Annotated in this window: 108 protein-coding genes and 1 tRNA gene (2 of these 109 cut by a window edge); 40 read left to right on the top strand and 69 right to left on the bottom strand. The window is 64.8% G+C overall.

What is annotated here, in order from left to right; translation table 11 throughout:
• The 5 genes from tgt to coaD all read right to left on the bottom strand — a co-directional run.
• A protein-coding gene (gene tgt / locus C7450_RS15720; RefSeq protein ID WP_110375394.1) for a tRNA guanosine(34) transglycosylase Tgt crosses the window boundary here: on the bottom strand, nt 1-823 show its 5' portion. The gene continues 329 nt to the left of window position 1, outside the view; the window shows 823 of its 1152 coding nt (coding positions 1-823); it begins with the start codon at nt 821-823; the stop codon falls past the left edge of the window.
• The gene (gene queA, locus C7450_RS15725) at nt 820-1908 is read right to left on the bottom strand and encodes a tRNA preQ1(34) S-adenosylmethionine ribosyltransferase-isomerase QueA (RefSeq protein WP_110375395.1); all 1089 of its coding nucleotides are present in this window, start codon (nt 1906-1908) and stop codon (nt 820-822) included. The genes tgt and queA overlap by 4 nt, the downstream gene beginning before the upstream one ends.
• Nucleotides 1909-1929: 21 nt before the next feature.
• Nucleotides 1930-2391: a peptidylprolyl isomerase gene (locus C7450_RS15730; RefSeq protein ID WP_110375396.1), complete on the bottom strand. Its 462-nt coding sequence runs from the start codon at nt 2389-2391 to the stop codon at nt 1930-1932.
• Between the two features lie 193 nt (nt 2392-2584).
• Nucleotides 2585-3193 carry a peptidylprolyl isomerase gene (locus tag C7450_RS15735; protein ID WP_110375397.1) on the bottom strand — a complete coding sequence of 203 codons (609 nt, stop codon included), beginning with the start codon at nt 3191-3193 and terminating at the stop codon, nt 2585-2587.
• A gap of 38 nt (nt 3194-3231) precedes the next feature.
• Nucleotides 3232-3735: a pantetheine-phosphate adenylyltransferase gene (coaD, locus tag C7450_RS15740; protein ID WP_110375579.1), complete on the bottom strand. Its 504-nt coding sequence runs from the start codon at nt 3733-3735 to the stop codon at nt 3232-3234.
• 207 nt (nt 3736-3942) lie between these two features.
• Between coaD and C7450_RS15745 the strand changes: the two genes are divergently transcribed.
• Entirely contained in the window at nt 3943-5118 is a 1176-nt protein-coding gene (locus tag C7450_RS15745; protein WP_110375398.1) for a polyphosphate kinase 2 family protein, read from the top strand.
• A gap of 202 nt (nt 5119-5320) precedes the next feature.
• Here the strand turns inward: C7450_RS15745 and C7450_RS15750 are convergent, their stop codons facing one another.
• The 3 genes from C7450_RS15750 to C7450_RS15760 all read right to left on the bottom strand — a co-directional run bounded on the left by C7450_RS15750 (nt 5321) and on the right by C7450_RS15760 (nt 7748).
• Nucleotides 5321-5740 carry an EVE domain-containing protein gene (locus C7450_RS15750; RefSeq protein WP_110375399.1) on the bottom strand — a complete coding sequence of 140 codons (420 nt, stop codon included), beginning with the start codon at nt 5738-5740 and terminating at the stop codon, nt 5321-5323.
• A gap of 165 nt (nt 5741-5905) precedes the next feature.
• Nucleotides 5906-6874: a threo-3-hydroxy-L-aspartate ammonia-lyase gene (locus C7450_RS15755; protein ID WP_110375400.1), complete on the bottom strand. Its 969-nt coding sequence runs from the start codon at nt 6872-6874 to the stop codon at nt 5906-5908.
• A gap of 109 nt (nt 6875-6983) precedes the next feature.
• Nucleotides 6984-7748, bottom strand: a complete 765-nt coding sequence (locus C7450_RS15760; RefSeq protein WP_245449789.1) for a FadR/GntR family transcriptional regulator — start codon at nt 7746-7748, stop codon at nt 6984-6986.
• A gap of 268 nt (nt 7749-8016) precedes the next feature.
• On the opposite strand from C7450_RS15760, the gene C7450_RS15765 reads away from it, so the two are divergent.
• The gene (locus tag C7450_RS15765; protein WP_110375401.1) at nt 8017-9153 is read left to right on the top strand and encodes an alpha-hydroxy acid oxidase; all 1137 of its coding nucleotides are present in this window, start codon (nt 8017-8019) and stop codon (nt 9151-9153) included.
• Nucleotides 9154-9302: 149 nt separating this feature from the next.
• On the opposite strand, the gene gyrA is transcribed toward C7450_RS15765, so the two are convergent.
• Complete coding sequence (gyrA, locus tag C7450_RS15770) at nt 9303-12062, bottom strand: DNA gyrase subunit A (protein WP_110375402.1); 2760 nt, start codon at nt 12060-12062, stop codon at nt 9303-9305.
• Nucleotides 12063-12764: 702 nt separating this feature from the next.
• Here gyrA and C7450_RS15775 point away from each other — a divergent pair.
• Nucleotides 12765-13901 carry an esterase-like activity of phytase family protein gene (locus C7450_RS15775; RefSeq protein ID WP_170147265.1) on the top strand — a complete coding sequence of 379 codons (1137 nt, stop codon included), beginning with the start codon at nt 12765-12767 and terminating at the stop codon, nt 13899-13901.
• Nucleotides 13902-14034: 133 nt separating this feature from the next.
• Here C7450_RS15775 and ssb read toward each other — a convergent pair whose 3' ends face one another.
• Entirely contained in the window at nt 14035-14559 is a 525-nt protein-coding gene (gene ssb, locus C7450_RS15780) for a single-stranded DNA-binding protein (RefSeq protein ID WP_110375404.1), read from the bottom strand.
• Nucleotides 14560-15456: 897 nt separating this feature from the next.
• Here ssb and uvrA point away from each other — a divergent pair.
• The 3 genes from uvrA (at nt 15457) to trmFO (ending at nt 20336) form a co-directional block, all read left to right on the top strand.
• Entirely contained in the window at nt 15457-18330 is a 2874-nt protein-coding gene (gene uvrA / locus C7450_RS15785) for an excinuclease ABC subunit UvrA (RefSeq protein WP_110375581.1), read from the top strand.
• Nucleotides 18331-18537: 207 nt separating this feature from the next.
• Nucleotides 18538-18699 carry a DUF1127 domain-containing protein gene (locus C7450_RS15790; protein ID WP_110375405.1) on the top strand — a complete coding sequence of 54 codons (162 nt, stop codon included), beginning with the start codon at nt 18538-18540 and terminating at the stop codon, nt 18697-18699.
• A 212-nt stretch (nt 18700-18911) separates the two neighbouring features.
• Nucleotides 18912-20336: a methylenetetrahydrofolate--tRNA-(uracil(54)-C(5))-methyltransferase (FADH(2)-oxidizing) TrmFO gene (gene trmFO / locus C7450_RS15795; protein ID WP_110375406.1), complete on the top strand. Its 1425-nt coding sequence runs from the start codon at nt 18912-18914 to the stop codon at nt 20334-20336.
• Nucleotides 20337-20348: 12 nt separating this feature from the next.
• On the opposite strand, the gene C7450_RS15800 is transcribed toward trmFO, so the two are convergent.
• The 5 genes from C7450_RS15800 to yajC are packed head-to-tail and all read right to left on the bottom strand — an operon-like array spanning nt 20349 to nt 24520.
• The gene (locus tag C7450_RS15800; protein ID WP_245449791.1) at nt 20349-21233 is read right to left on the bottom strand and encodes a phytoene/squalene synthase family protein; all 885 of its coding nucleotides are present in this window, start codon (nt 21231-21233) and stop codon (nt 20349-20351) included.
• Between the two features lie 2 nt (nt 21234-21235).
• Nucleotides 21236-21622, bottom strand: coding sequence for an Mth938-like domain-containing protein (locus tag C7450_RS15805; RefSeq protein ID WP_110375407.1), 387 nt, complete (start codon nt 21620-21622; stop codon nt 21236-21238).
• An 11-nt stretch (nt 21623-21633) separates the two neighbouring features.
• The gene (gene secF, locus C7450_RS15810; protein ID WP_110375408.1) at nt 21634-22596 is read right to left on the bottom strand and encodes a protein translocase subunit SecF; all 963 of its coding nucleotides are present in this window, start codon (nt 22594-22596) and stop codon (nt 21634-21636) included.
• Between the two features lie 17 nt (nt 22597-22613).
• Nucleotides 22614-24227, bottom strand: a complete 1614-nt coding sequence (gene secD / locus C7450_RS15815) for a protein translocase subunit SecD (protein WP_110375409.1) — start codon at nt 24225-24227, stop codon at nt 22614-22616.
• 17 nt (nt 24228-24244) lie between these two features.
• A complete protein-coding gene (gene yajC, locus C7450_RS15820) occupies nt 24245-24520 on the bottom strand; it encodes a preprotein translocase subunit YajC (RefSeq protein WP_210206468.1) in 276 nt (91 codons plus the stop codon).
• 237 nt (nt 24521-24757) lie between these two features.
• Here yajC and C7450_RS15825 point away from each other — a divergent pair, with 237 nt between their 5' ends.
• Nucleotides 24758-25678, top strand: coding sequence for an ATP-binding protein (locus C7450_RS15825; protein ID WP_110375411.1), 921 nt, complete (start codon nt 24758-24760; stop codon nt 25676-25678).
• A gap of 401 nt (nt 25679-26079) precedes the next feature.
• Here C7450_RS15825 and C7450_RS15830 read toward each other — a convergent pair whose 3' ends face one another.
• From C7450_RS15830 to C7450_RS15890, 13 genes are all read right to left on the bottom strand, one after another.
• Entirely contained in the window at nt 26080-27387 is a 1308-nt protein-coding gene (locus C7450_RS15830) for a peptidoglycan DD-metalloendopeptidase family protein (protein ID WP_245449793.1), read from the bottom strand.
• A 130-nt stretch (nt 27388-27517) separates the two neighbouring features.
• Nucleotides 27518-28249 (bottom strand): protein-L-isoaspartate O-methyltransferase family protein, encoded by a 732-nt coding sequence (locus tag C7450_RS15835; protein WP_110375413.1) that lies wholly within the window; start codon nt 28247-28249, stop codon nt 27518-27520.
• A 4-nt stretch (nt 28250-28253) separates the two neighbouring features.
• Nucleotides 28254-29015, bottom strand: a complete 762-nt coding sequence (gene surE / locus C7450_RS15840; RefSeq protein WP_110375414.1) for a 5'/3'-nucleotidase SurE — start codon at nt 29013-29015, stop codon at nt 28254-28256.
• A 102-nt stretch (nt 29016-29117) separates the two neighbouring features.
• The gene (gene serS, locus C7450_RS15845; protein ID WP_110375415.1) at nt 29118-30446 is read right to left on the bottom strand and encodes a serine--tRNA ligase; all 1329 of its coding nucleotides are present in this window, start codon (nt 30444-30446) and stop codon (nt 29118-29120) included.
• 56 nt (nt 30447-30502) lie between these two features.
• A complete protein-coding gene (gene tatC / locus C7450_RS15850; RefSeq protein ID WP_110375416.1) occupies nt 30503-31327 on the bottom strand; it encodes a twin-arginine translocase subunit TatC in 825 nt (274 codons plus the stop codon).
• Nucleotides 31324-32469, bottom strand: coding sequence for a Sec-independent protein translocase protein TatB (gene tatB, locus C7450_RS15855; RefSeq protein WP_110375417.1), 1146 nt, complete (start codon nt 32467-32469; stop codon nt 31324-31326). Before tatB ends, tatC begins: the two co-directional genes overlap by 4 nt.
• 78 nt (nt 32470-32547) lie before the next feature.
• Nucleotides 32548-32799 carry a twin-arginine translocase TatA/TatE family subunit gene (locus C7450_RS15860; RefSeq protein WP_110375418.1) on the bottom strand — a complete coding sequence of 84 codons (252 nt, stop codon included), beginning with the start codon at nt 32797-32799 and terminating at the stop codon, nt 32548-32550.
• A 173-nt stretch (nt 32800-32972) separates the two neighbouring features.
• Nucleotides 32973-33710, bottom strand: a complete 738-nt coding sequence (gene scpB / locus C7450_RS15865; RefSeq protein ID WP_110375419.1) for an SMC-Scp complex subunit ScpB — start codon at nt 33708-33710, stop codon at nt 32973-32975.
• Nucleotides 33707-34642 (bottom strand): segregation and condensation protein A, encoded by a 936-nt coding sequence (locus C7450_RS15870; RefSeq protein ID WP_110375420.1) that lies wholly within the window; start codon nt 34640-34642, stop codon nt 33707-33709. The genes scpB and C7450_RS15870 overlap by 4 nt, the downstream gene beginning before the upstream one ends.
• A gap of 51 nt (nt 34643-34693) precedes the next feature.
• Nucleotides 34694-35710, bottom strand: a complete 1017-nt coding sequence (gene nagZ / locus C7450_RS15875) for a beta-N-acetylhexosaminidase (protein WP_110375421.1) — start codon at nt 35708-35710, stop codon at nt 34694-34696.
• A 192-nt stretch (nt 35711-35902) separates the two neighbouring features.
• Nucleotides 35903-37480, bottom strand: a complete 1578-nt coding sequence (locus tag C7450_RS15880) for an SPOR domain-containing protein (RefSeq protein WP_245449795.1) — start codon at nt 37478-37480, stop codon at nt 35903-35905.
• Nucleotides 37481-37657: 177 nt separating this feature from the next.
• Complete coding sequence (argS, locus tag C7450_RS15885; RefSeq protein ID WP_110375423.1) at nt 37658-39415, bottom strand: arginine--tRNA ligase; 1758 nt, start codon at nt 39413-39415, stop codon at nt 37658-37660.
• 172 nt (nt 39416-39587) lie between these two features.
• Entirely contained in the window at nt 39588-40796 is a 1209-nt protein-coding gene (locus C7450_RS15890) for a deoxyguanosinetriphosphate triphosphohydrolase (RefSeq protein ID WP_110375424.1), read from the bottom strand.
• Nucleotides 40797-40977: 181 nt separating this feature from the next.
• Between C7450_RS15890 and erpA the strand changes: the two genes are divergently transcribed.
• From erpA to C7450_RS33560, 3 genes are all read left to right on the top strand, one after another.
• A complete protein-coding gene (erpA, locus tag C7450_RS15895; protein ID WP_110375583.1) occupies nt 40978-41304 on the top strand; it encodes an iron-sulfur cluster insertion protein ErpA in 327 nt (108 codons plus the stop codon).
• 162 nt (nt 41305-41466) lie between these two features.
• Nucleotides 41467-43236 carry a hypothetical protein gene (locus C7450_RS15900; protein ID WP_110375425.1) on the top strand — a complete coding sequence of 590 codons (1770 nt, stop codon included), beginning with the start codon at nt 41467-41469 and terminating at the stop codon, nt 43234-43236.
• Nucleotides 43237-43432: 196 nt separating this feature from the next.
• Nucleotides 43433-43696: a hypothetical protein gene (locus tag C7450_RS33560; protein ID WP_146227352.1), complete on the top strand. Its 264-nt coding sequence runs from the start codon at nt 43433-43435 to the stop codon at nt 43694-43696.
• Between the two features lie 85 nt (nt 43697-43781).
• On the opposite strand, the gene C7450_RS15910 is transcribed toward C7450_RS33560, so the two are convergent.
• Nucleotides 43782-46088, bottom strand: coding sequence for an NADP-dependent malic enzyme (locus tag C7450_RS15910; RefSeq protein WP_110375427.1), 2307 nt, complete (start codon nt 46086-46088; stop codon nt 43782-43784).
• 148 nt (nt 46089-46236) lie between these two features.
• Between C7450_RS15910 and C7450_RS15915 the strand changes: the two genes are divergently transcribed.
• Complete coding sequence (locus C7450_RS15915) at nt 46237-46848, top strand: CatB-related O-acetyltransferase (RefSeq protein WP_245449797.1); 612 nt, start codon at nt 46237-46239, stop codon at nt 46846-46848.
• On the opposite strand, the gene C7450_RS15920 is transcribed toward C7450_RS15915, so the two are convergent.
• From C7450_RS15920 to aspS, 3 genes are all read right to left on the bottom strand, one after another.
• A complete protein-coding gene (locus tag C7450_RS15920) occupies nt 46805-47917 on the bottom strand; it encodes an acyltransferase family protein (protein ID WP_110375429.1) in 1113 nt (370 codons plus the stop codon). The two genes, C7450_RS15915 and C7450_RS15920, sit on opposite strands and share 44 nt — an antisense overlap.
• Nucleotides 47918-47993: 76 nt before the next feature.
• Complete coding sequence (locus tag C7450_RS15925; RefSeq protein ID WP_110375430.1) at nt 47994-48896, bottom strand: glycosyltransferase family 2 protein; 903 nt, start codon at nt 48894-48896, stop codon at nt 47994-47996.
• Between the two features lie 155 nt (nt 48897-49051).
• A complete protein-coding gene (aspS, locus tag C7450_RS15930) occupies nt 49052-50827 on the bottom strand; it encodes an aspartate--tRNA ligase (RefSeq protein ID WP_110375584.1) in 1776 nt (591 codons plus the stop codon).
• 131 nt (nt 50828-50958) lie between these two features.
• Between aspS and rnd the strand changes: the two genes are divergently transcribed.
• On the top strand, nt 50959-52104 hold the full coding sequence (gene rnd / locus C7450_RS15935) for a ribonuclease D (RefSeq protein ID WP_110375431.1): 1146 nt from the start codon (nt 50959-50961) through the stop codon (nt 52102-52104).
• A gap of 315 nt (nt 52105-52419) precedes the next feature.
• Here the strand turns inward: rnd and ppx are convergent, their stop codons facing one another.
• Nucleotides 52420-53937: an exopolyphosphatase gene (ppx, locus tag C7450_RS15940; protein WP_245449799.1), complete on the bottom strand. Its 1518-nt coding sequence runs from the start codon at nt 53935-53937 to the stop codon at nt 52420-52422.
• Nucleotides 53927-56176 carry an RNA degradosome polyphosphate kinase gene (locus tag C7450_RS15945; RefSeq protein WP_110375585.1) on the bottom strand — a complete coding sequence of 750 codons (2250 nt, stop codon included), beginning with the start codon at nt 56174-56176 and terminating at the stop codon, nt 53927-53929. The genes ppx and C7450_RS15945 overlap by 11 nt, the downstream gene beginning before the upstream one ends.
• Nucleotides 56177-56333: 157 nt before the next feature.
• Here C7450_RS15945 and C7450_RS15950 point away from each other — a divergent pair, with 157 nt between their 5' ends.
• Nucleotides 56334-56537 (top strand): hypothetical protein, encoded by a 204-nt coding sequence (locus C7450_RS15950; protein WP_110375432.1) that lies wholly within the window; start codon nt 56334-56336, stop codon nt 56535-56537.
• Between the two features lie 217 nt (nt 56538-56754).
• Here the strand turns inward: C7450_RS15950 and C7450_RS15955 are convergent, their stop codons facing one another.
• Genes C7450_RS15955 through C7450_RS15965 form a run of 3 tightly spaced genes read right to left on the bottom strand, consistent with a single transcriptional unit; the run spans nt 56755 to nt 59179 of the window.
• On the bottom strand, nt 56755-57441 hold the full coding sequence (locus tag C7450_RS15955; RefSeq protein WP_110375433.1) for a P-loop NTPase family protein: 687 nt from the start codon (nt 57439-57441) through the stop codon (nt 56755-56757).
• Complete coding sequence (locus tag C7450_RS15960) at nt 57434-58621, bottom strand: AI-2E family transporter (protein ID WP_110375434.1); 1188 nt, start codon at nt 58619-58621, stop codon at nt 57434-57436. Before C7450_RS15960 ends, C7450_RS15955 begins: the two co-directional genes overlap by 8 nt.
• A gap of 27 nt (nt 58622-58648) precedes the next feature.
• Nucleotides 58649-59179, bottom strand: a complete 531-nt coding sequence (locus tag C7450_RS15965) for a CDP-alcohol phosphatidyltransferase family protein (protein WP_110375435.1) — start codon at nt 59177-59179, stop codon at nt 58649-58651.
• A gap of 253 nt (nt 59180-59432) precedes the next feature.
• On the opposite strand from C7450_RS15965, the gene purM reads away from it, so the two are divergent.
• Both purM and purN read left to right on the top strand, forming a co-directional pair.
• Entirely contained in the window at nt 59433-60524 is a 1092-nt protein-coding gene (gene purM / locus C7450_RS15970) for a phosphoribosylformylglycinamidine cyclo-ligase (protein ID WP_110375587.1), read from the top strand.
• 12 nt (nt 60525-60536) lie between these two features.
• The gene (gene purN, locus C7450_RS15975; RefSeq protein WP_110375436.1) at nt 60537-61226 is read left to right on the top strand and encodes a phosphoribosylglycinamide formyltransferase; all 690 of its coding nucleotides are present in this window, start codon (nt 60537-60539) and stop codon (nt 61224-61226) included.
• A gap of 71 nt (nt 61227-61297) precedes the next feature.
• Here the strand turns inward: purN and C7450_RS15980 are convergent, their stop codons facing one another.
• The 3 genes from C7450_RS15980 to C7450_RS15990 all read right to left on the bottom strand — a co-directional run bounded on the left by C7450_RS15980 (nt 61298) and on the right by C7450_RS15990 (nt 63086).
• On the bottom strand, nt 61298-61531 hold the full coding sequence (locus C7450_RS15980) for a hypothetical protein (protein WP_110375437.1): 234 nt from the start codon (nt 61529-61531) through the stop codon (nt 61298-61300).
• 344 nt (nt 61532-61875) lie between these two features.
• The gene (ndk, locus tag C7450_RS15985) at nt 61876-62298 is read right to left on the bottom strand and encodes a nucleoside-diphosphate kinase (RefSeq protein ID WP_110375438.1); all 423 of its coding nucleotides are present in this window, start codon (nt 62296-62298) and stop codon (nt 61876-61878) included.
• A 122-nt stretch (nt 62299-62420) separates the two neighbouring features.
• On the bottom strand, nt 62421-63086 hold the full coding sequence (locus C7450_RS15990) for a glutathione binding-like protein (protein WP_110375439.1): 666 nt from the start codon (nt 63084-63086) through the stop codon (nt 62421-62423).
• A gap of 226 nt (nt 63087-63312) precedes the next feature.
• Here C7450_RS15990 and C7450_RS15995 point away from each other — a divergent pair, with 226 nt between their 5' ends.
• On the top strand, nt 63313-63696 hold the full coding sequence (locus C7450_RS15995) for a hypothetical protein (protein WP_110375440.1): 384 nt from the start codon (nt 63313-63315) through the stop codon (nt 63694-63696).
• 157 nt (nt 63697-63853) lie between these two features.
• Nucleotides 63854-64651: a class I SAM-dependent methyltransferase gene (locus C7450_RS16000; RefSeq protein WP_110375441.1), complete on the top strand. Its 798-nt coding sequence runs from the start codon at nt 63854-63856 to the stop codon at nt 64649-64651.
• 177 nt (nt 64652-64828) lie between these two features.
• Here the strand turns inward: C7450_RS16000 and C7450_RS16005 are convergent, their stop codons facing one another.
• The 7 genes from C7450_RS16005 to C7450_RS16035 all read right to left on the bottom strand — a co-directional run bounded on the left by C7450_RS16005 (nt 64829) and on the right by C7450_RS16035 (nt 71124).
• Nucleotides 64829-65299 carry a GNAT family N-acetyltransferase gene (locus C7450_RS16005; protein WP_146227353.1) on the bottom strand — a complete coding sequence of 157 codons (471 nt, stop codon included), beginning with the start codon at nt 65297-65299 and terminating at the stop codon, nt 64829-64831.
• Nucleotides 65300-65318: 19 nt separating this feature from the next.
• Complete coding sequence (gatB, locus tag C7450_RS16010; RefSeq protein ID WP_110375443.1) at nt 65319-66815, bottom strand: Asp-tRNA(Asn)/Glu-tRNA(Gln) amidotransferase subunit GatB; 1497 nt, start codon at nt 66813-66815, stop codon at nt 65319-65321.
• Nucleotides 66816-66930: 115 nt separating this feature from the next.
• Nucleotides 66931-68412, bottom strand: coding sequence for an Asp-tRNA(Asn)/Glu-tRNA(Gln) amidotransferase subunit GatA (gatA, locus tag C7450_RS16015; protein ID WP_110375444.1), 1482 nt, complete (start codon nt 68410-68412; stop codon nt 66931-66933).
• Nucleotides 68413-68518: 106 nt separating this feature from the next.
• A complete protein-coding gene (gatC, locus tag C7450_RS16020) occupies nt 68519-68806 on the bottom strand; it encodes an Asp-tRNA(Asn)/Glu-tRNA(Gln) amidotransferase subunit GatC (RefSeq protein WP_110375588.1) in 288 nt (95 codons plus the stop codon).
• A gap of 115 nt (nt 68807-68921) precedes the next feature.
• A complete protein-coding gene (locus C7450_RS16025) occupies nt 68922-69431 on the bottom strand; it encodes a hypothetical protein (protein WP_110375445.1) in 510 nt (169 codons plus the stop codon).
• A gap of 231 nt (nt 69432-69662) precedes the next feature.
• Nucleotides 69663-70361, bottom strand: a complete 699-nt coding sequence (locus tag C7450_RS16030; protein ID WP_110375446.1) for a metal-dependent hydrolase — start codon at nt 70359-70361, stop codon at nt 69663-69665.
• 220 nt (nt 70362-70581) lie between these two features.
• Nucleotides 70582-71124: an MOSC domain-containing protein gene (locus C7450_RS16035; RefSeq protein WP_110375447.1), complete on the bottom strand. Its 543-nt coding sequence runs from the start codon at nt 71122-71124 to the stop codon at nt 70582-70584.
• A gap of 164 nt (nt 71125-71288) precedes the next feature.
• Here C7450_RS16035 and ruvX point away from each other — a divergent pair, with 164 nt between their 5' ends.
• The 3 genes from ruvX (at nt 71289) to C7450_RS16045 (ending at nt 74443) form a co-directional block, all read left to right on the top strand.
• The gene (gene ruvX / locus C7450_RS16040; protein ID WP_110375448.1) at nt 71289-71786 is read left to right on the top strand and encodes a Holliday junction resolvase RuvX; all 498 of its coding nucleotides are present in this window, start codon (nt 71289-71291) and stop codon (nt 71784-71786) included.
• A 175-nt stretch (nt 71787-71961) separates the two neighbouring features.
• Nucleotides 71962-72237, top strand: coding sequence for a hypothetical protein (locus tag C7450_RS33565; RefSeq protein WP_146227354.1), 276 nt, complete (start codon nt 71962-71964; stop codon nt 72235-72237).
• 457 nt (nt 72238-72694) lie between these two features.
• Complete coding sequence (locus C7450_RS16045) at nt 72695-74443, top strand: adenylate/guanylate cyclase domain-containing protein (RefSeq protein ID WP_110375449.1); 1749 nt, start codon at nt 72695-72697, stop codon at nt 74441-74443.
• A 7-nt stretch (nt 74444-74450) separates the two neighbouring features.
• Here the strand turns inward: C7450_RS16045 and dprA are convergent, their stop codons facing one another.
• The 4 genes from dprA to C7450_RS16065 form a co-directional block, all read right to left on the bottom strand.
• The gene (gene dprA, locus C7450_RS16050; RefSeq protein ID WP_342588520.1) at nt 74451-75698 is read right to left on the bottom strand and encodes a DNA-processing protein DprA; all 1248 of its coding nucleotides are present in this window, start codon (nt 75696-75698) and stop codon (nt 74451-74453) included.
• A gap of 194 nt (nt 75699-75892) precedes the next feature.
• Complete coding sequence (plsY, locus tag C7450_RS16055; RefSeq protein ID WP_110375451.1) at nt 75893-76492, bottom strand: glycerol-3-phosphate 1-O-acyltransferase PlsY; 600 nt, start codon at nt 76490-76492, stop codon at nt 75893-75895.
• Nucleotides 76493-76516: 24 nt separating this feature from the next.
• On the bottom strand, nt 76517-77818 hold the full coding sequence (locus tag C7450_RS16060; RefSeq protein ID WP_110375452.1) for a dihydroorotase: 1302 nt from the start codon (nt 77816-77818) through the stop codon (nt 76517-76519).
• Nucleotides 77819-77857: 39 nt separating this feature from the next.
• Nucleotides 77858-78817, bottom strand: a complete 960-nt coding sequence (locus C7450_RS16065; protein ID WP_110375589.1) for an aspartate carbamoyltransferase catalytic subunit — start codon at nt 78815-78817, stop codon at nt 77858-77860.
• Between the two features lie 238 nt (nt 78818-79055).
• Here C7450_RS16065 and rpmG point away from each other — a divergent pair, with 238 nt between their 5' ends.
• Nucleotides 79056-79223, top strand: coding sequence for a 50S ribosomal protein L33 (gene rpmG / locus C7450_RS16070; RefSeq protein ID WP_110375453.1), 168 nt, complete (start codon nt 79056-79058; stop codon nt 79221-79223).
• A gap of 492 nt (nt 79224-79715) precedes the next feature.
• On the opposite strand, the gene C7450_RS16075 is transcribed toward rpmG, so the two are convergent.
• Nucleotides 79716-81089 carry a PleD family two-component system response regulator gene (locus tag C7450_RS16075; RefSeq protein WP_110375454.1) on the bottom strand — a complete coding sequence of 458 codons (1374 nt, stop codon included), beginning with the start codon at nt 81087-81089 and terminating at the stop codon, nt 79716-79718.
• Nucleotides 81090-81107: 18 nt separating this feature from the next.
• Nucleotides 81108-81479, bottom strand: coding sequence for a response regulator (locus C7450_RS16080; protein ID WP_110375455.1), 372 nt, complete (start codon nt 81477-81479; stop codon nt 81108-81110).
• Between the two features lie 138 nt (nt 81480-81617).
• Here C7450_RS16080 and C7450_RS16085 point away from each other — a divergent pair, with 138 nt between their 5' ends.
• A complete protein-coding gene (locus tag C7450_RS16085; protein WP_110375456.1) occupies nt 81618-81926 on the top strand; it encodes a DUF3572 domain-containing protein in 309 nt (102 codons plus the stop codon).
• A complete protein-coding gene (locus tag C7450_RS16090; RefSeq protein WP_110375457.1) occupies nt 81923-83212 on the top strand; it encodes a DNA polymerase IV in 1290 nt (429 codons plus the stop codon). The genes C7450_RS16085 and C7450_RS16090 overlap by 4 nt, the downstream gene beginning before the upstream one ends.
• Before the next feature lie 9 nt (nt 83213-83221).
• Here the strand turns inward: C7450_RS16090 and C7450_RS34585 are convergent, their stop codons facing one another.
• Nucleotides 83222-84142: an EipB family protein gene (locus C7450_RS34585; protein ID WP_245449801.1), complete on the bottom strand. Its 921-nt coding sequence runs from the start codon at nt 84140-84142 to the stop codon at nt 83222-83224.
• Between the two features lie 530 nt (nt 84143-84672).
• Here C7450_RS34585 and C7450_RS16100 point away from each other — a divergent pair.
• The 4 genes from C7450_RS16100 to C7450_RS16115 all read left to right on the top strand — a co-directional run bounded on the left by C7450_RS16100 (nt 84673) and on the right by C7450_RS16115 (nt 87864).
• Nucleotides 84673-85143, top strand: coding sequence for a RidA family protein (locus C7450_RS16100; RefSeq protein WP_110375458.1), 471 nt, complete (start codon nt 84673-84675; stop codon nt 85141-85143).
• 2 nt (nt 85144-85145) lie between these two features.
• On the top strand, nt 85146-85886 hold the full coding sequence (locus C7450_RS16105; protein ID WP_110375459.1) for a glycerophosphodiester phosphodiesterase family protein: 741 nt from the start codon (nt 85146-85148) through the stop codon (nt 85884-85886).
• 46 nt (nt 85887-85932) lie between these two features.
• Nucleotides 85933-87297, top strand: coding sequence for a GNAT family N-acetyltransferase (locus C7450_RS16110; protein WP_110375460.1), 1365 nt, complete (start codon nt 85933-85935; stop codon nt 87295-87297).
• Between the two features lie 126 nt (nt 87298-87423).
• Nucleotides 87424-87864: an HIT family protein gene (locus C7450_RS16115; protein ID WP_170147272.1), complete on the top strand. Its 441-nt coding sequence runs from the start codon at nt 87424-87426 to the stop codon at nt 87862-87864.
• 49 nt (nt 87865-87913) lie between these two features.
• Here C7450_RS16115 and C7450_RS16120 read toward each other — a convergent pair whose 3' ends face one another.
• The 4 genes from C7450_RS16120 to C7450_RS16135 form a co-directional block, all read right to left on the bottom strand.
• Nucleotides 87914-88108: a hypothetical protein gene (locus C7450_RS16120; protein WP_146227355.1), complete on the bottom strand. Its 195-nt coding sequence runs from the start codon at nt 88106-88108 to the stop codon at nt 87914-87916.
• A gap of 4 nt (nt 88109-88112) precedes the next feature.
• On the bottom strand, nt 88113-90602 hold the full coding sequence (gene clpA / locus C7450_RS16125) for an ATP-dependent Clp protease ATP-binding subunit ClpA (RefSeq protein ID WP_110375463.1): 2490 nt from the start codon (nt 90600-90602) through the stop codon (nt 88113-88115).
• Nucleotides 90603-90630: 28 nt separating this feature from the next.
• Nucleotides 90631-90978 (bottom strand): ATP-dependent Clp protease adapter ClpS, encoded by a 348-nt coding sequence (gene clpS, locus C7450_RS16130; protein ID WP_245449833.1) that lies wholly within the window; start codon nt 90976-90978, stop codon nt 90631-90633.
• A gap of 367 nt (nt 90979-91345) precedes the next feature.
• Nucleotides 91346-91687 carry a phasin family protein gene (locus C7450_RS16135; protein ID WP_110375464.1) on the bottom strand — a complete coding sequence of 114 codons (342 nt, stop codon included), beginning with the start codon at nt 91685-91687 and terminating at the stop codon, nt 91346-91348.
• 442 nt (nt 91688-92129) lie between these two features.
• On the opposite strand from C7450_RS16135, the gene C7450_RS16140 reads away from it, so the two are divergent.
• On the top strand, nt 92130-93635 hold the full coding sequence (locus C7450_RS16140; RefSeq protein ID WP_110375465.1) for a serine hydrolase: 1506 nt from the start codon (nt 92130-92132) through the stop codon (nt 93633-93635).
• Nucleotides 93636-93967: 332 nt separating this feature from the next.
• Here the strand turns inward: C7450_RS16140 and C7450_RS16145 are convergent, their stop codons facing one another.
• The 8 genes from C7450_RS16145 to lipB form a co-directional block, all read right to left on the bottom strand.
• On the bottom strand, nt 93968-94702 hold the full coding sequence (locus C7450_RS16145) for a DnaJ domain-containing protein (protein ID WP_110375466.1): 735 nt from the start codon (nt 94700-94702) through the stop codon (nt 93968-93970).
• Nucleotides 94699-95451 (bottom strand): VWA domain-containing protein, encoded by a 753-nt coding sequence (locus tag C7450_RS16150; RefSeq protein ID WP_425351218.1) that lies wholly within the window; start codon nt 95449-95451, stop codon nt 94699-94701. Before C7450_RS16150 ends, C7450_RS16145 begins: the two co-directional genes overlap by 4 nt.
• Before the next feature lie 133 nt (nt 95452-95584).
• Nucleotides 95585-95908, bottom strand: a complete 324-nt coding sequence (locus C7450_RS16155) for a hypothetical protein (protein WP_110375467.1) — start codon at nt 95906-95908, stop codon at nt 95585-95587.
• 235 nt (nt 95909-96143) lie between these two features.
• A complete protein-coding gene (locus tag C7450_RS16160) occupies nt 96144-96581 on the bottom strand; it encodes a DUF1489 family protein (RefSeq protein WP_110375468.1) in 438 nt (145 codons plus the stop codon).
• A 79-nt stretch (nt 96582-96660) separates the two neighbouring features.
• Nucleotides 96661-97536 (bottom strand): protein-L-isoaspartate O-methyltransferase family protein, encoded by an 876-nt coding sequence (locus tag C7450_RS16165; RefSeq protein ID WP_110375469.1) that lies wholly within the window; start codon nt 97534-97536, stop codon nt 96661-96663.
• 188 nt (nt 97537-97724) lie between these two features.
• The gene (locus C7450_RS16170) at nt 97725-98072 is read right to left on the bottom strand and encodes a RidA family protein (RefSeq protein WP_110375593.1); all 348 of its coding nucleotides are present in this window, start codon (nt 98070-98072) and stop codon (nt 97725-97727) included.
• A 131-nt stretch (nt 98073-98203) separates the two neighbouring features.
• Entirely contained in the window at nt 98204-98953 is a 750-nt protein-coding gene (locus C7450_RS16175; RefSeq protein WP_110375470.1) for an SDR family oxidoreductase, read from the bottom strand.
• A 75-nt stretch (nt 98954-99028) separates the two neighbouring features.
• Nucleotides 99029-99766: a lipoyl(octanoyl) transferase LipB gene (gene lipB, locus C7450_RS16180; RefSeq protein ID WP_425351219.1), complete on the bottom strand. Its 738-nt coding sequence runs from the start codon at nt 99764-99766 to the stop codon at nt 99029-99031.
• Between the two features lie 386 nt (nt 99767-100152).
• Here lipB and C7450_RS16190 point away from each other — a divergent pair.
• The 9 genes from C7450_RS16190 to C7450_RS16230 all read left to right on the top strand — a co-directional run bounded on the left by C7450_RS16190 (nt 100153) and on the right by C7450_RS16230 (nt 108957).
• A tRNA-Leu gene (locus C7450_RS16190) sits at nt 100153-100238 on the top strand.
• A 326-nt stretch (nt 100239-100564) separates the two neighbouring features.
• Nucleotides 100565-101062 (top strand): CAP domain-containing protein, encoded by a 498-nt coding sequence (locus C7450_RS16195; protein ID WP_170147266.1) that lies wholly within the window; start codon nt 100565-100567, stop codon nt 101060-101062.
• 349 nt (nt 101063-101411) lie between these two features.
• Complete coding sequence (gene mgtE, locus C7450_RS16200) at nt 101412-102812, top strand: magnesium transporter (RefSeq protein ID WP_110375473.1); 1401 nt, start codon at nt 101412-101414, stop codon at nt 102810-102812.
• Nucleotides 102813-102847: 35 nt separating this feature from the next.
• A complete protein-coding gene (locus C7450_RS16205; RefSeq protein WP_110375474.1) occupies nt 102848-103579 on the top strand; it encodes a glycoside hydrolase family 25 protein in 732 nt (243 codons plus the stop codon).
• A 328-nt stretch (nt 103580-103907) separates the two neighbouring features.
• On the top strand, nt 103908-105080 hold the full coding sequence (locus C7450_RS16210; protein WP_110375475.1) for an isovaleryl-CoA dehydrogenase: 1173 nt from the start codon (nt 103908-103910) through the stop codon (nt 105078-105080).
• Between the two features lie 493 nt (nt 105081-105573).
• Nucleotides 105574-106413, top strand: coding sequence for an ornithine lipid ester-linked acyl 2-hydroxylase OlsC (gene olsC / locus C7450_RS16215; RefSeq protein WP_110375476.1), 840 nt, complete (start codon nt 105574-105576; stop codon nt 106411-106413).
• 41 nt (nt 106414-106454) lie between these two features.
• A complete protein-coding gene (locus C7450_RS16220; protein WP_110375477.1) occupies nt 106455-107300 on the top strand; it encodes an aldo/keto reductase in 846 nt (281 codons plus the stop codon).
• Nucleotides 107301-107430: 130 nt separating this feature from the next.
• Nucleotides 107431-107961 carry a lysozyme inhibitor LprI family protein gene (locus C7450_RS16225; RefSeq protein ID WP_170147267.1) on the top strand — a complete coding sequence of 177 codons (531 nt, stop codon included), beginning with the start codon at nt 107431-107433 and terminating at the stop codon, nt 107959-107961.
• Between the two features lie 138 nt (nt 107962-108099).
• Complete coding sequence (locus tag C7450_RS16230; protein ID WP_110375595.1) at nt 108100-108957, top strand: YdcF family protein; 858 nt, start codon at nt 108100-108102, stop codon at nt 108955-108957.
• Here the strand turns inward: C7450_RS16230 and C7450_RS16235 are convergent.
• Together C7450_RS16235 and C7450_RS16240 are read right to left on the bottom strand one after the other, a co-directional pair.
• Nucleotides 108917-109195 carry a DUF3253 domain-containing protein gene (locus C7450_RS16235; protein WP_110375479.1) on the bottom strand — a complete coding sequence of 93 codons (279 nt, stop codon included), beginning with the start codon at nt 109193-109195 and terminating at the stop codon, nt 108917-108919. The two genes, C7450_RS16230 and C7450_RS16235, sit on opposite strands and share 41 nt — an antisense overlap.
• 7 nt (nt 109196-109202) lie before the next feature.
• Nucleotides 109203-109934, bottom strand: coding sequence for a DUF599 domain-containing protein (locus tag C7450_RS16240; RefSeq protein ID WP_245449803.1), 732 nt, complete (start codon nt 109932-109934; stop codon nt 109203-109205).
• Nucleotides 109935-110165: 231 nt separating this feature from the next.
• Between C7450_RS16240 and C7450_RS16245 the strand changes: the two genes are divergently transcribed.
• The gene (locus C7450_RS16245) at nt 110166-110918 is read left to right on the top strand and encodes a class I SAM-dependent methyltransferase (RefSeq protein ID WP_170147268.1); all 753 of its coding nucleotides are present in this window, start codon (nt 110166-110168) and stop codon (nt 110916-110918) included.
• Between the two features lie 6 nt (nt 110919-110924).
• On the opposite strand, the gene C7450_RS16250 is transcribed toward C7450_RS16245, so the two are convergent.
• A complete protein-coding gene (locus C7450_RS16250; RefSeq protein WP_110375481.1) occupies nt 110925-111386 on the bottom strand; it encodes a hypothetical protein in 462 nt (153 codons plus the stop codon).
• Between the two features lie 293 nt (nt 111387-111679).
• Here C7450_RS16250 and C7450_RS16255 point away from each other — a divergent pair, with 293 nt between their 5' ends.
• Entirely contained in the window at nt 111680-112855 is a 1176-nt protein-coding gene (locus tag C7450_RS16255) for a dipeptidase (RefSeq protein ID WP_110375482.1), read from the top strand.
• Nucleotides 112855-112949: the 5' portion of a glycosyltransferase family 8 protein gene (locus C7450_RS16260; RefSeq protein ID WP_110375483.1), read on the top strand. It continues 874 nt past the right edge of the window; only the first 95 of its 969 coding nucleotides appear in the window; its start codon is at nt 112855-112857; the stop codon falls past the right edge of the window. The genes C7450_RS16255 and C7450_RS16260 overlap by 1 nt, the downstream gene beginning before the upstream one ends.

Genomic DNA, 112949 nt, shown 5'->3' on the forward strand with positions numbered 1-112949 from the left:
CGGCGCGGGTCGGCATGACGCAGTCGAACATATCGATGCCGCGGGTGACGGCAGCCACCAGGTCATCCGGCGTGCCGACGCCCATGAGATAGCGGGGCTTGGTCGTGGGCAGATACGGAACGACCGTCTCGATCATGGCGAGCATCGTCGCCTGCGGCTCGCCCACCGCGAGCCCGCCGATCGCATAGCCCTTGAAATCCATGTCGACGAGCGCGCGCGCGCTTTCGATACGCAGCGCCCTGTCCTCCCCGCCCTGGACGATGCCGAACAAAGCCTTGCCGGGCTGCTCGCCGAAGGCGCGCCGGCAACGCTCCGCCCAGCGCAGGCTGAGCCGCATGGCGCGCTCGGTATCCTGCGGTGACGCGGGCAGCTTCACACATTCGTCGAGCTGCATCTGGATATCCGCGCCGAGGAGCCCCTGGATCTCGATCGAACGCTCGGGCGTCAGGACATGGGTCGCCCCATCGACATGGGACTGGAAGGTCACGCCGCTCTCGTCGATCTTGCGCAGCTTCGACAGCGACATGACCTGGAAGCCGCCGGAATCCGTGAGGATCGGATAGGGCCAGTTCATGAACTTGTGCAGGCCGCCAAGCGCCGCCACCCGCTCCGCCCCCGGCCGCAGCATGAGGTGATAGGTATTGCCGAGCACGACGTCGGCGCCGAGCGCCTTCACCTGCTCGGGATACATCGCCTTGACGGTCGCCGCCGTGCCCACGGGCATGAAGGCGGGCGTGCGGATGACACCGCGCGGCATGCGGATTTCACCCGTGCGGGCCGTCCCGTCGGTCCCCGTGACGGAGAAGGTGAAGCTCTCGCTCATCGGGGCATCTCCGCACGAAACAACAGGCTGGCGTCGCCATAGGAATAGAAGCGATAGCCGTTGGCGATCGCATGCGCATAGGCCCGCTGCATCTCGCCAAGGCCCGCGAAGGCCGAGACCAGCATGAACAGGGTGGAGCGCGGCAGGTGGAAATTGGTCATCAGCACGTCGACCGCCCGGAAACGGTAGCCCGGCGTGATGAAGATAGCGGTGTCGCCGGCCCAGGGCCGGACCTCGCCTTCCGGCGTCGTCGCGCTTTCCAGCAAGCGCAGCGAGGTCGTGCCCACGGCCACGATGCGACCGCCGCGCTGGCGGGTTGCATTGAGGGCGGCGGCCGTCTCGGCGCTCACCGATCCCCATTCGGCATGCATGCGATGCTCGGACGTGTCATCGGCCTTCACCGGCAGGAACGTCCCCGCCCCCACATGGAGCGTCACGAACTGCCTGTCGATGCCACGCTCCGAAAGCCGCGTAATGAGCTCATCGGTGAAATGCAGCCCGGCTGTCGGCGCGGCGACCGCGCCCTCCTCGGCCGCATAGACGGTCTGATAATCGACGCGATCCGCGGCATCCTCCGGGCGTTTCGAAGCGATATAGGGCGGCAGCGGCATATGGCCGAGGCTGGCGATGCTCTCGTCGAGGATCGGGCCGCTCAGGGCAAATCTCAGGACGACCTCGCCGCCGTCGCCCTTCTCGGTCACGGTAGCCTCGAGGCCGGACAGGAGGCAGGCGCCTTCCGTCTCTTCGCCGAAGCGGATGATGTCCCCGAGGGCGAGGCGCTTGGCAGGCCGCACGAAAGCCCGCCAGCGGTCGGTGGCCTCGCGCTTGTGCAGCATCGCCTCGATACGGGCGGAAGCCTCGCCCCGCCGCCGCATACCGACGAGCCGTGCGGGAATGACGCGGGTATCGTTGAGAACGAGCGTGTCGCCGGGCCGAAGCAGGCCCGGCAGATCGCGGACGACGCGATCCTGCAGAGCCGCTTCCGGGCCACCGACGACGAGAAGCCGCGCGGCGTCGCGCGGCTTCACCGGCCGGGTCGCGATCCGGTCCTCCGGCAAGTCAAAATCGAACAGATCGACACGCATCGCCGGAAGCCCGGATGTCACTCAGGCGCCGACGCGGGCCGTGACGATGCTGTCGGGATCGCGCACGGGCTCGCCGCGCTTGAGCTTGTCGACATTCTCCATGCCCTCGATGACACGGCCCCACACCGTATACTGCTTGTCGAGGAAACGGGCATCCGAGAAGCAGATGAAGAACTGCGAATTGGCCGAGTTCGGGTTCTGCGTGCGGGCCATGGAGCAGATGCCGCGCACATGCGGCTCGGCATTGAACTCCTGCTTCAGGTCGGGCAGGTCCGACCCGCCCGTGCCGGTGCCGTGCGGGCAGCCGACCTGGGCCATGAATCCGTCGATGACGCGGTGGAAGACGATGCCGTCATAGAAACCGGACGAGGCCAGCTCCTTGATGCGCGCCACGTGGTTGGGGGCGAGCTCGGGAAGAAGCTCGATGACGACCTTGCCTTTGGTCGTGTCGAGGATGAGCGTGTTCTCGGGAGACGGTGCCATGGGGCGTTCCTTTATTCTGTGGATTCCATCCGGAGGGCCGTGCGGCCCGCATCCGGGACGTCCCGGCGGAGCATAAGCCGCGCTGATCAAGTCTGACGATATAGGGATGATTGCCGCAAAGGGACAGGGGCCTTTGCCGACGTCCCCCGCCGCACGCCGTGGGCGCGACACCCATCGGGATGATGCAGGACGCCTATTTCGCGCCCGTCGCCATCTGCATCTTGACGATCTTGTCCGGCGCCGTGACCGTTCCGTTGTCGGCCTTCGAGCCCTTCTTGATCTTGTCGACGACGTCCATGCCGGACACCACCTCACCCACCACGGTGTATTGGCCGTTGAGGAAGTCGGCATCGGCGAAGGTGATGAAGAACTGGGAATTGGCGGAATTCGGATTCTGCGACCGCGCCATGCCGACCGTGCCGCGCTTGAACGGCGTCTTGGTGAATTCGGCCGGAATGTTCGGCAGGTCCGAGCCGCCCATGCCGGTGCCGGTCGGATCGCCGGTCTGGGCCATGAAGCCGTCGATGACGCGGTGGAAGACGATGCCGTCGTAGAAGCCGCGCTTCGTCAAAGCCTCGATCTGCGCCACATGCTTGGGCGCAAGGTCCGGACGGAGCTGGATGACGACGCGTCCATCCTTGGTGTCGAGGAAGACCTGATGCGCCTTGGCCGCCTGCGGCTTGGCCGTCTGGGCGGCCGCCGGCAGCACGGAAAGGGCCAGCAGGCAGGCGGCCGTGCCGGCGATGGCACGCAGGCGCGCGCGGTACGAGAAGGAAGCAACCGCATTCGTCGAACGCTTCATCAGATGATCTCCAGAAGAACGGTGAGAACGGCCGACCTTTAACCGCCGGCGAATTTGGCCTTGAGCCGCTCCGCCACGGAAGCCGGCACGAAGGATGAGACGTCGCCCTTCATCGAAGCGATCTGGCGCACCAAGGTGGCGGTGATGGGGCGGGCGGCCGTCGAGGCCGGCAGAAAGATCGTACCGATGTCGGGCGCCATGGCATCGTTCATGCCCGCCATCTGCATTTCGTAGTTCAGGTCCGTGCCGTCCCTGAGCCCCCGCACCATGATGGAGGCGCCAGCCCGGCGCGCGGCCGTCACCGCGAGATCGTCGAAGGTGACGATGTCGATCGTGCAGCCCGCCGCAGCGCCGACCGGACCACAGACCTCCTGCAGCATGGCGGCGCGCTCCTCGACCGAGAAAAGCGGCGTCTTGCCCGGATGCAGGCCGATGGCGATCACCAGCCGGTCCACGAAGCGGCAGGCCTGGCGGATCACGTCGAGATGGCCGTTGGTCACCGGGTCGAACGATCCGGGGTAGAAGGCGGCAGAGCGCGGCATGGTCCTCGTCGTCATTCCTGCATCATTTGGGTGAAAAGGCTTACAAGGGCCGCCGGGGGACTGCAAGCGCGCAGGACCTCGCCGGAAGGTGCGCAGGGACGGCACAGGAAGGGGCACAGGAAGGGGCGTGGCGTTTTCGATGTGGTATCGCGCTCGGCCCCGCAGGGCTATCATGGCGGCCGCCTGAAATGCCGCATGAGATGACCGATGTCCCGATCGCCCAGGAAAACTGCAAAGAAATCAACGAAGAAATCAGCGAAGAAGGCGGACGACCAATCAGCCGGCCGATCAGCGGGTAAGGCGGCAAAGACCGCCCGCGGGAAGTGGGCGGAGGACGCGAGCAGCCAGGCGGTCGACAGCCCGCAAAATCCCGCGCGCGGCACAGCGCCCGAAACGCAGTCGTCCAAGGCCAAGTCCTCCAAGACGCAGCTCTCCGAGACGCAGCCCCCCAAGACGCAACCCTCCAAAACCTCCCCCCCGGGAACGCGCCTCCCCGTCGAGCCCGCGGCGCTTGCAGGCCTTCTCGGTCCCTATCGCATCACCAACGGCTCCGATTTCAGGATCGGCGATCACAACCCCGGCGATACCGGCGGCCTCGACCTGGAGAAGGACCACGCACGTGACCTCCTCGACAGGGGCGTTGCCGCGCTCAGCGCCATCCAGGAGCGGCTCTTTGCCAACAATCGCTGGTCGGTTCTGCTCGTTTTCCAGGCCATGGACGCCGCCGGCAAGGATGGCACCATCAAACATGTGATGTCCGGCATCAATCCGCAGGGATGCCAGGTGCATGCCTTCAAGGCGCCGTCTTCCGAGGAACTCGACCATGATTTTCTCTGGCGCACCCACCAGCGCCTGCCCGAGCGCGGCCGCATCGGGATTTTCAACCGCTCCTACTACGAGGAAGTGCTGGTCGTCCGCGTGCACCAGGAAATGCTCGACCGGCAGAACCTGCCACCGCGGCTCGTCACGAAATCGATCTGGGACGACCGGCTGCGCGATATCCGCCACCACGAGCGCTACCTCGCCCGCAATGGCATGCTGATCCTCAAGTTTTTCCTCAACGTCTCGAAGGACGAGCAGAAGAAGCGCCTGCTTCAGCGCATCGACGATCCTGCCAAGAACTGGAAGTTCGAGAGCAAGGATGTCGACGAACGAACCTACTGGAAGGCCTATATGCATGCCTATGAGGAGGCGATTCGCGCCACCGCCAGCAATTTTGCACCGTGGTATGTCATCCCGGCCGACAACAAGTGGTTCACCCGGCTCGCCGTCATGGGCGCCGTGGTCACCGAACTCTCGAAGCTCGGCGTCGATTTCCCGAAGATCGACGACGCCGACCTTCACAAGCTGCTCGGATTCCGCGAGCGGCTCGTGGCGGATTGATGGATCGCGCCGATCCGCAAAGAGGCGCGCTGGACGCTGTGCGATCAGTACAGCAAGGCTGTTCCACCGCCGTCCTCCCCGGCCTTCGCGCCGGGGATCCCGATCGGAAATGCACGGGATCTTCCTCGTCGGGATGGCCGGGACAAGCCCGGCCATGACAACGGAGTTTCACTGATCCAACGAGGCCGGAGGCTTTGCAGGCCTAGCCCTTCAGCCCGCCCATGCGCAGAATATGCGTCCATTCCGCCTCCGTCACCGGCTGGACGGACAGGCGGGAGTTATTGACCAGGACCATGTCCTTCAGCGCCGGATCGGTCTTGATCACCTCCAGCGTCACGGGATGCGGCAGCGCCTCGACGGCCTTCACATCGACCATGCCGAACCGCCCGGACGCGTCCGTGTGATCGGGATAGTATTCCTTGATCACCGCGACGATGCCGACGATCTCCTTGCCCTCGTTCGAGTGGTAGAAGAAACCCCGGTCGCCGATCTTCATCGCCATCATGTTCAGCTTGGCGCCATGGTTGCGGACACCGTTCCAATGCGTGCCCTTGTCGCCGGCGTCGCATTGCTGCTGCCACGACCACGTGGACGGTTCCGACTTGAAGAGCCAATGGGCCATCGCGCGCTCAACTCCTGTATGAAAGACCGAGAAGCAGGCCCGCCTTTCACGGCGGCGCAAAGCTCCGTCCGGCAGTTCCCGGCGAATTCCGAAGGGCGCTTCGCTTCGCGCCCTCGCGGAATTGCTGCCGCAGGGATATACACTCCCGCCCGCTAATCAAGACGTTCAGGCCGGCGTCACCAGGCGGGCGAAGATCGGCAGGTCGACATTGCCCCCGCTGAGGATGATTCCGACCCTCTGCCCGTCCACCGGCACGACACCGCTGAAGGCGGCGGCGGCCCCGAGGCAGCCGGTCGGCTCGACGACGATCTTCATGCGTTCCGCGAAGAACCGCATGGCCTCCACCAGCGCCTTGTCCGGCACCGTCACCACGTCATCCACGAGATCACGGATGATCGAGAAGGTGATCTCGCCGAGCGCCGTCGTCTGCGCACCATCGGCGAGCGTCTCGGGAACATCGATGGTCACGATCTTGCCTGCGCGGAAGGAGCGCGCGCCGTCGTCGCCGGCGGCCGGCTCGACGCCGATCACCCGGCAGCGCGGCGACAGGGCCTTCGCGGCGAGCACGGAGCCCGCCAACAGCCCCCCGCCGCCGAGCGGTACGATGAGAAGATCAAGCGCGCCCACCTCTTCGATGAGCTCCTTGGTCGCGGTGCCCTGCCCGGCAATGATGTCGGGATGATCAAAGGGGGGAATCAGAGCAAGATCCCGCTCGCGCGCGATGCGTCGCGCGATGTCCTCGCGATCCTCCGTGTAACGGTCATAGAGCACGACCTCGCCGCCATAGCCGCGTGTCGCGGCGACTTTGATCGCCGGCGCGTCCTGCGGCATGATGATCACGGTGGGCACGCTGAGAAGCTGCCCGGCCAGCGCGACGGCCTGGGCATGATTGCCGGAGGAAAACGCCACCGCCCCCCGGCCCTTCTGATGCTCGCCGAGCGCCGCGAGCGCGTTGTAGGCGCCCCGGAATTTGAAGGCACCGACGCGCTGGAAATTCTCGCATTTGAAGACAAGCGAGGCTCCGGTCTGCTTATCGGCCGTGCGCGACGTCGCAACGGGTGTGCGATGGGCCACGCCGGCGATGCGCTCCGAGGCGCGCACAACATCGTCATAGGTCGGGATCGAGATCGGCATGGATCTGCCTCAACAGCGGGGATTGCAAGGGCAATAAAAGCCGCCGCATCCTGCCCGCAACGGTTCTCACCTTCAATACGATAAGCGCCTGTCCGCGAGAACGGTCGCGTTATTCGGCGACGATGTCCTGTCGTCCGAGGCGCCTGAGCGCGACGCCGGCGCGTTGCGCCTCCGCGCGAATGAGGGCGAGCGTCTCCACCGTTGCGCTGAGATGGGCGACTGCCGCGGCTTCAGCCCCCTCGCCGTCACCGTCAAGAATGGCCCGCGCGATCGCCTCATGCTCAGCGAGAAGCCGCGCCCGCACACCGGGGCGGTCATAGAGCTGGCGGCGGCTGTAGAAAATGTCGCGCTGCGACAGCTCGGAAAAGGCCCGCATCACGTGCAGGATGACGAGGTTGTGGGCCGCCTCGTAGATCGTCCGATGGAACGCGACATCACTCGCGGCCTCGGCGGTCGGATCGTCGAGGCCGTGGGCTTTCCTCATCTCCTCAAGACTGGCGGCGAGGGCCTTTTTGTCGTGCTCCGTGGCGCGCCGGGCCGCGAGCCGCGCGGCCCGCGCCTCCACCGCCTCGCGATATTCAAAGTAATCGTCGGTCATGCGGTCGCTCGCACCGAGCAGCGCGACGAAGGGCCCGGTAATCGGCGCCAGGAAGTCGGCGACGAAGGTCCCGGCCCGCGACGTGACGAGGAGCCCGCGCTTCTCGAGCTGCGCCAGGGCCTCGCGGAGCGAAGGCCTGGAGACCTCGAGCTTCTCCGCAAGCTCGCGTTCGCCGATCAGCCGCTCGCCGGGCCGGAGCGCACCCTCCAGAATCAGCAGTTCGATATGCTGCGCCACGGCATCCGCAAGCCGTGGCGGGCGCACAGGGTCAACCAAGGTCAGTCCTCTCTTCGCAGGGCCACAGGTCCTCGCTGGGTCGCAAGTCTTCGCAGGGTCGCAAGTCTTCGCAGGGCGAAAAGTCTTCGCAGGGCGAAACGTCTGCGCAGGGATGCAAGCGCCGGCCTGGGAGAGCCTTGCCACGCCGATCGTTTCATGTCATCAGCCCTGGTCAATTAATTTTACCAGACTGCCATTCCGACCTTGCGGCCGGGATCGCCAGCCGGGCAAACAACCTGCGCCCCGCGCCTGTCGAGGACGACACTTCATGGCCCCCATCACGACCATCCAGGACCTCCGCCTTCTCGCCAAGCGGCGGATCCCGCGCGCGATCTTCGACTATGCCGATCGCGGCTCCTATGAGGAGCATACGATCACTGCCAACCGCGCCGATCTCGCCAAGATCGCGCTGCGCCAACGCGTCATGATCGATGTCTCGGACCGCACCCTCGCCACCACGATCATCGGTGAGCCGGTCTCGATGCCTCTGGCCATCGCACCGACAGGCCTCACCGGCCTCTTCCATGGCAATGGCGAGATCCACGGCGCGCGCGCCGCACAGGCGGCCGGCATCCCCTTCTGCCTCTCGACCATGTCGATCTGCTCGATCGAAGATGTCTCGCAGGCCGTCTCCAAGCCCATCTGGTTCCAGCTCTATGTGATGCGCGACCGCGGCTTTGCGAAATCGCTGGTCGAACGCGCCATCGCCGCGAAATGCTCGGCCCTGGTGCTCACGCTCGACCTGCAGATCCAGGGCCAGCGTCACCGCGACATCAAGAACGGCCTGAGCATCCCGCCCAAGCTCACCCTGGCCAACGCGCTCGACGTCGCCACGAAGCCCGCCTGGGCCATGAAGGTGCTCTTCGGCAAGCGGCGCACCTTCGGCAATCTCGAGGGCAAGGCACCCGGCTCCGACAGCCTGACCACGCTCTCCCAATGGATCGCGGGACAGTTCGACCCGTCCTTGAGCTGGAAGGACGTGGAATGGATCCGCAACATGTGGCCGGGCAAGCTGATCCTGAAGGGCGTTCTGGACAAGGAGGACGCCAAGATCGCGGCCGGCACGGGTGCGGATGCCATCGTCGTGTCGAACCACGGCGGGCGCCAGCTCGACGGCGCGGTCTCATCGATCTCGGCCCTGCCCGGTATTGCCGAGCTTGTCGGCGACAAGACGGAGATCCTGTTCGACGGCGGCGTGCAGTCCGGCCAGGACGTGCTCAAGGCGCTGGCGCTCGGCGCGCGGGCCTGCCTGATCGGGAAATCCTTCCTCTACGGGCTCGGCGCCATGGGCGAGGAAGGCGTCGCCAAGACGATCGACATCATCCGTCGCGAGCTCGACGTGAGCATGGCCCTGACCGGCCTCACGGATGTGAAGACCGTGGGCCGCAACGCCCTCGCGCAGTGAGTGAGATAGTCCGCGTAATAATCTGAATTGACTCGGAATAACTGAACTTTCACCTTGCCGGGCACGGCAGCGTGATCACGCGCAATAAAAAAACCCCGGACAACGCCGGGGTTTTTCGTGTTGGATCGTGGAGGCGATCTGGAGCAGGCCTATTCCTCGGCGCCGCCCTCATCGGCCTCGTCACCGGCACCGTCGTCCTCACCGCCATCGTCGCTGATGTGCTCGACGGAGACCACCTTCTCATCGTCGGCGGTATTGAAGACGATGACGCCCTGGCTCGAACGCCCGACGATGCGGATGCCATCCACCGGCACGCGGATGAGCTGCCCGCCATTGGTCACGAGCATGATCTGGTCGTTGTCTTCCACCGGGAAGGAAGCGACCAGCGCGCCGTTGCGGTTGTTCACCGCCATAGCGACGATGCCTTTGCCGCCGCGGCCGGTGACGCGGTACTCGTAAGCCGAGGAACGCTTGCCGTAACCGTTTTCCGACAAAGTGAGCACGAACTGCTCCTCGGCGCCCATCTTCGCGTAGCGCTCCTGCCCGAGTTCGAGCGCATCGCTTGCCTCCTCAACATCGGCATCGGCCGGCGCTTCCGCCGCCTCGCCGTTGGCAGGCTCGCCATTCGCCGCGCGGCGCGCCGCACCCGCCAGCTTGAGATAGGCCGCGCGCTCGTCGGCAGAAGCTTCCACGTGGCGCAGGATCGCCATGGAAATGACGGTGTCGCCGGCCGCCAGCGAGATGCCGCGCACGCCGGTCGAGTCCCGTCCCTTGAAGACGCGCACGTCCGTGGTCTCGAAGCGGATGCACTGGCCTCGGGCCGTGGTCAGCAGCACGTCGTCCGCCTCGGTGCAGATGCCCACATCGACGATCGAATCGCCCTCGTCGAGCTTCATGGCGATCTTGCCGGCGCGGTTGACCTGGACGAAGTCCGACAGCTTGTTGCGACGCACGCCACCGGAGGCGGTGGCGAACATCACGTCGAGCGTTGCCCAGCTGGCCTCGTCCTCCGTGAGCGGCATGATCGTCGTGATGCGCTCGCCTTCCACCAGCGGCAGCATGTTGACCAGCGCCTTGCCGCGCGCGTTCGGCGCGGCGAGCGGCAGGCGCCACACCTTCTCCTTGTAGACCTGGCCCCGCGAGGAGAAGAACAGCACCGGCGTGTGGGTGTTGGCCACGAACAGCCGCGTCACGAAATCCTCGTCGCGGGTCTGCATGCCGGAGCGCCCCTTGCCGCCGCGCCGCTGGGCGCGATAGGTCGAGAGCGGGACGCGCTTGATGTAGCCGGCGTGGCTGACGGTAACCACCATGTCCTCGCGCTGGATCAGATCCTCGTCATCGACGTCGGAATCCCAGTCGAGGATCTCGGTGCGGCGCGGCGTGGCGAAGGCACCCTTGATGGCCGCGAGCTCGTCCCGCACGATCCCCAGGATGCGCGCCCGCGACCGCAGGATGTCGAGGTAATCGGCGATCTCGATCGCCAATTTGTTCAGCTCGTCGGCGATCTCGTCGCGCCCCAGTGCCGTCAGGCGGCGCAGCGGCAGGTCGAGGATCGCGCGTGCCTGGGTTTCGGAGAGCCTATAGGTACCGTCTTCCGCCACGCGATGGTTCGGATCGTCGATGAGGGCGATCAGCGCCGCGACGTCATGGGCCGGCCAGTGGCGCGCCATCAGCGCTTCACGGGCCGTATTGGTATCGGCGGATGAGCGGATGAGCTGGATGATCTCATCGATATTGGCGACCGCGATGCCGAGGCCAACCAAGATATGCGCGCGATCACGGGCCTTGTTGAGCAGATATTTCGTGCGCCGGGAGACGACCTCCTCGCGGAAATCCACGAAGGCGCGGATCATGTCATAGAGGTTGAGGAGTTCCGGGCGGCCGCCGTTCAGCGCCACCATATTGGCGCCGAAGCTCGTCTGCAGCACCGTGAAACGGTAGAGCTGGTTCAGCACCACATCGGCAACCGCGTCGCGCTTCAGCTCGATCACGATGCGCATGCCATCCCGATCGGACTCGTCGCGCAGGTCGGCGATGCCCTCGATCCGCTTCTCGCGCACGAGGTCGGCGATCTTCTCGATCAGCGCGGCCTTGTTCACCTGATAGGGGATCTCGGTGACGATGATCGCCTCGCGATCCTTGCGGATCTGCTCGACCGTCGCCCGCGCCCGCATGATGATCGAGCCGCGGCCGGTCGCATAGGCGGAGCGGATACCGCCACGACCGAGGATGGTCGCCGCCGTCGGGAAGTCCGGTCCCGGGATGATCTCAGTCAGCGCCTCGACGCTGATGTCCGGATCCTCGATATAGGCGAAGCACGCATCGATCACCTCGCCCAGGTTATGCGGCGGGATATTGGTCGCCATGCCGACGGCGATGCCGCCCGCGCCATTCACCAGAAGATTGGGGAAGCCCGCCGGCAGGACCGTGGGCTCGTGCTCGCTGTTGTCGTAGTTGTCCTGGAAATTGACGGTGTCCTTGTCGAGATCGTCCAGGAGCGCCATGGCGGGCTTGGCAAGCCGCACCTCGGTGTAACGCATCGCCGCCGGCGGATCGGCATCGACCGAACCGAAGTTGCCCTGCCCGTCGAGCAGCGGCAGGCGCATGGAAAAGTCCTGCGCCATGCGCACCAGCGCGTCGTAAATCGATTGGTCGCCATGCGGGTGATATTTACCGATGACGTCACCGACGACGCGCGCCGACTTGCGATAGGGCTTATCCGGCGTATAGCCGTTCTCGTACATGGAATACAGGATGCGGCGATGGACAGGCTTCAGGCCGTCACGCACATCCGGGAGGGCGCGGCTCACAATCACGCTCATGGCGTAATCGAGGTAGCTGCGCTTCATCTCATCGGAGATCGACACCAAAGCGATGCCGCCACCGATCTTCTCGTCATCATCTGCCAAGAGAAAGTTCCAACAAAAACCTCAAGAAGGGGCCTTGGGGGCGTCCCGGACGAACCTCGTCCACGGGTGGCGCTGGCTTATGCCACGACAGCCATTCCATTCAGGCTCCGGCCCGCCGGGCAGGCTGCGCCCGGATGATGGGGAAACGCTCCTGATTCAACGAGTTCATTCGCGATCTCATCGAAGAGAGGGATGCACTTTACCAGTACCATGATCTACCGCATCCGCAGTCGAAAAGCCAGCACGGACACCCCCCATTCACGATTTAATTATCGATATATATCAATGCTTTATTTTTAATTGGTAATTCGATCCGCGTCCCTGCATGCCGCGGCCGCGACAAGTTCCGGATCCACGTGATTCGCATGGCGGGTCGCGGATCGCTTGAGCGCCGCATCGCAGCCCAAATACCGCGGTCCCGGCCCCGCCGCGCTGTCACCGGATCGTCGCCGGAGTGATCTAGCGTTCACGCGCGTCACCGCGGTGCCGAGTGCCGCGGCATCAGCGACCTGGTTCGCGACCTGGCTCGCATCTGGCTAGCCACCTGACTCAAGCCATCCCGGTCGCTCGGCGCCAGATGCGAGGATTTCCTGCGCCGCAACCCGCATGATTGCGCGGGCAAAGGAGGTTGGCCATGTTGTCCCGTTGCCATGTCCCGTTGCCATCTTCCGCCACAGCCTGCCGCTTGTGAGGAGCGTACCGATGATCCGACCTTTCCTCCGGGTGCTGAGTATCGGCCTCGCCGGCGTCATCCCGACGGCTCTCGCCGCCGAAACCGCGCCCGGGGCGATGGCGTTGCGTTTCATCGGCGAGAAGAGCATCCCGCCCCATACCGACGTGGCGGGAACGCGGGTCGGCGGGCTCTCGGGGCTTGCCTTCAATGCCGCCACCAACAGCTGGATCGCCCTCAGCGACGACCGCTCGGAAAAAGCCCCTGCCCGCTTCTACACCCTGACCCTTGCCTATGACGCCGCCGCCTTTCACGACGCACGCATCGACAAGGCCGTGACCCTTCTCGACACCGGCGGCCAGCCCTTCCCCCTGCGTGGCGTCGACCCGGAGGCATTGCGCCTTCACGCCGGGAGTGGGGCGCTCTATTGGACAAGCGAGGGTGATACGACCGCGGGGATCGATCCCGTGCTGCGCGCGGCCGCGGCCGACGGCCGGTTCCTGCGTGAGATAAAGCTGCCGGCCCGCTACCGCGTCAGCGCCGACGGCAAGATCGACCTCAAGCGGGGGCCGCGCAACAATCTCGCCTTCGAGGGCCTGGCGCTGTCGCCCGACGCCCAAACGCTGATCGTGGCTCTGGAAAATGCACTGATACAGGATGGGCCCAAGGCCTCGTTGACTGAAACCAGTCCGGTGCGTATCGCCACCTTTGACATCGCCTCGGGGCAGCCGGGCCCCGAATGGGTCTACGTGACCGATCCGATCCCTCAAGCCCCCGCCAAGGCCGGCGGCTTCGCGGACAATGGTGTCTCGGATATTCTCGCGCTCGACGACGGGGCGCTGCTGGTCATGGAGCGCGGTTACAGCACCGGCAAGGGCAACAGCATCCGCCTCTACCGGACCGACAGGCAGAATGCGACCGATGTCTCCGGTATCGACGCCCTCGCCGGGGCGGCCTGGACGCCGCTTGGCAAGACCCTCGTTCTCGATCTCGCAACGCTTGGGGTCGCGCTCGACAATTTCGAGGGCATGGACTTTGGCCCCCGGCTGCCGAACGGCAACCGCACGCTCGTGCTGGTCTCCGACGACAATTTCAACGACGCGCAGGTCACCAAATTCCTGGCCTTCGAGATCGTCGACGCGGCAGCAAACCAGGGCCGGCCTCACTAACCCGCGCAGCCCCGATCTGTCTCAACGGGAGGCGTAGCAGGCTGTGTTCTGGAATCCCGCCGTCATTCCGGGGCCTCGCATCAGCGAGGAGTCCGGAATGACGACAGAGGTTCCCTCGTAAAATCAGCAGGCTCTAGAACGGAATATCGTCGTCGAGATCGCTCGCATATTTCGAGCCGCCGCTTGGCGCCGGGCGCCGATCCGAGGCGGTGGTGGTGCGCTCCATGGGCGAGGCGCGGCCAAAATCGCCGCCGCGCGAACCGCCGTAGCTGTCATCCTCGATGGCAGCGCCGCCCTCCCCGCCACCACGGCTGTCGAGAATGGTGAGTTCCCCACGGAAACGCTGCAGCACGACCTCGGTCGTGTAACGCTCCTGGCCGTCCTTATCCTGCCATTTGCGGGTCTGCAGCTGGCCCTCGACATAGACCTTGCTGCCCTTGCGCAGATATTGCTCGGCAATCTTCGCGAGATTCTCGTTGAAAATCACCACGCTGTGCCATTCCGTGCGCTCCCGGCGCTCGCCGGTCGCCTTGTCGCGCCAGGTCTCCGACGTCGCGATGCGCAGATTGACGACCGGATCTCCCGAGCCGAGCCGGCGCGTCTCGGGATCACGCCCGAGATTCCCGACCAGAATGACCTTATTGACGCTGCCTGCCATCTTGGACCTCCACGGCAAAGCCATACCGAACTCAGGCGCACCAGCCAGACATCGCAATGCGGGCCGCCGTCACGACAGCGCCCCCATCACACCAATCCGCAGCCGGGCTGCCCGGAACTCCGCAGGCGAATTCCAAAGCCTATATTCCGTTGCGTCACGAATGTCTCGATCCCGACTTTCGCCAAACCGCGCGATCGATCACGGAGCGAACGTCAGACACAAAGGGACATGGGCAATCATTGTTTCGAGTGTCGTCCTATGTCGAACCTCGCAATCACGACACTAGACGATCACGCCGGCTGCCGTCGCCCGAGGGCGCAGGCTTGTCCACATGGAATGGCAGCCGCGACGAGAGTGCATGGTCGTACTCGAGCCGTCCAGTTAAAATGTTCTCTTTATGTTCTAGACAGAATATTCAAAGTCTGCAACTCTCCTGCCGTCAAAAAATGTTTCATCCATCCGGGCGCTGCCGCCCGGCGGCCCTCCCGGGGGATACGTTCTTTTCGCCTCGCTTCCGCGATGGTCCCCGATCATCACGGGCCGCGATCACGACCGGTCTGCACGCGAGATTTTGTGCTGAAACACGCCAGACACTGGCGAAAAGGGGACAGAAGGCCCATGTACGAGGACCATGTCGTTGCCCGTACCCGTCCGGGAATTCGGGGTATCGATCTCGTCATTCCCGTAGGCCTGCAAGCTATCCTGCAAGCCGTGCGAGAATAACGGGCTCATTCATCACGTCGTCCTCGTTCAGCGCTCCAGGCGCCGTCCGCTCCTGTCGATCCCACTTGTCCGTTGAGAGCCATGGCTCAGAAATCGAAGAAGACCCCTCCGATCGCCAAGTCCGCCGTCGCCCTGCCCGAAAGCCGGCGCCTCGCCCCCGACGGGCCGACGCGCATGCTGACCGTCCGCGGCGCGCGCGAGCACAATCTCAAGAACGTCGACCTTTCGATCCCGCGCGACAGGCTTGTGGTGTTCACGGGCCTGTCCGGGTCGGGCAAATCGTCGCTGGCCTTCGACACGATCTATGCGGAGGGTCAACGCCGCTATGTCGAATCACTGTCTGCCTATGCCCGGCAGTTCCTGGAGATGATGCAGAAGCCGGACGTCGACGAGATCGACGGCCTGTCGCCTGCCATTTCCATCGAACAGAAGACGACCTCGAAGAATCCGCGTTCGACCGTCGGCACTGTCACCGAGATCTACGACTACATGCGCCTCCTGTGGGCGCGCGCCGGCGTGCCCTACTCCCCCGCTACCGGCCTGCCGATCGAAAGCCAGACCGTGAGCCAGATGGTCGACCGCGTGCTGTCGCTGCCGGAAAAGACGCGGCTCTATCTGCTCGCCCCCGTGGTGCGGGGCCGCAAGGGCGAATATCGCAAGGAACTCGCCGACTTCATGAAGCGCGGCTTCCAGCGCGTGAAGATCGACGGCTCCTATTATGAGATCGCCGACGCGCCCAACCTCGACAAGAAGCTGAAGCACGATATCGACGTGGTGGTCGATCGCCTGGTCGTCCGCCCGGACATCGCCGCACGCCTGGCGGAATCGCTGGAGACGGCGCTCGAGCTCGCCGATGGGATCGCGGTGGTGGAATTCGCTGACGAGACGGACGCCAAGGGCAGTCCGCGTCGCGACGTGCTCTCGTCGAAATTCGCCTGTCCGGTGTCAGGCTTCACGATCCCCGAGATCGAGCCGCGCCTCTTCTCCTTCAACAACCCCTATGGCGCCTGTCCGGTCTGCGACGGGCTCGGCCATGAGATGCGGGTCGATCCCGACCTCATCGTGCCGGATCACACCCTGACCCTGCGCGGCGGCGCGATCGCCCCCTGGGCGCGTTCGACATCCCCCTATTACGGCCAGACCCTCGATGCACTGGCGCGCCACTTCGGCTTCTCCGTCACGAAGCCCTGGAGCGAGCTGCCGGAGAAGGCCAGAGACGTCATCCTCTACGGCAGCGGCGCGACGGCGGTCCGCTTCTCCTATGAGGACGGCCTGCGCGCCTATGAGGTCAACAAGCCCTTCGAGGGCGTGATTTCCAACCTCGAACGCCGCTGGAAGGAGACGGAAAGCGACTGGGCGCGGGAGGAGATCGGCCGCTACATGAGCGAGACGCCTTGCGCCGCTTGCGGCGGCTTCCGCCTCAAGCCGGAAGCCCTCGCGGTGAAGATCGGCCATCGTCATATCAGCGAGGTGGCCCAGCTCTCGGTGCGCGATGCGCGCGACTGGTTCGACGCCATCCCCGAGAAGCTGAATGCGAAGCAGAACGAGATCGCCGGCCGCATCCTCAAGGAGATTCGCGACCGGCTCATGTTCCTGCTCGACGTCGGCCTCGACTATCTCACCCTCGCCCGCGCCTCCGGAACGCTGTCCGGCGGCGAGAGCCAGCGCATTCGGCTGGCGAGCCAGATCGGCTCGGGCCTGACGGGCGTTCTTTACGTGCTCGACGAGCCGTCGATCGGCCTGCACCAGCGCGATAACGAGCGGCTGCTGCAGACGCTGAAGCGCCTGCGCGATCTCGGCAACACCGTCATCGTCGTCGAACACGACGAGGATGCCATCCTGACGGCGGATTATGTGGTCGATGTCGGGCCCGGCGCCGGGATCCACGGCGGCGAGATCGTCGCGCAGGGCACCCCGAACGACATCCTCGCCAATCCTGAATCGCTGACCGGCCGCTATCTCACCGGCGAACTCGGCGTGCCGCTGCCGGCGAAGCGCCGCAAGCCCCAGAAGGCGCGCCAGCTCACCATCACCGGAGCCCGCGGCAACAACCTCAAGGATGTCACGGCCGCGTTTCCGCTCGGCACATTCACCTGCGTCACCGGCGTGTCGGGCGGCGGCAAGTCGACGCTCGTCATCGACACGCTCTACAAGGCGGTGGCGCGGCGGCTGAACAATGCGCTGGAGCATCCGGCACCCTTCGACACGATCGAGGGCCTGGAGCATCTCGACAAGGTCATCGACATCGACCAGTCGCCGATCGGCCGCACGCCCCGCTCGAACCCTGCGACCTATACCGGCGCCTTCACCCCCATTCGCGAATGGTTCGCCGGCCTGCCGGAGGCCAAGGCGCGCGGCTACCAGCCCGGACGCTTCTCCTTCAACGTCAAGGGTGGGCGATGCGAGGCCTGCCAGGGCGACGGCGTCATCAAGATCGAGATGCACTTCCTGCCGGATGTCTACGTCACCTGCGATGTCTGCAAGGGCAAGCGCTACGACCGCGAGACGCTGGAGGTGAAATACCGCCAGCGCTCCATCGCCGACGTGCTGGACATGACCGTGGACGAGGCGCGCGACCTCTTCCACGCGGTGCCGGCCATCCGCGACAAGATGGAAACGCTGTCGCGCGTCGGGCTCGGCTACGTCAAGGTCGGCCAGCAGGCGACCACGCTTTCGGGCGGCGAGGCCCAGCGCGTCAAATTGTCGAAGGAATTGTCCAAGCGGGCCACGGGCCGCACGCTCTATATCCTCGACGAGCCGACGACCGGCCTGCATTTCCACGATGTCGCCAAGTTGCTCGAGGTGCTGCACGAGCTGGTCGAGCAGGGCAACACGGTGATCGTCATCGAGCACAACCTCGAGGTGATCAAGACGGCCGACTGGGTCATCGACATGGGCCCGGAGGGCGGTGACGGCGGCGGCACCATCGTGACGCAGGGGACACCTGAGACGATTGCCAAATCTTCAGTCAGTCATACGGGCAGATTTTTGGCAGAAGTCCTCGAAAGGCGGCCTCTTCGCATGCGCAAACAAGCGGCTGCGGAATAGCTCACTGTCGCGATTTTGCCATTTTCTCTGAATTTCAGCCCAAATGTAACTAAATTCTTACTCCACAGGCGCCTGAGGCATGCTCCCAGCGCAGAACTGACATACAGAATCCCCTCTGCCTGAAATCGAGGCAAAAGCCTATATGCTGCATCGCAACAGGGCGAGATCGGCAGCAACCAAAGCCCTCGCCAAATCAGGAGAGTAGACATGATCGTCACCCATATTCTTGCAAAGATCCGCAACTACCTGCGTTACCGCGATACCGTCCGTGAGCTGTCTCGCCTTTCGGACCGTGAACTCAACGATCTCGGCCTGTCCCGTTGGGATATCCCCTTCATTGCGCGCAAGCACACGAAGGTCGGTGCCTGATCGTCGGGATCTCATTGTGATCCTGGCTCGTAACGCCCGCCCTTTTGGCGGGCGTTCGTGTCTTCAGCCCCGCGTGGCTCCGGCCCACTTCGACGTCAGGTCGATCTCACGGGTCGGAGGGCCTGTCGCGGTTTCCGGTCCCCGCGTTTTGATTCGCAAGTTTCCCGCCCTGCGCGCTTGACGGCCGACGCGACCGCTCCCACAACAGCCGCATGGTTCAGTCCCCGACCTCTTCCCGTCCGCTCCATGTCATCGGTGGTGGCCTCGCCGGCTCCGAAGCCGCCTGGCAGATCGCCCAATCCGGCCAGCCCGTCATTCTGCACGAGATGCGGCCGACAACGGCGACACCCGCCCACAAGGGCGAAGGCCTGGCGGAATTGGTCTGTTCCAATTCCTTCCGCTCCGACGATGCTGAGACCAACGCGGTCGGCCTCCTCCATCAGGAGATGCGCGGACTGTCCTCGCTGATCATGGCGATGGCTGATCAGCACCAGGTACCCGCCGGCGGCGCATTGGCGGTCGATCGGGAGGCATTCTCTGCAGCCGTCACCGATGCGCTCGCCTGCCATCCGCATGTCGAAATCGTCAGAGGCGAAGTGCCCGGCGTGCCCCCGGAGGACTGGGGCGAGACCATCATCGCCACCGGCCCCCTCACCGCGCCGTCCCTGGCCGAAGCGATCCGCAGCCTCACCGGCGAGGGGGAACTCGCCTTCTTCGACGCCATCGCGCCGATCATCCACCGCGATTCCATCAATATGGACATCGCCTGGGCGCAGTCGCGCTACGACAAGGCAGGTCCGGGCGGCACGGGGGCCGACTATCTGAACTGCCCGATGACCCGCGACGAATACGAGGCCTTCGTCGATGCCCTGCTCGCCGGCGAAACAACCGACTTCCGCGAATGGGAAAAGGACACGCCCTATTTTAACGGCTGCCTGCCGATCGAGGTCATGGCCGCCCGCGGCCGTGAAACCCTCAGGCACGGCCCGATGAAGCCGGTGGGCCTCACCAATCCGCGCGATCCCGACGTCAAGCCCTATGCCATCGTCCAGCTCCGGCAGGACAACGCGCTGGGCACGCTCTTCAACATGGTCGGCTTCCAGACGAAGCTTCGCCACGGCGCGCAGGTGGATGTGCTGCGCATGATCCCGGGTCTTGAGCGCGCGGAATTCGCGCGGCTCGGCGGCCTGCACCGCAACACCTTCCTCAATTCGCCCAAGCTGCTCGATCCGCGCCTGCGCCTGAAGGTGCTGCCGCGCCTGCGCTTCGCCGGCCAGATCACCGGCTGCGAAGGCTATGTCGAAAGTGCTGCCGTCGGGCTGATGGCAGGACGCCTCGCCGCCGCCGAACGGGAGGGGCGCGAGATTACCCTGCCGCCGGCGACGACGGCGCTCGGTGCCTTGCTCAACCACATCACCGGCGGGCATATCGCGGCGATCGATGCCGGGCCGCAGTCCTTCCAGCCGATGAACGTGAACTTCGGGCTTTTCCCGCCGCTCGAAGGCGCGGTCAAGAGCCCGGACGGCAAGCGCCTGCGCGGTCCCGCCAAGGCGGTCGCCAAGAAGAAGGCGCTGACGGACAGGGCGAGGGCCGATTTTGCGGTCTGGCGGGAAACCCTGCCAGGAACAACAGGCTGATCGGGGGAGCGCTCAGCGCAGCCGCCGCGCGGCGCGCCAGAGCAGCCATTGCTTGCGCCATTGCGGCAGGTCGACGATCGACCGATAGGGGTCGTAGTCCCGCCGGCCGAATTCCCTGAGATAGGCCGGCACAAGCATCGCCGGCAGATAAACCGGACGGACATTGGCCGGAACCTGGGCGAGGCCCTTGAGGCCGGCGCGATAGTGCCGCTCCGCGAGGTCGCGCATCGCGGCGATGACCCGCGCGAGTGCTGGCGTCCGCTCGCCGGCGAGAAGCTCCGCTGCGGTCATCCCAGCCTCGGTCAGGATATCCGCGGGAACATAGACCTGACCGCGCCGGAGATGCCAGGGCAAGGCGCGGATAATCCCGGTGACCGCCTGGGCCACGCCGAGATGGCCGGCCGCGTCGGCCGCCCCCGCATCATCCCCGTCGGCCAGGATAAGGGACGCGAGCCGCAGCAGCGCGGAGCTCGTCTCCCCACTGTAGCCCTCGAGGTCGGCGACCGTGCCCATCGGATCGTCGTAAAGGTCGAACAGCCGGGCGTCGATCAGGTCGAGGAAGGCCTGACGCGGCAACCGAAAGCGCGCGATCGTCGCGAGAAGCGCCGCCGCTACGGGATGCGCCCCGACATCGCCGCGCGCGGCCTCATCATTGAGGGCGTCCCGCCACCATTGAAAGCGTAATTCACCCGGGAGCGGCGCGCTGACAAGCTCGCGAACCCGCGCGATTTCATGGCTGAAAGCATAGAGCGCGAAGCAATAGCGCCGCTTCTCGGCGGGAATGAAAAGACCGGCCAGGAAGCGGTCAATGTCCGCCTCGCGGACGAGCTGTTCGCAATGGGAAAATGCCGATGCCAAAGCGGCTTCGTCGCCTGAACCAGCCCCGTTGGCCATCATGGCTAGCCCACCGCGATCAGCGCGGCCGCGACATGGCGGTCCTCGGCAAGCAACACATTGTAGGTGCGCGCCGCGGCGCCGGTCTGCATGACCTCGGTTTTCATGCCCGCTGTGCTCAGCGCATCGCGGATGGCCGGCGACAGAGGAACCATATCGAGGCCGGTGCCGATCAGCAGGATTTCGATATCCGCCGCCTCGGCGATAACAGGGGCGAAATGGCTGGCGGTGAGTTGGTCCGGATCTGTCACGTCCCAGGCCTTGATGCCGGACGGCAAGGTCAGGATGGAGCCGCGATGCGACATCTCGGCGAATCGGAAGCCGCCGTTGCCATAGGCGTCGAGCTTGTAACGGCCGGGAACGAAACCGTCGTAACGTCGGCCCTCGGCCATCACCCCCTCCGTCAGGACGCCGGGCGCGGCGCCTTCTTGCGGTCAGACGCAGGCGCGGGTGCGGCCGGAGCCGGGGCGCGGGCGCTGCGCATGCCGAGATAGATCAGCACGGGCGTGGACACATACATCGCCGAGTATGTGCAGACGAACACCCCAAACAACATGACCTGTGCGAAGCCCTGGATGGCCTCGCCGCCCACCACAACGAGCGCGACCAGCGACAGGATCGTCGTGGTCGCGGTCATGGAGGTCCGTGACAAGGTCGAATTCACGGAGAGATCGAGCAGTTCCTCGATCGGCATCGTCTTGTACCGCCGCAGCAACTCGCGCGTGCGGTCGAACACCACGACGGTCTCGTTCAAGGAATAGCCGACGATCGTCAGGATCGCAGCGATCGAGGTCATGTTGAACTCGATCTGGGTGATCACGAAGAAGCCCACCGTGAGCAGGATGTCGTGCATCGTGCCGATGATGGCGCCGATGGCGAAGGTGAGCTCGAAGCGGAACCACAGATAGGCGAGCACGGCGATGATCGCCAGCACGACACCGAGCGTGCCGGACTGCACCAGTTCGCCCGAAACGCGCGGGCCGACCGTTTCGACCCGGCGGAACTCGTAGTCTTTCTCGAAGACGTCACGCGTCTTCTGGACCACCGTTCCCTGCGCCTCCTCGCCGCCCTCCTGGATCGGGAAGCGAATGGAGACACCGCCGGAATTGCCGAACTCCTGCACCTCGGGCGTACCGAAACCGAAGCTCTCGGCCTCCTGGCGGATGGCACCGACATCCGCCTTGCCCGAACGGGCCTGGATCTCGACCAGCGTCCCGCCCTTGAAGTCGATGCCGAAGTTCAGCCCGATCGTCAGCGCCAGGATAACGGTGATGACCGATATCGCAGCCGAAAACGGTATCGTGACACGCCGAAAGCGGACGAAGCGGAACTTGGTGTTGTCGGGGACGATGCGGATCAGGCGCACGCGCGATAAGCTCCGGTTCAGAACGGCAGTTGCTTCGGCCGGGCGACGCGATACCAGAGCGCAATCATCATGCGCGTCATGGTTACCGCGGTGATCACCGTGGTCAAAATGCCAAGGATGAAGACGACGGCGAACCCACGCACCGGCCCTGATCCCAGGAAGAACAGGATGAGGGCTGCGATGAGCATTGTCGAGTTCGAGTCGAAGATGGTCGCGAAAGCCCGGGTGAAGCCCGCGTCGATCGCCGAAATAATCGAGCGGCCGCTATGAGCCTCTTCCCTGATGCGCTCGTAGATCAACACGTTGGAATCGACGGCCGTGCCGATCGTCAGAACGATGCCGGCGATGCCCGGCAAGGTCAGCGTCGCGCCGAGCAAGGACATCAGCGCCAGGATGAAGACCACATGCACGACCAGCGCGATATTGGCGAAGATGCCGAACAGGCCGTACGTCGCCAGCATGAACAACGCCACGAAGATCGACGCGACATAGATGGCCAGCGTTCCCGCTTCGATGGAATCCTGTCCGAGGCCGGGTCCGACCGTCCGCTCCTCGACGATCGTGAGCTTGGCCGGCAGGGCGCCGGCGCGCAGCAGGACGGCAAGATCATTGGCCTGCTGCACGCTGAAGCTGCCGGAGATCTGGCCCTGACCGCCCGTGATCGGTGTCTGGATGCGTGGCGCCGAAATCACCTCGTTGTCGAGCACGATGGCAAGCTGCCGTCCCACACCTTCCGACGTTGCCTGGCCGAAGCGCTGGGCGCCGCGCAGGTTGAAGCGGAAATTCACGATCGGCTGTGACGTTTGCGAATCAAAAGCGGGCTGGGCGTCCGTCAGATCCTCGCCCTCGACGATGACACGCCGCTCGACCGGCACCGGCTGCCCGGCATTGTCGCGCGAGGGAATCATGTCGACATCGGCCGGGTTGGCGCCGCCTTCCGCGATGAAGCGGAACTGCAGCTTGGCGGTACGGCCGAGAATCTCCTTGAGCCGCTGCGGATCCTGCAGCCCCGGCACCTGCACCAGCACGCGGCCGGCGCCTTCGCGCTGGATGTTCGGCTCGGTCGTGCCGAGCGCATCGACACGACGCCGCAGCACCTCGATGGTCTGATCGACGGCACGGCGGACCCGATCCGTCACGCCCACGTCGGTCAAGGTGACCTGGATGAGACCGTCCGCCCCTTCTGAAACGTTGATGGTGCTGTTGCCGGGCGTGCCAAGGATGGCATTCCCCGCCGGGCGCGCGAGTTCGTTGAGACGCAGGAGGAGACGTTGCCGGTCCGCCTCGCTCGGCACGCGCATCTGCAGGCCGCGTGGCAAGGCTACGATGCCACCCTGCGGCGCAATGCGCGTCTCGCGTAGGATGCGCCGGACATCTTCGCGCAGGCTGGCGACCTGCGCACGGATCAGGTCGTTCTCGTCGACCTCCAGCACGACATGCGAGCCGCCCTGCAGATCGAGACCGAGCACCATCGCGCGATGCGGCACGATCCAGGCCGGGATCCAGCTTGGCACCGATGCCGCGATGCGCTCGCGTGTCGTCTCCGAAAACAGGTTCGGCGCCGCATAGGCGAAGCCGAGCAGCGTCAACAGGAGAATCGAGATGATCTTGGCTTTTGAGTAGCGCAGCATGGGCGGCGGCCTCCGCCTCAGCTCTTGACCGGCTCGGCCTTGGAACGCACTTCCGAAATCATACCACGCACGATGCGCACTTTGACCCCTTCGGCGATCTCGGCCTCGACTTCGCCGTCATCGACGACCTTCGTCACCTTGGCGATGAACCCGCCAGAGGTCACGATCGTGTCGCCGCGACGCACGTTCTTGATCATCTCCTGATGGGCCTTCTGCCGCTTCTGCTGGGGGCGCAGAATCAGGAACCACATGATCACGAAGATGAGAATGAAGGGGACGAACTGGATGAGCATGTCGCCCCCGCCACCGGCAGGAGCCGTGGACTGGGCGAAGGCTGGCGTGATCACGAGAGTTCCCTCCGAAACAAGGTCCGACCCAAGGTGGGTGAAAGCGTACGGTCTGTATGAGGCGCGGACTATACCCATCGATCGATGGAAAGCAATCCAGCCGTGTGCTTAGAGCATGGACCGTACCCGAGAAAGACAATATCCAACGGTCAAGATTTGCGGAGCGAGACGGAGAAGCGGACCATGGCGCCGAAGGACGAGCAGCAACACCAGGATCCGAGCCTTTCCGACGGCGTGCTCGTCTCCACGCTGGAACGGATCGCCCAGGCGCTCGAGCGCCTTGCGCCGCCGCCGCCGGCACCAACCGATCTCGCCTCCGCCGATGCCTTCGTCTGGCACCCGCCTGCCCGGCTGCAGCCCGTTCCGCGGGTCAATCGCGTCGAGATGTCCTTGCTGCGCGGAATCGACCGGGTGCGCGATACGCTGGCTGAAAACACCGAGCGCTTCGCCCGTGGCCTGCCGGCCAACAACGCCCTGCTCTGGGGCGCGCGCGGCATGGGCAAGTCATCGCTCGTCAAGGCCGTCCATGCCGAGACGAACAAGCGCATCGCCGATCCCCGCCCGTCTGCCGACGACAGCCGGCTGAAGCTCATCGAGATCCACCGCGAGGATATCGAGAGCCTGCCTAACCTGATGGGGCTCATCCGCTCATCCCAGCACCGCTTCATCATCTTCTGCGACGACCTGTCCTTCGACACCGACGACACCTCCTACAAGTCGCTGAAGGCGGTGCTCGAGGGAGGCATCGAGGGCCGTCCTGACAATGTCGTGTTCTACGCCACCTCGAACCGCCGGCATCTCCTGCCCCGCGACATGATGGACAACGAACGCTCGACGGCCATCAACCCCGGCGAGGCGATCGAGGAAAAGGTGTCCCTGTCCGACCGATTCGGCCTCTGGCTCGGCTTCCACAAATGCAGCCAGGATGAGTATCTGGACATGGTGTTCGGCTATGCGAGCCACCTCGGCTTGTCGTACGACCAGGCGAAGCTGCGTGCCGAGGCGCTGGAATGGGCGACGACGCGCGGAGCACGTTCAGGCCGCACAGCCTGGCAATTCGTCCAGGACCTCGCCGGGCGCACCGGGACCGTGATTGAGGGTTAGGCCAATCGACCTTCGGTCATTGTGTAAATCGCTGGCGTCCCCTCTCCCCCAACGCCGGCAGTTGCCGCAACAGGGCGCCGGCGCCAATCGCTAGCGTCCCCTCTCCCGTTTGGGAGAGGGACAGGGTGAGGGCGACTGCCGAATCCGCAAAGCGCCCCCCTCACCCGACACTTCGTGCCGACCTCTCCCCGCCGGGGAGAGGTGAGAGCCCCGGCACCGGCCGCAGACGCCGACGTCGATCGATTGGGTTCCCTCACCCCCAACGCCGGCAGTTGCCGTGTTGGGCTCTATAAGAATGCCGAGTTGGCAACAGCCAACTTGGGCTGGAGAGGTGAGACAAAAAACCCGGCACGTCGCGCGCGCCGGGTTTCTTGACAGTGGGGAAGAGAGATTGCCGCCGTTCAGAGCCCGGCGAGGTGGTTCATGGGATCCACCGGGGTCGAGCCCTTGCGCAGCTCGAAATGCAGCTGCGGCGACGAGACATTACCGGTCTGGCCCGATTTCGCGATGGTCTGGCCGCGCTTCACTTTCTCGCCGCGCTTCACCATAAGCTCGCCATTGTTGGCATAAGCGCTGACCCAGCCGTCCTCATGCCGGATCAGGACGAGATTGCCGTAGCCCTTCAGCTCACTGCCGGAATAGGCAACGGTGCCGCCTTCGGCCGCCTTGACGGGCGTTCCTTCCGGCACGGCGATATTGATGCCCTCGTTGCCGCCGCGCCCACCGAAGCCCTGAATCACCCGGCCACGCGCCGGCCAGCGGAACTCGTTGGCGGACGCTCCCGGCTTCGGAATGCTTCCCGTGGTCTCCGGCTCGGTCGGCTGCGCGACCGCCACCTGCTGCGATGCCGCGGGCTTCGCCGCCTGGGCCGGAGCGGCTGCGGACTTCGCCGCGGCAGCGGGGGCAGCGGCCTGCGTCGGCTTCACCTCCGGCGCGGCCGGTTTTGCCGCGGTTTTCGACGGCGCGGTCAGAACCTGGGTCTTCGCAGCCTCGACGGCCTGCGTTGCAGGCTTCGTCAGCGTGGCGCTGCCGAGGCGCGGCGCAGCGGGCGGCTGCACCTTCGCGATCTGCGAGCGCGCGGACTGGTCAACCGCCGCGAGCTGGCGCTGCGGCTGGGCGGCGAGATTGCCAACCGCCGCGCGGCTGCTGGAGACCGTCGACTGAACCTGATTGCGCTGGGCCGAAATCACCTGGCTCGCGTGCTGCACCGGCGCCGCCGACGGGTTATAGACAGGAATGGTGATCTGCTGGCCGGGTGCCACGCTCGTCCCCTTGAGGCCATTGGCCGCGACAAGGGCCGAAACCGGTACGTTGTAGCGGCCGGAGATGGCGGCGAGCGTGTCGCCGGAACCAACGACGAAGGGCGTTCCGCCCTGCGCCGTCCAGCCGGTGGCGCTGCCTATGACGGCCTCCGCGGGAGCCGTCGAACGGGGCGCTGTGGCGGGCGCGGCGAGCGGCGCGCTGGCGACCGCCGCCGGCGGGGTGTAGCCACCCTGCGCGTTGTCGTAGCCGCTGACGGGCGCTGACCCGCCAAGGCTGCCGGTGGTGGCGACCTCATCCTGCCCCTTGGACTTGAAGGGGTCCGCGAAGGGGTTTTGCACGAAGCGCATACTATCCGTGCCGCAGCCGGACGCGACGCTCGCGAGAAGCCCTACAATAGCCACCCGCGACAACAGCCGCGGCCGCAACGACGCTAGACGTTCACGCATCGACACACCCACTTCAACGCAACAAATCCGCAGGCTGATTAAAAGCGGATTCAGGTTAAGCAAGCGTTGCTTTGGGGGGTATTATGGATAATTTCTGCTCGTGATTCTCGTGTGGTTCTCGTTACAATCTTCAAAGTGCTTTCGCGACCCCGTGTGCCAAGGGCGGCAGGCGGATGGCGACGCCCAGCTCTTCAGTCAGCGTCCCGTCGGTCGCCCGCGTCATGCGCAGCAAATGTTGCCGGCCATCGACGTTACGGGCCCCGACAAGGCAACCACCGGGCGCAAGCCTGGCCGTCAGCGCCAACGGCGGCGGCTCATCAAGCGCGCCGTTCAACAGGATGCGGTCGAAAAGCCCGAGGCCGTCCTCGCCGCCGTCCGTGGTCTCACCGATCGCCAGACCATCGGCCGCCATGATCCCGACATTGTCGAGATTGAGCGTGGCGATACGTTCCGTCGCGGCCAGCGCCAGCGTCCTGAAACGCTCGACGGAGGTGACAGAGCGGCCGAGATGCCCCAGCACCGCAGCCACATAGCCTGAGCCTGTTCCCACTTCGAGAATGCGATGACCGCGCTTGACACCGAGCGAGAGCAGCATCGTGGCGATGGTTGCCGGCGCCGTCATCGTCTGGCCGCAGGGCAGCGGCAGCGACACGTCGGCGCGGGCGAGATCGCTGAAACGGCGCGGGGCAAACAAGTCGCGCGGCACCATTTCCATGGCGCGCAGCAAGGTCGTGTCGCGAATGCCCCGCGCCCTGAGGCTCAGCAGGAAGGCAACGGTCTCCTCGGCGCCGGGTTGGGGACCCGCGCGCCCGGTGTCGGCGCCGAGGCCTGCACCTGGAATGGGAGCCGTCGGTTGTGCCATATCGTCAGCCGAACAGCCGCGCGAAACGCGTCATGGTCGGCTCGTGGGTCATGTTCAGCTGCAGCGGCGTCACCGAGATCCTGTGCTCGGCGAGGGCCTTCAGATCCGTGCCATTGGCGAGATGCGGCGTCCCGCGCGTCGGCGTCAGCCAGAAATACGGATTGTTGCGACCGTCCATCCGTTCGTCCAGCTTCAGCACATCGAGACCGCGGCGTCCCTGCATGGTCACCGCAACGCCCTTGACGTCCTCAGGCTGGCAGGCCGGAAAGTTGATATTGACGAGGGTACCTTCGTCGAGGCCGTCGTCGAGCAGCTTGCGGATGAGCGATGCCGCATGGGTCTCAGCGCAGCCCCAAGGCGTGTTGTCACGCTGGCCCGCCGGGAAGGCCTGCGATAGCGCAATCGCCGGAAGGCCCAGGATGGCGCCTTCCATGGCGCCGGCGATGGTGCCGGAATAGATGACATCCTCGGCGACGTTCTGCCCGCGATTGACGCCGGACAGCACCAGGTCCGGCGCCTTGTCGGCCAGCACCTTGCGCATGCCCATGATGACGCAGTCGGAGGGCGTGCCCTTCACGGCGAACTCGCGCTCGCCGACCTTGCGCAGCCGCAGCGGGTCATGCAGCGACAGGGAGTGCGACACGCCGCTCTGGTCGGTTTCCGGCGCCACGGTCCACACATCGTCCGACAGCTCATGCGCGATCGCCTGCAGGACCTTCAGCCCCGGCGCTTGAATGCCGTCGTCATTGGTCACGATGATGCGCATGGCTTATCCAGTCCTTCTTATCCTGCAAACGTCACGAATGGCTGGAACGCTATCACGCCCCGGGGCCGATATACGATCGGCCCCCTGCCGCAAAGCCGTCCCTCAGGCGACGGCCTCGACGGTGGTCTGGCCCATCATGTAAGGACGCAGCACGGGCGGAATGGTGACCGATCCATCCGCGTTCTGCCAGGTCTCCAGCACGGCAACCAGCGCGCGCCCGACCGCCGTGCCCGACCCGTTGAGGGTATGGACAAGCCGCGTCTGCTTGGCGCCGGCCGCACGGAACCGCGCCTGCATGCGCCGCGCCTGGAAGTCGCCGCAGACCGAGCAGCTCGAAATCTCGCGATAGGCGTCCTGCCCGGGCAGCCACACCTCGATGTCATAGGTCTTCTGCGAGGCAAAGCCCATGTCGCCGGTGCACAGGGTCACCACCCGGTAGTGCAGCTCAAGCCGCTTCAGGATCTCCTCGGCGGCGGCCAGCATGCGCTCGTGCTCCTCGCCGGATGTCTCCGGCGTGGTGATGGAGACGAGCTCGACCTTGGTGAACTGGTGCTGGCGGATCATGCCGCGCGTGTCCCGCCCGGCGGAGCCCGCCTCGGCGCGGAAACACGGGGTCAGTGCGGTGAATCGCTTTGGCAGCTCTTCCTCGGAAAGGATTGATTCGCGGACCAGATTCGTCAGCGGCACTTCCGCGGTCGGGATCAGCCAGTGGCTCCCGGCGGCGGCGTCTGCCTGGGCGCGCCCCGCTGTCACACTGAACTGATCGTCCTCGAATTTCGGCAGCTGCGCCGTGCCGAACATGGCATCGTCACGCACCAGAAGCGGCGGATTGACTTCCGTATAGCCGTGCTCGCCCGTATGGACATCGAGCATGAACTGGCCGAGCGCCCGCTCCAGCCGCGCGAGCTGCCCCTTGAGCACGACGAAACGCGCGCCGGAAAGCTTGGCCGCCGTCTCGAAATCCATGAGGCCGAGGCCCTCGCCGATCTCGAAATGCTGCTTCGGCGTGAAGGCATAATTGCGCTTGGCACCGTGCTGGTGGCGCTCGACATTGTCATGCTCGTCGGCGCCGGTCGGCACCGCGTCGAGCGGCGTGTTGGGGATGGCGGCCAGTTCCCGATCGAGCTCGGCCAGCGCCTCACGCTCCTCCGCCTCGAGTTCGGGCGCCCTGTCTTTCAGCGCCGCGACCTCGGCCATCAGCGCCTGCGCGCGCGCCTCGTCCTTCGCCTTCTTCGCCTCGCCGACTTCACGCGACAGCGCGTTGCGCCGCTCCTGCACCGATTGGGCGGCGGCGATGGCCGCACGCCGGCGGTCATCGAGCCCGAGAAGCTTGTCGAGAAGGGCTTGTGCCGCCTCCTTGGAGGAGCCACGGCGGATCAACCCCGTCACGAAGGGTTCGGGGTTGTCGCGAATGAGGCGAATGTCGTGCATGGGCCTGTGCTATCTCAGCCGCCGGGCAATCATCAACGGCGTGCTTGCGGCAAGGCTCACTCCGCTTCGCGTGCGGCCTCGGCTTCCGCCCGCTTCTTCTCGACCATCCGGACCGAGACGATAGACAGCTCGTAAAGGAGGAGCGTAGGCAGGGCAAGGGATACCTGGCTGATGATATCCGGCGGGGTCAGCACGGCCGCGACGATGAACACGCCGACGATGGCATAACGCCGCTTGTCCTTCAGGAACTGGCTGTCGATCAGTCCCGCGCGCGCCAGAAGCGTGAGAATCACCGGCAACTGGAAGCAGATGCCGAAGGCGAAGATCAGCGTCATGATCAGCGAGAGATACTCGCTGACCTTCGGCAGAAGCTCGATCGCGGCGTGGCCCGGGCTGCCCGCCTGCTGCTGGCCGAGCGAGAAATTCATCACCATCGGCATGGCGATGAAATAGACGACAGCCGCGCCCAAGGCGAAAAACAACGGCGTCGCCACGAGATAAGGCAGAAAGGCCTGCCGCTCGTTCTTGTACAGACCCGGCGCGACGAATTTGTAGATCTGGGTCGCCACCACGGGGAACGACAGGAAGGCCGCGCCGAAGACCGCGATCTTGATCTGCGTGAAGAGATATTCGAGCGGTGCGGTGTAGATCAGGCGCACGTCTGCGCCCGATCCGGCGGCGAACACATAGGGCCACACCAGGATGTTGTAGATCTGCTTGGCCAGCAGGAAGCAGAGGAAGAACATCACGATAAAGCTGATCAACGCCTTGATCAGGCGTGAGCGCAGCTCGATGAGATGATCGATCAGGGGCGCCCGTGAGGCCTCGACCTCGTCGAGTTCTTCCTCGACAGGCGGCACGCTCGTCTGAACCTCGCTCATGTCAGGCTTCCTTCGCCCGGCACTTCAGGCTTGGTCACAGCGGCTTCGCCCGCCGGGGCCGCCTCGCCCGCGGCCGCACCGGCCTTCCGCGCCTCCTGAGGTACGGGAGGCGTTTTGGACTTGATGCCCGTCTGGGGCTTAGGGGCGATCTTGGGCTTAGAGGCGATCTTGGGCTTGGGGGCAATCTTGGGCTTGGGAGCGATCTTGGGCTGGAGAGCGGTCGTGGATTTGGGAGCGGTCGTGGATTTGGAGGCGGCCTTGGCGTTGCCAGACGCTACGGCGTCTGCATTGGCCACGTCTGTATTCGCCGCGACAGTCGTCCCGGACCGGGCCGGGGCGGGAGATTTGGCAGCGGCCGGGGAGCGCGGAGCCCGCGCCTTGGGGGCCGGGGCGACGCCGTCACCCGTTTTTTCGGCTGCGGCTGTCTTGCTTCCGGATCGGACGGCAGGCTTGCGCGTTGCGGCCGGAGCAACGGCCCCCACAGGAGCAGGCTCGGCCGACTTGACGGGCTCGGCCGACTTGGCGGGCTCAGCGGCCTTTGCCGCTTCGGCCGACTTGACGGACTTAGCCGACTTGGTGGGCTTAGCCGGCTCGGCAGGCCCATGCGCTGCATTCAGAATCGCTGCGGGCTCGGGAGGTGTAGGCAGTTGGGCCAAGCCAAGATCGAGTGGCGGTGCCGGATGATCCGGATGCGGAGCGGCAACCAGGTCTGAAGCCGACGCGTGGACCGTGCTGGAGGCTCCTCCGCCAATCGTAGCACCGCCCTCGGCCGCCTCGGTCGTGGCCGACGGGTCCGAAAGCGAGGACGTCGCCGGCGTATCAGGCCCCGCTGTCACGGCCGGCTTGTTCTCGATGCTGCCGCGCAGGTCGTCGCGCACCGTCTGCAGTTCATCCCGAACCGTCTGGAGCGGATTGAAGGACTTGGTTGCATCCTTCACGCTGTCGACGCTGCGCTTGATGTCGTCGAGCTCGGCCTCGCGCATCGCCTCGTTGAACTGCGCCTGGAACTCCGCTGCCATGCGCTTGAGCTTGGTGGTGAACTGCCCAACCGTCTTCAGGGCGCGCGGGAGATCCTTCGGACCAATGACGACGAGCGCCACCGCACCGACCAGGAGTAATTCGCTCCAACCTATATCGAACATGTCAGGCTCAACGGCGTCCGGCGATCCGATTGCATCAGGCTCATCAATGCGGCCGGGCCGCCGCGCGCATTATCGTAATCAGCCGGCCTTACGCTCGCCGGCGGGCGACTCGACACCAGCGCCGGCGGAAGCCTGATGGCCAAGCGGACGCGGCGGCTCCGATACGGCGGGCTGCTGAGCCGCCTTCTCGTCATCCTCGCTCATGCCCTTCTTGAAGGCTTTGATGCCCTTGGCGACGTCGCCCATCATGTCTGAAATCTTGCCCCGTCCGAACAAGAGCAGCACGATCACGCCAACGACGATCCAGTGCCAAATGCTAGCTCCACCCATCACTCAATCTCCGCGAGCACCCCAAGGGCGCATCAAACGCCCGCACCGTCAGCAGGCTGTACTTTCCTCGAACCTAGGCGTCCGGAACGGCGAAAACAAGCATTTCGTCATCGCCATTGCGTGAGCGCTGTGAAGCTCGCGCTACGCCGTGAAGCACCTGAGCCCCAACTCTGTCAGGGTGCATCTTCGTCGGGTTCGCCCCCCTCGCCAAACCTCTCGCCAACCTCCTCGCCAAGCCGTTCGAACAGATTGTCCTCGAGCGGGCCGTCCTCCAGCGGGTCCTCGTCGCCCGTCAGCGCCGGGCTGTCGCTCGGCAGCGGCACGCTGAAGGCCGAAGGCACGCGGCCGTCGATGAAGCCCGCCCCCTTGAGTTCGTCGAGGCCCGGCAGGTCGTCGATGGCATCCAATCCGAAATGCGCAAGGAAGGCCGCCGTCGTCCCGTAGGTCACCGGGCGCCCCGGCGTCCGCCGGCGTCCGCGCAGCCGGATCCAGGAGCTCTCCAGGAGGGTGTCGAGCGTCCCGCGCGAAGTCGCGACGCCACGGATATCCTCGATCTCGGCGCGTGTGACAGGCTGATGATAGGCAATGATGGCAAGCGTCTCGAGGGCGGCCCGCGACAATTTGCGCGGCTCCTCGACCTCTCGTGCCAGCGAGGCGGCCAGATCCGGCGCGGTCCGAAAGACCCATAGGCCGGCGACGCGGACAAGATTCACGCCACGGCCGGAATAGGCGGCCTGTAAGCGCGCAAGCACGGCCGGCACATCGGTGGACGGCGGCAGGCGGCCCGCAAGCGCCTGCTCGCTCACCGGCTCGCGCGACGCAAACAACACCGCCTCGGCTGCGCGCAGGGCCTGCGCGAAGAGGAACGCCTCCTCGTCGTCACCCCGGATGGCCTCGATCTCGGCGGTCATGCCGCGTCCTCTTGTGCGTCCCCTTGTGCGTCCTCTTGTGCGGCGCCCTGCGCGATGCCCCTGTCGTGACCGGCGTCGCCCCGCCCAGATAAAGCCGCGGCGTCCTCGTCGACCTTCGCCTGAAGGGACGGCGCCACACCGTCGGGCTTTTCACGCTTGCGCACCCAGAGGGGCGTGAAGGCCCCATCCTGCTGCAGGTCGAGGAGGCCTTCGCGCACCATCTCGAGCGTCGCCGAGAAGGCGGAGGCCCTCACGGTCGCCTTCATGCCCGGATCCACGGCATAATCGACGAGAAAATCGTCGAGCTGCGTCCAGTTGGTGGCGACGCCGACCAGCCGCTCCAGGGCTTCGCGGGCATCGACCAGCGACCAGACGAAGCGCTTGCGCAGCGTCACGCGCGCATTGGCGTTCTTCATGCGCTGACGGGCATAGGCGCTCAGGAGGTCATAGAGTGTCGCCTCCCATTGCGGACGGGAGATATCGCCGATCGCCTCTGGCTGGCCGCGCGCAAAGAACTCGCGCCCGAGCTGGGGCCGTTCGGCCAGTTTCTTCGCCGCCTCCCGCATGGCCTCGAGGCGCCTGAGCCGCAAGGCCAGCGCCGTGGCCAGATCAGCCGCGCTCGGCTCATTGCCCTCCCCCTTCGGGGGCTCCGGCAACAGAAGCCGCGATTTCAGATAGGCAAGCCACGCTGCCATGACGAGATAATCAGCCGCGAGCTCAAGACGCACACGGCGCGCCTCCTCGACGAAGCCGAGATATTGCTCGGCAAGCGCGAGGATGGAGATGCGCGTCAGATCGACCTTCTGGCGCCTGGCAAGCTCAAGCAACAGGTCGAGTGGACCCTCGAATCCGTCCACATCGACGATCAGGGCCGGATCGTCATCGTCGCGCTCAGATCGCGCGACATCCTCGAACGCAAGTTCGCGAGTCACGGCATTTCGCTCCGGAGGCGCTGATTCGTACCAAATGCCAGCTTCAGCGCCTCACGCGGCTGTCGCAAGCGCTAGCGTCAGGCAAGCCATGCCTTCCACAGGATCGAATGGCTCGGCCCCAGCCGCCGACCGTTTCAGCGCGGCGGCCGCGCGGGCCTTGGCCTCGCCCGCGAGCAATGGGACCTCCGCCGCAACACGACGCATCTCGTCGAGATCGCCGTTGCAATGGAGAACGACGTCGCAGCCCCCGTTCAGCGACGCCCTTGCACGCGCCTCGGCCGTGCCGGAGAGCGCATTCATGGACAGATCGTCGCTCATCAGCAAGCCGCCGAAACCGATCGCCTGGCGGATCACGCGACTGATGACGACCGACGAGGTCGTTGCGGGATGGCGTTCATCGATGGCCTTGTACACGACGTGCGCCGTCATCGCGAGCGGCAAGTCCGACAGCAGGCGGAAGGGCACAAAGTCGCACATCTCAAGATCGGACAGGGGCACGTCGACAATGGGCAAGTCGTGGTGGCTGTCGACGCCGGCACGACCGTGGCCAGGGATATGCTTGAGCACCGGCAAGACACCGCCCGCCAGCAAGCCGTCGGCGGCCGCCCGGCCGAGATCCGCGACGACGCGCGGCTGCGAACCATAGGCGCGGTCGCCAATGACCGAGCTCGCCCCCGGGATCGGTATGTCGAGCACTGGCATGCAGTTCACGGTTATGCCGAGCGACAGGAGATCATGGGCGATCAGGCGCGCCCCGAGCCGTGCGATCTCGCGCCCGAAGGCCTCGTCACGCGCGTAGAGCTCGCCATAGGCCCGGCCGGGCGGATAGTCCGGCCAATGGGGAGGCTTGAGCCTTTGTACGCGCCCGCCCTCCTGGTCGATGAGGACAGGCGCATCCGCCCGCCCGACAGTCTCGCGCAGCTGCGCCGTCAAGGCCCGCACCTGGTCCGGCGTATCCACATTCCGCTTGAAGAGAATGAACCCCCACGGCTCCGCGTCGCGGAAGAAACGCGCTTCCTCTGCGCTCAAGCTAAGGCCGGAACAACCAGCGATCATCGCGCGCGTCATGGCACATCAACCTATTGAAAGGGTAATCTTATGGCGAGAGCAGCGAGCGGCCAACGACGGGCGCTCGGAACGCGACAATTCAATTCGTCCCCTGAAACGACGATCCCTCGGGCTCGCGTGCCCGAGGGAGGGACGGTGATGATGAAGGCGTCGTGCGCAGCGATATCGCAGCGATGCCATGACGCCGATTAGTTAGTTGCGGGCCACGAAGCACTGCCCGCCGGAAGCCTGCAGACGCGTGCACAGCGAGGTCGCATCCTCACGGGAGAACGGCCCGACCCGCAGACGATAGATAACACGGTCATTGACTTCCGCGCGCCTGACCTGCGCCCGGTAGCCGGCGAGATCGCCATAGCGGCGCTGAAGGGAAGCGAAGAGGTCGCGCGCTTCCTTCTCGCTGCCCGGAGCGCCCAGTTGCACGGCGAAGCTGCCGCCGCTTGTGGCCGCGGGCGCCGCTGCTCCCGGGCTCGGGGCCTGGTTGTTCACCGCGGCGATCTGTTCCGGCTGCGCGGAAGCGGGTTGCGCGGCGCGCTGCTGCTGCGCGGGCGGAGAAATCCGCAGCGGTGCGCGCGTCGGCGGACGCGGCGGTGCGGGCGGAGCGGCCACGGGCTGGGCTTCCGCCTGGGCCGGCGGCTCGCTGGCCCGCGGCTGCGGTGTCTCGGGTGTCGCATTGACGGGCGTTGGATCAGCGGCGGCCACCCGTGGCGCCGGCTGCGGCGCCTGTGGCGGGTCCGTCATGATCGTGCCGTCCGGGCGCACCGACACCGTCTTCACCCTGCGGGGTTCTCCGAGAATCGCGGTCGCCGGGTGCGGAGCCGTCGGCCCGCCCACGCCCATGTCGCTTGATCCCGCGGGCGACAGCGCATTCGGCGGGCCATCGGTGGAACCCGTCGCGCCCGTAGCCGTCGGCTGCTCCTGACGCAGCGCCTGGTTCACATCGAGCGGTTGCTCCTGACGGCTGACGATCTTCGTCTCCTTCGCGACGGGATCGCCGGCGCGTTCATAGATCGCCTTGTTCTGATCCGGCACGACGACACCGCCCGGATTCTCGGGCTGCACCTTGACCGGCTGGTCGTCGGCGGTAATGACCGGCGGAGCGTCGGCGGACGTGCCCGAGCCGCCCCTGAAGACGAGCGCCGAGGCAACACCGACCGCGGCCATGCCCAGAATGAGAACGACTGCGATCAATCCCTTGCGGGAGCGGCGCTCGGGTATCGTCTCATCGGCATAGGCAGCCTCGTCATAGCCGTCATTCCGCTGGCGATCGTCGCCATCCTGAAAATCGTCAGGACCGCCATCCTGGTAGCCGGGATAAGCATAAGTGCCGGTGGTCGGATCGAAGCGGGGCTCTGCCCCGATCTCGGGTGCGTAGGATTGATCGTAGTGCCCTGGCCGGGGCTCCGGACCCCGCTCGTGAAAAGGCTCGTCCGGTTGGGTCTCCCGCGACGGATGGAGCCAGGCCGGTGGCTCGACCGGATCAAAATGATCGGCGTCGCGCTGCGGAGCTATCCGGTCGTTGGCGGCAAATCCCGGCAGGGTTCCGCGCATCGGCGCCCGCTCATCAGGCTGGCCATAGCCGGGATGCGCAAAATCGTCGTTCTGTGACTTCTGTGGAAGTCGCTGGCCCGTGTCACCTTCGCCCGCCGAGCGAAAATTCCGGTCATCGGCGAGAAGACCGCGAAAGGGATCATCCTGGCCAACGATGCGTGCCAGCTCGGCCAGCGGATCACTGCCGGCAAAGGGCTGCTGGTTGTTCCCTGACGGCCGCACGGGACGATCGTCAAACGCGGGATCTTCAGCAAAGCGAGCTTTGTTTCTCTCAATCATGGGCGCAGTCCGTACTCGCGGCGCAGCCGAAGGAGCCACCCCTGTCGCCATACTCGCACGCCGCCTACGGCTTTTTTCGGCAATTGAGCGACATTGTGTCGCGCATAATAAAAGCCGCGGCTAGCGCATCTCCTCTGGTGCCGCAACCCCAAGAATTGCAAGACCAGATGCAAGGACAGACCTGACAGCTAGGACTAGACCCAACCTTGCAGTGGTCAAATCTCGATCGTCAGCATTAATAAATCGTAATTGGGGCGAGTCTTTGCCTTTATTCCATAAACTATGAAACGCACTAGCCAGCTCATACAGGTAGAATGCGACCCTGTGGGGCTCGTGAGATAAAGCCGATGCCTGCACGACGCGAGGATACTGGGCCAGACGACGCAGGATCTCGACCTCCGAATCATCATTCAATCGAGAAAAGTCATGAGATGCAAGCGCCTCCCCGACCATCGACGCGCCCGGGAGCACCTCTGCAGCCTGCCGGAACACTGACGCACAGCGCGCATGGGCGTACTGGACGTAGAAAACCGGGTTGTCCTTAGACTGTTCAACCACCTTGGCGAGATCGAAATCGAGCGTCGCATCATTCTTGCGGAAAAGCATCATGAAGCGCACGGCATCGCGGCCGACCTCGTCGATCACCTCACGCAACGTCACGAAATCGCCCGAGCGCTTCGACATTTTCACGGGCTCGCCATCGCGGAGCAGGCGCACGAGCTGGCAGAGCAGCACGATGACCTCCATCTCCTTCCCGCCAATCGCGCGGCCCACCGCCTGCAGGCGCTTGACGTAGCCGCCGTGGTCGGCGCCAAGCACATAGATCAGCTCCCGGAAGCCGCGCGCATGCTTGTTCTCGAGATAGGCGACGTCAGCCGCAAAATAGGTGTAGCTGCCGTTCGACTTCATCAGGGGGCGGTCGATGTCGTCGCCGACATCGGTTGCCCGGAACAAAAGCTGCTCGCGGTCCTCCCAATCCTCGGGCAGCTGGCCCTTGGGCGGTGGAACGCGACCACGATAGACGAAGCCGCGCTGCGTCAGCGCATCAATGGCTGCCTTGATGGCCCCGCCATTGGCACCATGTAAAGTGCGCTCCGAGAAGAAAACATCGTGATGAATGCCAAGAGCCGCGAGGTCGTCGCGAATCATCGCCATCATCCCCGCGATGGCGACGTCCCGCGCAATCGGCAACCATTCCGCCTCGGGCTTGGCCTCGAGCGTATCGCCGAAGCGCGCTGCGAGCTCCGCCCCCACCGGCTTCAGGTAGTCGCCGGGATAAAGCCCCTCCGGGATCTCGCCGATATCCTGCCCGAGCGCCTCGCGATAGCGCAGGAAGGCTGAACGGGCCAGCACGTCGACCTGCCCGCCGGCGTCGTTGATATAGTATTCGCGCGTCACCTGCCGACCGGCGAAAGCCAGCACATTGGCGAGCGCGTCGCCGAAGACGGCGCCGCGGCCGTGCCCCACATGCATCGGCCCGGTCGGATTGGCCGACACATATTCCACATTGACCGGCACCCCATCCGCCGCACCGCGGCCGAAATCTTTGCCATCCGTCAGCACCGCGCGCATGACATCGCGGTAGACGCCCGGCGCGAGCGTGAGGTTGATGAAGCCAGGCCCGGCGACCGCAACGCCAGCCACCCCGGGGACCGCCGTCAGCGCTTCACTGAGAAGCTCCGCCAGCGCGCGCGGATTGGTCTTCGCCCCCTTCGCCAGGACCATGGCGGCATTCGTGGCAAGATCCCCCATGGCGGCATCGCGCGGCGGCTCGACCACCACGCGCGACAGGTCGAGGCCAGCCGGAAGGCGGCCCGCCGCCACCAGGTCCTCGATGACGGCTGACAAATGGCGCTGGTACAGGTCGAAGATATTCATGGTGCGTCCACGGAAATATTGCGGTCGAGGGCCGGCGTTCAATCAGGCCACCGACGGCTTAGGGCACGGCAGAGGCCGGGCAATCGCGTCAAGATTGATTGAGAGATCCATCATAACTATCTGAATTCACGCACCAATCCAACAATCATGGAGCGCAGTCAGATCGGTTCCACTAGCGCAAATCAGGTGTTGCGTCAAACAAGCGCCGATGCTCCTCCAGGGCGTAGCGATCGGTCATGCCTGCGATATAGTCCGCCACGCGGCGCATGAGGCGGCCATCGTCAGCCCCGGCGAGATCCGCGCACCACTCCGCCGGCATCAGCCCGGGCTCCGCCACGAGGCGCCGGAAGAGATCGCGCACGACATGATCCGCCTGCCGACGCACGGCCATCACGGTCGGGTGCCGATACATATGCGGATAGAGGAAGCCCTTTATGCCGGCTTCCGCCTGCGCCATGCCCGGCGAGAAGGCGACCACCGCATCGCCGGCGGCGCGAATGGCATCGGCATCCGCCGGCGCCAGCGCCGAAAGGCGGCGGTCGCTCTCGGTGATCACATCCTCGACGAAGCGGGTGATGATACGGCGCACGAGTTCGTGGATGACCCGGCTGCGCTCAAGGCCCGGATAGGCGCGTTCGATCTCATCGAGGATATCGCGCAGGAAAGGCACGCCCGCCAGATCGGCCAGATCGAACAGCTCCGCCCGCAACCCGTCGTCGATGTCGTGGGCATCATAGGCGATATCATCGGCAATCGCCGCGCATTGCGCTTCGGCGCTGGCGAAACTCGCAAGCTTCAGATCCTGCAGCGCAGAATATTCGAGGATGGCGCCGGGCACCCCGTGTTCCCGATAGGCGCCGATCCCGCGACCTGCGGCATCCACCAGTGGGCCATTATGCTTGACGAGCCCTTCCAGCGTCTCCCAGGTCAGGTTGAGCCCGTCATAGGCCGCATAGCGGCGCTCGAGCCGGGTGACGATACGCAAGGCCTGCGCGTTGTGGTCGAAACCGCCCTGCCCGGCCATCTCGGCGTCCAGCGCCTCCTCGCCCGTATGGCCGAAGGGCGTGTGGCCGAGATCATGGGAGAGGGCGAGCGCCTCCGCCAGATCCTCGTCGAGGCCGAGAGCCCGGGCGAGCGCGCGGGCGATCTGGCTGACCTCGATGGTATGGGTCAGGCGCGTCCGATAGTGGTCGCCCTCGTGGTAGACGAAGACCTGGGTCTTGTGCTTGAGCCGCCGGAACGCCGTGGAATGGATGATCCGATCACGATCGCGCTGGAAGGGGCTGCGCGTCGGCGAATCGGCTTCCGGATAAAGCCGGCCCCGGGTCGCACCGGGGTCGCAGGCATAGGGCGCTCGCCAGCGTTCACCATGAGGCCGCACGTCACACTCCCCGTTGAACGTCCATTGCCCTGCACTTATCTATGAGGCAGGCGCTTTGCCAAGATTTATCGGCGTGTCAATGTGGGTTCGGCTGGCGGCTGCTTTTTGCCAACCGGCCGCGCGGCACCGTAAGATGGGCCTTTGGCAATATGACGACGCGATGAGCACGAGTGACATGAGCATGACACCGATTTCGCTGACGGACAGGGCCGTGACGCGCATCCAGGAGGTTCTCGCCGCAGAGACGGCGGGGGCGATGTTGCGGATCAGCGTCAACGGGGGCGGCTGCTCGGGCTTCCAATATGTGTTCGACGTCGACCATGAGCGCGGGGATGACGATCTCGTTGTCGAGCGCGACGGCGCGACCGTGCTCGTCGACTCCGTGTCGCTGCAATATATGGATGGTGCGGTGATCGATTTCGTCGACGACCTGATCGGCCAATCGTTCAAGATCGAGAACCCGCATGCAACAGCCTCCTGCGGCTGCGGAACGTCATTCTCGCTTTAAGGGCCACAGCCCACGCGCAAACGTCCCGGGGACTATCCAAATCGCCCCGGACTATCGATGACAGGCGCGATCAGTCATAGGGTTGCCACTGCTCAAGGCTATACGAAATACTGTAGATTAGGGCAGAAGCCACCCATCCCACGGATCTGAGGAAAACGACCCATGGCCCGGCCGCGCGCGAAAGCGATCTTGCTGTCTGCAGTTTCCCTGGCCGCTCTCGCGGGCGTCGGCGCCCTGGGCGCGAAAGTCACGACGGAGCAAGGCCTTGTCGCGGCCGCCGCGCGGGCTGGCGCCACCATCGGCAAGGTCGCGGCCAATCCGCTCAACGGGCGGATCACACTCGGTGACATCCGCCTCGCCGCAGGCGCCGCCATTATCACGATCGGCCAGGTCAGCACCACCGGCGGCCCGGCGCTGATCGCGCCCGCCTTCGCCGCCGAAGACGTCACACTTGAGAACGTCACCGTGACTGTCGGCCCCATTCGCTACGACATGCCGCGCATGGTCTTTACCGGCTCGAGCCTCGATCGCGCGGGCCTCGCCGCGCTGTTCGCCGCCAACGCTCCGGACACGCTCGCCAACCGCCTGGCGAAGATCTCGGCCAGCAGCGTCGTGATCCCCGAAGTGAAATATGAGTCCAATTTCTCCTTTGATGGGGTGAGCAGTCACACGATCGGCACGTACACCGACATCGCGTTTCGTGACGTCGTAAACGGCGTCGCTGCGAAATTCACCCAGGCCAGCGGCAGCTACAGCACGACGACGCGCAGGGACAAGCCGGCGAGCCCCTCCCCGGGCAATGGTGGCGGGGCTAACAGCCAGACCAAGCCGCTGTCGTCGGACGGCACCGCGAGCGGCACATCCGGAGCGTTGCGATACGACGCGTTAGATATCGCTGCCCTGGCGCGCCTTTTTACGGACAGCGCAGGGACGGGCCCTAACCCGCCCGTGAAGATTCATGGCCCTTTCACCACGTCTGATATGGTGTTCACTGAGCCGAATGGCACAAAGCTTAGCATCGAGGACATCTCCGGCGATGGTATGGTCGCGCGACTGGGCAGAACATCCCTGCTCTCCCTGGTGGAGAGCCTGCAGAAATTACCGATGGACGAAGCCCACAAGCAGGACAGCTCGTTCAAGATTCTGACAGAGGCTCTGTCGATGTGGGACAGCATCGTCGCCACGTCTGCAACGATCAAGAATGTGAAGGTCGATCTTCCCGAGCCGGCACACTCCACATTCACCATCGGCGATGTCGTTGTGGGCATCGGCAACAACCCGAACCCGCAACAGGCCAACCCGGCTTATCCCGCGCAGGGGGGGCTACGGGTTTCCATGAACAACGCCGTCTTCACCCTGCCGGCGGACGCGGAGAACGACTTCGCCAAGCGCCTGATTGCGATGGGCTACAAGGACCTGTCGCTATCCTTCACCATCGAGGGCCGGTTGAACGAAGCCGGCAAGGAGCTCGTCATCAACGAATTCTCCTTTGGCGGAAAGGACATGGGCAAGGCCGCCGTGAGCGCGGTCATCGGCAATGTCACGCCCGACCTGCTCTCTTCGGAGGAGGCCGTTCGCAATGCCGCCGGGATGGCGCTGACCGTGAAAAATCTCGCTGTCACCGTCGACAACGCCGGGCTCGCGGACAAGTTGCTGGCGGAAGAGGCGGCCAAGCAGAACAAGTCGCCGGATACGCTGAAGACCGAATACGGCATGATCGCAACGGTCGGCGTCCCGAGCTTCCTCGGCGGCAGCCCCGAGAGCAAGGCCCTGGGTGCCGCGGTCGCGCGCTTCATCGCCAAGCCCGGTCAGCTCGCCGTGAAGGCGGCCGCCAAGGATGCGGCTGGCTTCGGTCTGGCCGACTATGGCGCGACCGGTGGCCAGCCGGCCGCCATTCTCGAGCAGATCAACCTGACGGCCGAAGCGAAATAGCGCGTCCTCCGACCCTCCCCGTACGCCGGCCCGGACGCTTCCCGCGATCCGGGCCTTTTTTGTATGTCCATTCGGAGGGAGCGCTGATCTTCAATTTGTGAAGATCGGAAGCGGGTTTGGGCGCAGATGTCGCAGTCTTCAGGCGGCGGCCTGCAGTATAAGGCGATCGGGGCTGGAGTGATCAGGACATGGAACCATGAAGCCTCGTCTTATCGCGTTGTATGCAGGCATTGGCTTAGCCCTTAGTGCAGGACCTGCTTTTGCCACTGATCCCGATCTGTTCATATTCCAGCAGCAGGACACCGCCCGAATGCAGCAGGATCACAATCTTTCCGGCATTCGTGACGCTCAGGAGAATGTGAAAGCCTATCAGCGGCTCTTGAACGAGGAGCAGATGCAGCAGCACGCCGCGCCGGCTCCGCAGACCCACCCGACGATGCGCCAGCATCACACGTCGTAGACGGCAATGATAAGGGCGGTGAACGCCGAAGAACAGCGCCACACCGCCCTTGCTTAGCCGGCCATCAATGCGCTGAACGCGCGGTTCAAGCCTTGGTGCCAGCCGTTTCGCCGTCGCCGGCCTGCGCTTCCACAACCGCGACGGCCGTCATATTGACGATGCCGCGGGTGGTGACCGACGGCGTGAGGATATGAGCGGGTTTTGCCGGCCCGAGGATGATGGGCCCGACCGGCAGCGCATCCGCGAGGATCTTGGTGAGTTGATAGGCGATATTGGCCGAATCGAGATTCGGCATGATCAGCACATTCGCCGCGCCCTTCAGTCGCGACGTCGGCAGCACCTTTTCGCGGATGACCTGTGACAGGGCCGAGTCGGCCTGCATCTCGCCGTCGACTTCGAGCGAAGGCGCCCGCTCGCGGATAAGGGACAGGGCCTTGCGCATTTTGACGGCGCTCGCCGTGTCGGCCGAACCGAAATCCGAATCCGCCAAAAGCGCGATCTGCGGCTCGATGCCGAAACGGCGCACATGCTCGGCGCACATCACCGTCATCTCGGCGATCTCGTCGGCGCTCGGATCGTCGCGCACATGGGTGTCGGCCAGGAAGTAATGCCCCTTGGAGGTGATGATCAGGCTCATCGCCGAGAGCGCCCTGACGCCGGGCGCGAGCCCCACGATGTCCTCGATATGCTTGATGCGGGAGGAGAAGCGCCCCTCCAGCCCGCACAGCATGGCGTCCGCTTCACCACGCGCCAAGGCCAGCGCGGCGATGACCGTGGTGTTGGTCCGAACGAGCGTGCGCGCGATGTCCGGCGTGATTCCCTTGCGCCCGGCCACATCGAGATAGGTGGCGACATAGTCGCGGTAGCGGGGATCGTCCTCCGGGTTGACGAGCTCGAAGTCGCGGCCGATCTCGATGGACAGGCCAAACCGCTTGAGGCGCGTCTCGACGACCGCCGGGCGGCCGATCAGCACCGGCTGGGCGATGCCGTCCTCCAGCACCGCCTGCGCCGCGCGCAGCACGCGCTCGTCTTCCCCCTCCGCATAGATCACGCGCTTCGGCGCCTTGCGCGCCAGCGCAAACACGGGCTTCATGATGAAGCCGGAGCGGAACACGAAGCGCGACAGCGATTCGGTATAGGCGGCCATGTCGGTGATGGGCTTGCGCGCCACGCCTGATTCCATGGCGGCGCGGGCAACGGCCGGGGCGATGCGCAGGATCAGGCGCGGGTCGAACGGGTTCGGGATGAGCGAGGTCGGGCCGAAGCCGCTGATATCGCCGCCATAGGCCCGCGCCACGACATCCGACGGCGCCTCGCGGGCCAGCGCCGCGATGGCCTTGACGGCAGCGGCCTTCATCGCCTCGTTGATCGTCGAGGCCTCGACATCGAGAGCCCCCCGGAAGATGTAGGGGAAGCAGAGGACGTTATTGACCTGGTTCGGGAAATCCGACCGCCCGGTGCAAATCATGGCGTCAGGGCGTGCGGCAATGGCCGCGTCCGGCATGATCTCCGGATAGGGGTTGGCAAGCGCCAGGATCAGCGGCTTTTCCGCCATGGTCTTGACCATGTCCGCCTTGAGGACACCGCCGGCGGACAAGCCGAGGAAAACGTCGGCGCCGGGAATAACCTCCGCCAGCCTGCGTGCCTCCGTCTTCTGCGCATAGATGCTCTTCCAGCGATCCATCAGGGCCTCGCGCCCCTCATAGACCACGCCCTCGATATCGGTGACGAAGATGTTCTCGCGACGCGCGCCGAGCGTCACCAGCAGGTTGAGGCAGGCGAGCGCCGCCGCGCCCGCGCCCGACGTGACGATCTTGACGTCGGAGATCGACTTGCCGGCAAGCTCGAGCGCATTGCTCACCGCCGCGCCGACGATGATCGCCGTGCCGTGCTGGTCATCGTGGAAGACCGGGATGCCCATGCGGGCTTTCAGGTTCTCTTCGACCTCGAAGCACTCCGGCGCCTTGATGTCCTCGAGGTTGATGCCGCCGAAGGTCGGCTCCAATGCGGCCACCACATCGACGAGCCGCGCCGCGTCGTTTTCCGCCACCTCGATGTCGAAGACGTCGATGCCGGCGAATTTCTTGAAGAGGACCGCCTTGCCCTCCATCACCGGCTTGGAGGCGAGCGGCCCGATATTGCCGAGGCCGAGCACTGCCGTGCCGTTGGAAATGACGGCGACGAGGTTCTGGCGCGAGGTAAGCTGCGAAGCCTCGGCCGGATCGGCGACGATCGCCTCGCAGGCAGCCGCCACGCCCGGCGAATAGGCATGGGCCAGGTCCCGCTGGTTGCCGAGCGGCTTGGTGGGCTGAATCTCAAGCTTTCCGGGCCGCGGATGACGGTGGTAGTAAAGCGCTCCGGCTTTCAGATCATTCGACATTTCATCGGCCATCGTCGCGCTCCCATCCTTCCGCTCAAGTTTGATAAGCCTTGTGCGCGCTAAGGGACGATGGCGTCAATGTCGATTTGGCGCCGCAGGAATGCGCTGAGAGCAGAGCAAGGACATGAGGCCGTCAATGCGGATTTTCGAGCGATTGGGGATGAAGCGAAACCCGCACAACGAAACCCGCCTCCACCTCGACAAGCTCGTCCGCAAGCACGGCGCGGCCATCGGCCCCTATTCCTATGGAAGGCCCAAGGTGCGCTTCGCCGATTGGGGCGCGAGGCTCACGATCGGCTCCTATTGCTCCATCGCGGACCAGGTCGAGATCATGCTCGGCGGCAACCATCGCGCCGATTTCGTGAGCACCTATCCATTTTCCGCCTTCCCCGCGCAGTGGCCCGAAGCCCCGAAAAGCCTCGACCATCAGGGGCCTGCGGGAGATGTGGTGATCGGCCATGACGTGTGGATCGGTTCCGGAGCCCTCATCCTGCCCGGCGTGACGATCGGGTCGGGGGCTGTCATCGCGGCGAGGGCCGTCGTCAGCCGCGATGTTCCGCCCTATGCGGTGGTTGGCGGCGTCCCCGCGCGTCTCATCCGCAAACGCTTCGACGACGCGGCGATCGCCGCGCTCCTCGACTGCGCCTGGTGGGAATTGCCGCGCCATGACGTCGCGGCGCTCATCCCGCTCCTCCAAAGCGGAGACGTCGCCGCCGTCATCACGGCGGTCAAATCGCTGCGGATCGAGGATCCTGCCGCAGGGCGTGGTTGAGGATGCGGGCCTTGAGGCCGAGCGCCGGCTTCTCCACCACGTGCCAGGAGACCATTGCGACCAGGAGCGACAGAACAACGGCGATCGGCAGCATGGCCTCGATCGGCATCTGCGGCGAGAAGGCCTGGAGCGTCTGCTGCACCGGCCAACCGAGGAGATAGACGCCGTAGGAGAGGTCGGTCTTCAGATCAAAGGCGCGCGACGACAGACCGGGGGCCACCGCCAGCCAGATGATGCCGTAGGCGCCCGTCGCGAAATTGAGGGCCTTGTAGAATGACGTGTCCTGGGCCAGCCACGTCACAGCAACGAGCATCAGCACAATCCAGGAGGTGATCCGCACCTCGTCCCGGTACAGGTAGAACACCGCTCCGATGCCGAACAGAAACGGCAGGCGGAGCGACGTCTGCACGGCTTTCCCGGCCTCAGGATAGAGCACGTCCAGGAGGACGATGGCGATGCCGAAGCCGGCGATGATGGCAAGCGCGACGCCCCGGCGGCTGAGACCAATGGCGACCCCGAACAGAAGGACGCCGAGGTAGCACAGTACCTCGTATTTCAACGTCCAGACCGTACCGAGCGGCGCGCGCAGGGGATTGTCCGCGAAGACGCCAGGAAGCGCGCCGGCGCTCTTGAAGGTCGTCAGCGTCGCGACGATGAAGCGGCCGACCTGCGGATCACGCCAATAGTCGGCGAAGCTCAACGTGGTGATGAGGGAACCGAAGACCGCCATCGCCAGGGTCACCACGATGAAGGCGGGCGCAATCCGCAGCGTACGCGCGACGATATAGTCGCGCCAGCCGCGCCGCGCGAAGCTCATGGTGACGAGAAAGCCGGAGATCGTGAAGAAGCCGTTGACCGCATATTCGCCGAGGCTGAAGCCCGTCGAAAGGTACAAGGGTTCATGGCCGCCGGTCGAGACGCTGAAGGCATGCGAGACGACGACAGCCAGCGCCAGGATGAGCCGCAGCACGGAAAAATTGTCATAGGGACGCGCAATGCAGTCAGCCAGGGTCGGCAGCTCGGCCAGAAGCCCGGGCCGGGTGGATGACGGTGCGGTTGTCGAAGTCATTGCGGCTCTTGTTCACTCGATGCGGCTGACGACGTGCGAGCCCCGGAACGCGAGGCTCCCTCCCCTATGTGCCTGTTTAGAATCCCTTGCGCCTGTCTAGAATTCCTTGATAGTCCAGCGCGTCAACGCCGCGCAAGGCGGCGATGGCGCCCGCAGCCGATCCTCCGTAGCGTGCCATGCGGCCGCGATTGAACAGGAGCGCCGCGCCGAGGGCTTTCACCGCGTTCTTGAGCGCCATGGCCGGCGCCGGGTTCGGCAGCCCGTATTTGCGGCTGACATAGGCGCGCGACCAGGCCTGATGCCAGCGGCCGCGGAAGATGCGCCCCGGCGCCGGCGCGCTGGAACGCCCGCGCCCATGGCGCGCCACCGCACCGGCCACATGGACGAGCGCATGGCCGGCATCGGCAATGCGGCGGCAGAGGTCGTCATCCTCGTAGAACAGGAAGATGTTTTCGTCGAAGCCGCCAAGCACCGTGAACAGATCCCGCCGCATGAGGAAGACGGCGCCGGACAGGAAAGGCGCGCAGCAATCGCCCTCGGGCAGCCATTCAACCCCCGCGGGATTGCGAAGATAGGGCGCGAGAAGCGAGCGCGGCTGGAAGAAGACGCGCCCGTCCGGCTCGATCAGCATCGGCGCGAGAAGACCGGCGTCCGGATAGCGCGCGGCGGCATCGAGAAGCGCCGCGACAGCCCCCGGGTCGAGAATGACATCCGGGTTGATGATCAGCACGAAAGGCGTCGTCGCGGCGGCGACCCCGCGATTATTCGCGCGCCCATAGCCTTCGTTGACGCCATTGCGGATGACTGCGGCGCCGAGCCGCGCCGCCGCCTCGGCAGAGCCGTCGGTGCTCGCATTGTCGACCACGATCGCCGGCACACCGTCCCGCGCCAGCGCGCCGAGGCAATCCGGCAACGCATGGGCGCTGTCATAGGCGACGACGACGGCGGTGACGGAGGTGGGAACGGTGGCGGCTCGCATCTACAGCTCCCGGCCGGCACGCAGGGGGCGCTGATCCCTCCCCCGAGGGGGAGGGTACTCCGCGAAGCGGAGGGGGTGGGGGGGCGCCTCGCGACCCCTCCCGGCTCCGCGCTCCACGCGGATCCACCCTCCCCTCGCGGGAAGGGATCGGATCGTCACTTCGCGTCCGGCAGATTGAGCCGGATATGGAGTTCCCGCAGCTGCTTCGCCGTGACGTCGGAGGGAGCGCCCATGGTGAGGTCGAGCGCCTGCTGGTTCATCGGGAACAGCGAGATCTCGCGCAGGTTGGTCACCCCGCAGAGCAGCATGACGATGCGGTCGACACCCGCCGCCATGCCGCCATGGGGCGGCGCACCATACTGGAACGCGCGATACATGCCGCCGAAGCGTTCGACGACCGTCTCCTCGCCATAGCCGGCGATCTCGAAGGCCTTGACCATCGCGTCGGGACGATGGTTGCGGATGCCGCCCGAGGCGATCTCATAGCCGTTGCAGGCGATGTCGTACTGGAAGGCCTTGATGGTCAGGGGATCCTGCCCTTCGAGGGCCTCCAGCCCGCCCTGGGGCATCGAGAACGGGTTGTGCGAGAAATCGACCTTCTTGTCGTCCTCGTTCCACTCGTACATCGGGAAGTCGACGATCCAGGCGAGCTCGAAGCGATCATGATCGACGAGGTTGAGGTCCTCGCCCACCTTCGTGCGCGCAGCGCCCGCGAACTTGACGAATTTCTCCGGGTCGCCAGCCACGAAGAACGCGGCGTCACCGTCCTTCAGGCCGAGCTGGGCCTTGATGGCGGCCGTGCGCTCCGGGCCGATGTTGTTGGCGATGGGCCCCGCGCCCTCCCCGCCTTCGCGCCACATCACGTAGCCGAGGCCGGGCTGACCCTCGCTTTGCGCCCAGGAATTCATGCGGTCGCAGAAGGCGCGTGAGCCGCCGCCGGGTCCGGGGATAGCCCAGACCTCGTTCTTCGCGTCCTCGAGCATGCGCGCGAAGACCTTGAAGCCCGAGCCGCGGAAATGCTCGGAGACGTTCTGCATGACGAGCGGGTTGCGCAGGTCCGGCTTGTCCGAACCGTATTTGCGCAGCGATTCGGCATAGGGAATGCGCGGCCAGTTCCGGGTGACGGGCTTGCCCTCGGCGAAATCCTCGAAGACGCCACGGATGACGGGCTCCATCGCCGCGAACACATCCTCCTGCGTCACGAAGCTCATCTCGAGGTCGAGCTGGTAGAATTCGCCCGGCAGGCGATCGGCGCGCGGATCCTCGTCGCGGAAGCAGGGCGCGATCTGGAAATAGCGATCGAAGCCCGACATCATGATGAGCTGCTTGTACTGCTGCGGTGCCTGCGGCAGGGCATAGAACTTGCCGGGATGCAGCCGCGACGGCACCAGGAAGTCGCGCGCGCCCTCAGGCGAGGACGCGGTCAGGATCGGCGTCTGGAACTCGAAGAAGCCCTGGTCCTTCATGCGGCGGCGCATCGAATCGATGACGGCACCGCGCGTCATGATGTTCTTGTGCAGCTTCTCGCGCCTGAGGTCGAGGAAGCGATATTTGAGGCGCGTCTCCTCCGGGAAGACCTGGTCGCCGAAGACCTGCAGCGGCAGCTCGGCGGCGGGACCCAGCACCTCGATCTCGCTCACATAGACCTCGACCTGGCCGGTCGGCAGATCGGCATTCTCCGTCCCGGCGGGACGCGCACGCACCAGGCCGTCGATCCGCACCACCCATTCCGCCCGCAGGGCTTCCGCCGCCTTGAAGGCGGGCGAATCCGGATCGATGACGGCCTGCGTCAGCCCATAGTGGTCGCGCAGGTCGATGAACAGCACACCACCGTGGTCGCGGATGCGGTGGCACCAGCCCGACAGGCGGACCTTTTCACCAATGTCGGTCCCGCGGAGCGCGCCGCAGGTGTGAGAACGATAGCGATGCATGGCGAGACCGCCCAAGGCTGAGCGGGGCTCCTGCGGCCCCGCGACTTCAAAGGCCGGAAAAACCCATGAGATGCGCTTCTTGTCAAGGATAAGCGCGACAAGTGCGTCCGTCTCGGCTATAGCGCGGTTTCATGGATCTGATCGACTCAACAGAAAAGCTGCAGGCTGCCTGCGACAGGCTCCGTCAGCACCCCTTCGTCACCGTGGACACCGAGTTCCTGCGGGAGACGACCTTTTATTCCAAGCTGTGCCTGATCCAGCTGGCGAGCCCGGACGAAGCCATCCTGGTCGATCCCCTGGCGGCAGATCTCGACCTCGCGCCCTTCTTCGCGCTGATGGCGGACGAGGCGGTCGTGAAGGTCTTCCATTCCGCGCGTCAGGATGTGGAGATCATCTGGCAGAAGGGCGAAGTCATACCCTGCCCGCTGTTTGATACGCAGGTCGCCGCCATGGTCTGCGGCTATGGCGATTCGGTGTCTTACGAGCAGCTCGCCAACGACATCGCCAAGGCCCGCATCGACAAGTCGTCGCGCTTTACCGACTGGTCGCATCGCCCGCTCAGCGAGCACCAGCTCGCCTATGCGCTGTCCGATGTGACACATCTCAGGACGCTCTATCTCTCGCTGGCCGAAGAACTGGCCCGGACCGGCCGCGCGAGCTGGGTCGAGGAGGAAATGGCGGTCCTGACGTCGCCTGCCACCTACGAGATGAAGCCGGAGAACGCCTGGATGCGCCTGCGCGGGCGCGTCAAGAAGACACGCGACCTCGCGGTTCTGATGGAGGTCGCGGCCTGGCGCGAACAGGAGGCCCAGACCCGCGACGTGCCGCGCTCACGCGTCATGAAAGACGACAGCCTCATCGACATCGCGACCCACGCGCCCCGCTCCGCCGAGGCCCTGGGCCACCTGCGCTCGGTACCCAACGGCTTTGAGCGTTCACGCGGCGGCACCGACGTGCTCGCGGCGATCGAGCGCGGCCTGGCGCGTGATCCCAGGACGATCCCGTCGCTGGAGAAGCCGCGCGGCAAGGCCAACAACGGCGCCGTTCTCGAAATGCTGAAGGTGCTCCTGAAGGCCGTGGCGGAAAATGAGCGCGTCGCGCCAAAGATCCTGGCGACCGTCGATGACCTCGAGGCGATCGCCGCCAGCGATCACGCCGACGTTCCGAGCCTGCGCGGTTGGCGCTATGAGCTCTTCGGTGAGCGCGCCATCGCCTTGAAGCGCGGCCAGCTCGCGCTGTCCATCGAGCGCGGCCGCGTAGTCACCATCGAACGCTGACGCCCGCGAGCAGGCTGTGCAAAACGATTTTGTGAGCCGCGCACCTGTCACCCCCGGCGCGATTGGCAAAGCCAATCGCGGGAAGGGATCCAGAAGCGTCAAAAGCTGACGTCTCTTACCTGGATTCCCTTCCCCTCGGGCCTTGCGGCGCTTAGCCGGGAATGACACCGCCCGGACATGGCATTGCCCGGACATGGCATTGCCGGGACATGGCATTGCCCGCACAACCTCGATAGCGACAACAGCGAGAGCAAGGCCGTGTGTTGCGCGGTTGCCCCCCAAGCGCGCGGGCGCGTCCGGCCCGACGCCGCGGTCCTATTTCCGGATGACGACGGCGGGCTGACAGCCGATCAGGCGCGCGAGCTGTTTCACGCGGTTCTGCAGCTTTTCGCTGGCAAGATCCGCCAGATCCGACGGCACGAGCAACTGGAGCTTCTGACTGCTCACGACGAGCGGCATCCGCGGCAAGGTGCCCGGCATGGCGGCCGACGCGATATAGGCAATACGCATGGCACCGGCCAGGATACGTGCACGATCCATAAGGCGCGCTGTCATCAATTCCCGCAGGCGGAAGCCGAAATCGACCGACAGGCCGATGTGGCGCAGCGAGACGGCGAGCGCCACATAGGCGCGGCCGGGATGATCGATGCCGACGAAGGCCGCCTGGGCGATCGTATCCATGCTCTGCTCGCCGCGATAATCAGGATGTGAGCGCCAGTTGATATCGGAGAGGAGACAGGCCGTGTGCCGCAGGCGCTTCTCGTCAGCGGTCTCGTCGATATGAAGCGAGGTCATCAGCCTGTCGGTCCAGAGGATCAATTCCTCCGCATGGGCCGGTGAGCGCGAACGCAGGGCGTTGAGCTCGCGCGCCGCATAGAGCAGCGGATCGACGATGCGGCTATCCGCGTCCAGGCGGGTGTGGAGCAATCCCTCGCGCACGCCGGCCGCCGAAATCACGATCTCCTTCGGCTTGCCGCGCCGCACGATCTCCTCGAGCACGAGCGCGCCATAGGCCAGCAGCGGCTGGCGCGCGTCGGAGACCGCATCGATGGCACTCAAGGCCTCGACGCCCGTGCGCTCGATGATCCTGGCGAATTCGATCGCCTCGCCGGCGGTCAGCGTATAGCCATGCAGCACATGCAGCGGATAGCCCTTCTGCCCCATGTGGAGGCGTGCCAGCGCCCGCCAGGTGCCGCCCACCGCATAGAACGCACGGCCCCGCAGCCCATCCAGCGGTCCGGCCTTCTGCAAGGCCTGGCGCACCACCTTCTTGGCCTTGCGAACCGAACCGCCCGACACGTCGCGCAGGTTAAGGCCGCCGATCGGCAGCGTGATGCCGTCGGCCAGCGCCTTTCCCTTGACATTGATCAGTTCCAGGCTGCCCCCGCCGAGGTCGCCCACGACGCCGTCCGGCCTGTGAAAGCTGGATATGACGCCATAGGCGGAGAGCTCCGCCTCCTCGCGCCCGGAGAGGAGCTCGACCGGCTGGCCGATGGCCTCCTCTGCCGCGGCCAGAAAGGTGGAGCCGTTGGAGGCATCACGCGCCGCAGCCGTGGCGAGCACATGGACGGACGCGATCCGCATATGCGCGCAGATAACCCGGAAGCGGCGCAGCGCCCGCAGCGCCTTGGCCATGGCGCTTTCATCGAGCTTGCCCGTAAGGGCGACGTTATGGCCGAGCCCACACAGGACCTTCTCGTTGAAAAGGGGCGTCGGTGCGGGGGTCAAGCCATCATAGGCGACAAGACGGACAGAGTTGGACCCGATGTCGACGATGGCCACCGGTTCGAGCACTTTGCGCAAGCCGGCCGCGACCGCGCGGTCAGCGCTCACCTCGGCTGGACTTCTTGGCAAGGGTGCGAGGGCGGGAGTCTTTGAGGGATTTTCCACGTCCGGATAAGCTCGGGTTCGTCATGAAATATTGGTGAGCGTTGAAATGCAGCTCGTTCGCGGCGGGCTTCACCCGCTGACTGGTTCCATCCGGCAGGATGGTCCAGCTCTGCTCGTTATCGAGCAGATTGGCCAAGAGGATCTGGTCGAGGATCTGTTGATGCACGGTCTCGTTGGTTATCGGACATAGGCATTCCACTCGCCGATCGAGGTTACGCGGCATCAGGTCCGCAGACGATACATACAAGTGCGCCTGCGGATGCGGCAACCCATGGCCGTTTCCGAAAGCGTAGATTCGGCTGTGTTCGAGAAAGCGGCCCACAATCGATTTGACCCGGATGTTCTCCGACAGCCCCTTCAGGCCCGGCCGCAGGCAGCAGATGCCGCGCACGACGAGATCGATCTGCACGCCGGCCGAGCTCGCCTCATAGAGCGCGTCGATGATGACCGGATCGACCAGCGAATTGCATTTGCACCAGATCGCCGCCGGACGCCCCGCCTTCGCATGCGCGATTTCCTCGGCGATATGCTGCAGGATGCGCGGCTTGAGCGTAACCGGGGAAACCGCCATGCGCTCGAGACCCGCCGGTTCGGCGTAGCCGGTGATGTAGTTGAAGATGCGTCCCACATCGCGGGCGATGACCGGATCGGCCGTGAAGAACGACAGGTCCGTGTAGATGCGCGCCGTGACGGGATGATAGTTGCCCGTACCGACGTGGCAGTAGGTCACGAGTTGGCTCCCCTCGCGCCGCACGACCGACGACAGCTTGGCGTGGGTTTTGAGTTCGATGAAGCCAAAGACGACCTGCACGCCGGCCCGCTCGAGATCGCGCGCCCAGCGGATATTGGCTTCCTCATCGAAGCGCGCCTTGAGCTCGACGAGCGCCGTCACCGACTTGCCGGCCTCGGCCGCCTCGGCGAGCGCCTTGACGATCGGCGAGTTGGAGGACGTGCGATAGAGCGTCTGCTTGATGGCGACCACATCCGGATCCCGCGCCGCCTGATGCAGGAACTGCACGACGACATCGAAGGATTCATAGGGGTGATGGACGACGATGTCCTTCTCGCGGATCGCCGCGAAGCAATCTCCGCCATGCTCGCGGATGCGCTCGGGGAAGCGCGGATTGTAAGGCTTGAACTTGAGATCAGGCCGTTCGAGGGAGACGAGTTGGCTCAATTCATTGAGGGCGGGCATGCCCTCGACCAGAAACACCGCGTCCTGCTCGAGCTTGAGCTCCTTCACCACGAAGGCGCGCAAAGGATCGGGCATGGCCACGTCGATTTCGAGGCGGATGACGCTGCCGCGGCGGCGTTGCTTCAGCGCCGTCTCGAACAGGCGCACAAGATCCTCCGCCTCTTCCTCGACCTCGATGTCGCTGTCGCGGATCACCCGGAAGCCGCCACCGCCGGTGACGGTGTAGCCGGGGAAGAGCCGCGACGTGAACATGACGATCAGCTGCTCGAGCGTGACGAAGCGCGCAGCCCCCGTTTCCGCGAAATCCGGGAGCCGCACGAAGCGCTCCACCTTGTTCGGCACGCGGATCAGCGCGTTGAGCGCGCGATTGTCGCTCTGCCGGAACAGGGACAGGGCAATCGAGAAGCCGAGATTGGGAATGAAGGGGAAGGGGTGGGCCGGGTCGACGGCGAGCGGCGTCAGAACCGGGAATACATGGTCGAGGAAGTAGTCCCCGAGCCAGGCCCATTCGGCTTTGGTCAGGTTCTCGCCGTCCACGAGGACGATCCCGTTCAGGAGAAGATCATCGCGCAGGTCCCGCCAGCGTTGCTGCTGGTCATTGGCAAGCGACGAAACCTCGTTGCCGATCTGCGCGAGTTGCTCGATCGGCGTCAGGCCATCCTGGGAGGCTATCTGGATCCCTGAGCGCACCTGGCCGCGCAGGCCCGCGACACGGACCATGAAGAACTCATCGAGATTATTCGCGGAGATCGAGAGAAAGCGCAGGCGTTCAAGCAGCGGGTGGTTCGGATTGGAGGCCTCCTCCAGCACCCGGCGATTGAACTGGAGCCACGAGAGCTCGCGGTTGATGAAGCGGGCGGGCGAGTAGCGGAGATCCTGGGCGGGACTGGAGGCGCTTTTTCCGGAGACACCTTCACCGACCGGCGTCTCCGTGGCGGTTGTGTCCAAGTCAGCCTTGTCCAAGTCGGCCTTGTCCAGGTCGGCCATGTCCAAGTCGGCCTTATCCAAGTCGGCCTTATCCGTGGCTGCCTTGTCCAGCACCGCATCACCGGCAAGGACGTCGTCCTCGACCGGCCTATGTTCTGCCTCGACGCTCACCATAACCTCCACCGTCTCCAAACCCTTATCGGAGACAATTGTCCCAATGTTGCGCGACGTTTCCAAGACATCCGAAGCCAACGATGCATCGGCCCTCAAAACATCCGACATCGAGACATCCGACGCCGAGATATCCGGCACCGCGACGGACGGCGGCCGGACCGCCCTGTCCCGACGCTTCGCTTTCGAGGGACGTGTCGCGGAAGCGTCTCCCGCATTGAAACGCGCTTTCATCGGCTTTGTGGCTTGAGAATGACCTGTTTCGCCTCCAGCAGGAAGCGTTTTGGGGCGTAAACGCTTCTTTTTCGTGGCCTTGTCTTTCCCCGGGACGGCCTTGTCTTTCCCCGGGAGGACCTTGGCTTTCCCCGGGAGAGCCTTGGCCTTCCCCGGGAGGGCCTCGTCTCCCGCGAGCGGAGCCTGCCGCTTCGGTGCCCTGCGGCGTGGCGCGCCCGACGAAGGTTTTTGCATCACGTCATCTCCTGCAGGACGGCATTGGCCATCACCCGCGTAATCCGCCGTCCCCGGCTGAGCGCCTCACGGTCCAGCGCGGCGACGATCCGCTGCGCGGCCGCGAAGGAGCGCTCCATGCGCGTCAACACTGTCTCGACCACCCCGGCGTCCACCATCAACTGCCGGTCCACGATCAGTTTCACCAGCACGGCCCGCAGCAGCGCATCGTCTGGCGGCCCCGTTTCAGCAAGGGCGGCGAGGCGCAAACGCGACAGAAGATCCGGCACCGCGAGCCCCCAGGCGCCCGGCAGGCTGCGCGCCGTCAAAAGGGCCGATCCGCGCGCGCGCACGATATTGAGCAGATGGAACAGCGCATGTTCGTCAACGCGGCCGCTGTCGCAGTCCTCGATGACGATGGCGTTGCCTGACATGGCGGCGGCGCGCAGGGTGTCTTCGAGGGTCCGATCGTTGAGATCGCCGGCCGCGATGACAACCGCGCCGGTGCGTTCACGCCAGATCGTGGCCAGATGGGTCTTGCCCGACCCCTCGGGCCCGACGAGGAGCAGGACCGGGTCAGGCCAGTGGGGCCATGCTTCGACGAGACTATGCGCGGCGGCATTCGCCGGCCCGACCAGGAAATCGTCAGCGCCCTGCCGTGTTTCGACGGGCAAATCCAGCGTCAATTGGCGCGGTATCTCACTCATCCCTATCCGTTCTCTGGCGCGGCTCCACCGCCGTCGTCTGGCCGCCCTCGGGCGAGGTGGTCACCGCGATGACCTTGACCTGCTGGATCTCGCGGGTTTCCTCGGCGGACAGGACCATTCGCCGCGAATCGTAGAACGGGCTGTCCATGTACTGGCGCAGCGCAAACCGCATGAGCACGCCGATCGCCGCCGCGATCGGCACGGCAAGCAGCAGCCCGAGAAAGCCGAACAGCGACCCGAATGCCAGCAAGGCGAACATCAGCCATACAGGATGCACGCCGACCGCGTCACCAACGAGTTTTGGCGAGAGGATGTTGCCCTCGATGAACTGCCCGACGAAAAAGACGGCGAAGGTCGCGGCAATCCATGTCCAGTCGGGCCAGAACTGGACGATGGCGACGCCGCCTGAGAGAACGAGCCCGGTCAGTGATCCGACATAGGGAATAAAGGTCAGGATGCCGCTGAGGAGCCCGATCAGGACACCGAAGTTGAGCCCGACGAGCGAAAGACCCACGGCGTAGAACGTGCCGAGAATGAGGCAGACCAACGCCTGGCCTCTGAGAAAGCCGGCGATCGCGCGGTCCATTTCCCGCGCGAGCTGGCGGATGGTCGCGAGATGACGTCGAGGCAGCCAGCTGTCGACCTTGTTGACCATGCGCTCCCAGTCGACGAGCAGGTAGAAGGCCACGACCGGCGTGATGACGAGCAGCGAGAAAATCCCGACGAGGGCCTGGCCGCCTGACCAGAGCGACTGCAGGAATCCGGCGAACCAGCTCGCGCCCTGGCTCATGATATTGCCGAGCGATCCCTCGATATCGCCGATGGCGCCCGGGCCACCCAGGCGCTCGATAAGAGGCCTGCCATGGTCGACCGCCAGTTGCTGCAGGCGCGCGACGGTCGCCGGCAGCTTGGCCACGAAGGCCGCCAATTGATTGGCGGCAACGGGAACGATGACCATCAGCACCAGGATGAACAGCAGCACGAACATGCAGAGGATGATGATCGTCGCAGGCAGCCGCCGGATTCCCATCCGCTCGAAGCGGTTGGCCAGCGGATCCAAGAGATAGGCGAGCGCAAGCCCGGCGACGAACGGCAACAGAATGCCGCGCAGCAGAACGAGCGCCAGAATGGCGACAGCAAGCGCCGTGACCCAGAAGCCGACCTGCCGTTGAAAGCTCATCGTATACCCGTATCCATTGCCTGCCGCCTATTTCGCCATATGGCGCGACCACACCGCGAGATAGGCGCCCGCCGAGGCCACCGTCAAGCAGGCGACCCCTATCGTCAGGATGTCGATCAATACTCCCCAGTCTAGTCCAAAGCCGCGGGATCCGAGAACGACAGCAGCCAGAGCGAGTTGCGTGCCTGTGTTCAGTTTGCTGACGATGAGAGGCCGGATTTCCACCGGTCGTCTCAGGAGCCAGGACACAATCACCGCCATCAGGATCATTACGTCGCGTGACACGACCAATATCGCAAGCCATCCCGGCAGAACGCCCACGATGGCCAGGGACACATAGATCGAGACGAGAAGGGCCTTGTCCGCAAGCGCATCGATATAGGCGCCGAGCTCGGTCTTCATGTTGAAGCGCCGCGCGATAAACCCATCCACCGCGTCGGACACCCCCGCCACGACGAAGAGGACGAAAGCTGTCTGCCAACGTCCCGCGACGATCATGGCGATAACGACGGGAACAAGCAGCAGGCGCGCGATGGTGATGATATTCGGCAGCGTCATCAGAAATGCAGTCGTATCCAGGATTTACAGGAGCCTCGTGAGACAGGATGCGCTCCTGCCGCACCTAATCTAGGGTGCGCCCCCCGGGAGTGCGAGGGCGCGTCCCGCCGGCGGCAATGCCGCCGGTCCCGGGCGATCATCCGCCGTCCCCCCTTGCATGGACGGCGCCGGCGTCGTACTCGCGGGGAGAAGGATCGTGCCGGCTGCGTGCCCGGTGCCCGATTGAGCCCGTCCGAGTTGCGAGATGCCTGACATGCCCAAGCCGCCCGAGAAGGGGATCAAGAACGGATTGACCTATGCGCAGGCAGGCGTCGACATCGATGCCGGCAATGCCATGGTGGAGGCGATCAAACCGCTGGTCCGATCCACGCGTCGCCCGGGCGCAGATGGCGAGATCGGCGGCTTTGGCGGCCTGTTCGACCTGAAAGCCGCGGGCTTCAAGGATCCGATCCTCGTTGCCGCCAACGATGGCGTCGGCACCAAGGTGAAGATCGCCATCGAGACCGGCATCAACGACACGGTCGGTATCGACCTGGTCGCCATGTGCGTGAACGATCTCGTCGTACAGGGCGCCGAGCCTCTCTTCTTTCTGGACTATTATGCGACGGGGCGTCTCGACCCGGCCGTCGGCACGGCGATTGTCGCGGGGATCGCCGAAGGCTGCCGACAGGCCGGCTGTGCGCTCATCGGCGGCGAGACGGCGGAGATGCCCGGCGTCTATGCCGGCACGGACTATGACCTCGCCGGCTTTGCCGTCGGCGCCGCCGAGCGCGGTCGCCTGCTGCCCCGCGGGGACGTGACACCCGGTGATGTCATCATCGGGCTCGCGTCCTCCGGCGTGCATTCCAACGGCTTCTCCCTGGTGCGCAAGGTCGTGTCCCTGACCGGCCTGGCCTGGGACGCCGCGGCGCCCTTCGCCCCGGGCAAAACCCTCGGCGAGGCCCTGCTGACACCGACGCGCATCTATGTGAAGACCCTAATCGCCGCGCTGAAGGAAACGGACGCGATCAAGGCGCTCGCCCATATCACCGGCGGCGGATTTCCGGACAATATCCCGCGCGTGCTGCCCGAGGGTGTCGCGGCCCGGCTCGATCTCGATGCGATCACGGTCCCCCCGGTCTTCGGCTGGCTCGCGCAGGAAGGTGGTATCGCGGAAGCCGAGATGCTGCGCACCTTCAACTGTGGCGTCGGCATGATCGTCGTCGTCCCGGCGACCGCGAAGGACGAAGCGCTCGCCGCCCTCGCCCGTCAGGGCGAGCAGGCCTTCGTGCTCGGCGAGATCATCTCGGGCCGCGAAGACGCCCCGCGCGTGACGACGACGGGCAGCCTGCGGCACGGCCTCTAGGATCGACCAGCGATGACCTCCACGTCCGACACCGGGGCTGGCAAGGCTCCGGCCCGCCCCAAGACCGCGATTTTCATCTCGGGCCGTGGCTCGAACATGGTCGCGCTCGTCGAAGCCGCCAGGACGCCAGGCTTCCCTGCGGACATCGCGCTGGTATTATCCAACCGCGCCGATGCGGCCGGGCTCGTCTATGCAAGCGAGGCCGGCATCGCGACGGCTGTGGTGGACCACAAGCTCTTCGCCGGCAACCGTGAGGCCTTCGAGCGCGCGATCGATGCGGTGCTGGTCGAGCACGGGGTCGAGCTGGTGTGTCTGGCGGGCTTCCTGCGGGTGCTGACGCCGTGGTTCGTCAACCGCTGGGCGGGACGCCTCATCAATATCCACCCGTCGCTGCTGCCGGCATTCCGGGGCCTCGACACCCATGCACGGGCGCTGGCCGCCAACGTGCGGCTCCACGGCTGCACCGTGCATTTCGTGACGCCGGAACTGGATGACGGCCCCGTCCTGGCCCAGGCGGCAGTGCCGATCGTCGAGGGGGATACCCCTGAAACATTGGCCGCGCGGGTTCTCGTTCAAGAACATGTGATCTATCCGGCCGCGCTCGCACGCGTGGCATCCGGGCAGGCAAAACTCGTCGATGGCCGCGTGGTCATTGCGGGCGATACGACGCCAGCGGATGCCGTTCTGGTCGTGCCTACTTAGAGCGTGCTGATGTCACGAGGGAACCACGGCGTCATTATGGGGCGGACCTGGCGCGGTATCGCCGTCGTCGGTCAGCGTTTGACCTTGCAGGCAGCCAAGGCTGCCTCGGCCTTCGGGCGCGCGGTATCGTTGAAATAGCCGGTGCGGCGGAAGGCGTTGAATTCATCCGGTGTCATGCCGGAGGTCACGCGCCGCGCGTAGCAGCCGCACCGGTCGGCATAATTGTCACGTTGGGAGGTTGCGCTCTGCCACTGCGTGACGACGCAGGCATCGAGGATCGACGTGCGGATCTCGTCCTCGGACATGGTGGCGTAGCTTGCGCTCGCGGTTCCTGCTGGCGGTCGGCCTCCGGCGTGAGCGGAGAGAGCCACAGCAACCGATAGTGCGCAACCAACCACCGCGACGGTCAAGACACGGATCATTTCCCCACCTTCGTCCCTGAAACGGCAGGCCGGAGTTCCCGGCTACAGCCACGAACATAATTCAAAAAGGTTGATGAGAATTTGCCCGGCGATGCCGGCTGTGGGTCAACAGCCCGGCGCCCGAAGGTCCACCTCGCGCCGCGGCCGAGCCGGGCCGAAAAGGCGATGGCCCGCGCCCGTGGAAGCCGCGGACCATCGTACGTCGGGCAAAAGTCCGAACGAACCGATCAGCCGACGATATCGTTGCCGGAGAAGAACTGCGCGATCTCGACGGCGGCCGTTTCGGGCGCGTCGGAGCCATGCACGGTGTTTTCGCCGACGGAGAGCGCGAACTGCTTGCGGATGGTGCCATCGGCCGCATTGGCCGGGTTGGTGGCGCCCATGACTTCGCGGTACTTGGCGATGGCGTTCTCGCCTTCGAGCACCTGCACGACCACGGGGCCGGAGGTCATGAAGGAGACGAGCTCACCGAAGAAGGGACGCTCCTTGTGGACCGCGTAGAAGGTCTCGGCCTGCTTCGTGGTCATCTGGATGCGGCGCTGGGCGACGATGCGCAGACCGGCAGCCTCGATGACGGCGTTGACGGCACCCGTCAGGTTGCGGGCAGTCGCGTCGGGCTTCAGAATAGAGAAAGTGCGCTCAAGGGCCATTGTTTCATCATCGGTTGTGCGTTGCAGCGATGGCGCGGCTTATAGCGAGCCAAGGCCGCCGAAACAAGCTGGCTGAATGATCTTGATCACCGCATGGCGTCTCGCAGGCACGGCACGCGCCGTCAGGCGTCCTGTTCACTGCGTTTACGACCATCGGCACCGATGGCCAGCGCCCGTTGCACGGCCGGCCGCGCCTTGATCGCCATCAGCCAGCGCTTGATCGCCGGGAAGCGTTCGATGTCGATGCCCTGCCGGTCCCACAGCTTGACCCAGCCGAAGCTTGCGATATCGGCGATCGTGTAGTCGTCTCCCGCCAGATAGGGATGCCGCGTCAGGCGATGGTCGAGCACGCCGTAGAGACGCTCGACCTCGGCCGTGAAGCGGTTGATCGCATAGGGGATTTTCTCCGGGGCATAGATGCGGAAATGATGCGCCTGGCCCGCCATAGGGCCGAGGCCCGCCACCTGCCAGAACAGCCATTCATCGACGGCAACACGCTGGCGCTCGTCGCGCGGATAGAACTGGCCGCTCTTGTTGCCGAGATAGCAAAGGATCGCGCCGGATTCGAAGATCGAAATCGGCTCGCCGCCTGGGCCGTCCGGATCGATGATGGCCGGGATCTTGTTATTGGGGGAGATCGCCAGAAACTCTTCCCGAAATTGCTCGCCTTTGCCGATATGAACGGGGCGAACCACGTAGGGAAGCCCGCATTCCTCCAGCATGATCGTAATCTTCCAGCCGTTCGGTGTCGGCCAATAAAAGACCTCGATCGGTTTAGGGTCGCTCATGAAAGCTCCATCCGGCCTGCTGTCCCGTCTCGCGGCAGCACCATGGAGAAACCTATGCCGACAGCGAAACTATACCAAGTGGGATAGCGCACAATCACGCCACAAGCATTAACATGAATTTCCCCGTCGCGTTCAATTGCCGTTCAGCTCACGGGGCGCACCCTGCCGTCGGTGCATTGGGGGTAACCTGAACAGCCGCCTCAGCGCGCTTATTGCGAGGAAAAACATGTTTAAGCCAATTATCCGTTCCATCGCCGCCGTTTCCGTTATCGCGGCCTTCGCGCTGCCTGCCAGCGCCCAAACGTCGCAGCCACAGACCCCGCCAGCGACGACGCAGAGCCAGGCGCCGGCAAAAGCCAAGCCTGCACCCGCCAAGCCTGCAACAGCCAAGTCTGTGCCCGACAAGCCTGTGCCCGACAAGCCTGCACCCGCGACCGCCGCGAAACCCGCGGACGCCCCGACCGCAAAGAAGCCGCCGAGCGAGGCGCAGCTCGCGGCGCAGGCCCGGATGAAGGACTGCGGCGCCCAATGGCAGAAGGCCAAGGCCGCCAACACCACCGGCGGCAAGACCTGGCGCCAGTTCTCCAGCGAGTGTCTCAAGCAGCGCTGACCACGCGCCGACGTCGTCATGCCTCGGGCTTCAACCCGGGGCATGAGACCCGCGCGTGGATCGCGCGCGAGCGCAGCGCCGTCACGCTTATGGCACAGACTGGCGCTAGAAGCTGTCTGGAGTGCGCAAGGGCAGCCATCAGCGGTAAGGCACAGCAATGAACGATACGGCCTTCAATCCCCACCGCTTCCAGACGACGGTGCCCTTCTACGCGCGCTTTCGCGTTCCCTATCCGGCCGCGCTCATCCAGTTTGTCGCCGATCATCTCGCGCTGCCGCCGCACGCCCCGATCCTTGATCTCGGCACGGGCCCCGGCCTCCTGGCGATCGCCTTTGCGCGGCTGGGACATGATGTGACCGCGGTCGATCCCGAACCCGCGATGCTCGATGCGGCCCGGGCCGCTGCCGAAGAGGCGGGCGTGCCCGTCACCTTCGTGCGGGGCTCGTCGTTCGACCTCGACCGGCTCGGCGGTCCCTTCCAGCTCGCGACAATGGGGCGCTCCTTTCACTGGATGGATCGCGAAGCAACACTCGCCACCCTCGACCGCATGATCGCCCCTGGCGGTGCCGTCGTCCTGTTCAGCGACGGCCAGCTGCCCTACCCCGGCCAGGAGTGGCGCAAAGCGGTACTCGAACCCCTCGCATCACACTATGCACCCGAGGAGGCGCGACAGCGCGAGGCGCGGCGCAGTCCTTCGCGTCCGCCGCATGAGGCCGTGCTTCTCGACTCGCCCTTCCGGCATCTCGAACGCCATAGCGTGATCTTCAAGCAGACCCTCGACGTCGACGCGATCGTCGGGCGCACCTTCTCCATGTCGGTGACGTCACCGCAGGCTCTCGGCGCACGCAAGGACGCCTTCGAGGAGGAGCTGCGCCGGGGACTGGCGGCGCTGTCGCCCACCGGCCGGTTCGACGAAATCGTCGAGGTCAAGGCGCTCATCGCCCGAAGGGGTTAGCGCATTGTCCGACGGATGTGACGCGCCTGCCCCCACCGGCGTCATCCCGGCCTTGTGCCGGGGATCCCGATTAGAAGGGCAAGAGCTCTGCGCCTATCGGGATGGCCGGGACAAAGCCCGGCCATGACGGCTGAGGCTTCGTGATTCGATCAGATTCGAAGCGTGCTCTCGCCGCCGTCACAGCGCCTTGTCGAAGCGATATTCGCGCGAATGCGAAATGTCGGCGAGCGCACGCGCTTCCGCGCCCTGGCTGTAGCCGAGCCGGACATAAAGACGGTGGGCGCTGGTAAAGCGTGTGTCGGACCAGGCCAGCATGGCCGTCGCCCCATGATGCCGGGCATGGGTCTCGGCATGGGCGACGAGGCGTGCGGCGAGCCCGCGCCGCCTGAGATCGGGCCGGACATAGAGCCGGTGCAACTCGGCAATGCCGGGTTCGGGATAATCCAGCGCAATGCACGCGCCGACACGCCCATTGTCGTCCTCGATCACCCAGAAGCCGCACCCGTCCGCCCCATAGGCTCCTGCGGGAGACACGAGGTCCGGCAGGTCGTCATGCGGATCGACATAGCAGCCGGGATAATCTGCGAAACAGAGCGCGATCAGCCCGAACAGGTCCTGCGCGTCGCCGTCGCGCGCAGGACGAAGCATAGCGGCGGCCGCCGACACGTCACTCAATGCCGAGCTTGGCCTTCAGCAGCGCGTTCACGGCCTGCGGATTGGCCTTGCCGCCCGTCGATTTCATGACCTGACCGACGAACCAGCCGAGCATCGTGGGCTTTGCCTTGACCTGCTCGACCTTGTCGGGATTGGCGGCGATGATGGCATCGATGGCCTGCTCGATGGCGCCGGTGTCGGTCACCTGCTTCATGCCACGATCCTCGACGATCTGCCGGGGATCACCGCCCTCGCTCCAGACGATCTCGAACAGATCCTTGGCGATCTTGCCGGAGATCACGTCCTCGCCGATGAGGTCGATAATCGCGCCGAGCTGGGCCGCCGAGACGGGCGAGGCGGTGACCGCCAGGCCCTCCTTGTTCAGCCGGCCGAACAGCTCGTTGATCACCCAGTTCGCCACGGCCTTGCCATCGCGGGCGCCACCGTCGGACTTCGCCACGACGGCCTCGAAGAAATCGGCGGTCTCGCGTTCGGCCACCAGCACCGCCGCGTCATAGGACGACAGGCCGAAGCTCTCGACGAAGCGCGCCTTCTTCTCGTCCGGGAGTTCCGGCAGGCCACGCTTCAATTCCTCGACATAGGCCTCTTCCAATTCGAGCGGCAGGAGGTCCGGATCGGGGAAATAGCGGTAGTCATGCGCCTCTTCCTTCGAGCGCATGGAGCGGGTCTCGCCCTTGCCGGCATCGAACAGGCGCGTTTCCTGGTCGATCACGCCGCCATCCTCGAGGATGTCGACCTGACGGCGCGCCTCATACTCGATGGCCTGGCCGATGAAGCGGATGGAATTGACGTTCTTGATCTCGCAGCGTGTGCCGAGCGGCTCGCCGGGGCGGCGCACCGAGACATTGACGTCGGCGCGCAGGGACCCCTTCTCCATGTCGCCGTCACAGGTGCCGAGGTAGCGCAGGATGGTCCTGAGCTTCGTCACATAGGCCTTGGCCTCGTCGGCGGAACGCAGATCCGGCCGCGACACGATCTCCATGAGCGCGACGCCCGACCGGTTGAGATCGACGAAGCTCATGGTGGGGTGCTGATCGTGCAGCGATTTGCCCGCGTCCTGCTCCAGATGCAGCCGCTCGATGCCCACCGTGAAGCGCGAGCCGTCGAGCATGTCGACGATCACCTCGCCCTCCCCGACGATCGGGCTCTTGTACTGGCTGATCTGGTAGCCCTGCGGCAGATCCGGGTAGAAATAATTCTTCCGGTCGAACACCGAGGTCAGGTTGATCTCAGCCTTGAGACCGAGGCCGCTGCGCACCGCCTGGGCCACGCATTCGGCATTGATCACCGGCAGCATGCCCGGCATCGCCGCGTCGACGAGCGACACATGGTCATTGGGCTCGCCGCCGAACTCCGTCGAAGCGCCCGAGAACAGCTTCGACTTGGAAGACACCTGGGCATGGATCTCCATGCCGATGATGATTTCCCAATCGCCGGTCGCCCCTTTGATGAGCTTGGCCGGATCGGCAGGCCGCGTGTGCGCATTCATGGCGTCAGTCTCATCTTGATCAATCGTTCGTGTTTTGGCTTCGCCCACCGCCCCGATGGCGTCAAGAGCCGCGGCGGCTTCGCGTCGGCGGCCGAACTCTGCCCGCGAGGCAAACTCACGCCCACCAGGCCTGCGGCGGGACAAAGCGTCCGGCGGCGCTCTCGATCACCTGGCCGGCGGCGAACAAAGTCTCCTCGTCGAAGGGACGGCCGATGAGCTGCAGGCCGAGCGGCAGGCCCTGCCCGTCCTTGCCCGCCGGTACGGCGATGCCCGGCAGGCCGGCCATGTTCACCGTCACCGTGAAGACGTCGTTGAGATACATCTCCACCGGCGAGGCCGTCTGCATTTCGGCGAGGCCGAAGGCCGCCGACGGCGTCGCCGGCGTCAGGATGGCATCGACGCCTGCCTGGAAAACGGTCTCGAAGTCGCGCTTGATCAACGTGCGGATCTTCTGGGCCCGCAGGTAATAGGCGTCATAGTAGCCGGCCGACAGCACATAGGTGCCGATCATGATGCGGCGGCGCACCTCCGGCCCGAAGCCTGCGGCGCGCGTCTTCTCATACATCTCGACGATGTTCTGGCCGGGTACCCTGAGGCCGTAGCGCACGCCGTCATAGCGGGCGAGGTTGGAGGATGCCTCCGCCGGCGCCACGATATAATAGGCCGGCAACGCATATTTGGTGTGCGGCAGCGTAATGTCGACGATCGTCGCGCCTTCGCTCTTCAGCCAGTCCTGGCCGGCCTGCCAGAGATCGGCGATCTCCGCGGGCATGCCCTCGACGCGATACTCCTTCGGGATGCCGATCTTCAGGCCCTTGACGCCGCGGGCCACCGCCGCCGCGAAATCGGGGACGCGGACATTCGCGGAGGTCGAGTCCTTCGGGTCATGACCCGACATCGACGTCAGGAGCACGGCGCAGTCGCGCACGGTCTTGGCGATCGGCCCGGCCTGATCGAGCGAGGAGGCAAAGGCGACCGTTCCCCAGCGCGAGCAGCGACCGTAAGTCGGCTTGATGCCGACGGTTCCGGTGAAGGCGGCCGGCTGGCGGATGGAGCCGCCGGTGTCGGTCGCCGTCGCCCCGAGGCAAAGCCGCGCCGCCACCGCCGCCGCCGAACCGCCCGAGGAGCCGCCGGGGACGAGTTGCAGGTTCGAGCCCTCGCGCCGCCAGGGGTTGACCACCGGCCCGAAGGCAGAGGTTTCGTTGGACGAGCCCATGGCGAATTCGTCGTTATTGAGCTTGCCGAGCATCACGGCACCGTCACGCCAGAGCTGCGACGTCACGGTCGACTCATAGGACGGCACGAAATTGCCGAGAATCTTCGAGCAGGCCGTGGTGCGCACGCCTTTGGTTGCGAAGAGGTCCTTGACGCCGAGCGGGATCCCTTCCAGCGGCCCGGCCTCGCCCCTGGCGATCCGCGCATCGCTCGCAGCCGCTTGATCCAGCGCGTGCTCCGGCGTCTCCAGGACAAAGGCATTCAGGCTCCGCGCCGCTTCGACCGCCGCGATATGGGCCTTGGTCAGTTCGGTCGCGGAGAAACGCTTGGAGAGAAGGCCATCGCGCGCTTCGGTGAGGGTGAGGTCCGTCAGATCGGTCACTGGGGCTCTCGTTTCAAAGGGGCAAGGTCATGGACGGATGTGAGCTCCGTCTGGAATGATATGGGTCTGCGGTGGCCGGCAACCGGCCAGCGCGAAGATGGCGTGCCTATTCCACGACCTTGGGCACCATGAAGAAATGGTCCTCCGTCATCGGCGCGTTGGCGACGATGTCATCGGGATAGCCGCCGTCGGTCACCACGTCCTCGCGTTGGATCAGCGCCATCGGCGTCACCGAGGTCATGGGCTCGACACCCGTGACATCAACGGTATCAAGTTCCTCGACGAAGGCGAGGATCGCATTCAACTCGCCCTGCAGATGGGGGATGTCGTCATCCGTGACAGCGATGCGCGCGAGATGCGCGATGCGGCGAACAGTGGTGGCGTCGACGGACATGGGCTCAAGCCGGATCTCGTTGCAGATCATGGGGCTATAGCACCCCGGCATTTCACGCCGCAACCCGCGTGACCACGCCGGGCGGAATTCCTGGCGGCAGGCCCCCGCCCCCGCGTCAGCCGCGCGCGGGATCCGCCGCGGCGCCTGCCGCCGGGGTTTCACCCGGCCGCGAAGGCGCATCCCCTTCGCCAGCAGGCGCCTGTGCGTCCGCAGAGGCCATCGCCTCGAGTTCACGCTGGCGCAGCCGGGCCGCTTCGGCCCAGGCTTGCGCACGCGGCGACGGGACGAGGTCGCGGCCAACGCGTACGATGCGGTCCGGGGGGATCTGCGCAGCAACCCCGCGCGCGGGTTTAACCCCGCAAGGCGGATCCTCGGCCGGCTCCGGCAATGGCGGGCGCGACTGATCCGCAAAGCGCCCTTCGACAGTGCCGCGATATCTCCAGGCCAGCCGCATACGCGTGCTTGCCATGGGAACGAAGGGGAGGTGATCGATATCGACGGCGACCCACCCCCCGCCCAGTTCATCATCATCCACCACAATCGCACGCGCGTCCGCGACGCCGGAGCTGTCTGTGCCCCTGCGTCCCGAGCCGCCTTGAATGGTATGCAGATGAGGACGCCTCATTTACCGCCTTGGTAAAGACATCGTAAACGACCTTATCGCATCAAATGCCGGCAGATGCGATTCCCGGCTGGCCTCAGGGTTAACGGCACGCGGGCTCGCGTGCCCCCGCCGGAAACGCCGCCATATCCCGGCCAGAGCGCTTCATCTCCAGCCGTTGAGGATGCCCGCGGGGGGCCGTTCACACGCTGGCGTCCCGAAGCGCGAGCCCGCCGCGTCACCCTCCCCGAGCGATCAGACCACGAATGCCTCGTTCTTGGTGGGAACGATCACCCTGGTGTCCTGATCGTGCATGGCCGCGACGAATTTGTCGGCATTCGGCTCGATGATCGGGAAGGTGCCGTAGTGGCAGGGGATCGCGGCCTTGAGCTTGAAGAAGCGCCGGACGGCGAGCGCGGCGGTCAGCGGGCTCATGGTGAAACGATCGCCGATCGGCACCATGGCGACGTCCGGCTCGTGGATTTCGGCGATGAGAGCCATGTCGCTGAAGATATCGGTGTCGCCCATATGATAGACGGTCGGCTCGCCATCCGCCTTGACGATCATGCCATTGGGGCTGCCCAGCGGGCGCTCCACACCCATCTCGCCGAGGCCCGCGGAATGATCCGCCCGCACAAGGCTCACGCGAAAGCCGCCGACATCGACGGTGCCACCGGTGTTCATCGGCTCGAACTTCTCCAGGCCCTGGGACACGAACCACATCCCAAGATCATAGTTCGTGACGACAGTGGCGCCCGTCGCCTTGGCGATCGCCAGGGTATCGCCCACATGGTCGCCGTGACCATGCGTCACGAGGATGTGGCTCACGCCCTCGGAAACCTCAGCCACATCGGCGGTGAAGGCCGGATTGCCAGTGAAGAAGGGATCGATCAGCACCCCCTTGTCGGCAAAATCGAGACGGAAGGCGGAATGCCCGAACCAGGTGATCTTCATCACACTCTCCTCTGCACATGGACCGCCGGCGTGTCAGCGCCAGGGGATCTAAGAGGCTCGACCATAAGTCAGATCGGGATGGATCCGGAAGCCGTCCTTAGAGCAAATCCCGCTTAGATTGAATCAGCCGATGCGATCCAAGCCGGTGAGTCTGCTCGTCTAATGTGGAGCGAAGCCAATCCGCAACAGATGGACTTGCTGCGTGCGGCCTGCGTGCGGCCTAGACCGGCTCCAGCGGACGATGGGGCGGGGACGGACGCTGAATGGCGATGGTATCGCCCGTGCGAACCACACCGTCGCGGAGGACGATCGCCATGACACCGGCTTTCCGGATGAGGCCACCCTTGGCATCGCGGCCAAGCACCGCCTTCAGGAGGCCCGGCTGGAAGTCGTTGATCTGGCCGCAAGGATTGCGCAGACCCGTGATCTCCACCGCGGCTTCACCGCCGATCGTCAGCACGGTCCCCGTCGGCAACGACAAGAGATCGACGCCCCGCGTCGCGATGTTCTCGCCCATCGCACCCGGAGTGACGCTGAAACCAGCCTGCCGCAGTTCGTCAAAAAGCTCTCCATGAATAAGATGGACCTGGCGCAGATTGGGCTGCGTGGGGTCGACACGCACGCGGGAACGGTGCTTCACGGTCTCGCCGCAATGGGCATCGCCCTCCACGCCCTGCCCGACGATGAGTCGGATCTGATCTTGATTGACCTTGCTGAAAGCATGGCCGAGGGCCCGGCTGACGGCCACGACGATACCACTCATCTTCCAATCTCCTGGTCGCCTCCCGGCGTGATGACCCATCTCCCGGATCACAGATCCTCCGGAACGGCAAGGTCATCCGGGTGGATATCCGCCGGACCGACAAAAAGCGCGGGCATGACAGTTCCCGCCCGCGACCGCACCGGCAAGCGTGCTAACATGGCACCATGACAACAATCGTTCCCATAGACACCTTCGCGGATCTGCCCCGCACCGCGCGCCTCATCGGCATCGACCTCGGCACCAAGACCATCGGCCTCGCCCTGTCCGACGTGCAGCGCGTCGTCGCCACACCGTTGGAGACGATCCGTCGCGTCAAATTCACAGCTGACGCGGAACGGCTGACTGCGCTTTGCCGTACGCATGCCGTCGCCGGCCTCGTCGTCGGGCTGCCTCTCAACATGGATGGTTCGGAAGGCCCGCGCGCCCAGGCGACCCGCGCCTTTATCCGCAATCTCGACAAGCATCTCGACCTGCCCGTCGTCCTATGGGACGAGCGCCTGACCACGGTTGCCGTCAATCGTGCCATGATCGCGGCCGACGCCTCGCGCGCGCGCCGGGCCGAGGTCGTCGACAAGATCGCAGCGGGTTACATTCTCCAGGGCGCACTCGACCGATTGTCAGAAATCGCGCGTCAAAATCGCGAACTTACAGAGCTTGGCTGATAAGCAAAAAAACCTCGCGAAAGCATGGCGGATCAGCATTTTCTTCTCGCGTGAGAGCCTGAATTCATGCTAGAATTCTACCATTGCCTGTAGTGTATTTTTATCCTTTTATTATACTCTTACATTTCAAATTAGAGATCATTTTTTATCATTTCCACGAATGGATTCATGAATCATGCTTGCCAGCAGCCGCGAAGAAAGCTCAAAAGGAAAAATTGACAAATATAGAATTCTTGAGAAAAACAACAGCAACTTTGCTGACGCCTGTGAAGTTGCTGAGTATATTGCCCAGCTTTCAGGTGAAATGGCTGCGATGTCACGCAATGCGCAGCTCGACGTGATCGCCTATTTTCTCGAAATGGTACGCGAGGAAGCGCGCAAGACGGCCAAGCGAAAGCATCCGCCCGCGAGTATGCAGCTCACATCACGCAACCATAGAAGCCAGAAATAGGCCGTGAAGGCGATCCTTCCAGAAGGATTGCGGCGTAGGCACATGTATACTGACAACAACAGTTTAGAATTGCCCTGGAACAAGTTGATTTGATACGGAACCACCGTGTCGTTCCGGGGCGGGCCGAAAGGCCCGAGCCGGGAACCCATGAACACCGCGCCTAACCGGGGAGGCACAGTCCGACGCCTCTTCCTGTCCGACGCCGTGTTCATGGGTTGCCGGGCTTCCCGGGTTCCGGGCGCCTCAGGCTCGTGGCTCCTCGGGCTCCTGGCTCCTCGAGTTCCGGGCGCCTCAGATTCCGGGCTCCTCGCTGACGCGAGGGATTGGCTGCGCATCATCATGCACGGGCACATTCACCGGCTTTGATGGCCTGGGCTGATGCAATCCAAAGCCGATTCAGTCCAAGCTGGATTTGCTTTAGGATTGATTCTGCTCGGCAGTCGGATAATGAACGTTTATGGACCTTAGGGGCGCATGGGGCACTGGCACGGCGTGGCTGCTCCAGCCGGTGTCGCGGACGCAGTTGACGATCGCCCGACTGCGTCTGGCTTCCGGTCTCATCCTCTTCGCATTCGCGCTCATCCACTTTCTGAACAACGCGCTCGGCCTCGTCGATCTCGTATGGATGGAGGCTTTCGATGCCGTGCGGTACGCCTTATGGCGCTCCTGGCCCGGCAGCATACTGCTCTATGGCGCGTTGGTTGTGCACATGAGCCTCGGCCTGTGGAAGCTCATCCGGCGCACGACATGGCGGATGCCCCCCGGCGAGGCGCTGCAACTCCTGCTCGGTCTCGCCATTCCGTTCTGGCTCATGCAGCACATCCTGGCCACGCGCGGCATGAGCCTGATCTACGGCCTCGACGATCGCTATGCGAATGTGCTGCGGAACATGTGGCCCGGTCTCGCGGTGCAGCAGACGCTTCTGCTCCTGATCGTCTGGCTGCACGGCTGTCTCGGCCTGCATTTCTGGCTTTCGACCAAGGCCTTCTACCCCCGCGCGGCACCCTGGCTTCTCTCGGTCGCGGTGCTCGTCCCGACGCTCGGCATCCTCGGTTTCGTCGAGAGCGCCCGGCGGCTGGAAGCAACCGCCCCTGGTAGCAGCCTCACGGCGAAAGAGGCCCAGGACCTGGAGCAATTGACGAGCACGGGCGTCACAGTGTTCGTCGTGATCGCCGCCGGTGTCCTGCTCGTCCTCGCCGCGCGGCTCCTCATCGCGCGCATACGTCCCGGCTTCTTCATAACCTATGCGGGATTCAGGACCATTCGTGCCCATCCGGGCCCGACGCTGCTCGAGATCAGCCGGGCCAACAGCATACCCCACGCAGCCGCCTGTGGCGGACGCGGGCGTTGCACGACGTGCCGCGTCCTCATTACCGAAGGGCTCGAAACCCTCCCGCCGCCGCACACCGGCGAAGCGACAGCGTTGGCGCGCATCGGCGCGCCTGCCAACGTGCGCCTCGCCTGCCAAATTCGGCCCAGCCATTCCCTGACGCTGCGACGTCTGGTGGCGATTGCCGAGCCTGACCCGCCCGGCCAGCCCAGCGATCCCTATCGCTGGGGCGTGGAGCGCCGCGTGACGGTGATGTTCACCGACCTGCGTGACTTCACCGCGCTCTCGGAACGCGTCTATCCCTATGACACCGTCTTCCTGCTGAACCGCTATTTCGAACTGATGTCGGAAGCCATCCGTACCCACGGCGGCATCGTCGACAAATTCCTCGGTGACGGCATCATGGCTCTGTTCGGCATAGCGCCGGCCCAAGGCGCCGGCAGCCGGGATGCGCTTCTCGCAGCCAGGGCCATGCAGGGCGCCCTCGACGCGCTCAACCGCGAGTTTGCCGCGACCCTGCACCAGCCGCTCCGCATGGGAATAGGCATCCACACGGGGCCGGCCGTGCTCGGTCGTGTCGGCGCCGCGATAGATCCGGGGATGAACGGGCGCAGCGACGGCGCCCTCACCGCTCTCGGTGATACCGTCAATACGGCAAGCCGGCTCGAAGCCCTGACGAAGGAGTTCAAGGTACTGGCGGTCATCTCGGAATCCACGCTGACCGGTTCGGGCCTGGCACTCGACGGCTGCGCGCGACACGAGATCAAGGTGCGGGGCCGCCGCAAGACGGAATATGTCTATGCGGTCGCCGACTTTGCTGTGATGGCCGAAGGATCGGTCGACAAGCAACTCACGGCCGGGTCGGTGCCGGCGTAGCGCGCGCTCATTTCAGGGAAACGCTGTTGTTGGCGTGGCGCTGCACATAACCGCCGAGTTCGAGTTCGACGATCGCGCGCTGGATTTCGCGCGCCGCGAGCCCCGACGCGCGGCTGAGATCATCGAGCGGCAGCGGTTGCGGACCAAGCAGCGCAAGAAGATGCCGGCCGTGAGGTGAGTGGCCCTCGGCGAGCGGTCCAGAAGACGAAAGGCCTTCCGGCGCGCCCTCAGGTCCCAGATCCGGGTCGGTCTCGCCCGCCGCATAGGCTGGCGGGATCGGCATGGCCGGTGGCGGAGCGACGTCGAGACCTTCAAGCTCGTCCCACAGAGGTTCGCCCCCCCGATCGACCGGATGCTCGTTCCAGGCGCCGGTGGGCGGAGGCGCCTGCCCGATGAGCGGGGCAAGCGCGCTGACGACGTGGTCAGGATCCGCGCACAGCGTCGCGCCATCGCGGATCAGGTCGTTGGTGCCTTCCGCACGCGGATCGAGCGGAGAGCCCGGCACGGCGAAAACCTCGCGCCCCTGTTCCGCCGCGAAGCGTGCGGTGATGAGCGAGCCGGAACGGCGCGCCGCCTCCACCACGACGACCCCGAAGCAAAGGCCGGACACGATGCGGTTGCGCCGCGGGAAATCCCGTCCCCGCGGTTCATAGCCCATCGGCATTTCCGAGAGTACGCCGCCGGATGAGAGAATGCGCGCAAGCAAGCCCTCGTTCTCGGCGGGATAGATGCGGTCATGGCCGCCGGCAAGAACGGCCACGGTGCCTGACGCGAGGCTCGCCACATGGGCGCGCGTATCGATGCCGCGCGCCAGACCGGAGACGACGACGAATCCCGCTTTCCCCAATCCCGCCGCCAGGCGCTCGGTGAATTTCAAGCCGGCAGCCGAGGCATTGCGCGAGCCGACGATCGCCACCATCGGCCTGCCGAGCGCCGCGCCCTCGCCGCGCACCGCGATGAGCGGAGGCGCCGAGTCGATCTCGCGCAGGAGGGTTGGATACTCCGCCTCGCCGAGAGCGAGGAAGCGGACGCCTAAACGCCGGGCGCTCGCCATCTCGCGCTCGACCTCCGCCAGCGTGGCGATGCGCAGCGGACGGCCACGGCGCCGGGCGATCTCCGGAAGCGCCGCAAGCGCCGCGTCGGCACTTCCGTAACGGCTGAGCAACGAGCGAAAACTGCGCGGCCCGATGCTCTCGGACCGCATGAGTCTGAGCCAGCTCAGGCGCTGGTCGTCTGTCAGCCGAAGTCCCCCCACCGATAGCTCCCCCTATCGATCGCCGGTCAAGTCGTCATGCGAGAGCGGCTCCCCAGCCGCCCGAACACGCAATGGCGTACGTGTCTTGGCCGGCTAGACGCGTTTCGATCTGATTGCATCAGATCGGCGCTCTAACATCCTCTATTTCAAGCATAATCTTATCGATCCTCGTTTCACTCCGGTCGGATTATGCTCTAACCCTTGCGGCCGATCCGGCTCTCCTGCCCGGTCATAAGCCGCATAATATTATCGCGGTGCCGTGCCCACAGAATGATGGTCAGGACAGCGAAAAGCGTGGCGGCAGCGGGCTGATCGGCGATCAGCAGCGCCGGCGCGGCAAGCGCGCTCGCCATCAGCGCCGCCAGCGACGAATATTTGCTGAAATAGGCAACGGCCAGCCACACCGCCGCGAAGAACAGCGCAACCCAGATGTTCAGCGCGATGAGGCAGCCGAGGAAGGTGGCAACCCCCTTGCCCCCCTTGAAATTCAACCAGACCGGGAAGAGATGGCCGATAAAGGCGCCGAAGGCGGCGGCCAGGGCAGCCCCCTCGCCCCAGCGGGCTGCAATGAGGACCGCGACGGTCGCCTTCAGGGCGTCCCCCAGCAAGGTCGCTGCGGCGAGCCCCTTGTTGCCTGTCCGCAGAACATTGGTCGCGCCGATATTGCCGGAGCCAACCGAGCGGATATCGCCCAGCCCGGCAAGCCGCGTGAACACGACGCCGAAGGGAATCGACCCCAGACAATAACCAAAAATGGCCGCTACGACGAACGGCCAAAGCTCAGTCAGACCCATGGCCGCTGCCAATCCCCCAAAAGATCATTCAACGTAGCGGTGGACGCAACGCCCTGCAACATAAGTCATCAGTACGCGGCCTTCGAGGCGCGCCTCATCGAAGGGCGAGTTCTTGCTCCGCGACTTGAGCGTGCGCGCGTCAAGTGTATAGGCGAGATCCGGATCCAGCAGGATGAGATCAGCGGGCGCACCGCGCGCAAGCCGCCCCTGCGGCAGACCGAGCAGGTCGGCCGGACGGCTGGTCATGGCCATGAGGAGCGCGGGCAGCCTGACCTGCTCGTTGTGGACGAGCCGCAAGCCTGCCGACAGGAGCGTCTCAAGCCCGATGGCACCGTCGGCCGCATCGGCGAAGGGCAGCCGCTTCGTCTCGACATCCTGCGGATTGTGATCCGAGACGACCACATCGATCGTGCCGCGCGCCAGCGCCTCGATCATGGCCGTCCGGTCGTCCTCGTGCCGCAAGGGGGGCGCGAGTTTGAAGAAGGTGCGGTAATCCCCGATATCGAATTCGTTCAGCGTGAGATGGTTGATCGATACCCCGCAGGTGACGCCGAGGCCCGCGTCCTTGGCCCTCTCGACCAGGTCAACCGAATCCGCCGTCGAGATCATCGCAGCATGATAGCGACCGCCCGTCAGCCGCAGCAGGCGCAGGTCGCGCTCCAGCATGATGACTTCGGCCTCGCGCGGCACGCCCGCGAGCCCCAGCCGGCTTGCCCGCTCGCCCGCATTCATCACCCCGTCGGCGACGAGGTCGGGGTCCTCGGTATGGTGCAGGATCAAGGCATCGAGATCGCGCGCATAGGTCAGGGCCCGGCGCATGATCTGCGCATTGGTCACGGAGCGCGCGCCATCGGTAAAGGCGATCGCTCCGGCCTGCTGCAGCAGGCCGAACTCCGTCATCTCCTTGCCCGCCAGCCCCTTGGTGAGAGCCGCTGCCGGGCAGACATTGACGATCGCCGTCTCGCGTGCGCGCCGCTGCACGAATTCGACGATGGCGGGATCGTCGATGATCGGGTTGGTGTCGGGCATGCAGACGATCGTCGTGACGCCGCCGGCCGCGGCCGCCTCGCTCGCCGTCTTCAGCGTCTCGCGATGCTCTGCGCCCGGTTCGCCGACGAAGGCGCGCATGTCGATGAGCCCGGGACAAAGCACATGCCCGCCGCAATCGACGATCTCGGCGCCTTCCGGCACGCCGGCCACCGCACCCCAGTCAAGGTCCTTGATGACCGCGCCCTCGACGAGGAGTGAGCCGTGGCCATCCCGCCCCGTCGCGGGATCGACCAGGCGCGCATTGTTGAACAGAATGGGCGGATGGGCCGTAGCCATGACACACCTCGTGCGGGCGTTGGACGCCGTTGTGCAGATTCACGTATTGGGCAGGTGGCTGCCCAGCGCCTCGAGAACCGCCATGCGCACGGCGACGCCCATTTCGACCTGCTCACGAATCAGGGATTGCGCACCGTCGGCAACCTCGGAATCGATCTCGACACCGCGGTTCATCGGCCCGGGATGCATGACGAGCGCGTCGGGCTTGGCAAGCGCCAGCTTCTCGCGGTCAAGACCGTAGAAATGGAAATACTCCTTCACAGACGGCACGAAGGAGCCGTTCATGCGCTCGCGCTGCAGCCGGAGCATCATGACGATATCGACGCCGTCGAGCCCCTTGCGCATATCCGTGAAGATCTCGACGCCGAAACGGTCGAGCCCGACCGGCAACAGCGTCGACGGCCCGATGCAGCGGACGCGGGCGCCAAGCGCCTGCAAGAGGAGGATGTTGGAGCGCGCCACCCGGGAATGCAGGATGTCGCCGCAGATGGCGACGACGAGCCCCTCGATCCGCCCCTTGTTGCGGCGGATGGTGAGCGCATCGAGAAGCGCCTGAGTCGGATGCTCATGAATGCCGTCGCCGGCGTTCACCACCGAGCAGTCCACCTTGCGGGCAAGCAGATGAACGGCCCCCGCCGCATGGTGGCGGACGACGATGATATCGGGCCGCATGGCGTTGAGGGTCGCCGCCGTGTCGATGAGCGTCTCGCCCTTCTTCACCGAGGAGGAGGCCACCGACATGTTCATCACGTCGGCGCCGAGCCTTTTCCCGGCGAGCTCGAAGGACGACTGCGTCCGCGTGGACGGCTCGAAGAACAGATTGATCTGGGTGCGCCCGCGCAGTGTCGCCCGCTTCTTCTCGACCTGGCGGCTGACCTCGACGGCGTCTTCCGCCCGATCGAGCAAACCGACGATATCGGCGGGCGACAGCCCCTCGATGCCGAGGAGATGGCGGTGGGGATAATCGCGAGGTCGATCGGCGGCGCGTGAAGCTGTCATCTTGAAGTCATCGCTATAGGGGGTTCCGACGCCGGCAACAAGATTGTTTGGTATAGAGGCGTTATGAGGCCATGTCGCCTCCCTGTCACCCGTGCGGCGCGCGGCATCCCCAGCGGGCTTGACTTCCGCACGCGAATGCAGCATCTCCAAGGCACGTTGGAGCCGGCTCCGTCCGGCCTCGCTCCTATTGCGCGTGCTGAGCAGCCCGGCGCGACAGATTTGCCAAGAGGTTTCCGCTATGGCCAAGGCCACGACCATCAAGATCCGTCTCGTGTCGACGGCCGATACCGGCCATTTCTACGTGACGAAGAAGAACGCTCGCACGATGACGGACAAGCTGACGATCAAGAAGTACGATCCGGTTGCCCGCAAGCACGTCGAGTACAAGGAATCGAAGATCAAGTGATCGATTCCCCTTGAGGGGACATCGATGGCGTCGCCACGGCGAACGCAGTCACAAATAAAGGGCGCCAGCGGCGCCCTTTTTTGTTGTCTCGACAACGAAGGAATGGTGGCCGGTCGGAAGCGGCGTACGAGGAGGCCACAGAACACCGCTTCCAGACCGGCCGAACCCCACGGGACCCAGGAGATGCGGCGGACCTGAGCAATTCCCTAGGGGAATGACGGGGCGGTCACCATGACGGGCCGCCACAGCTGAACAGTAGCGAAGCCGTTGGCGAAAGCAATGCTCCGCGTATATTCGCGGTGCATAAGTCCGGATGAGGGTTAAGCGCGGGGCTGCGCTCCCTTGACGGAAGCGGATCCGGATACCCGGAATCGCCGGGCTATCCCCTTATTGTGCCGATACGTCCGCTTCGTCCGAAGACCACATGACGTCCGCCGGTGATGGGCCGCCTGATGCGAATGCTGCCGCGGCGCGCCAAAGCGCAATTGTCCCTCAGGCGGCCGCGGCGACGACGCGATTCCGCCCGGCCTCCTTGGCCTGATAGAGCGCCTGGTCGGCGCGGCGGAGAAGGTCACCCGGTGTCTGGTCGCTCGGCAGGCGGGCGGCGACACCAATCGACACCGTGACATCGACAGACTGCCGCGCGCCGTTCACGAGGAATGGCTGATGCTCGATCTCCTCGCGAATGCGTTCGGCCATGACTTCGGCGGCCTCAGAGGTGGCATCTGGCACGATGATCACGATTTCCTCGCCGCCGAAACGCGCCACGATATCGATGCCACGTGTCTGGCTGCGAATGCGGTTTGCACATTCCTTCAGCACCTCGTCACCCGCATCGTGCCCGAACTGGTCATTGACAGTCTTGAAATGATCGAGGTCGAGCATGAGCAGCACGAGCGGACGCGTGCCGAGCGTTGGTGCCTCGAAGGCGGCACCGAGACGCGCGTCAAGAAAGCGCCGGTTGTGCAGCCCGGTCAGGGAATCGATGACGGCGAGTTCGAGCGAGGCCTGGACGCTGTCACGCAGGCGATCCGCGAAACGCTTACGCCGCATCTGGGTCCGCACGCGCGCCACAAGCTCGTTGCGATCGACCGGGCGCAGGAGATAGTCGTTCATGCCGATGTCGAGACCGCGCAGGATGCGCTCCTTGTCCTCGGCCCGCGCCATCATCAGGACAATGGCGTTCCTGGTCGATTCGAAAGCCCGGAGCTGGCCGCACAGCCTCAGGCCATCGAAACCACCGATGTCGAGATTGACGAGGATGACGTCGTAATTCTGGAGGGCGGCCCGCGCCAGCGCCTGCTGGGGATCGGCCTCCCAGTCGACATGATGATAGATAGCCAGCGCGGCAGCCAGCCGCTCGGCGGTCGCCGGACGATCCTCGATGATGAAGACACGCGCATTCTGCCCGGTCTCGGCCGTCGCCGAGACGAGCGCGTCCTCCAGCCCGAACTCGCGCGAGGCGATCACACGCGTCCGCAACTCGTCGGTGACGGCCTTGAGCCGCACCAGGCTGCGCACGCGGGCGATAAGGGCCATGTCGTCGACCGGCTTGGTGAGGAAGTCATCGGCACCCGCGTCGAGACCGCGCAGGCGATCGCTCGGCTGATCGAGCGCCGTCACCATGACAATGGGAATATGCACCGTGCTCGGCTGCGACTTCAGCTTACGGCAGACCTCGAAACCGTCCATGCCCGGCATCATCGCGTCGAGCAGCACGATGTCGCAGCGGTTCTGCTCACAGATCTCCAGCGCCTCGCGCCCGTTCGACGCGCTGATCACGTCGAAATATTCAGCGGACAAACGGGCTTCGAGCAATTTCACATTGATTGGCGTATCATCGACGACGAGTACGCGAGCGGACATGAATGAGCCCCCCCACACTCAGGTGGATTCGAGATAAGTACGTACAGTCTCTAGAAAACGTGAAATCGAAATGGGTTTTGAAAGATACGCCTCACAACCACCTTCCCGGATTCGCTCCTCATCCCCCTTCATCGCGAAGGCTGTCACGGCGATGACGGGGATCGATTTCAGGTCATCGTCGGCCTTCAGCCAGCGTGTGACCTCGAGCCCGGACACTTCGGGAAGCTGAATATCCATGATGATGAGATCAGGCCGGTCGCTCCGCGCAAGCTCCATCGCCTCGATGCCGTTCGAGGTCTTGAGCGTCGCATAGCCGTGCGCTTCCAGGAGGTCGCTGAAGAGCTTCATATTGAGCTCGTTGTCCTCGACGATCAGCACCGTCTTGCGCATCAGCCGTTCCCATCATCTAGAGTACATCCCACATGTGGGGTGTCCACGCGCGCAAAGCCGTAGCCCGGCATCATTACCACCGACCTGTTGACGAAACGCAAATCCACATCCACCCCCCTGCCATCATCGGACAATGCCATGGCCCCGCAACGCCCCTCACCGCCTCCCGATCCCGAGGAGATAGCCCTCCGCGCTCTCGGCTTCCTCGCCGCGGACGATGAACGGCTGGAGCGTTTCCTCGGCATCACCGGGCTCGGCCCGGACACGATCCGCGAAAGCGCCAGCCAGCCAGGTTTCCTGGCTGCGGTGCTCGACTATCTCGCATCGGATGAGGCCCTGCTTTTGACCTTCGCGGCCAACCACAGGCTCGATCCGCAGGCGATATCCCATGCACGGCAAAAAATTGCAGGTCCCGGAGAGCCCCCAGGTCCCGGAGCCCCCCTATGACCCCTCCCGGCCAATCGCGCGCCTTATGCCGCGATTGCCTCGTCGATACCGAGGCGGCCCGACGCCCCCCTCGCTGCCCTTCCTGCGGCAGTCCTCGTCTTCTCGCTCATCCAGAACGCGACACGCTGCACATCGCGCATATCGACTGCGATGCGTTTTATGCGGCGATTGAAAAGCGAGATGCCCCCGAACTTGCAATAAAGCCGATAATTATCGGCGGCGGCAAGCGCGGTGTTGTGTCAACGGCCTGTTATGTGGCGCGAACCTACGGCGTGCGCTCGGCAATGCCTATGTTCAAGGCACTTGAGCTGTGCCCGGGTGCCGTCGTCATCAAGCCGGACATGGCCAAATATGTGAGCGTCGGCCGCGAGATCCGCCGCATGATGCTCGAGCTGACGCCGCTCGTGGAGCCTCTCTCCATCGACGAGGCCTTCCTTGATCTCGGCGGGACGGAGCGGCTGCACCATGCAAGCCCCGCCGTCATGCTGGCACGCTTTGCCCGGCGTGTGGAACAGGAGGTCGGCATCACCGTGTCGGTCGGCCTCTCCACCAACAAATTCATGGCCAAGATCGCCTCCGACCTCGACAAGCCACGCGGCTTTGCGATCATCGGCTCCACGGAGATCGACGGCTTTCTCGCCGACAAGCCCGTCTCGATCATCTTCGGTGTCGGCGCCGTGACGGTCGAAAAGCTCGAACGCATGGGCATCCGGACCATCCGCGATCTGCGCGCTGCGCCGCCCCATACGCTGATGGCGCTCCTCGGCAGGGAGGCCGGGCGGCTGCAGCGCCTCGCCCATGGGATCGATGACCGCGCCGTCAGTCCGAACCGGGAAGCCAAGGTCGTCTCCGCCGAGACCACCTTCAACGAAGACATCGGCGCGCCCGCCGATCTCCTGCCCATCCTCTGGCGCCTCAGTGAAAAGCTGTCGGCGCGGCTGAAAGCCGCAGGTCTTGCCGCTGGTTCCGTCACCCTGAAACTCAAGACCGCCGACTTCAAGCTCAGAAGCCGCTCGCGCAGCGTTCCCACCACCCAGCTTGCCGGTCGCCTGTTCGAGACCGGGAAGGATCTGCTCATCCCCGAATGCGACGGCACGCGCTTCCGCCTGATCGGCATCGGCACGTCCGATCTTCACCCGGCCGCCGAGGCCGACCAGGGTGACCTCGCCGATCACACGGCCAAGCGCCAGGCCCGCATGGAACGCGCTGTGGACGATCTGCGCGCCAAGTTCGGCTCGGGCGCCGTGGTCAAGGGCATCGTCTTCGGTGACCGTCGCAAACCCTGATCCAACCGCCTATTCGCAGGCGGCCGCCTTGAGCAGCACCAGTTCCTTCAACTCCCCCTTCAGGGTGAAGTTGTCATATTTGAGCGCGAGCGAACGGGCGATGCCGTTCTCGTACAAATCGAAGCTCAGGACATAGACGGGCAGCGCCTCGCCCCGCGCCGTGGCCTGTTTGAAATAGCTGATCGAGATCGGCCAATGCGCCGCCGTGCCAAAGAGTTCATCGAACCGGCGCTGACGCTCGGCGAAGGCCTCTTCGCTATCGTCGAACTTGACCGTGTCCTGCTCCCCGGGAGCGCTTTTGCCGGTACCCTTCTCGCTGGATGGCTTCCCCGCGTTGCCGGCCGGCTTGGCCGCATCTGGCCGCCCGATCACGGCCAGCGTGTCGTAGAAACTGCGTCCATCCTCAGAACCGTCGAAAACGCGGGCCTCGACGATCGACTTGCCCTCCTTCGCGCCCGCGATCAGAGCCCTGAGATGCGCCGCCGGGAAAATCGCATCGCCGAGCTTCACCGTCTCGCGGCCGGGCTTGACGAAATTGACCGCAACCGCGCCGTCGCGCCGCACGGCCTCGCCATCGACGAGCTTGGGCGGCGTGTTCGCGTTGCGGGTTTCCGCCTTGAAGCGGAAGGCGCCCCCCCGTGCGTCCTCGAAAGTCGTCATGCGCATGTCGGTGGTGGTGGCATTGTTCTCGCCCTCGAGAACGACGACCTGCCGCGAGCGCGAAGCATAGCCGTCACAGGCCGTGCCTGTGATTTCATAGACCACGCGCCCCACGGCGGACTGGATGGCGCCACTGCTGTCGGCCAGGGACAGGTCATAGATCGCCCTGTGCGGTGCAAGCGAGGCCTCCGGCATCGCTTCGGCCATAGCTCCCGCGGGCCAGAACAACGCGAGGGCCATCGCGGTAACGACGACAGGCCTTGTGGCCATGATGACCTCCATCTCACGTGGGTGGGCTGATGCCCAACCCACCTAGTGGAATGAATTTGACATTCGGTACCCGCTCGATGTCGGCCTCGAGACCGAATGTCAAATTCGAAAATTCCACGCGAATCATAAACTTCCTAGTGGAGCGAATTTGACATTTGAGTCCCGCCTGACATCAAGCTCCAGATCAAATGTCAAATTCATAAGCTCCACTAGAACCAATAACTTGCTAGTGGTTCTCATGACTCCGACATTGGCTCCGAGGCCCGTATCAGGCGGATGCAAATGTCGGAGTCGAACCACTAGTGGTTCTCCTGTTTCCAACATTTGCCCTCGTGGCCGATACAAATAGGATGCAAATGTTGGAAACGAACCACTATCACAGCATCAGGCAAGTTTCGCGCCGGATCAATGACTGAGACTCATGATATCGCCGTTGCGATCCCGGCCGGGGTGGGCGAAAACGCTCATCGGCCGCCCTCCGACGCGAGGGCGGCTCGGCTGTCCCCGCTCGCAAGACAAGGAAACTTTTCATGAGCCGTATCGACTCCAGGCTGGCAGAACTCGGCATCGTCCTTCCCACGCCGGCGGCACCGATCGCGAACTACGTGCCCTTCGTTCTGAGCGGCCGGTTCCTGTTCACGTCCGGCCAGCTATGCCTCGGCCCCGACGGCAAGCTCGCTGATGCCCACAAAGGCAAGCTCGGCGGTGAGATTTCGCTGGAAGCCGGCCAGCAGGCCGCGCGTCTCTGCGGCATCAATCTGCTCGCCCTGGCCAAGGCCGCGCTCGGCGATCTCGACCGGATCACGCGGGTCGTGCGTCTCGGTGGTTTCATCAATTCGACACCGACTTATGGCTCCGTACCCGGCGTGATGAACGGCGCATCGGATCTGATGGTCGAGGTCTTCGGCGATCTTGGCCGCCATGCCCGCAGCACCGTCGGCGTGGCGCAGTTGCCGCTCGACGCCGCCGTCGAAGTCGAAGCCCTGTTCGAAGTTGCCTGACAATGACTGCTCCCGATTGGCTCAGCATGCGACCGATTGCCCACCGCGGGCTGCACAATCGGGTTGATGTGATCGAAAATACCGCTGACGCGGCCGAGGCTGCCATCGCCAGCGGTTTCCCCATCGAATGCGACGTACAGCTGACCGCGGACGGCGAGGCGGTCGTCTACCACGACTTCGTGCTCGACAGGCTGACGGAGGGTGCGGGACGCCTTGACGCCCACACGGCCGCGGCACTGGCGGCCGTGCCGTTCAAGGCGACGGAGAACCGCATCGAACCGCTGTCGGTATTCCTCGGCAGGATTGCCGGCCGGGTACCGCTCGTCATCGAGGTGAAGAGCCGCTTCGATGGCAATCTCGCGCTCATCCGGCGGACCGCCGCGGTGGTCGGCTGCCGTTCCGAACCCATCGCCGTGATGTCCTTCGATCCGGACGTCATCGCCGCTTTCGGGGATTTGGCACCGGGCGTGGCGCGCGGGATCGTTGCCGAGAGCGAATATGACGACACGGACTGGTCCCATCTCGATGCCGCCAAACGGCACGAGCTCTCCCAGTTCCTTCACATCGACCGCTCGCGGCCGGATTTCATCGCCTGGCGGGTCGCGGACCTGCCGTCGACCGCCACCGTCATGGCACGCCATTTCGGCATGCCGGTCCTGACCTGGACGGTGCGCACACCCCAGGATCGCGAGCGCGCCAGGGCCTATGCCGACCAGATGATCTTCGAGGACTTCGTCCCGTAGCGCGGTGGGGATTCCCCGGACGCAGAAAGCGCTCTAGGATCTCCCCATGACCGCAAAAACGCGTGCCGAGACGGGCAGCAAGACGACCATCAGCGTGAGCAACGCGATTGCAGGCGTCCCGGCGGCGGATTGGGACGCCTGCGCGAACCCTCGCGGGCCTGAAGCATCGCCTCAGCCTCCTTCGATAAGCGATTCACACGACACGATGAATCGGCACGCCGACGGGCCCGACACCGTTCAACACGACGGGCAGGATGCGCGGCGCGGCGGTGAAGGCCCCTGCAGCCCGGCGACGCCCCCCGGCACCGCTGACTCACAATCTCAGGAAGAGCGATTCAACCCTTTCATAAGCCACGCCTTTCTGAGATCGCTCGAAGAATCCGGCTGCGTTGCGCCGCGGACCGGCTGGGCGCCGGCGCATGTGCTCGTCCATAATGCCGAAGGCCTGCTGGTCGCTGCCGCGCCTGCCTATGCGAAATCCCACAGCCAGGGCGAATATGTCTTCGACCATGCCTGGGCGGATGCCTATGAGCGTGCGGGCGGGGACTATTACCCGAAGATCCAGGTGAGCGTGCCCTTCACGCCGGCGACGGGCCGCCGGCTCCTGATCCGCGCGGGGCAGGACCGGGCAACCGCCAGCGCGGCGCTCGTCACCGGCCTGCGCGCCGTGCGTGACCGCATCGGCGCGTCGTCCATCCATGCGACCTTCCTGCCCCGCGATGAATGGCAGACCCTCGGCGCGGCCGGATTCCTTCAGCGCATCGATCGGCAGTTCCATTGGGCCAATGAAGGCTATGGAACATTCGACGATTTTCTCGACAGCCTCGCCTCGCGCAAGCGTAAGACCATCCGCCGCGAACGCCGCGACGCCCTGTCCCCCGGCATGACGATCCACCAGCTGACGGGCGCCGCTATCACCGAGGCCCATTGGGACGCCTTCTTCGCCTTCTACCAGGATACCGGTTCGCGCAAATGGGGACGCCCCTATCTCAACCGCCGCTTCTTCTCGCTCATCGGCGAGGCGATGGCCGACCGCATCCTGCTGGTGATGGCCGAGCGCGCCGGACGCCTCATCGCCGGCGCCATCAATTTCATTGGGGATGATGCCCTTTACGGTCGCAACTGGGGGGCGATCGAGGACCACCCGTTTCTGCATTTCGAGGTCTGCTACTATCAGGCCATCGATTTCGCCATCGCCCGCGGCCTCCGGCGCGTGGAAGCCGGCGCCCAGGGCGAACACAAGCTCGCGCGCGGCTATCGCCCCGTCCTGACCTATTCGGCGCACGACATCGCAGACCCGGCCCTGCGCCGCGCCGTTGCGCACTTTCTCGAACAGGAGCGGCCCTATGTGGCGGAGGAAGCGCGCGAACTCGACCAGTTCACGCCCTTCCGCCACGCTGACCCGGACTGATAGCCTGTCTTGGCATGAAAGCCTGATATCGGCGCTTGATACGCCCCTGGAATCGGCCGACCATCGCACAAGAGCAAGTCCGTCTTTTGCGGACTTTCTCCACGTGGAAAGCAAGGAACCGTGACCGTGACGGCTTATGATCCCAACAACATTTTCGCCAAGATCATTCGCGGCGTTCTGCCGTGCGAGCGCGTCTACGAGGATCAGCACACGCTCGCCTTCATGGACATCATGCCCCAGGGGGACGGCCACCTGCTCGTCGTGCCGAAGTCACCGGCGCGCAACATGCTCGACGTCGACCCTGCCGTTCTCGGCCCGTTGATGACAACAGTCCAGAAACTGGCAAAGGCCGTGAAATCGGCCTTCGACGCCGATGGCGTCACGGTCATGCAGTTCAACGAAAGCGCCGCGGGTCAGACCGTGTTCCACATCCACGTCCACGTCATTCCGCGCTGGGAAGGCATCGCCCTGCTCGGGCACTCCGGAGCGATGGCAGACCCCGAGCTTCTGAAATCGCAGGCCGAAAAGATCCGCAAGGCGATCGGCTTCAACGGCTGGACCGGATAGCGCAAGTCCGTTTCCACCCAGCGTCGCCGGACTTCAGGCGATCGGACGCTTAGGGCACCCGCTCGCCACGCGACGTCAATTCGCGGATCACCCGCGAAACCGGCTCTTCAAAGGTCTGATAGAGCTGGATGCCGACCCACCACGCCAGAACGGCGATGATCGGCACGACGATCCAAGCCACGATCTCCTCGAAGCGCCGACGCTTGCGCTGCCGCTCCCGGCGGCGCTGGAAATACGTCGACACCACGTTAACTCCTGATCAACGGCACCTTGGGGACCGTACGGACCGCGAGCGGCCCCCCACTGTCATCGTCACTGTCCGCCCCACCCTTGCTGCGACGCGGACGCGATGACGGCTGCTTCTTAGCCGCTGGCGCGCGACGTTTCACGTGCTTTTTCACGGCCTCGGCCACATCCGGCTCGGGCTTCGGCGTCACTGGCCCTTCGGGGAACTCGAAGCCCAGCGTCTTCTGACCGTTGTCGTCCGTCTGGACGACCACTCTCACCGCACCGCCGCCGCGCAGCGGCCCGAAGAGAACAGCATCCGCGAGCGGTGTCTTGATCGTGGTCTGGATGAGGCGGGCCATCGGCCGCGCGCCCATCGTCTCGTCATAGCCGTGCTCGACCAGCCATTCGCGGGCTTCATCGGACAATTCGATCGTGACATTGCGATCCGCGAGTTGCGCCTCGAGCTGCAGCACGAACTTGTCCACCACCTTGGCGACCACTTCCTTCGGCAGGTGGCCGAAGGAGATCGTGGCGTCGAGCCGGTTACGGAACTCCGGCGAAAAGAGCTTGGAGATCGCTTCCTGGTCGTCGCCTTCACGCTTCGTCCGCGTGAAGCCATAGGCCGGCTTGATCATGTCGGCGGCGCCCGCATTGGTCGTCATGATCAGGATGACGTTGCGGAAATCGACCTGCTTGCCGTTGTGATCGGTGAGCTTGCCATGGTCCATCACCTGCAGCAGCACGTTGAACAGGTCCGGATGCGCCTTCTCGATCTCGTCGAGCAGCAGGACGCAATGCGGATGCTGGTCGACGCCGTCGGTCAGCAGGCCGCCCTGGTCGAAACCGACATAACCCGGGGGTGCGCCGATCAGCCGCGAGATGGTGTGGCGCTCCATATATTCCGACATGTCGAAGCGCAGCAGTTCCACACCCAGTGCATGGCTGAGCTGGCGCGCGACCTCCGTCTTGCCGACGCCTGTCGGTCCGGCGAAGAGATAGCAACCGATCGGCTTCTCCCCATCGCGCAAGCCGGCACGCGCCAGCTTGATCGCCGACGACAGCGCGTCGATCGCCTTGTTCTGGCCGTAGACCACGCGCTCCAGGGTCTCGTGCAGATGCTGGAGCACCTCGGCATCGTCCTTGGAGACCGTCTTCGGCGGGATACGCGCCATCGTGGCGATGGTCGACTCGATCTCCTTGACGCCGATGGTCTTCTTGCGCCGGCCCTCGGGCACGAGCATCTGCGAGGCGCCGGTTTCGTCGATCACGTCGATCGCCTTGTCCGGCAGCTTGCGGTCGTGGATATAGCGCGCCGAGAGCTCCACCGCCGCCTTGATGGCGTCGTTGGTGTAGCGCAGCTTATGGAAGTCCTCGAAATAGGGCTTCAGACCCTTCAGGATCTCGATCGCATCCGGCACGCTCGGCTCGTTCACGTCGATCTTCTGGAAGCGGCGGACGAGCGCCCGGTCCTTCTCGAAATACTGGCGGTATTCCTTATAGGTGGTCGAACCGATGCAGCGCAGCGTGCCAGCGGCGAGCGCCGGCTTCAGGAGGTTGGAGGCATCCATCGCACCGCCCGAAGTCGCACCGGCGCCGATGACCGTGTGGATCTCGTCGATGAACATGATGGCGTTGGGATGCGCCTCGATCTCCTTCATGACCTGCTTCAGGCGCTCTTCGAAATCGCCGCGATAGCGGGTGCCGGCGAGCAATGTGCCCATATCGAGGGCAAAGACCGTTGCATCGACGAGCACATCCGGGACTTCGCCGGTGACGATCTTGCGCGCGAGGCCCTCGGCGATCGCTGTCTTGCCGACTCCGGGATCACCGACGAGAAGGGGGTTGTTCTTCTGTCTGCGGCACAGGACCTGGATGGTCCGCTGGATCTCGGGCTCACGCCCGATCAACGGATCGATGCGCCCGTCCCTCGCCTTCTTGTTCAGATTAACGCAATAGGCGTCCAGGGCATCCCCCTTCTTCTTGCGTTGCCCGTCGGACTCGTCGGTGTTCGCCGCCCGGCTGTCGGTATCCTCATCCGCGCCACGCGGCGAGCGGTTTTCCGACAGCCCTGGCCGCTTGGCGATACCATGGCTGATGTAGTTGACCGCGTCGTAGCGTGTCATGTCCTGCTCTTGCAGGAAATAGGCCGCATGGCTCTCGCGCTCGGCAAAAATCGCCACGAGCACGTTGGCACCGGTCACTTCCTCGCGACCGGACGACTGCACGTGGATCACCGCCCGCTGGATGACGCGCTGGAAGCCAGCCGTAGGCTTTGAATCCTCGCGCCCATCGGTCACCAGGTTCGTCAGCTCGGCATCGACATATTCGTGGAGATTGCGCCGGAGCGCCTCCAGATCGACGTTGCAGGCGCGCATGACGGCAGCCGCGTCCTGGTCATCGACCAGCGCGAGAAGGAGGTGCTCAAGCGTCGCATATTCATGGTGACGCTCGTTGGCAAAGGCGAGAGCCCGATGCAAGGCCTGCTCGAGGCTGCGTGAGAATGTGGGCAACGTCGAAATCCTTTTGCGATAGCCGCCGCTACTTCTTTTCCATCACACACTGCAGAGGATGCTGGTGCTTCCGGGCGAAGTCCATGACCTGGGTCACTTTGGTTTCCGCCACTTCATAGGTGAACACACCACATTCCCCCACGCCGTTCCGGTGCACGTGCAACATGATGCGGGTTGCCTCTTCCCGATCCTTGTTGAAGAAGCGCTCCAGAACATGGATGACGAACTCCATCGGCGTGTAATCGTCGTTCAATAACAAAACCCGGTACATGCTCGGGCGTTTCGTCCGAGGCTTCGTCTTCGTAAGCAGGGCAGTTCCGGGCCCTTCCGGTCCGATTGAATTGCCACGGCGACGTTCTGCCATGCGCGTCAGCATGGCATTGGTTTCATCGGCACTCGCAGTCATCCTGACCATTAAGCAATCGATCGGAGTCCATCTCCACTGCCGAGGAAAAGCGCCCCAGTGTCGCTCAGCGACCCCGCTTCGCCTCCTCACTGGCTAATCTAATGTCGAGAGGGGCGAGGCGCCAGTGCGTTCGCTACACGCCACCGTTATCATTGGCTGAAGCGGGTCCGGCAAAAGCCCGTCGATTGGGATACAAGATATTGAAAAAAAATAAAAAAAAGCCCGGCACAAGGCCGGGCTTTTCTGCGTCACGATCGGCCCTGCTGGTTCACGGCGCCGAAACACATTCGTCGATAAGGCCGGCTTTCCCTGCGGAAAGCCGTGCCTGCTGGCCAACCTAGTTGGCGGCAGACTTGACCTTGGCATAGAGCCCTTCATAAGGCTTGAAGACTTCCTTCGCGAGGTCCGCATAGAGCTCGCTGAGCTTGGTCGACTGGGCGACAAAGCCCTCATAAGCCGTCTTCATATAATCGGCCTGAATCTCGACGGCCTTGTCGAGGGTCTTGCAGGCCACGAGCTTCTCAAGCGTCGCGGTGCCGTCTTCGAAAGACTTCTTCGAATAGTCGGCCACTTCCACGGCGATGTTCTGGGCGCCCTTGGAGACGGTCCCGAAGGTCTTCAGCGTAGCCTCGACCTGCTCTTTGCCAAATTTCTGGAAATTGTCGAACTGGATAGACATGCGGTAAGCCTCCTGCGCCCAAAAAAGTCGCTTTAACGGTGGCAGCGGACACCCCCCACGGGCGCCCTACCACTGATCTCGTTGACGTTATATAGGTGCACCGCACAATGAGTGTCAAGGACAATGTTGCGGTGCAAAATAGAACCAAATGTGACGAATAGTCTGGGGCTCGGGAATGCCCTCCGGGACTGCCTTCACCCCCGGGCAAAGGAGCTGGGCGGACACGCTGTGTCGTGGCGGTCGGCGACCGTCCGCATCAACCCATCGTCAAGCTTAACAAAGGGTGAACATCATATTGTTTCGCAATGACTTAAGTCGCCCGTTCATTAACTCATCCGTAACCGCATGGACCTAGCGTCATTGACTGTGCCGCGCATGTGACGGTTCGACGGTTCGGGTCGAACCACGCGCAGAGTTGAGTTTTCGAGTTGGGGACAGACACATGGTCTGGGGTTGCGTAGCGGCCAAGCGTCACCGCCCTGTCGCGCTTGCCGGTTTCATCGGCATCGTCGCGTCATTGTCAATCTTGACGACATCACCCGCCGAGGCGCGCAAGCGAAAGGCGGCGCCGGCCTATAGCCCACCCTTCGCCGCAATGGTGGTTGATGCCAAGACCGGCCGCACGCTTTACGCCAAGAACGAAGACGAGCCGCGCATCCCGGCGTCGATCACCAAGGTGATGACCCTCTATCTGCTGTTCGAGCAGCTCGATCAGCGTCGCATCAGCCTCAATACGCCGCTGCAGGTCTCCGCCAAGGCGGCCGCGCAGCCCCCGACGAAGCTCGGGGTCAGGCCTGGCACCACCATCAAGGTCGATGACGCCATCAACGCGATGGTCACGCTGTCGGCCAACGACGTCTCCATGGTGGTGGCCGAGAATCTCGGCGGTTCGGAAGAACAATTCGCGCGGATGATGACGACGAAGGCCCGCGCCCTCGGCATGAGCCGGACCACCTTCCGCAATCCGCATGGACTGCCCGCCTCGCCGCCGAACATCACGACCGCGCGTGATCTCATCGTGCTCGGCCGCGCCATCCAGGAGCGCTTCCCGCAATATTACGCCTATTTTGAAACGCGCTCGTTCAAATACGGCAGCCGCACCATTCGCAGCCACAACCGCCTGCTCGACCGGATAGAGGGCGTAGACGGCATCAAGACGGGCTACACCCGCGCTTCGGGCTTCAACCTGCTCACCTCGGCTAAATCCGGCGGTCGCGAGGTCGTCGCATCGGTGCTTGGCGGCCGCTCGGCAGCCTCCCGTGACAATATCATGGCCGATCTCATCACGAGCAACCTGCCGCAAGCCTACGCCGGTGCGCGCCAGTCCTCGGCATTGGCCTTCGCTTCAGCAAGCGAAACCCGCGACACCGCGAAGCCCGTCGCAGTCGCCTCGGCAGCACAGGACGCGCTCGAGGAGACCACGGGTTCGATCTCGCCATCCCGCCAGCCGAAGGCCATCAATCTGGCCAATATCCGGCCGGTGGTCGCCTCTGCTTCGGGCTCCACGGCGACGCCATCGCAAAGCATGCAGTGGAACCGCGCAGCAGCAGCCATGGCGCCCCTGCCCTCGCACACCGAGGCCCCCGCCGCCAAGGCTCTGGCTGTAAAGGCTCCGGCTGCCAAGGCGCCCGCTGCCACCACCATCGCCAAGGTCGAGGCCAAGCCCGAGCCGCGCAACGAGGCTGCAGCAAAGGTGGAGCGCGTGAGCGGGTGGGTCATCCAGCTCGGCGCGACCGCCGATGCCGACAAGGCCAATGACATTCTCAACCAGGCCAAGACCAAGTCGCGCGGCACGCTCGCCAAGGCATCGCCCTTCACCGAGAAGGTCACCAAGGGCGGCACCACGCTCTATCGCGCCCGCTTCTCCGGCTTCGACCCGGACAGCGCCCAGGCTGCCTGCAAGACGCTGAAAAAGCAGGGCTTCTCCTGCTTCGCCACGCGCGGCTGACCTGTGGGCAGCGTCGCGGCGGCCTGGGGTAACAGGGCGATCGCGAGGCCGCTGGTCCGGACGGCCGACATCCTATCCGGACCGGCGATACGCCGTTCCGGGACGCCCGAGCAAGTCCGTCGCAAGCGGATAGGCTCAGATCGAAAATAGAAGAGCAAATTCAACGACCTGGATAGCTTTAGCCAATTCAATCCAAGCCGCATTTGCTCACGTGAACCGCCATTCCGCGTCGACGACGCGCATCACCGTCCCGCCGTCAGTTCCGGGAACAGAGGTCGATGCGATCGAGCCGTGGATATGGTACTGATATCATCGCCGCTGATGAATGAGCGCTAGTTATGACGGTTCAGCAGGACATCCTTGGCCTGGTTCACACGGGACGCGAGATACGTCGAGCCCCCCTGGTCGGGATGCAGTTTCTTCATCAGGGCCCGGTGCGCACTTCGGATCTCGTCCTCACGCGCGCCAGCAGCAAGACCCAGTATCTGAAGCGCCTCTTCCTGCGTCATCGCGCGGTCTCCGCCGCCGCGCCGCGCGTGAAGGTCCGCCTGAGCGTATTCACGCCAGGTGGGAAATCGGCGATCCAGATAAGCCTCTAGGAGGCGCGCGCCCTCCGGGTCCGAACCTAGCGCGGAAGCCCGCAGCGCGACCAGGTCCTCCTGCGCGAAGCTGCCGAGGTCGCGGCCGGCATGAGGTCCGCTGACGACCTGCCCGGTGAGATCGCCGGTGTCGTGATCCAGCTCCATCGCGACCATGACCGACCGGACCGAGGACCGCCGCCCGGGCTGCGGCTTGGCACCTCCCCCCTGCCTTCCGGGCCAGTAGGCGCCGAGATTGCCGGGCAGGTAGAACGCTCCGCCATTGAACATCCACCAGCCGAGCCCGGCCAGCGGCAGCGCCATGTCGAAACGCCCGCGCAACAAGAGGAGAGCCGCGACACCCATCACGGCGACGCCGCCCGCGCGCCGCAGCAGCTTGGCAAGTGCCTTGGGATCGGCCTTCGCATAGTTCCGCCCAAGCCACCAGAAAAAGAGCAACGCGAGGCAGCCCGCCGCCAGAAAGATCATCGCGCGCCCCCAAGCGTCACGAGCAGTCGCCGCGCTGTCGGCTCGTCACCGGCCAGGCGCGTCAGGCCTGCGACACCATCGCTGGCATAGGCAGCGGCCGCACGCAGCAGGCCGGCCAGCGACTGCGGAGCACGCAGGTCGAAGCGTTCGTGGACCCCGCCGGTCAGCCGTGCGATTTCCCCAAAGGCCTGGCCCGCGACAGGGTCCTGCCCCTCTTGGAAAAGGAATGCCTTGACCCCGAGCAATCCGAGCTTGCCCGCGGATTGACAGAGCGCGTCGATATTCTCCTCCATGGCGTCTCCAACGAAAACCAATGCGCCGACCCGCGCTTTTGCGGCCTGAGCGGCGGTATGATCGAGCACACGCTCGATCTGCGTCTGGCCACCGCGACAGTCGATCCGCTCCATGAGGCCTTTCAACGCCGCGGCATTCGCAAGCCATTGCGAGGCACGACACTCGTTGAGGCCGCGGAAATAGACGAGCTGGATGGAGAGACCACCTTGCGCCGCGGTCACGTCGAACATCTCGGCTTGCAGGCGACAGGCAATGTCCCATGTCGGCTGACGGCTCAGCGTCGCATCGAGCGCGAAGATAAGCCGCCCCCTGCCCGACGTTCCCGTGACGGCATTCGCCTGCGACAGGAAAAGATCGACATCAGCCGCCCGGCTGGCGACCGGCGGCTTGCCCTTCCCCGTGATCGACTTGTCCGAAATGCTCGCCTCCCTCGCGTGACGGAGCTTCTCCTCCACTATATCGGGAGATCAACCACCCTATGCACGGGCATGCCGGGATTCGCCCGCGCAGCGCAACGGAGGGTCCTGACATCGCCCATGCGGAAGGCTGGCTGTCGTTTGGCCATCTGAGAGGCGTCGCACCGCGGCTTCAGCGTGCATAGGCGCCTTCAGCCCTCACCCGGCCGTTGATACGGATCTCCGTATCGCCAAATTTCAGGGCGTTGCTCTTGCGCGTCACCGCGTCTGACGAGGGCCGCGGGCCACTGCCGAGGGCGGTCTCACAATCCTGCGAGGGCCGTGCCGTCCGCCCGGCCGCATTGTCTGCCGCCCGCGCAGGCTGGGACCGATCGGCCGCCGAACGGGGCTTGGCGGCAACGCCAGGCAAGCCTTCCGACCCGATACAGGGCGCCGCCAGGGCCGGCAGGGCCGTGAGGCACGCGGTCAGGACGACGACGGCGAGGCGAGACACCATGACGCGGACTCCGAAGCGACATTTGGGAAACCTAATGCATCCCGCGGAAAAGTGTACGCAAATTCGCTCGCGCGGAGAAGATGAGGGACGGCCTCTGGCAGATAAGAGCCCCTTGCCCGGCTCATGGCAACACGGCTGAAGCCGTGTCGCCCATCAGGAAAGCGCCAAGTCGGCAACACCCGACTTGGCCGGCGCCGACCTCTCCCTCAGGGAGAGGTGATCCGCTCAGCCACGCTCAGAGCAATCCGAGCGCGGCGAGTTCACGCCGCATCGGCTCCGGCATTGCATCGATCGCGGCGGCTCCGCCCGCGAGATCATCAGGGGCATCCTTGGCGGCGAGATAGCGCCAGCCCTGGAAGGGGCGCATGGGTCGCGGCCGAACGCGAATGAGCGTGGGCTCGAGGACGAGCGCGCAGCGGCCGATTCCCTGGTCATCGGTGAAGACACGCAGATCGGTCAGTTTCTGCCGGCAGGAAACCTGTCCCTTGATCACCCAATAGAGCGATCCGCCATCCAGCAGTTCATCCACGCGCTTCGGCGCCATGCGTGTGACGTGAAGCTGCTCGACGGGCTGGCCGAGCCGCTCTTTCTCCGCAAGACGCCTGGCAATCCAGTCCTCGAGGTCCTGGATCGTCTCCACGCCGACACAAAGCTTGATCAGATTGAGCGCCATGATCCCATTGTCATGAAGGCGCGCCGCGACACAATCCGGGCGAGGCCGACGCCGGTGGATAAATCCGGCCGAGCTTGTCCTATTCTGGCGACGTTGCCGGCGAACTGATCTCGTCGCTGGAGAGCCACCACCCGTCGCCTTCCAAAAGGCAGGTTGCCGGCTCGAGCGGCTTGCCAGCCACCAGCGAACGAGCCCGCGCGAGGCGCCCGTCGGTCCAGGCCGCGGCAATGTGCGGGCTCGCAATGTCGTCATGCCCGCCGACGAGGGGAATGAATTGCACCGGCCCGAGGCAGCGCGCTCCGAAGACCTGCGGATCCGGGGTCCGCATGAGGAGCAGCATCACGCCGGTTCCATCATCGCCGGTCAGCGGAAAGATCAGGCGCCCCGCCGATGTGAGCGCATCGAGCCACCGCCGTTGCGGGCCACCGGCACCGGCGTTGACATAGATCGCGTCGGCCGGCGGCAGCACGGGCTGCTCCGTCTCATTGTGGAGGACGACATTCTCCCGCTCGGCGAGATTGGCCCTCGCGAGCGCAGCGAGGCGCGGCTCGATCTCATAGGCATGGACGTGGCCGGCAGGTCCCACGAGCTCCGCCAGGATCGCGGTGTAATAGCCCGTGCCGGCGCCGATATGGAGGACGGTCTCCCCCCGCCTCAAGCCGAGCCGGGCGATCGCCGCCGCATGCAGGGACGGTTGCCCGTTGTTGAGCCGCTGCAAGGGCTCCAGCGCAACAAGGACGTCCCGGTAGATGCGAGCGGGATCGGCGTCCGGCGTCCGGATGTAGCCATCGGCCGAGCGAATGAGCCAAGGTCCCGGGCCCAGGAAGCGTTCGCGCGGGACGGTGGCGAAGGCGGCAACGACCCGCGGATCAGGCGGGCGCGTCCGGCTGGAGACACGCTCCGCATAATCACGGCGGATCTGATCAAGACGTTCGGACGGACTTGATTGCCCCATGGCACAGCCTTCGACAGCGATTAGCCCAGGCCGAACCGGAACCCGGTCCGGAGAGGTCCGCGCAAGGTCGTCGGACCATCAGGGCAAGGCGCCGAGACATCCCGGCGTCATTCGCCCCGACCCGCGAAATTCACCAGGGCGTGCCTCACCCGGTCGCGTTGCGCCGGGCCAGACGCGCCGTGGAGGGCTCAGCGGGCGGCCACGACCATGATCTCGACCAGCACGTCAGGGGACGCGAGCTTGGCCTCGACAGTGGCGCGTGCCGGCGTGTGGCCCTGGGGCACCCACGCGTCCCATTCCTTGTTCATATCCGCGAAATACCGGATATCGGACAGCCAGATATTGGCCTTCAGGATCTTGGTCTTGTCGGAGCCCGCCTTGGCAAGCGACTCGTCGATGGCCGCCAGGATCTGCCGCGTCTGCCCAGCCGCGTCCTGGCTGCGATCTTCCGCCACTTCACCCGCGAGGAACACAAGATTTCCATAAGCGACGGCTTCGCTCATGCGCGGGCCAACACCAAAACGCTCAATCGACATCATAATCTCCTCAGATAAAGATCCAGGCCGGCGCTCACCCGGCAGTTCGACATGCGAGATGTCCGCTCGGTTGTCCAGAGCCGCACGGGCAAAAAAGCCCCCACGACGGTTATACCTGTCGGCTTGCGCCCTCAGCCGCGTCCGACCAGCGGCATCTTGGTCGCCATGATGGTCATGAACTGCACATTCACATCGAGCGGCAGATTGGCCATGTTGAGAACCGCCTCGCCCACATGCGCCACGTCCATGACCGGCTCGACGCGGACCGAGCCATCCGCCTGCGGCACGCCCTTGGTCATCCGCATCGCCATATCGGTGGCGGCATTGCCGATGTCGATCTGGCCGCAGGCGATATCGTACTTCCGCCCGTCGAGCGAGGTCGACTTGGTCAGGCCCGTGATCGCGTGCTTGGTCGCGGTGTAGGGCGCCGAGTTCGGGCGCGGCGCCGTCGCCGAGACGGACCCGTTGTTGATGATCCGTCCACCGCGCGGGTCCTGGTCCTTCATGATGCGGAAGGCGGCCTGGGTGCAGAGGAACGGGCCGGTCAGGTTGACGTCGACCACATCCTGCCACTGCTCGACCGTGAGTTCCTCCAGCGGTACGCCGGGAGCATTGACACCGGCATTGTTGAACAGCACGTCGAGACGGCCGAAGCGCTCCTTGACGATCTCGAACAGGGCATTCACGGAAACCGGGTCGCTGACGTCGGTCGGAACCGCCAGCAGCCGGCCGGGATTGGCCGCAAGACCGATCGTCTCGTTCAACGCCTCGATGCGCCGACCGGCGAGCGCCACGGCATAGCCGGCCCGGGCGAAAGCGAGTGTCACCGCGCGCCCCACGCCGGAGCCTGCCCCGGTCACCAGCGCTACCTTGTTTGTCATGCGTTTTCTCCCGGATCGCCTTTTCCACGCGCTATGAGCCGCATTTATCGGACGGCCCGTAGGGAAGAAGCAAGACTAGCACGCGAGCAAAGAACCAGAATCCGCCACGACCGTCGGGCCGAAATGCGCCTCGAAGGCCTGGCGCAGCACGTCGTCCACCTCGGGCATGGTGATCGGAAGGCCGAGGTCGACCAGGCTGGTGACCCCATGCTGGGTGACGCCGCAAGGCACGATGCCCGAGAAATGCCCGAGATCCGGCTCCACATTGAGGCTGATGCCGTGAAAGGTGACCCAGCGGCGCACGCGAATGCCAATCGCGGCGATCTTGTCCTCGGTCGCGATCCCCTTGTCCGGCCGTCGCACCCAGACGCCCACGCGATCCTCGCGGCGCTCGCCGCGGATGTTGAAGCCGTCGAGCGTCGCAATCAGCCATTGCTCGAGCGCCGAGACGAACAGGCGCAGATCCTGGGTGCGCTGCTTCAGGTCGAGCATCACATAGGCCACGCGCTGGCCCGGCCCGTGATAGGTATACTGCCCGCCCCGGCCGGTCTGGTGCACGGGAAAGCGGGTGGCATCGACGAGATCGGCATCATGCGCCGACGTACCCGCCGTATAGAGCGGCGGGTGCTCCAGGAGCCACACGCATTCGCCGGCCCGGCCATCGGCGATCGCCGCGACGCGCGCCTCCATTGCCGCCATCGCGGCCTCGTAGTCCACCAGTCCCGCGCTGACGATCCATTCGACCGGCGCCCCGGCCCTCGTCCGCATCATCCTGCCCGCGAGACTGTCGCGGGTCTGTCCTGAAGTTGTCATGCCATGTCTGTTCGGATTGAGGTCTGTGGACCCTGCCGCTGGGGCAGGTATCCGCTTCCCTGTTCCTGTCCTGTGCCCAAGAACCAGCTGACGCCGTGAATCGCAACGCGACCCGCACCCCGCCCAGCCATGCCCTGGCGCTTCGCCACCGCAATTTGGGACGATTCCATCAGGGCAAATTGGGCCTCGCTCAACGTTTCCACAAGCCCTGATTACAAACGAAAGCGCAGCAGAGCGAAGCCTGGCAAGGCTTTGCGGCTGATGTAGCGGGGAAGGCGCACAAGAAAGCACATGAAGTCTTCACGAAAGCGTCTTGGGGCTCTTGTAGCCTCACAATCGATCTGTTACATCCACGCCCGCTCCGGTGATCAATCGCCGAAGCAAATGCGGTCGTGGCGGAACTGGTAGACGCGCTACCTTGAGGTGGTAGTTCCCAAAAGGAGTGGAGGTTCGAGTCCTCTCGACCGCACCAAGATCAAGCCCAGGCATCGCCTGGGTTTTTTCTTTTGTAGCCGCGTATACGACGGCACGAACACCTTTGCGGGACCGCCACAAAGGGACCGCCACGCGCCATGTCGTGGCGAGGCCGCGCTTTTGGTTGTGTCGAGACATTTCCGCAACCTGGACCATAGCCCCGCCCCGTCGAACAGCCCTGGGGCGGCCCCAGCCGTCCCGTCGCATCGGCAAACGGCACCGCCGGACCTTTCCGACAACGCCATTGAATTGCCACATCGATTGCGTCGTCGAAGCATGGATTGCGAGACTGACCGTGTTGATGCGCGGCAAGGGATGGGCGGAATGGGTTGGAAACGATTTTGCGCGCTGGCGCTATGTCTCGCCGTTGCGGCCTGCGCCGCACCACGGCCGCGCTACGCCATCGAGGAAGCCGACACGCGCGCCGCGCCGGCCGCCGCCGCGGCGATCTCGGAATTCCGGCAGAGCCAGGGCCTCGGCCCGGTCGTCGTCGACAGCCGGCTGAACGAGGCCGCGCTCGCCCAGGCCAGGGCGATGGCCGCGAGCGACACGCTCTCCCATACGATCGCCGGTGATTTTTCCAGCCGCATGCAGGGCATGGGCTTCATCTGGGGCTACAGCGCGGAGAACCTTGGCATGGGCTACCGCGACCTCGCCGGCGCCATGCGCGGCTGGAAAGCGTCGCCCGGCCACCGTCAGAACCTCCTCCTGCCGCAGGCCACCCGCATCGGCCTCGCCCGGGGGCGCGCCGCGGGCAAGAACTACTGGGCCCTCATCCTCGCAAGCCCGGACATGACCCCGGACGGCCGCCCCAGGCTTTAGGAGCCCGTCACATGCGCCCGTCACATGGGCACGTCATATGAGCATGTCACATGGACACGTCACATGGATCAGCTAACGCTTGAAAATCGTCGCGGATAGGTTCAATCGACATTCAGCATTCCCCCGCTGTCATGGCCGGGCTTGTCATCGAAGTCGGGCTTGCCCGACTTCAACTTGTTCAACGCGGAACTCGGCTACAGCCGAGTTCCGTTGCCATCCCGATTTATCAAGACGCCTTTCCGATCGGGATCACCGGGACAAGCCCGGTGATGACGATCGTTTCACTTGGGCATCCATTGAATGTCGATTTGCTCTCGCCCCAACCGCAGCAAGATAACCGGATCCGAGCATGTCTGACGTCAGAGAGACGACGGCTGAGGCGAACAGCTTCCGCGACACGGACGGAGAAATCTGGCCCTCGGTCGTCGAACGCGCGACCCGGGCGATCCAGGCAGGCGACGGCGAGGACCTGCGCGATCTCGTCGCGGATCTGCACGAAGCGGATGTGGGCTCGCTGCTCGAAGCGCTCCAGCCTGACGACCGCCCTCGGCTCATCAGCCTGCTCGGCAAGAACTTCGACTTCACCGCGCTCACCGAGGTCGATGACACCGTCCGCGAGGAGATCCTCGAGGAACTGTCCAACGACGAGGTCGCCGAGGGCGTCCGCGACCTCGACGTCGATGACGCCGTCTATATTCTCGAGGATCTCGACCATAGTGATCAGGCCGAGATTCTGGAGAAGCTGCCGGCGCTCGAGCGGATAGCCCTCCAGCGCGGCCTCGATTATCCTGAGGACTCGGCTGGCCGCCGCATGCAGACCGACTGCATCGCGGTGCCACCGTTCTGGAGCGTCCGACAGACCGTCGATTACATTCGCGACACGCCGGACCTTCCCGATACATTCTACGAGGTCTTCATCGTCGATCCCGCCCATCGCCTTCTCGGCGCGGTCCCCCTCGACAAGCTGATGCGGGCGCGCTGGGGCGATCGGATCGACAGCATCGCCACGGAAGACCACCAGCGCGTCCATGCAACGGACGATCAGGAAAACGTCGCGCTCCTGATGCAGCGCTACAACCTCGTCTCCGTGCCCGTCGTCGACGACAGCGAGCGCCTCGTCGGCGTCATGATGGTCGACGACATCGTCGACGTGCTCGATGAGGAGGCGGACGAGGACCTGAAGGCGCTCGGCGGCGTCAAGGCCGACGAAGAGCTGTCCGACAGCGTCTGGTATACGGTCAAGGGGCGCTTTCCCTGGCTGTTCGCCAATCTTCTCACGGCGCTCATCTCCGCGAGCGTCATCGACACGTTCGAGGCTTCCATCCAGGCGATGGTCGCGCTGGCGGTGCTGATGCCGATCGTCGCATCCATGGGCGGCAATGCCGGGACCCAGACCATGACGGTGACCGTGCGCGCCATCGCCACGCGCCAGCTCGGGCGCGCCAATGCCTGGCGCGTCATCCGCCGCGAGATGACAGTCGGGTTGATGAACGGCCTCGGCTTCGCGCTCCTGCTCGGCACCATGGCGGCGCTCTGGTCCGGCGTGCCCGGCCTCGGCGTCATCATCGGCCTGGCCCTCATGATCGTGCTCACCGCGGCCGCCGTCGGCGGCATCCTCATCCCCCTCGCCCTTCACCGCCTCAAGATCGATCCGGCGGTGTCATCAGGCCCGTTCGTCACGACGGTGACGGATGTCATCGGATTCTTTTCGTTTCTTGGCATCGCAACGCTGTGGCTAAGCAGGTCGTAAAGAGAACTTCAATCTTTTCCGTCGAAACGTGAGTTATGTTCGCCTTATCCCCTTCCTCACTTCGCAAGGCCCTCTCGGTGGCGATTGCGCTCGTGGTCAGCGCCTGCGCTGGTCCGTCGCGCGAACCCGCCCCTGAGGACTATCCCATCCACGGTATCGACGTGTCGCGCTGGCAAGGCGACATCGACTGGAACACCGTGCGACGAGGGGGCGTCTATTTCGCCTGGATCAAGTCGACCGAGGGCGGCGACCACAAGGACCCGAAGTTCGAAGAGAACTGGAATGCGGCGAAGGCGGCCGGCGTGCCGCGCGGCGCCTATCACTTCACCTACTGGTGCCGGCCGGCGCGCGAGCAGGTCGAGTGGTTCAAGCAGGTCGTCCCCTATGATCCGGAGGCGCTGCCGCCGGTCCTCGACGTGGAGTGGAACGGCCATTCCAAGACCTGCCCGAAGACTATTCCGCGCGCCCAGGCGCGGGCGGAAATGCGCATCATGCTCGAGGAGATGGAGCGCGCCTACGGCAAGCGGCCGGTGATCTACACCGACATCACCTTCTTCAATGACGTCATCAAGGATGACTTCGAGGCCTATCCGATCTGGGTCCGCAGCATCCGCCGCTATCCCACGAGCCGCTTCGACCACCGGAACTGGTGGTTCTGGCAGTATACGGCGGTCGGCCAGGTTCCGGGCATCAAGGAAAAGGTGGACCGTAACGCCTTCTTCGGCACGGCCTCGATGTGGGAAAAATTCCTCAACGGGACGCTCTGATCCAAGATCGAGCAAGGCTCGTCGCCTCTGCAGAGTTTGCGGCGGGAAACGGGGTGTCATCCCGGAAACGGCGAAGCCGTTGTCCGGGACCCATGAACACCGTCCTTCCATGAAAAGACGCCTTGTAAAAAGCCGAGCGGCCACTCACGAACCGTATCGGATATGGATCCCGGGCCCGCGCTGACGCGTCCCGGGATGACCCGCGCGCCCTCCCCGCTGCGATGCGCCTCTCCCCCAAAGTGACTCCGAGTGACTTGCGCGACCCAAGTGACTTGCATCGGCGTCGCCGCTAAGCTTGCGGCCAAAGACGATCGCACGGGAGGCATCCATGGCAGCCAACGCGCATACCGGCCTCGGTTTCGACCTCGGCGAGACGGCAGACGCCATCCGCGAGTCCGTACAGAGCTTTGCCGCCGCCGAGATCGCTCCGCGTGCCGCGGAGATCGACCGCAGCAACCTCTTTCCGCGCGACTTGTGGCCGGCCATGGGCGCGCTCGGCCTCCACGGCATCACCGTCGAGGAGGACTACGGCGGCGCTGGTCTCGGCTATCTCGAACATTGCATCGCCATGGAGGAGGTCTCGCGTGCCTCCGCCTCGGTCGGCCTGAGCTACGGCGCCCATTCCAACCTCTGCGTCAACCAGATCCGCCGCAACGGCAACGCGGATCAGAAAGCCCGCTACCTGCCGAAGCTCATCTCAGGCGCGCATGTCGGCGCGCTCGCCATGTCCGAGCCCGGCGCCGGCTCGGACGTCGTCTCCATGAAGACCCGTGCCGAGAAGCGCGGCGACCGCTACATCCTCAACGGCACCAAGATGTGGATCACCAACGGGCCGGTGGCCGATACGCTGGTGGTCTATGCCAAAACCGACCCGGCAGCCGGGCCGCGCGGCATCACCGCCTTTCTCATCGAGAAGGGCATGACGGGTTTCTCCACCGCCCAGAAGCTCGACAAGCTCGGCATGCGCGGCTCCGACACCTGCGAACTCATCTTCCAGGATTGCGAGGTGCCGGCGGAGAACGTGCTCGCCGCCGAGGGCGAAGGCGTCAAGGTGCTGATGTCCGGCCTCGATTATGAGCGCGCGGTTCTTGCCGCGGGGCCGCTCGGCATCATGCAGGCCTGCCTCGACGTCGTCCTGCCCTATGTGCATGAGCGCAAGCAGTTCGGCCAGCCGATCGGCGAGTTCCAGCTCGTGCAGGGCAAGCTCGCGGACATGTATGTCACGACGAACGCGGCGCGCGCCTATGTCTATGCGGTCGCCCGCGCCTGCGATCGCGGCGAGACCACCCGCCAGGATGCCGCCGGTGCCATCCTCTACGCCGCCGAGCGTGCCACCCAATGCGCCCTCGACGCGATACAGCTTCTCGGCGGCAACGGCTATATCAACGATTACCCCACGGGACGACTCTTACGCGATGCCAAGCTCTACGAGATCGGCGCGGGCACCAGCGAGATACGCCGGATGCTGATCGGCAGAGAGTTGTTCATGCGGACGGCGTAGCGCAAGTCGCTCTTTTGCGGACTTGCTCTTGCGAGCGCGCGATCATAGCAAAACGACAATAGAGTGCGTTCGCGCACATTCTGTGCGCACTCGAACCGCCCGCCGTCAGCCGCACATTCACCCCACCATCAAATCAAAATGCATATTCTAGTCAATTTCATATTGGAATGATTTCAATCTGCATGAAATATCGCGAATTGCGTGAGAAATAATTGCCTATACGTATTTGATCTATTTCTTCACATCTTCAAGGTGATAAATTTTCTCGCGCATGCGTCACATGCCGCGACATATAGACTGAAAACGTGCGCAAGGCTCTTGCATCTCCTGCAAAAATCCAAGCTACCTCATACCATTAGGCGGGTTCATGACATTTGCGCGAAGCCACGCGATCATGGCAGTGTCACCGAGTCATGCTGATGCTTGTCATTATTGTCGCTGAGTCGACTGCGGCGGGCGGAGGCCTTGTGTGGACCAGACGGACTGCGTAGCGATGACCTCACCTGCAACGACCGACCAGACGAACAGCACCCCGTCGCCAGATGCCAAGCAGACCTTCGGCACGGAGGGGATCGCGCCGATGGAGCGCGCAAGCCTCGTGACGCGCATTCTGATGGGCATTGTCGGCTGGGCCGAGGGCCTGAACCTCAGATATTCGAAGGTCGGCAATCCGCCTGTCTACGACAAGGCGACCTTCCCCTGGGCGCGGGACATCGAGAAGGAATGGCACCTCATCCGGGCGGAGCTCGACAAGGTGCTGCTGCGCCAGAGCGAGCTGCCATCCTTCCAGGATATTTCGACCGACGTGAAAACCATCAGCCAGGACACGCGCTGGAAGACGTTCTTTCTCGCCGGCTATGGGTTGAAATCCGAGAACAACATCAAGCAATGCCCGGAAACCTGGCGCATCGTGCAGAAAATTCCGGGCCTGAAGACCGCCATGTTCTCCATCTTCGAGCCCGGCAAACATCTGCCGGCCCATCGCGGCCCCTACAACGGCGTGCTGCGCCTGCATCTCGGCCTGATCGTCCCGGAACCGCGGGATAAGCTCGCCATCCGGGTCGACAAGCAGATCTGCCATTGGGAGGAAGGCAAGGCGCTGATTTTCGATGACGCGTTCAACCATGAGGCCTGGAACCACACCGACAAGACCCGCGTGGTGCTGTTCGTCGATTTCGTGAAGCCGCTGCGCTTCCCCGCGCGCCTGGTCAACTGGGCGCTCCTGAACATCGCGATCTTCACGCCTTTCATCCGGGAAGGCCTGGACAATCACAACGAATGGGAAAAGCGTTTCTATGCGGAGGCTGAAGCCTTGCGCAACAAGGCGAGCTGACCGCCCCCGCCGCCTTTGCCCTTTTTGACTGGAGTCCTGCCATGGCCACCGTCGCCTATCCCACCGTTCCCGCCAACGGCGCCAACATCCCCGTCCTCGGGCTCGGCACCTGGCAATCCCGCAACGACGAGGCCGCAGCCGCGGTGGAGGCGGCGCTCAGGAACGGCTATCGCCATATCGACACGGCCATCGCCTATGACAACGAGGAGGCCGTCGGCGAGGGGCTCCGCTCCGCCGGCGTGCAGCGTGACGGGATCTTCATCACCACGAAGGTGCCTCCCGAACAGATCGGCGCGGGTGCCCTGGAGCGCGCCGCCGAATCGAGCCTCAAGCGGTTGAAGCTCGACCACGTCGACCTGCTTCTCATCCATTGGCCGAACCCCTCGATCCCCCTCAAGGAATCGATGCGCGCCCTTGCGGCCGCCAAGCGGGAGGGACTGACGCGGCATATCGGCGTCTCCAATTTCCCGGTGGCGCTCCTCGAGGAAGCCGTCCATCACAGCCCCGAGCCGCTGGCGGCCAACCAGTGCGAATATCACCCCCGCCTCAATCAGGACGCGGTCCTGGCAGCCTGCCGGCGCCACGGCCTCGCCTTCACCTCCTATACGCCGCTCGGCCGCACGCAGATCCTCTCGGACCCGGTCATCGCCGCCATCGCGGAGCGCGTGGAGCGCACCCCCGCGCAGATCGTCCTGCGCTGGCATATCCAGCAGCCGGACGTGGTGGCGATCCCGAAGTCGCAGTCGCCCGACCGCATCGTGGAAAACAGCCGCATCTTCGATTTTGCGCTCGAAGACGACGACATGGCGGCAATCTCGGCGCTGGCAAGGCCCGACGGCCGGCTGGTCAATCCCAGCTGGGGCCCGCAGTGGGACGACCCGAAATAGTCTGAATGCGCAGGCATTATCGCCGGCCTGACGAGGTCGAACACAGCGCCTGGTCGATCGCGGCGGTCCGTTGATCGTGACCATGAGCTTTGCCATGATAATGCCGCCTGTTCAGGTTATAGGCTGTTCCATGAAGTGCTTCGCGCAGTCCACATTCGCCTTCGCCGTCGCGAGCCTCCTCGCCACGGCCGCCTTCGCCGGTGATGAGGGCGCGGAACCGCCTCCCTTCGGGCTGACGACGAATGTTGTCGCAACCCAGTCCGACAAGGAGGTCATCGAGTCCTGTCTCGCCGGCAGCACCGATTCGCCCTATGCCTGCATCGGTTCCGTCGCTGTCGTCTGCGTGAAGCTGACCATGCCGCGCGGCACGCGGCAGGAGGCCTCGTGCACCGAGCGCGAACGCATGGTCTGGCAGACGCGGCTGGAGGCTTCGATCGCGGAGGTCAATCGCTCGATCCCCGCAAGCGCGCGCAGGCGTTTCGCCACATTGCAGCGCGCCTGGCAAAACTACTACACGCTGAAATGCGATTTCATCAGCGATGATCTCCCCCAGGAGCGCTCGGCGACCCTGCAGAAGGGCTGCGAACTGCGCGAGATCGCCGCCCGATCGATCGAGGTCGAGCGTTATCTCAAGCACCAGAAGAAGCGGCAGCGCAGCTGAGCGCGCCAGCTCCGACGCGACCCGCATCATCGTGATCGCGCCGGAGACCTGTCTGGTGTGGACCGTCGGCCACTGACGAGACGCTGTTAAGCTTTGCCTCTTTGAATGCATGGCTGGTTCATTCATTCGGACGGATGCATGTTTTTCTACGCCTCGAAGATCATCTGGTTCCTGACCGCGCCATCAACCCTCCTGATGGCCATCGTCTGTTTTGGCGCCCTGCTCCTCTTCACACGGTTCTTCAAGACGGGCCGGATCCTTGTCGTGCTCGGTGCGCTCGGTTTTCTCGTCTTCGGCTCCAGTCCGATCCCGCGCCTGATGATCCGCGAACTCGAGCGCCGCTTTCCGCCCATGACGGCTGAGGCCGCATCGGCGCGTCCAGTCGATGGGATCATCGTGCTCGGCGGCGCGCTCGATTACCGGCGCGGGCAGATGCGCCTCACCGATGCAGGCGCGCGCGTCTCGGCGGCGCTGGCGCTTGCCCACCAGCATCCGGAGGCGCGCGTCGTCTTTACCGGGGGGCATGATGCCATTCTCCTGCGCGCCCCCGTGTCGGAAGCCGAGATGGCACGCGGCCTCTTCCAGTCCGCCTCGCTGGCGGACGACCGCATGATCTATGAGGGCCAGTCCCGCAACACGCGCGAGAACGCCATCTTCACGGCCAAGCTTGTGATGCCGCAGCCCGGCGAGCGCTGGCTGCTCGTCACCTCGGCCTTCCATATGCCGCGCGCCATGGGAACCTTCCGCGCCGCCGGCTTCGATGTGGAGCCCTATCCCGTCGATTTCCGCGCCGACGACAGCCTGGACGATATCAGGCCCTTCCGCATGGTCTCCGAAGGCCTGCGCCTCACCGACCTCACCGTGCGCGAAGCCATGGGGCTGATCGCCTATCGCCTCAACGGCTATACGGATGCGCTCCTGCCCTCACCGACGAATGGCGTGACGCCCGCTGCGCTCAATCGAGCCGCGGCGGCCCCAGCCGATAGACACCCTTGAATGCGGCGGGGTCGGCGGGCTTGCCCTTGCGGTAGATCACGAGGCGCCCCTCCTCCGCCAGCCGCACGGCCATCCGCCGCACCGGCGGCATGATGCGCCCCCAGGCATCCGGCGACGCGCCGGCGAGGACGCGGGCCACATCGGTCGGATCGAAGGTCTTGCCGGGCGCGCAACGTGCGGCCAGGTCGAGCATCGCCTTTTCGAGCTCGGTGTCTGAAATCCGTGCGGTCCCGTTCATCGCCGTATCACTCATCTCTCGCACGCAGGTCTTTTGCAGCCATGTCGCCTTCAGGTCGCAGGTCGTCGTCGGGCCCGAGCGCGGCGAGTGCCTCCGACGAGAACTGCCGGCGCCACATCACCGCCAGAACACCTGACGTCGCCACTATGAGCGCATAGGGATTGATGAACCAGCCGAGATAGGCAAGCGCGAAGAAGATGGAGCGCTGCCCGCGATTGAAATGGCGGGCGGCGGCGATGCTCATGTTGGCGGCGCGCCGCGCGGCGAGCAACGCCTCCGGCCGCTCGCGGTCGATGGCCATCGGCGTCGCCCCCATGAGGATGGCCGCGTAGTTGAACAGACGATACGACCAGGCGAATTTGAAGAACGTGTAGCCGAAGATGATGACGAGGCCGACGACCTTCGTCTCCCAGGCCGTGCGCGAGACCGGCACGCTGAGCGGCAGGTCGGCCAGGAAGGCGAGCGCTTCATCGCCGGAGCGCAGCAGCGCCAGCGCGCCGCCGAGCGCGATAATCGAGCTTGAGGCAAAGAAGGCCGCGCCGTTCTGCAAGGTCCCCATGATCGCCGTGTCGATCATGCGCAGGTCGCGCGACAGCATCTGCTGCATCCAGAGATGGCGCATGCGATGCATCCGGCTGTTGAGGCCCCGGGTCGCGAAGCGGCTCTCCTCGACCATGAAGCGATAGCCGAGCCACGCGACGACAAAGAATGTGAGCCCCACATAGTCGGCCAGGGTCAAGGGATGCCTCCTGCTTGCGACTCGCTGCCCGCGACATTGGGATTTAACCGCAAGCGCCGCGCCGGACAAATCGAGCCAGCGCCGGCTGGCATCTGTATGAATTGCATAATCTCAAATACACAACATAAGATTGAATTTGGCCTTACATCCGGCTAGGACATTGCTGAAGCGCCGTTCACCTCGGGGGAGACGATGAATCACTCGCGCACAGCATCCGCCGGGATGCCCGCCATGACGCCTGCCACGCTGACAAGCGCCATGGCGACCCTTGGCCCCGATTGGCATTCCGACTGGGCGTGGGACCACTACAAAGACGTGGTTGCGAGCCTGTCGCGCGAGCTCGGCCTGAGGCGGTTCTGCGAGATCGGCGGCGGGCGGGACCCTCTGTTCACGCCGGCGGAGATCGCGCCGCTCGGCATCGACTACACGGTCAACGATATCAGCGCGCGTGAACTCGAAAAGGCGCCGAAAGCCTTTCGGACGGCCTGTTTCGACATCGCGGGGGATCTCTCCGCGGCCGGTATCGCGCCGGCTCAGTATGACCTGATGTTCTCGCGGATGGTCTTCGAGCATGTGCGGGATGTAGAGCGGGCCTGGACGAACGTCCATCAGCTGCTGGCACCCGGCGGCGTGGCGCTCGCCTTCTTCCCGACGCTCTACGCCCTGCCCTTTGTCGCCAACCATCTCATGCCGGAGTGGCTGTCAGGTGGCATCGTCAAGGCGTTCTATGCCAATCGGGGCGAGGCGACCGACGACCCCAAATTCCCTGCCGTCTATGACTGGTGCTTCTCCAGCGAACGGCGGCTCAAGCCGATGCTCCAGCGCGCGGGGTTCAGCGACATCCATATCCAGCCCTTCTGGGGCCACCGCTATTTCTTGCGCCTGCCGGTTGTCCGGCAGATCGACGATGCCTTGAACGCGCGGGCGGCGCGCAACGATATCCGCGCACTCACCTCCTATGCCTATGTGCTCGTGAGGAAATGACGCTGTTCACGCCGCCACGGTCCGGCGGGCGGGACGGCGGTAATGGTCGAGTTCTTCCACGACGGTCTCGGGCATGCCGCGCTGGCTGCGCAGGATGAAGGTCAAGAGCGTCTCGTCGACCTGGGCCGCCTCGCGGACGATCTCATGGGCGAGGCGCAGCGCCACCGGGGTCGGGCCGCCGCCGGCGCCGAGCGAAACGACGAGCCAATGGGCGTCCTCGCCGCGCACGATGCCGCTGGGGCGCTCGCCCCACACCACATAGTCCACGATGAGGGCGATGACCACGTCGCCCCAGGCCCGCGAGGTGGGATTGACGATGCGATCGACGGCGATCAGCGCGTCCGCTTCCGCACGGGTGGCGATGCCATCCGCGAGAATGTCGGCCTGCAGCCGCTGCACGTCCTCGTCCGAGATGCTGTTGTGATCGAGGGCCCTGTCCACGAATTCACGGAGCTTCTTGTTGATCATAACCGACGCCTCCGCGGCCTTATTTTTTGCCGCTTGATTGCCTTTGATGCGTCAACCTTCGTGCAACCCTCCTAGCCAACCCGTTAATGCGAAATGGTTGCCGGATTTTCAGGTTAAGCGATGCTGATCAGGTGTGGTTGATCAAATCTTGTCGGCTAAAGGTCATGCGTTGAAAAGCTTGGCTTTCATTGGGAAAATTGGCTGAGGCCCTTGCTTTACCCCGCATTAAGCAGAACCCTAGCTAAACCAGTCGAGATGCGATTTGCGCTTGGTGAGGCGTCCAGGGAGCGACCATGAGCAAGGATTTGGCCCTCGAAAAGGCCCAAAGGTTACTGGAGACATTGCCCCTTGTTGACGGTCACAACGACCTGCCCTGGGTCATCCGGATCGACCGTTCGGCGCGCGGCGACGTCGCCGCCTACGACCTCACCCGCGTCCATCAGAACACGGATACCGACATCCCCCGCCTGAAGGCCGGACGGCTCAGCGCGCAGTTCTGGGCGGCCTTCCTGCCGACCGCCGTGCCGCATCCCGCGCGGACCACCCTGGAACAGATCGACCTCATCCGGCGCATGAACGCGCTCTATCCGGATGTCTTCCTGCCGGCGACGCGCGCGAGCGACATCCCCCGCGCCAAAAAGCTTGGCAAGATCGCCTCCTTCATGACGGTCGAGAGCGGCGTCGGGCTGGAGAACAGCCTCGCGCCCCTGCGCATATGGCAGGCTGCCGGCGTGCGGCTGATGACGCTCTGCCACAACGAGACGCTCGACTGGGTGGATTCCGCCACCGATGCGCCGCGCCATGGCGGCCTCACCGCCTTCGGCCGGGCGGTGGTGCGGGAACTCAACCGGCTCGGCATGATCGTCGACTGCGCCCATGTCTCGGCCGATGTGATGCACCAGGTGCTCGACATCTCGCGGGCCCCCATCGTCTTCTCCCATTCCAATGCACGCGCCTTGTGCGACCATCCCCGCAACGTGCCGGATGACGTGCTCGACCGGGTGAAGGCGAACCGGGGGCTGGTCATGGCGACCTTCGTGCCGGATTTCATCAATCAGGCGTCGCGCGACTGGACGCGGCCCTTCAAGGACGCCTATGGCAAGAATGCCGCGGGGGTCGACGTGATGGCCGCCATGCGCGCGCGCAGCCGCGAGGCGGGACCGCAGCCCCGCGCGACGCTGGCGCAGCTCGCCGATCATATCGAGTACATCGCCAACCGCGTCGGCCCGGCGCATGTCGGGATCGGTTCGGATTTCTTCGGCGGCCCGACGCCCGAGGGGCTGGAGGACGTCAGCCGCTTTCCGCATCTCCTCGCCGAGATGATCCGCCGCGGCTGGTCCGATGAGGCCATCGCCGGGCTCGCCAGCGGCAATTTCCTGCGCGTCTTCCGCGCCGTGGAGCGCGCCGGTGCCCGCCTGCGCAAGACCGAGACGCCGGCCCTCGGCCAGACCAGCGACTATACCGCCTGATGCCGCACCGCGAATACCGCGCCGCCATCTGCCTCACGCCGGACGCGCGCTATTTCAAGGCGGCGATCGTCGCGGCGCGCTCCATCCTTGCGCA

Origin of the sequence: Chelatococcus asaccharovorans, assembly GCF_003201475.1 — a bacterium.
GTDB lineage: Bacteria > Pseudomonadota > Alphaproteobacteria > Rhizobiales > Beijerinckiaceae > Chelatococcus > Chelatococcus asaccharovorans.

What these genes read in the sequence shown, in the direction of transcription:
- surE (WP_110375414.1), bottom strand. Translation starts at nt 29,015, where the DNA reads ATGCGCATCATCGTGACCAATGACGACGGCATTCAAGCGCCGGGGCTG.
- rpmG (WP_110375453.1), top strand. Translation starts at nt 79,056, where the DNA reads ATGGCCAAGGCCACGACCATCAAGATCCGTCTCGTGTCGACGGCCGAT.
- C7450_RS15735 (WP_110375397.1), bottom strand. Translation starts at nt 3,193, where the DNA reads ATGAAGCGTTCGACGAATGCGGTTGCTTCCTTCTCGTACCGCGCGCGC.
- C7450_RS16235 (WP_110375479.1), bottom strand. Translation starts at nt 109,195, where the DNA reads ATGAACGGGACCGCACGGATTTCAGACACCGAGCTCGAAAAGGCGATG.
- C7450_RS16160 (WP_110375468.1), bottom strand. Translation starts at nt 96,581, where the DNA reads ATGGCGCTCAATCTGATCAAGCTTTGTGTCGGCGTGGAGACGATCCAG.
- C7450_RS15750 (WP_110375399.1), bottom strand. Translation starts at nt 5,740, where the DNA reads ATGGCCCATTGGCTCTTCAAGTCGGAACCGTCCACGTGGTCGTGGCAG.
- C7450_RS15860 (WP_110375418.1), bottom strand. Translation starts at nt 32,799, where the DNA reads ATGGGTGGAGCTAGCATTTGGCACTGGATCGTCGTTGGCGTGATCGTG.
- C7450_RS15945 (WP_110375585.1), bottom strand. Translation starts at nt 56,176, where the DNA reads ATGGCCGACCTGGACAAGGCCGACTTGGACAAGGCTGACTTGGACACA.
- purN (WP_110375436.1), top strand. Translation starts at nt 60,537, where the DNA reads ATGACCTCCACGTCCGACACCGGGGCTGGCAAGGCTCCGGCCCGCCCC.
- C7450_RS16090 (WP_110375457.1), top strand. Translation starts at nt 81,923, where the DNA reads ATGACCCCTCCCGGCCAATCGCGCGCCTTATGCCGCGATTGCCTCGTC.
- C7450_RS15920 (WP_110375429.1), bottom strand. Translation starts at nt 47,917, where the DNA reads ATGACTTCGACAACCGCACCGTCATCCACCCGGCCCGGGCTTCTGGCC.
- trmFO (WP_110375406.1), top strand. Translation starts at nt 18,912, where the DNA reads ATGGTTCAGTCCCCGACCTCTTCCCGTCCGCTCCATGTCATCGGTGGT.
- C7450_RS15765 (WP_110375401.1), top strand. Translation starts at nt 8,017, where the DNA reads ATGGCCCCCATCACGACCATCCAGGACCTCCGCCTTCTCGCCAAGCGG.
- C7450_RS16000 (WP_110375441.1), top strand. Translation starts at nt 63,854, where the DNA reads ATGAACGATACGGCCTTCAATCCCCACCGCTTCCAGACGACGGTGCCC.
- nagZ (WP_110375421.1), bottom strand. Translation starts at nt 35,710, where the DNA reads ATGACGCGCGCGATGATCGCTGGTTGTTCCGGCCTTAGCTTGAGCGCA.
- C7450_RS15990 (WP_110375439.1), bottom strand. Translation starts at nt 63,086, where the DNA reads ATGAGCGACCCTAAACCGATCGAGGTCTTTTATTGGCCGACACCGAAC.
- C7450_RS16085 (WP_110375456.1), top strand. Translation starts at nt 81,618, where the DNA reads ATGGCCCCGCAACGCCCCTCACCGCCTCCCGATCCCGAGGAGATAGCC.
- lipB (WP_425351219.1), bottom strand. Translation starts at nt 99,766, where the DNA reads ATGACAACTTCAGGACAGACCCGCGACAGTCTCGCGGGCAGGATGATG.
- C7450_RS16225 (WP_170147267.1), top strand. Translation starts at nt 107,431, where the DNA reads ATGAAGTGCTTCGCGCAGTCCACATTCGCCTTCGCCGTCGCGAGCCTC.
- C7450_RS15965 (WP_110375435.1), bottom strand. Translation starts at nt 59,179, where the DNA reads ATGACGCTGCCGAATATCATCACCATCGCGCGCCTGCTGCTTGTTCCC.
- C7450_RS16060 (WP_110375452.1), bottom strand. Translation starts at nt 77,818, where the DNA reads ATGGCTACGGCCCATCCGCCCATTCTGTTCAACAATGCGCGCCTGGTC.
- queA (WP_110375395.1), bottom strand. Translation starts at nt 1,908, where the DNA reads ATGCGTGTCGATCTGTTCGATTTTGACTTGCCGGAGGACCGGATCGCG.
- C7450_RS16175 (WP_110375470.1), bottom strand. Translation starts at nt 98,953, where the DNA reads ATGACAAACAAGGTAGCGCTGGTGACCGGGGCAGGCTCCGGCGTGGGG.
- gatB (WP_110375443.1), bottom strand. Translation starts at nt 66,815, where the DNA reads ATGAATGCGCACACGCGGCCTGCCGATCCGGCCAAGCTCATCAAAGGG.
- C7450_RS16140 (WP_110375465.1), top strand. Translation starts at nt 92,130, where the DNA reads ATGGTCTGGGGTTGCGTAGCGGCCAAGCGTCACCGCCCTGTCGCGCTT.
- ndk (WP_110375438.1), bottom strand. Translation starts at nt 62,298, where the DNA reads ATGGCCCTTGAGCGCACTTTCTCTATTCTGAAGCCCGACGCGACTGCC.
- tatC (WP_110375416.1), bottom strand. Translation starts at nt 31,327, where the DNA reads ATGAGCGAGGTTCAGACGAGCGTGCCGCCTGTCGAGGAAGAACTCGAC.
- C7450_RS16145 (WP_110375466.1), bottom strand. Translation starts at nt 94,702, where the DNA reads ATGATCTTTCTGGCGGCGGGCTGCCTCGCGTTGCTCTTTTTCTGGTGG.
- C7450_RS16065 (WP_110375589.1), bottom strand. Translation starts at nt 78,817, where the DNA reads ATGACAGCTTCACGCGCCGCCGATCGACCTCGCGATTATCCCCACCGC.
- C7450_RS15800 (WP_245449791.1), bottom strand. Translation starts at nt 21,233, where the DNA reads ATGATGGCCAACGGGGCTGGTTCAGGCGACGAAGCCGCTTTGGCATCG.
- rnd (WP_110375431.1), top strand. Translation starts at nt 50,959, where the DNA reads ATGGATCTGATCGACTCAACAGAAAAGCTGCAGGCTGCCTGCGACAGG.
- erpA (WP_110375583.1), top strand. Translation starts at nt 40,978, where the DNA reads ATGACACCGATTTCGCTGACGGACAGGGCCGTGACGCGCATCCAGGAG.
- secD (WP_110375409.1), bottom strand. Translation starts at nt 24,227, where the DNA reads ATGCTGCGCTACTCAAAAGCCAAGATCATCTCGATTCTCCTGTTGACG.
- uvrA (WP_110375581.1), top strand. Translation starts at nt 15,457, where the DNA reads ATGCTGACCGTCCGCGGCGCGCGCGAGCACAATCTCAAGAACGTCGAC.
- C7450_RS15925 (WP_110375430.1), bottom strand. Translation starts at nt 48,896, where the DNA reads ATGCGAGCCGCCACCGTTCCCACCTCCGTCACCGCCGTCGTCGTCGCC.
- C7450_RS16250 (WP_110375481.1), bottom strand. Translation starts at nt 111,386, where the DNA reads ATGATCAACAAGAAGCTCCGTGAATTCGTGGACAGGGCCCTCGATCAC.
- C7450_RS15730 (WP_110375396.1), bottom strand. Translation starts at nt 2,391, where the DNA reads ATGGCACCGTCTCCCGAGAACACGCTCATCCTCGACACGACCAAAGGC.
- C7450_RS16210 (WP_110375475.1), top strand. Translation starts at nt 103,908, where the DNA reads ATGGCAGCCAACGCGCATACCGGCCTCGGTTTCGACCTCGGCGAGACG.
- C7450_RS33565 (WP_146227354.1), top strand. Translation starts at nt 71,962, where the DNA reads ATGCTTGCCAGCAGCCGCGAAGAAAGCTCAAAAGGAAAAATTGACAAA.
- C7450_RS16245 (WP_170147268.1), top strand. Translation starts at nt 110,166, where the DNA reads ATGACGCCTGCCACGCTGACAAGCGCCATGGCGACCCTTGGCCCCGAT.
- C7450_RS15915 (WP_245449797.1), top strand. Translation starts at nt 46,237, where the DNA reads ATGAAGCGAAACCCGCACAACGAAACCCGCCTCCACCTCGACAAGCTC.
- C7450_RS16135 (WP_110375464.1), bottom strand. Translation starts at nt 91,687, where the DNA reads ATGTCTATCCAGTTCGACAATTTCCAGAAATTTGGCAAAGAGCAGGTC.
- C7450_RS16100 (WP_110375458.1), top strand. Translation starts at nt 84,673, where the DNA reads ATGAGCCGTATCGACTCCAGGCTGGCAGAACTCGGCATCGTCCTTCCC.
- C7450_RS16025 (WP_110375445.1), bottom strand. Translation starts at nt 69,431, where the DNA reads ATGAGGCGTCCTCATCTGCATACCATTCAAGGCGGCTCGGGACGCAGG.
- olsC (WP_110375476.1), top strand. Translation starts at nt 105,574, where the DNA reads ATGACCTCACCTGCAACGACCGACCAGACGAACAGCACCCCGTCGCCA.
- C7450_RS33560 (WP_146227352.1), top strand. Translation starts at nt 43,433, where the DNA reads ATGAAGCCTCGTCTTATCGCGTTGTATGCAGGCATTGGCTTAGCCCTT.
- coaD (WP_110375579.1), bottom strand. Translation starts at nt 3,735, where the DNA reads ATGCCGCGCTCTGCCGCCTTCTACCCCGGATCGTTCGACCCGGTGACC.
- C7450_RS15805 (WP_110375407.1), bottom strand. Translation starts at nt 21,622, where the DNA reads ATGGCCGAGGGCCGACGTTACGACGGTTTCGTTCCCGGCCGTTACAAG.
- C7450_RS16080 (WP_110375455.1), bottom strand. Translation starts at nt 81,479, where the DNA reads ATGCGCAAGACGGTGCTGATCGTCGAGGACAACGAGCTCAATATGAAG.
- C7450_RS16255 (WP_110375482.1), top strand. Translation starts at nt 111,680, where the DNA reads ATGAGCAAGGATTTGGCCCTCGAAAAGGCCCAAAGGTTACTGGAGACA.
- C7450_RS16030 (WP_110375446.1), bottom strand. Translation starts at nt 70,361, where the DNA reads ATGAAGATCACCTGGTTCGGGCATTCCGCCTTCCGTCTCGATTTTGCC.
- C7450_RS16110 (WP_110375460.1), top strand. Translation starts at nt 85,933, where the DNA reads ATGACCGCAAAAACGCGTGCCGAGACGGGCAGCAAGACGACCATCAGC.
- serS (WP_110375415.1), bottom strand. Translation starts at nt 30,446, where the DNA reads ATGCACGACATTCGCCTCATTCGCGACAACCCCGAACCCTTCGTGACG.
- C7450_RS16230 (WP_110375595.1), top strand. Translation starts at nt 108,100, where the DNA reads ATGTTTTTCTACGCCTCGAAGATCATCTGGTTCCTGACCGCGCCATCA.
- tatB (WP_110375417.1), bottom strand. Translation starts at nt 32,469, where the DNA reads ATGTTCGATATAGGTTGGAGCGAATTACTCCTGGTCGGTGCGGTGGCG.
- ssb (WP_110375404.1), bottom strand. Translation starts at nt 14,559, where the DNA reads ATGGCAGGCAGCGTCAATAAGGTCATTCTGGTCGGGAATCTCGGGCGT.
- yajC (WP_210206468.1), bottom strand. Translation starts at nt 24,520, where the DNA reads ATGCTCATCCAGTTCGTCCCCTTCATTCTCATCTTCGTGATCATGTGG.
- argS (WP_110375423.1), bottom strand. Translation starts at nt 39,415, where the DNA reads ATGAATATCTTCGACCTGTACCAGCGCCATTTGTCAGCCGTCATCGAG.
- C7450_RS16105 (WP_110375459.1), top strand. Translation starts at nt 85,146, where the DNA reads ATGACTGCTCCCGATTGGCTCAGCATGCGACCGATTGCCCACCGCGGG.
- C7450_RS16220 (WP_110375477.1), top strand. Translation starts at nt 106,455, where the DNA reads ATGGCCACCGTCGCCTATCCCACCGTTCCCGCCAACGGCGCCAACATC.
- C7450_RS15995 (WP_110375440.1), top strand. Translation starts at nt 63,313, where the DNA reads ATGTTTAAGCCAATTATCCGTTCCATCGCCGCCGTTTCCGTTATCGCG.
- plsY (WP_110375451.1), bottom strand. Translation starts at nt 76,492, where the DNA reads ATGGGTCTGACTGAGCTTTGGCCGTTCGTCGTAGCGGCCATTTTTGGT.
- mgtE (WP_110375473.1), top strand. Translation starts at nt 101,412, where the DNA reads ATGTCTGACGTCAGAGAGACGACGGCTGAGGCGAACAGCTTCCGCGAC.
- clpS (WP_245449833.1), bottom strand. Translation starts at nt 90,978, where the DNA reads ATGCTGACGCGCATGGCAGAACGTCGCCGTGGCAATTCAATCGGACCG.
- C7450_RS15910 (WP_110375427.1), bottom strand. Translation starts at nt 46,088, where the DNA reads ATGGCCGATGAAATGTCGAATGATCTGAAAGCCGGAGCGCTTTACTAC.
- C7450_RS15790 (WP_110375405.1), top strand. Translation starts at nt 18,538, where the DNA reads ATGATCGTCACCCATATTCTTGCAAAGATCCGCAACTACCTGCGTTAC.
- C7450_RS15835 (WP_110375413.1), bottom strand. Translation starts at nt 28,249, where the DNA reads ATGGCACAACCGACGGCTCCCATTCCAGGTGCAGGCCTCGGCGCCGAC.
- gatC (WP_110375588.1), bottom strand. Translation starts at nt 68,806, where the DNA reads ATGTCCGTCGACGCCACCACTGTTCGCCGCATCGCGCATCTCGCGCGC.
- purM (WP_110375587.1), top strand. Translation starts at nt 59,433, where the DNA reads ATGCCCAAGCCGCCCGAGAAGGGGATCAAGAACGGATTGACCTATGCG.
- C7450_RS15825 (WP_110375411.1), top strand. Translation starts at nt 24,758, where the DNA reads ATGGCGCCGAAGGACGAGCAGCAACACCAGGATCCGAGCCTTTCCGAC.
- C7450_RS15960 (WP_110375434.1), bottom strand. Translation starts at nt 58,621, where the DNA reads ATGAGCTTTCAACGGCAGGTCGGCTTCTGGGTCACGGCGCTTGCTGTC.
- C7450_RS16075 (WP_110375454.1), bottom strand. Translation starts at nt 81,089, where the DNA reads ATGTCCGCTCGCGTACTCGTCGTCGATGATACGCCAATCAATGTGAAA.
- C7450_RS15775 (WP_170147265.1), top strand. Translation starts at nt 12,765, where the DNA reads ATGATCCGACCTTTCCTCCGGGTGCTGAGTATCGGCCTCGCCGGCGTC.
- C7450_RS15950 (WP_110375432.1), top strand. Translation starts at nt 56,334, where the DNA reads ATGTTGCGCGACGTTTCCAAGACATCCGAAGCCAACGATGCATCGGCC.
- C7450_RS15830 (WP_245449793.1), bottom strand. Translation starts at nt 27,387, where the DNA reads ATGCGTGAACGTCTAGCGTCGTTGCGGCCGCGGCTGTTGTCGCGGGTG.
- C7450_RS16035 (WP_110375447.1), bottom strand. Translation starts at nt 71,124, where the DNA reads ATGAGTGGTATCGTCGTGGCCGTCAGCCGGGCCCTCGGCCATGCTTTC.
- ruvX (WP_110375448.1), top strand. Translation starts at nt 71,289, where the DNA reads ATGACAACAATCGTTCCCATAGACACCTTCGCGGATCTGCCCCGCACC.
- C7450_RS16195 (WP_170147266.1), top strand. Translation starts at nt 100,565, where the DNA reads ATGGGTTGGAAACGATTTTGCGCGCTGGCGCTATGTCTCGCCGTTGCG.
- C7450_RS16045 (WP_110375449.1), top strand. Translation starts at nt 72,695, where the DNA reads ATGGACCTTAGGGGCGCATGGGGCACTGGCACGGCGTGGCTGCTCCAG.
- C7450_RS15755 (WP_110375400.1), bottom strand. Translation starts at nt 6,874, where the DNA reads ATGCCGATCTCGATCCCGACCTATGACGATGTTGTGCGCGCCTCGGAG.
- C7450_RS16165 (WP_110375469.1), bottom strand. Translation starts at nt 97,536, where the DNA reads ATGGGGCAATCAAGTCCGTCCGAACGTCTTGATCAGATCCGCCGTGAT.
- C7450_RS16205 (WP_110375474.1), top strand. Translation starts at nt 102,848, where the DNA reads ATGTTCGCCTTATCCCCTTCCTCACTTCGCAAGGCCCTCTCGGTGGCG.
- C7450_RS16005 (WP_146227353.1), bottom strand. Translation starts at nt 65,299, where the DNA reads ATGCTTCGTCCTGCGCGCGACGGCGACGCGCAGGACCTGTTCGGGCTG.
- C7450_RS16170 (WP_110375593.1), bottom strand. Translation starts at nt 98,072, where the DNA reads ATGTCGATTGAGCGTTTTGGTGTTGGCCCGCGCATGAGCGAAGCCGTC.
- C7450_RS15900 (WP_110375425.1), top strand. Translation starts at nt 41,467, where the DNA reads ATGGCCCGGCCGCGCGCGAAAGCGATCTTGCTGTCTGCAGTTTCCCTG.
- C7450_RS15980 (WP_110375437.1), bottom strand. Translation starts at nt 61,531, where the DNA reads ATGTCCGAGGACGAGATCCGCACGTCGATCCTCGATGCCTGCGTCGTC.
- C7450_RS15745 (WP_110375398.1), top strand. Translation starts at nt 3,943, where the DNA reads ATGTCCCGATCGCCCAGGAAAACTGCAAAGAAATCAACGAAGAAATCA.
- aspS (WP_110375584.1), bottom strand. Translation starts at nt 50,827, where the DNA reads ATGCATCGCTATCGTTCTCACACCTGCGGCGCGCTCCGCGGGACCGAC.
- C7450_RS34585 (WP_245449801.1), bottom strand. Translation starts at nt 84,142, where the DNA reads ATGGCCACAAGGCCTGTCGTCGTTACCGCGATGGCCCTCGCGTTGTTC.
- C7450_RS16155 (WP_110375467.1), bottom strand. Translation starts at nt 95,908, where the DNA reads ATGGTGTCTCGCCTCGCCGTCGTCGTCCTGACCGCGTGCCTCACGGCC.
- C7450_RS15955 (WP_110375433.1), bottom strand. Translation starts at nt 57,441, where the DNA reads ATGAGTGAGATACCGCGCCAATTGACGCTGGATTTGCCCGTCGAAACA.
- scpB (WP_110375419.1), bottom strand. Translation starts at nt 33,710, where the DNA reads ATGACCGCCGAGATCGAGGCCATCCGGGGTGACGACGAGGAGGCGTTC.